Origin of the sequence: Paraconexibacter sp. AEG42_29, assembly GCF_040581415.1 — a bacterium.
In the GTDB taxonomy this organism is placed as follows: domain Bacteria; phylum Actinomycetota; class Thermoleophilia; order Solirubrobacterales; family Solirubrobacteraceae; genus Paraconexibacter.
Map to the genome: position 1 here is coordinate 3805526 of NZ_CP114014.1, position 109901 is coordinate 3915426.

The 109901-nt window shown below is 74.2% G+C and carries 118 protein-coding genes (2 of these 118 running past the window's edge); 55 read left to right on the forward strand and 63 right to left on the reverse strand.

Going from position 1 to position 109901, the window contains the following annotated elements; genetic code table 11:
* Window positions 1-937 carry the 3' portion of a helix-turn-helix domain-containing protein gene (locus DSM112329_RS18490; RefSeq protein ID WP_354702497.1) on the forward strand. Its footprint begins 293 nt before the window's first position, so the window shows 937 of its 1230 coding nt (coding positions 294-1230); the start codon falls outside the window, past its left edge; it ends in the stop codon at window positions 935-937.
* Window positions 938-943: 6 nt separating this feature from the next.
* On the opposite strand, the gene DSM112329_RS18495 is transcribed toward DSM112329_RS18490, so the two are convergent.
* The 6 genes from DSM112329_RS18495 to DSM112329_RS18520 form a co-directional block, all read right to left on the reverse strand.
* The gene (locus tag DSM112329_RS18495) at window positions 944-2092 is read right to left on the reverse strand and encodes an acyl-CoA dehydrogenase family protein (protein WP_354698029.1); all 1149 of its coding nucleotides are present in this window, start codon (window positions 2090-2092) and stop codon (window positions 944-946) included.
* 69 nt (window positions 2093-2161) lie between these two features.
* The gene (locus DSM112329_RS18500; RefSeq protein ID WP_354698030.1) at window positions 2162-3463 is read right to left on the reverse strand and encodes an ABC transporter substrate-binding protein; all 1302 of its coding nucleotides are present in this window, start codon (window positions 3461-3463) and stop codon (window positions 2162-2164) included.
* Window positions 3460-4530, reverse strand: coding sequence for a branched-chain amino acid ABC transporter permease (locus DSM112329_RS18505; protein ID WP_354698031.1), 1071 nt, complete (start codon window positions 4528-4530; stop codon window positions 3460-3462). Before DSM112329_RS18505 ends, DSM112329_RS18500 begins: the two co-directional genes overlap by 4 nt.
* Entirely contained in the window at window positions 4530-5417 is an 888-nt protein-coding gene (locus DSM112329_RS18510; protein WP_354698032.1) for a branched-chain amino acid ABC transporter permease, read from the reverse strand. Before DSM112329_RS18510 ends, DSM112329_RS18505 begins: the two co-directional genes overlap by 1 nt.
* Entirely contained in the window at window positions 5414-6190 is a 777-nt protein-coding gene (locus tag DSM112329_RS18515) for an ABC transporter ATP-binding protein (RefSeq protein WP_354698033.1), read from the reverse strand. The genes DSM112329_RS18510 and DSM112329_RS18515 overlap by 4 nt, the downstream gene beginning before the upstream one ends.
* Window positions 6187-6939, reverse strand: a complete 753-nt coding sequence (locus tag DSM112329_RS18520; RefSeq protein ID WP_354698034.1) for an ABC transporter ATP-binding protein — start codon at window positions 6937-6939, stop codon at window positions 6187-6189. Before DSM112329_RS18520 ends, DSM112329_RS18515 begins: the two co-directional genes overlap by 4 nt.
* A gap of 211 nt (window positions 6940-7150) precedes the next feature.
* Here DSM112329_RS18520 and DSM112329_RS18525 point away from each other — a divergent pair, with 211 nt between their 5' ends.
* Window positions 7151-7831 carry a DUF899 domain-containing protein gene (locus DSM112329_RS18525; RefSeq protein WP_354698035.1) on the forward strand — a complete coding sequence of 227 codons (681 nt, stop codon included), beginning with the start codon at window positions 7151-7153 and terminating at the stop codon, window positions 7829-7831.
* A 9-nt stretch (window positions 7832-7840) separates the two neighbouring features.
* On the opposite strand, the gene DSM112329_RS18530 is transcribed toward DSM112329_RS18525, so the two are convergent.
* The 3 genes from DSM112329_RS18530 to DSM112329_RS18540 form a co-directional block, all read right to left on the reverse strand.
* Window positions 7841-9346: an LCP family protein gene (locus DSM112329_RS18530; protein WP_354698036.1), complete on the reverse strand. Its 1506-nt coding sequence runs from the start codon at window positions 9344-9346 to the stop codon at window positions 7841-7843.
* Between the two features lie 201 nt (window positions 9347-9547).
* Window positions 9548-9907 (reverse strand): hypothetical protein, encoded by a 360-nt coding sequence (locus tag DSM112329_RS18535; RefSeq protein ID WP_354698037.1) that lies wholly within the window; start codon window positions 9905-9907, stop codon window positions 9548-9550.
* A 53-nt stretch (window positions 9908-9960) separates the two neighbouring features.
* Complete coding sequence (locus tag DSM112329_RS18540; RefSeq protein WP_354698038.1) at window positions 9961-10557, reverse strand: helix-turn-helix domain-containing protein; 597 nt, start codon at window positions 10555-10557, stop codon at window positions 9961-9963.
* Window positions 10558-10608: 51 nt separating this feature from the next.
* Between DSM112329_RS18540 and DSM112329_RS18545 the strand changes: the two genes are divergently transcribed.
* Window positions 10609-11760, forward strand: a complete 1152-nt coding sequence (locus tag DSM112329_RS18545; RefSeq protein WP_354698039.1) for an oxygenase MpaB family protein — start codon at window positions 10609-10611, stop codon at window positions 11758-11760.
* A 113-nt stretch (window positions 11761-11873) separates the two neighbouring features.
* On the forward strand, window positions 11874-12032 hold the full coding sequence (locus DSM112329_RS18550) for a hypothetical protein (protein WP_354698040.1): 159 nt from the start codon (window positions 11874-11876) through the stop codon (window positions 12030-12032).
* 312 nt (window positions 12033-12344) lie between these two features.
* Here DSM112329_RS18550 and DSM112329_RS18555 read toward each other — a convergent pair whose 3' ends face one another.
* Window positions 12345-13205, reverse strand: coding sequence for an endonuclease/exonuclease/phosphatase family protein (locus DSM112329_RS18555; RefSeq protein WP_354698041.1), 861 nt, complete (start codon window positions 13203-13205; stop codon window positions 12345-12347).
* A gap of 197 nt (window positions 13206-13402) precedes the next feature.
* Between DSM112329_RS18555 and DSM112329_RS18560 the strand changes: the two genes are divergently transcribed.
* The 6 genes from DSM112329_RS18560 (at window position 13403) to DSM112329_RS18585 (ending at window position 18797) form a co-directional block, all read left to right on the forward strand.
* The gene (locus DSM112329_RS18560; protein WP_354698042.1) at window positions 13403-15880 is read left to right on the forward strand and encodes a hypothetical protein; all 2478 of its coding nucleotides are present in this window, start codon (window positions 13403-13405) and stop codon (window positions 15878-15880) included.
* Between the two features lie 63 nt (window positions 15881-15943).
* Complete coding sequence (locus tag DSM112329_RS18565) at window positions 15944-16153, forward strand: hypothetical protein (RefSeq protein ID WP_354698043.1); 210 nt, start codon at window positions 15944-15946, stop codon at window positions 16151-16153.
* An 11-nt stretch (window positions 16154-16164) separates the two neighbouring features.
* Window positions 16165-17409, forward strand: a complete 1245-nt coding sequence (locus tag DSM112329_RS18570) for an FAD-binding domain-containing protein (protein ID WP_354698044.1) — start codon at window positions 16165-16167, stop codon at window positions 17407-17409.
* Window positions 17410-17705: 296 nt separating this feature from the next.
* Window positions 17706-17987: a hypothetical protein gene (locus tag DSM112329_RS18575; protein WP_354698045.1), complete on the forward strand. Its 282-nt coding sequence runs from the start codon at window positions 17706-17708 to the stop codon at window positions 17985-17987.
* A 48-nt stretch (window positions 17988-18035) separates the two neighbouring features.
* On the forward strand, window positions 18036-18272 hold the full coding sequence (locus tag DSM112329_RS18580) for a hypothetical protein (RefSeq protein WP_354698046.1): 237 nt from the start codon (window positions 18036-18038) through the stop codon (window positions 18270-18272).
* A 60-nt stretch (window positions 18273-18332) separates the two neighbouring features.
* On the forward strand, window positions 18333-18797 hold the full coding sequence (locus DSM112329_RS18585) for a hypothetical protein (RefSeq protein ID WP_354698047.1): 465 nt from the start codon (window positions 18333-18335) through the stop codon (window positions 18795-18797).
* Here DSM112329_RS18585 and DSM112329_RS18590 read toward each other — a convergent pair.
* Together DSM112329_RS18590 and DSM112329_RS18595 are read right to left on the reverse strand one after the other, a co-directional pair.
* A complete protein-coding gene (locus DSM112329_RS18590; protein ID WP_354698048.1) occupies window positions 18790-19884 on the reverse strand; it encodes a HAMP domain-containing sensor histidine kinase in 1095 nt (364 codons plus the stop codon). The two genes, DSM112329_RS18585 and DSM112329_RS18590, sit on opposite strands and share 8 nt — an antisense overlap.
* 20 nt (window positions 19885-19904) lie before the next feature.
* Window positions 19905-20582 carry a response regulator transcription factor gene (locus tag DSM112329_RS18595; protein ID WP_354698049.1) on the reverse strand — a complete coding sequence of 226 codons (678 nt, stop codon included), beginning with the start codon at window positions 20580-20582 and terminating at the stop codon, window positions 19905-19907.
* Window positions 20583-20746: 164 nt separating this feature from the next.
* Between DSM112329_RS18595 and DSM112329_RS18600 the strand changes: the two genes are divergently transcribed.
* The 5 genes from DSM112329_RS18600 to DSM112329_RS18620 are packed head-to-tail and all read left to right on the forward strand — an operon-like array spanning window position 20747 to window position 24945.
* On the forward strand, window positions 20747-21349 hold the full coding sequence (locus DSM112329_RS18600; protein ID WP_354698050.1) for a M15 family metallopeptidase: 603 nt from the start codon (window positions 20747-20749) through the stop codon (window positions 21347-21349).
* A gap of 44 nt (window positions 21350-21393) precedes the next feature.
* Entirely contained in the window at window positions 21394-21888 is a 495-nt protein-coding gene (locus DSM112329_RS18605) for a hypothetical protein (protein WP_354698051.1), read from the forward strand.
* The gene (locus DSM112329_RS18610; protein WP_354698052.1) at window positions 21885-22979 is read left to right on the forward strand and encodes a peptidoglycan-binding domain-containing protein; all 1095 of its coding nucleotides are present in this window, start codon (window positions 21885-21887) and stop codon (window positions 22977-22979) included. Before DSM112329_RS18605 ends, DSM112329_RS18610 begins: the two co-directional genes overlap by 4 nt.
* Window positions 22976-23725, forward strand: a complete 750-nt coding sequence (locus tag DSM112329_RS18615; RefSeq protein WP_354698053.1) for an ABC transporter ATP-binding protein — start codon at window positions 22976-22978, stop codon at window positions 23723-23725. The genes DSM112329_RS18610 and DSM112329_RS18615 overlap by 4 nt, the downstream gene beginning before the upstream one ends.
* A complete protein-coding gene (locus DSM112329_RS18620) occupies window positions 23722-24945 on the forward strand; it encodes an ABC transporter permease (protein ID WP_354698054.1) in 1224 nt (407 codons plus the stop codon). Before DSM112329_RS18615 ends, DSM112329_RS18620 begins: the two co-directional genes overlap by 4 nt.
* A gap of 143 nt (window positions 24946-25088) precedes the next feature.
* Here DSM112329_RS18620 and DSM112329_RS18625 read toward each other — a convergent pair whose 3' ends face one another.
* The 3 genes from DSM112329_RS18625 to DSM112329_RS18635 all read right to left on the reverse strand — a co-directional run bounded on the left by DSM112329_RS18625 (window position 25089) and on the right by DSM112329_RS18635 (window position 27183).
* The gene (locus tag DSM112329_RS18625) at window positions 25089-26072 is read right to left on the reverse strand and encodes a DMT family transporter (protein ID WP_354698055.1); all 984 of its coding nucleotides are present in this window, start codon (window positions 26070-26072) and stop codon (window positions 25089-25091) included.
* A gap of 81 nt (window positions 26073-26153) precedes the next feature.
* Complete coding sequence (locus DSM112329_RS18630) at window positions 26154-26555, reverse strand: Rid family hydrolase (protein ID WP_354698056.1); 402 nt, start codon at window positions 26553-26555, stop codon at window positions 26154-26156.
* 7 nt (window positions 26556-26562) lie between these two features.
* Window positions 26563-27183, reverse strand: coding sequence for a TetR family transcriptional regulator C-terminal domain-containing protein (locus DSM112329_RS18635; RefSeq protein ID WP_354698057.1), 621 nt, complete (start codon window positions 27181-27183; stop codon window positions 26563-26565).
* 95 nt (window positions 27184-27278) lie between these two features.
* On the opposite strand from DSM112329_RS18635, the gene DSM112329_RS18640 reads away from it, so the two are divergent.
* The 8 genes from DSM112329_RS18640 to DSM112329_RS18675 all read left to right on the forward strand — a co-directional run bounded on the left by DSM112329_RS18640 (window position 27279) and on the right by DSM112329_RS18675 (window position 32450).
* On the forward strand, window positions 27279-27953 hold the full coding sequence (locus DSM112329_RS18640) for a hypothetical protein (protein WP_354698058.1): 675 nt from the start codon (window positions 27279-27281) through the stop codon (window positions 27951-27953).
* Between the two features lie 53 nt (window positions 27954-28006).
* A complete protein-coding gene (locus DSM112329_RS18645; RefSeq protein ID WP_354698059.1) occupies window positions 28007-28276 on the forward strand; it encodes a GlsB/YeaQ/YmgE family stress response membrane protein in 270 nt (89 codons plus the stop codon).
* A gap of 112 nt (window positions 28277-28388) precedes the next feature.
* Window positions 28389-29573: a zinc-dependent alcohol dehydrogenase gene (locus DSM112329_RS18650; protein WP_354698060.1), complete on the forward strand. Its 1185-nt coding sequence runs from the start codon at window positions 28389-28391 to the stop codon at window positions 29571-29573.
* Between the two features lie 515 nt (window positions 29574-30088).
* On the forward strand, window positions 30089-30370 hold the full coding sequence (locus tag DSM112329_RS18655; protein WP_354702498.1) for a hypothetical protein: 282 nt from the start codon (window positions 30089-30091) through the stop codon (window positions 30368-30370).
* 93 nt (window positions 30371-30463) lie between these two features.
* Complete coding sequence (locus DSM112329_RS18660) at window positions 30464-30649, forward strand: hypothetical protein (protein ID WP_354698061.1); 186 nt, start codon at window positions 30464-30466, stop codon at window positions 30647-30649.
* A gap of 204 nt (window positions 30650-30853) precedes the next feature.
* Window positions 30854-31489 (forward strand): hypothetical protein, encoded by a 636-nt coding sequence (locus DSM112329_RS18665; RefSeq protein ID WP_354698062.1) that lies wholly within the window; start codon window positions 30854-30856, stop codon window positions 31487-31489.
* Complete coding sequence (locus DSM112329_RS18670; protein ID WP_354698063.1) at window positions 31486-31902, forward strand: phage holin family protein; 417 nt, start codon at window positions 31486-31488, stop codon at window positions 31900-31902. Before DSM112329_RS18665 ends, DSM112329_RS18670 begins: the two co-directional genes overlap by 4 nt.
* Complete coding sequence (locus DSM112329_RS18675; protein ID WP_354698064.1) at window positions 31866-32450, forward strand: DUF3618 domain-containing protein; 585 nt, start codon at window positions 31866-31868, stop codon at window positions 32448-32450. Before DSM112329_RS18670 ends, DSM112329_RS18675 begins: the two co-directional genes overlap by 37 nt.
* 43 nt (window positions 32451-32493) lie before the next feature.
* On the opposite strand, the gene DSM112329_RS18680 is transcribed toward DSM112329_RS18675, so the two are convergent.
* Together DSM112329_RS18680 and DSM112329_RS18685 are read right to left on the reverse strand one after the other, a co-directional pair.
* On the reverse strand, window positions 32494-33282 hold the full coding sequence (locus DSM112329_RS18680) for a 3,4-dioxygenase subunit beta (protein WP_354698065.1): 789 nt from the start codon (window positions 33280-33282) through the stop codon (window positions 32494-32496).
* A 78-nt stretch (window positions 33283-33360) separates the two neighbouring features.
* Window positions 33361-33993 (reverse strand): LysE family translocator, encoded by a 633-nt coding sequence (locus tag DSM112329_RS18685; RefSeq protein WP_354698066.1) that lies wholly within the window; start codon window positions 33991-33993, stop codon window positions 33361-33363.
* 181 nt (window positions 33994-34174) lie between these two features.
* On the opposite strand from DSM112329_RS18685, the gene DSM112329_RS18690 reads away from it, so the two are divergent.
* Entirely contained in the window at window positions 34175-35152 is a 978-nt protein-coding gene (locus DSM112329_RS18690) for an ATP-binding cassette domain-containing protein (RefSeq protein WP_354698067.1), read from the forward strand.
* On the forward strand, window positions 35149-35982 hold the full coding sequence (locus DSM112329_RS18695) for an ABC transporter permease (protein WP_354698068.1): 834 nt from the start codon (window positions 35149-35151) through the stop codon (window positions 35980-35982). Before DSM112329_RS18690 ends, DSM112329_RS18695 begins: the two co-directional genes overlap by 4 nt.
* A gap of 65 nt (window positions 35983-36047) precedes the next feature.
* Here DSM112329_RS18695 and DSM112329_RS18700 read toward each other — a convergent pair whose 3' ends face one another.
* From DSM112329_RS18700 to DSM112329_RS18725, 6 genes are all read right to left on the reverse strand, one after another.
* Window positions 36048-36494: a cupin domain-containing protein gene (locus DSM112329_RS18700; protein WP_354698069.1), complete on the reverse strand. Its 447-nt coding sequence runs from the start codon at window positions 36492-36494 to the stop codon at window positions 36048-36050.
* Window positions 36495-36535: 41 nt separating this feature from the next.
* Window positions 36536-37735 carry a HAMP domain-containing sensor histidine kinase gene (locus tag DSM112329_RS18705; RefSeq protein WP_354698070.1) on the reverse strand — a complete coding sequence of 400 codons (1200 nt, stop codon included), beginning with the start codon at window positions 37733-37735 and terminating at the stop codon, window positions 36536-36538.
* Window positions 37732-38439 carry a response regulator transcription factor gene (locus tag DSM112329_RS18710; protein WP_354698071.1) on the reverse strand — a complete coding sequence of 236 codons (708 nt, stop codon included), beginning with the start codon at window positions 38437-38439 and terminating at the stop codon, window positions 37732-37734. Before DSM112329_RS18710 ends, DSM112329_RS18705 begins: the two co-directional genes overlap by 4 nt.
* A gap of 82 nt (window positions 38440-38521) precedes the next feature.
* Window positions 38522-39586: an NAD-dependent epimerase/dehydratase family protein gene (locus DSM112329_RS18715; protein WP_354698072.1), complete on the reverse strand. Its 1065-nt coding sequence runs from the start codon at window positions 39584-39586 to the stop codon at window positions 38522-38524.
* On the reverse strand, window positions 39583-40545 hold the full coding sequence (locus DSM112329_RS18720) for a hypothetical protein (protein ID WP_354698073.1): 963 nt from the start codon (window positions 40543-40545) through the stop codon (window positions 39583-39585). Before DSM112329_RS18720 ends, DSM112329_RS18715 begins: the two co-directional genes overlap by 4 nt.
* Before the next feature lie 149 nt (window positions 40546-40694).
* Window positions 40695-42050 carry a hypothetical protein gene (locus tag DSM112329_RS18725; protein ID WP_354698074.1) on the reverse strand — a complete coding sequence of 452 codons (1356 nt, stop codon included), beginning with the start codon at window positions 42048-42050 and terminating at the stop codon, window positions 40695-40697.
* Between the two features lie 112 nt (window positions 42051-42162).
* On the opposite strand from DSM112329_RS18725, the gene DSM112329_RS18730 reads away from it, so the two are divergent.
* Genes DSM112329_RS18730 through DSM112329_RS18760 form a run of 7 tightly spaced genes read left to right on the forward strand, consistent with a single transcriptional unit; the run spans window position 42163 to window position 46629 of the window.
* A complete protein-coding gene (locus DSM112329_RS18730; RefSeq protein WP_354698075.1) occupies window positions 42163-42807 on the forward strand; it encodes a glycosyltransferase family 2 protein in 645 nt (214 codons plus the stop codon).
* Entirely contained in the window at window positions 42804-43424 is a 621-nt protein-coding gene (locus DSM112329_RS18735; protein WP_354698076.1) for a DUF2064 domain-containing protein, read from the forward strand. The genes DSM112329_RS18730 and DSM112329_RS18735 overlap by 4 nt, the downstream gene beginning before the upstream one ends.
* Complete coding sequence (locus tag DSM112329_RS18740; RefSeq protein ID WP_354698077.1) at window positions 43421-44158, forward strand: class I SAM-dependent methyltransferase; 738 nt, start codon at window positions 43421-43423, stop codon at window positions 44156-44158. Before DSM112329_RS18735 ends, DSM112329_RS18740 begins: the two co-directional genes overlap by 4 nt.
* Window positions 44128-45360: a molybdopterin-dependent oxidoreductase gene (locus DSM112329_RS18745; protein WP_354698078.1), complete on the forward strand. Its 1233-nt coding sequence runs from the start codon at window positions 44128-44130 to the stop codon at window positions 45358-45360. Before DSM112329_RS18740 ends, DSM112329_RS18745 begins: the two co-directional genes overlap by 31 nt.
* Complete coding sequence (locus DSM112329_RS18750; protein WP_354698079.1) at window positions 45361-45858, forward strand: hypothetical protein; 498 nt, start codon at window positions 45361-45363, stop codon at window positions 45856-45858.
* A 4-nt stretch (window positions 45859-45862) separates the two neighbouring features.
* Entirely contained in the window at window positions 45863-46282 is a 420-nt protein-coding gene (locus tag DSM112329_RS18755; RefSeq protein WP_354698080.1) for a DM13 domain-containing protein, read from the forward strand.
* A complete protein-coding gene (locus DSM112329_RS18760) occupies window positions 46279-46629 on the forward strand; it encodes a hypothetical protein (protein WP_354698081.1) in 351 nt (116 codons plus the stop codon). Before DSM112329_RS18755 ends, DSM112329_RS18760 begins: the two co-directional genes overlap by 4 nt.
* A gap of 149 nt (window positions 46630-46778) precedes the next feature.
* Here the strand turns inward: DSM112329_RS18760 and DSM112329_RS18765 are convergent, their stop codons facing one another.
* Complete coding sequence (locus DSM112329_RS18765) at window positions 46779-47015, reverse strand: hypothetical protein (protein ID WP_354698082.1); 237 nt, start codon at window positions 47013-47015, stop codon at window positions 46779-46781.
* A 993-nt stretch (window positions 47016-48008) separates the two neighbouring features.
* Here DSM112329_RS18765 and DSM112329_RS18770 point away from each other — a divergent pair.
* Window positions 48009-48275 carry a hypothetical protein gene (locus DSM112329_RS18770; protein WP_354698083.1) on the forward strand — a complete coding sequence of 89 codons (267 nt, stop codon included), beginning with the start codon at window positions 48009-48011 and terminating at the stop codon, window positions 48273-48275.
* Between the two features lie 4 nt (window positions 48276-48279).
* On the opposite strand, the gene DSM112329_RS18775 is transcribed toward DSM112329_RS18770, so the two are convergent.
* Genes DSM112329_RS18775 through DSM112329_RS18785 form a run of 3 tightly spaced genes read right to left on the reverse strand, consistent with a single transcriptional unit; the run spans window position 48280 to window position 50647 of the window.
* Window positions 48280-49443: a winged helix DNA-binding domain-containing protein gene (locus DSM112329_RS18775; RefSeq protein WP_354698084.1), complete on the reverse strand. Its 1164-nt coding sequence runs from the start codon at window positions 49441-49443 to the stop codon at window positions 48280-48282.
* A gap of 43 nt (window positions 49444-49486) precedes the next feature.
* Window positions 49487-49861 carry a VOC family protein gene (locus tag DSM112329_RS18780; RefSeq protein WP_354698085.1) on the reverse strand — a complete coding sequence of 125 codons (375 nt, stop codon included), beginning with the start codon at window positions 49859-49861 and terminating at the stop codon, window positions 49487-49489.
* 54 nt (window positions 49862-49915) lie between these two features.
* Window positions 49916-50647, reverse strand: coding sequence for a hypothetical protein (locus DSM112329_RS18785; protein ID WP_354698086.1), 732 nt, complete (start codon window positions 50645-50647; stop codon window positions 49916-49918).
* A gap of 207 nt (window positions 50648-50854) precedes the next feature.
* Here DSM112329_RS18785 and DSM112329_RS18790 point away from each other — a divergent pair, with 207 nt between their 5' ends.
* Window positions 50855-52336, forward strand: a complete 1482-nt coding sequence (locus tag DSM112329_RS18790; protein WP_354698087.1) for an alpha/beta hydrolase-fold protein — start codon at window positions 50855-50857, stop codon at window positions 52334-52336.
* A 3-nt stretch (window positions 52337-52339) separates the two neighbouring features.
* Here the strand turns inward: DSM112329_RS18790 and DSM112329_RS18795 are convergent, their stop codons facing one another.
* The 8 genes from DSM112329_RS18795 to DSM112329_RS18830 all read right to left on the reverse strand — a co-directional run bounded on the left by DSM112329_RS18795 (window position 52340) and on the right by DSM112329_RS18830 (window position 63032).
* Complete coding sequence (locus tag DSM112329_RS18795; RefSeq protein ID WP_354698088.1) at window positions 52340-54478, reverse strand: hypothetical protein; 2139 nt, start codon at window positions 54476-54478, stop codon at window positions 52340-52342.
* A 158-nt stretch (window positions 54479-54636) separates the two neighbouring features.
* Window positions 54637-57426 carry an AAA family ATPase gene (locus tag DSM112329_RS18800; RefSeq protein ID WP_354698089.1) on the reverse strand — a complete coding sequence of 930 codons (2790 nt, stop codon included), beginning with the start codon at window positions 57424-57426 and terminating at the stop codon, window positions 54637-54639.
* Window positions 57427-57474: 48 nt separating this feature from the next.
* A complete protein-coding gene (locus DSM112329_RS18805) occupies window positions 57475-58512 on the reverse strand; it encodes a DUF892 family protein (protein ID WP_354698090.1) in 1038 nt (345 codons plus the stop codon).
* 42 nt (window positions 58513-58554) lie between these two features.
* A complete protein-coding gene (locus DSM112329_RS18810; RefSeq protein WP_354698091.1) occupies window positions 58555-58911 on the reverse strand; it encodes a Na-translocating system protein MpsC family protein in 357 nt (118 codons plus the stop codon).
* Window positions 58912-59059: 148 nt separating this feature from the next.
* The gene (locus DSM112329_RS18815; protein WP_354698092.1) at window positions 59060-59857 is read right to left on the reverse strand and encodes a SigB/SigF/SigG family RNA polymerase sigma factor; all 798 of its coding nucleotides are present in this window, start codon (window positions 59855-59857) and stop codon (window positions 59060-59062) included.
* Window positions 59858-60059: 202 nt separating this feature from the next.
* Complete coding sequence (locus DSM112329_RS18820) at window positions 60060-61604, reverse strand: FAD-dependent oxidoreductase (RefSeq protein ID WP_354698093.1); 1545 nt, start codon at window positions 61602-61604, stop codon at window positions 60060-60062.
* Window positions 61605-61667: 63 nt separating this feature from the next.
* A complete protein-coding gene (locus tag DSM112329_RS18825; RefSeq protein ID WP_354698094.1) occupies window positions 61668-62429 on the reverse strand; it encodes an isocitrate lyase/phosphoenolpyruvate mutase family protein in 762 nt (253 codons plus the stop codon).
* Window positions 62430-62462: 33 nt separating this feature from the next.
* Window positions 62463-63032 (reverse strand): TetR family transcriptional regulator, encoded by a 570-nt coding sequence (locus DSM112329_RS18830; protein ID WP_354698095.1) that lies wholly within the window; start codon window positions 63030-63032, stop codon window positions 62463-62465.
* Between the two features lie 218 nt (window positions 63033-63250).
* Here DSM112329_RS18830 and DSM112329_RS18835 point away from each other — a divergent pair, with 218 nt between their 5' ends.
* Genes DSM112329_RS18835 through DSM112329_RS18855 form a run of 5 tightly spaced genes read left to right on the forward strand, consistent with a single transcriptional unit; the run spans window position 63251 to window position 68794 of the window.
* Complete coding sequence (locus DSM112329_RS18835) at window positions 63251-63457, forward strand: cation transporter (RefSeq protein WP_354698096.1); 207 nt, start codon at window positions 63251-63253, stop codon at window positions 63455-63457.
* The gene (locus DSM112329_RS18840) at window positions 63454-64380 is read left to right on the forward strand and encodes a hypothetical protein (RefSeq protein WP_354698097.1); all 927 of its coding nucleotides are present in this window, start codon (window positions 63454-63456) and stop codon (window positions 64378-64380) included. The genes DSM112329_RS18835 and DSM112329_RS18840 overlap by 4 nt, the downstream gene beginning before the upstream one ends.
* 29 nt (window positions 64381-64409) lie before the next feature.
* A complete protein-coding gene (locus DSM112329_RS18845; protein WP_354702499.1) occupies window positions 64410-66623 on the forward strand; it encodes a heavy metal translocating P-type ATPase in 2214 nt (737 codons plus the stop codon).
* Between the two features lie 13 nt (window positions 66624-66636).
* Entirely contained in the window at window positions 66637-67092 is a 456-nt protein-coding gene (locus DSM112329_RS18850) for a GNAT family N-acetyltransferase (RefSeq protein ID WP_354698098.1), read from the forward strand.
* Between the two features lie 25 nt (window positions 67093-67117).
* Complete coding sequence (locus tag DSM112329_RS18855) at window positions 67118-68794, forward strand: hypothetical protein (protein WP_354698099.1); 1677 nt, start codon at window positions 67118-67120, stop codon at window positions 68792-68794.
* 87 nt (window positions 68795-68881) lie between these two features.
* On the opposite strand, the gene DSM112329_RS18860 is transcribed toward DSM112329_RS18855, so the two are convergent.
* Window positions 68882-69643: an SDR family oxidoreductase gene (locus DSM112329_RS18860; protein WP_354698100.1), complete on the reverse strand. Its 762-nt coding sequence runs from the start codon at window positions 69641-69643 to the stop codon at window positions 68882-68884.
* Between the two features lie 37 nt (window positions 69644-69680).
* On the opposite strand from DSM112329_RS18860, the gene DSM112329_RS18865 reads away from it, so the two are divergent.
* Window positions 69681-70271, forward strand: a complete 591-nt coding sequence (locus DSM112329_RS18865; RefSeq protein ID WP_354698101.1) for a sugar O-acetyltransferase — start codon at window positions 69681-69683, stop codon at window positions 70269-70271.
* Window positions 70272-70302: 31 nt separating this feature from the next.
* On the opposite strand, the gene DSM112329_RS18870 is transcribed toward DSM112329_RS18865, so the two are convergent.
* From DSM112329_RS18870 to DSM112329_RS18920, 11 genes are all read right to left on the reverse strand, one after another.
* Window positions 70303-70701 carry an SgcJ/EcaC family oxidoreductase gene (locus DSM112329_RS18870; protein ID WP_354698102.1) on the reverse strand — a complete coding sequence of 133 codons (399 nt, stop codon included), beginning with the start codon at window positions 70699-70701 and terminating at the stop codon, window positions 70303-70305.
* Between the two features lie 131 nt (window positions 70702-70832).
* Window positions 70833-71750 (reverse strand): CAP domain-containing protein, encoded by a 918-nt coding sequence (locus DSM112329_RS18875; RefSeq protein WP_354698103.1) that lies wholly within the window; start codon window positions 71748-71750, stop codon window positions 70833-70835.
* An 84-nt stretch (window positions 71751-71834) separates the two neighbouring features.
* A complete protein-coding gene (locus DSM112329_RS18880) occupies window positions 71835-72014 on the reverse strand; it encodes a hypothetical protein (protein ID WP_354698104.1) in 180 nt (59 codons plus the stop codon).
* 66 nt (window positions 72015-72080) lie between these two features.
* Window positions 72081-72275 carry a hypothetical protein gene (locus DSM112329_RS18885; RefSeq protein ID WP_354698105.1) on the reverse strand — a complete coding sequence of 65 codons (195 nt, stop codon included), beginning with the start codon at window positions 72273-72275 and terminating at the stop codon, window positions 72081-72083.
* A 238-nt stretch (window positions 72276-72513) separates the two neighbouring features.
* Window positions 72514-72699 carry a hypothetical protein gene (locus DSM112329_RS18890; RefSeq protein WP_354698106.1) on the reverse strand — a complete coding sequence of 62 codons (186 nt, stop codon included), beginning with the start codon at window positions 72697-72699 and terminating at the stop codon, window positions 72514-72516.
* A 69-nt stretch (window positions 72700-72768) separates the two neighbouring features.
* On the reverse strand, window positions 72769-73167 hold the full coding sequence (locus DSM112329_RS18895) for a chemotaxis protein CheW (protein ID WP_354698107.1): 399 nt from the start codon (window positions 73165-73167) through the stop codon (window positions 72769-72771).
* Window positions 73164-74495 carry a CheR family methyltransferase gene (locus DSM112329_RS18900; RefSeq protein ID WP_354698108.1) on the reverse strand — a complete coding sequence of 444 codons (1332 nt, stop codon included), beginning with the start codon at window positions 74493-74495 and terminating at the stop codon, window positions 73164-73166. Before DSM112329_RS18900 ends, DSM112329_RS18895 begins: the two co-directional genes overlap by 4 nt.
* Before the next feature lie 2 nt (window positions 74496-74497).
* Entirely contained in the window at window positions 74498-75541 is a 1044-nt protein-coding gene (locus DSM112329_RS18905) for a chemotaxis protein CheB (RefSeq protein ID WP_354698109.1), read from the reverse strand.
* Window positions 75538-77688, reverse strand: coding sequence for a response regulator (locus DSM112329_RS18910; protein ID WP_354698110.1), 2151 nt, complete (start codon window positions 77686-77688; stop codon window positions 75538-75540). Before DSM112329_RS18910 ends, DSM112329_RS18905 begins: the two co-directional genes overlap by 4 nt.
* Window positions 77685-78143 carry a chemotaxis protein CheW gene (locus DSM112329_RS18915; RefSeq protein ID WP_354698111.1) on the reverse strand — a complete coding sequence of 153 codons (459 nt, stop codon included), beginning with the start codon at window positions 78141-78143 and terminating at the stop codon, window positions 77685-77687. Before DSM112329_RS18915 ends, DSM112329_RS18910 begins: the two co-directional genes overlap by 4 nt.
* A gap of 11 nt (window positions 78144-78154) precedes the next feature.
* Window positions 78155-80074 carry a methyl-accepting chemotaxis protein gene (locus tag DSM112329_RS18920; protein ID WP_354698112.1) on the reverse strand — a complete coding sequence of 640 codons (1920 nt, stop codon included), beginning with the start codon at window positions 80072-80074 and terminating at the stop codon, window positions 78155-78157.
* A 93-nt stretch (window positions 80075-80167) separates the two neighbouring features.
* On the opposite strand from DSM112329_RS18920, the gene DSM112329_RS18925 reads away from it, so the two are divergent.
* The gene (locus tag DSM112329_RS18925) at window positions 80168-81367 is read left to right on the forward strand and encodes a diguanylate cyclase (protein WP_354698113.1); all 1200 of its coding nucleotides are present in this window, start codon (window positions 80168-80170) and stop codon (window positions 81365-81367) included.
* A gap of 23 nt (window positions 81368-81390) precedes the next feature.
* Here DSM112329_RS18925 and DSM112329_RS18930 read toward each other — a convergent pair whose 3' ends face one another.
* Entirely contained in the window at window positions 81391-82368 is a 978-nt protein-coding gene (locus tag DSM112329_RS18930) for an ABC transporter substrate-binding protein (RefSeq protein ID WP_354698114.1), read from the reverse strand.
* A 174-nt stretch (window positions 82369-82542) separates the two neighbouring features.
* On the opposite strand from DSM112329_RS18930, the gene DSM112329_RS18935 reads away from it, so the two are divergent.
* Window positions 82543-83406, forward strand: a complete 864-nt coding sequence (locus DSM112329_RS18935) for a queuosine salvage family protein (RefSeq protein ID WP_354698115.1) — start codon at window positions 82543-82545, stop codon at window positions 83404-83406.
* 226 nt (window positions 83407-83632) lie between these two features.
* On the opposite strand, the gene DSM112329_RS18940 is transcribed toward DSM112329_RS18935, so the two are convergent.
* A complete protein-coding gene (locus tag DSM112329_RS18940; protein WP_354698116.1) occupies window positions 83633-84259 on the reverse strand; it encodes a TetR/AcrR family transcriptional regulator in 627 nt (208 codons plus the stop codon).
* Window positions 84260-84370: 111 nt separating this feature from the next.
* Here DSM112329_RS18940 and DSM112329_RS18945 point away from each other — a divergent pair, with 111 nt between their 5' ends.
* A complete protein-coding gene (locus DSM112329_RS18945; protein WP_354698117.1) occupies window positions 84371-85804 on the forward strand; it encodes a cytochrome P450 in 1434 nt (477 codons plus the stop codon).
* 34 nt (window positions 85805-85838) lie between these two features.
* Complete coding sequence (locus DSM112329_RS18950) at window positions 85839-86471, forward strand: class I SAM-dependent methyltransferase (protein ID WP_354698118.1); 633 nt, start codon at window positions 85839-85841, stop codon at window positions 86469-86471.
* A 78-nt stretch (window positions 86472-86549) separates the two neighbouring features.
* On the opposite strand, the gene DSM112329_RS18955 is transcribed toward DSM112329_RS18950, so the two are convergent.
* From DSM112329_RS18955 to DSM112329_RS18975, 5 genes are all read right to left on the reverse strand, one after another.
* Window positions 86550-87056, reverse strand: coding sequence for a hypothetical protein (locus DSM112329_RS18955; protein ID WP_354698119.1), 507 nt, complete (start codon window positions 87054-87056; stop codon window positions 86550-86552).
* The gene (locus tag DSM112329_RS18960; protein WP_354698120.1) at window positions 87053-88372 is read right to left on the reverse strand and encodes a DUF4173 domain-containing protein; all 1320 of its coding nucleotides are present in this window, start codon (window positions 88370-88372) and stop codon (window positions 87053-87055) included. The genes DSM112329_RS18955 and DSM112329_RS18960 overlap by 4 nt, the downstream gene beginning before the upstream one ends.
* Window positions 88373-88581: 209 nt before the next feature.
* Window positions 88582-89523, reverse strand: a complete 942-nt coding sequence (locus tag DSM112329_RS18965) for an ATP-binding protein (protein WP_354698121.1) — start codon at window positions 89521-89523, stop codon at window positions 88582-88584.
* Window positions 89520-90233 carry a response regulator transcription factor gene (locus DSM112329_RS18970; protein WP_354698122.1) on the reverse strand — a complete coding sequence of 238 codons (714 nt, stop codon included), beginning with the start codon at window positions 90231-90233 and terminating at the stop codon, window positions 89520-89522. Before DSM112329_RS18970 ends, DSM112329_RS18965 begins: the two co-directional genes overlap by 4 nt.
* Before the next feature lie 70 nt (window positions 90234-90303).
* The gene (locus tag DSM112329_RS18975) at window positions 90304-91143 is read right to left on the reverse strand and encodes a hypothetical protein (RefSeq protein WP_354698123.1); all 840 of its coding nucleotides are present in this window, start codon (window positions 91141-91143) and stop codon (window positions 90304-90306) included.
* 275 nt (window positions 91144-91418) lie between these two features.
* On the opposite strand from DSM112329_RS18975, the gene DSM112329_RS18980 reads away from it, so the two are divergent.
* From DSM112329_RS18980 to DSM112329_RS18990, 3 genes are read left to right on the forward strand one after another with little or no spacing between them, the layout of a single operon-like run.
* A complete protein-coding gene (locus tag DSM112329_RS18980) occupies window positions 91419-93014 on the forward strand; it encodes a hypothetical protein (RefSeq protein WP_354698124.1) in 1596 nt (531 codons plus the stop codon).
* On the forward strand, window positions 93011-93880 hold the full coding sequence (locus tag DSM112329_RS18985) for a hypothetical protein (protein ID WP_354698125.1): 870 nt from the start codon (window positions 93011-93013) through the stop codon (window positions 93878-93880). Before DSM112329_RS18980 ends, DSM112329_RS18985 begins: the two co-directional genes overlap by 4 nt.
* A 5-nt stretch (window positions 93881-93885) precedes the next feature.
* Window positions 93886-95100 (forward strand): hypothetical protein, encoded by a 1215-nt coding sequence (locus DSM112329_RS18990; protein ID WP_354698126.1) that lies wholly within the window; start codon window positions 93886-93888, stop codon window positions 95098-95100.
* A gap of 166 nt (window positions 95101-95266) precedes the next feature.
* Here the strand turns inward: DSM112329_RS18990 and DSM112329_RS18995 are convergent, their stop codons facing one another.
* Genes DSM112329_RS18995 through DSM112329_RS19005 form a run of 3 tightly spaced genes read right to left on the reverse strand, consistent with a single transcriptional unit; the run spans window position 95267 to window position 98825 of the window.
* The gene (locus tag DSM112329_RS18995) at window positions 95267-96301 is read right to left on the reverse strand and encodes an alpha/beta fold hydrolase (protein ID WP_354698127.1); all 1035 of its coding nucleotides are present in this window, start codon (window positions 96299-96301) and stop codon (window positions 95267-95269) included.
* Complete coding sequence (locus tag DSM112329_RS19000) at window positions 96288-97112, reverse strand: alpha/beta fold hydrolase (RefSeq protein ID WP_354698128.1); 825 nt, start codon at window positions 97110-97112, stop codon at window positions 96288-96290. Before DSM112329_RS19000 ends, DSM112329_RS18995 begins: the two co-directional genes overlap by 14 nt.
* Window positions 97113-98825: an alpha/beta fold hydrolase gene (locus tag DSM112329_RS19005; protein WP_354698129.1), complete on the reverse strand. Its 1713-nt coding sequence runs from the start codon at window positions 98823-98825 to the stop codon at window positions 97113-97115.
* Between the two features lie 108 nt (window positions 98826-98933).
* Between DSM112329_RS19005 and DSM112329_RS19010 the strand changes: the two genes are divergently transcribed.
* The 5 genes from DSM112329_RS19010 to DSM112329_RS19030 are packed head-to-tail and all read left to right on the forward strand — an operon-like array spanning window position 98934 to window position 101596.
* Window positions 98934-99272: a hypothetical protein gene (locus tag DSM112329_RS19010; RefSeq protein WP_354698130.1), complete on the forward strand. Its 339-nt coding sequence runs from the start codon at window positions 98934-98936 to the stop codon at window positions 99270-99272.
* A gap of 6 nt (window positions 99273-99278) precedes the next feature.
* Window positions 99279-99833, forward strand: a complete 555-nt coding sequence (locus DSM112329_RS19015; protein WP_354698131.1) for a TlpA disulfide reductase family protein — start codon at window positions 99279-99281, stop codon at window positions 99831-99833.
* Window positions 99830-100315: a cytochrome c-type biogenesis protein CcmH gene (locus DSM112329_RS19020; protein WP_354698132.1), complete on the forward strand. Its 486-nt coding sequence runs from the start codon at window positions 99830-99832 to the stop codon at window positions 100313-100315. Before DSM112329_RS19015 ends, DSM112329_RS19020 begins: the two co-directional genes overlap by 4 nt.
* 3 nt (window positions 100316-100318) lie before the next feature.
* Complete coding sequence (locus DSM112329_RS19025) at window positions 100319-101086, forward strand: cytochrome c biogenesis protein CcdA (protein WP_354698133.1); 768 nt, start codon at window positions 100319-100321, stop codon at window positions 101084-101086.
* Between the two features lie 54 nt (window positions 101087-101140).
* Window positions 101141-101596, forward strand: a complete 456-nt coding sequence (locus tag DSM112329_RS19030) for a hypothetical protein (protein WP_354698134.1) — start codon at window positions 101141-101143, stop codon at window positions 101594-101596.
* Here DSM112329_RS19030 and argS read toward each other — a convergent pair.
* The 6 genes from argS to DSM112329_RS19060 form a co-directional block, all read right to left on the reverse strand.
* Window positions 101593-103269 (reverse strand): arginine--tRNA ligase, encoded by a 1677-nt coding sequence (gene argS / locus DSM112329_RS19035; protein ID WP_354698135.1) that lies wholly within the window; start codon window positions 103267-103269, stop codon window positions 101593-101595. The two genes, DSM112329_RS19030 and argS, sit on opposite strands and share 4 nt — an antisense overlap.
* Window positions 103270-103311: 42 nt before the next feature.
* Window positions 103312-103722 carry a 23S rRNA (pseudouridine(1915)-N(3))-methyltransferase RlmH gene (locus DSM112329_RS19040; RefSeq protein ID WP_354698136.1) on the reverse strand — a complete coding sequence of 137 codons (411 nt, stop codon included), beginning with the start codon at window positions 103720-103722 and terminating at the stop codon, window positions 103312-103314.
* A 144-nt stretch (window positions 103723-103866) separates the two neighbouring features.
* Window positions 103867-105174, reverse strand: a complete 1308-nt coding sequence (locus DSM112329_RS19045; protein WP_354698137.1) for a hypothetical protein — start codon at window positions 105172-105174, stop codon at window positions 103867-103869.
* On the reverse strand, window positions 105164-105700 hold the full coding sequence (locus DSM112329_RS19050; protein WP_354698138.1) for a hypothetical protein: 537 nt from the start codon (window positions 105698-105700) through the stop codon (window positions 105164-105166). The genes DSM112329_RS19045 and DSM112329_RS19050 overlap by 11 nt, the downstream gene beginning before the upstream one ends.
* A 4-nt stretch (window positions 105701-105704) precedes the next feature.
* On the reverse strand, window positions 105705-106277 hold the full coding sequence (locus DSM112329_RS19055) for a hypothetical protein (protein ID WP_354698139.1): 573 nt from the start codon (window positions 106275-106277) through the stop codon (window positions 105705-105707).
* An 85-nt stretch (window positions 106278-106362) separates the two neighbouring features.
* Entirely contained in the window at window positions 106363-107517 is a 1155-nt protein-coding gene (locus DSM112329_RS19060) for a M48 family metalloprotease (protein ID WP_354698140.1), read from the reverse strand.
* Between the two features lie 104 nt (window positions 107518-107621).
* Here DSM112329_RS19060 and DSM112329_RS19065 point away from each other — a divergent pair, with 104 nt between their 5' ends.
* The 3 genes in view from DSM112329_RS19065 to DSM112329_RS19075 are tightly spaced (at most 2 nt apart) and all read left to right on the forward strand, a layout consistent with a single transcriptional unit that may run on beyond the window.
* A complete protein-coding gene (locus DSM112329_RS19065) occupies window positions 107622-108353 on the forward strand; it encodes a metallophosphoesterase family protein (RefSeq protein ID WP_354698141.1) in 732 nt (243 codons plus the stop codon).
* 2 nt (window positions 108354-108355) lie between these two features.
* Window positions 108356-108967: a hypothetical protein gene (locus tag DSM112329_RS19070; RefSeq protein ID WP_354698142.1), complete on the forward strand. Its 612-nt coding sequence runs from the start codon at window positions 108356-108358 to the stop codon at window positions 108965-108967.
* Window positions 108964-109901 carry the 5' portion of a protein kinase gene (locus tag DSM112329_RS19075; RefSeq protein ID WP_354698143.1) on the forward strand. Its footprint extends 382 nt past the window's final position, so only the first 938 of its 1320 coding nucleotides appear in the window; its start codon is at window positions 108964-108966; the stop codon falls past the right edge of the window. Before DSM112329_RS19070 ends, DSM112329_RS19075 begins: the two co-directional genes overlap by 4 nt.

The following is a 109901-nucleotide window of genomic DNA, read 5'->3' on the forward strand; positions in this document are numbered from 1 at the left end:
GATGGTGCAGCGGACGCTGTGGGAAGGGGTCGTCGAATTCAGCCGCGAGGACGAGCACGGGCACGCCGCCGCGCTCGAGCTCGCCCGGCCGCTGCTCGACTACCTGGACGCGATGAGCATCGTCTGCGCCGAGGCCTTCAACGACATCGCCAGCGCCCTCGCCTCGAGCGGGAGCATCGTCCGCTCGGAGCTGCTCGACGAGCTGCTCGCGGGGCGGGAGCCCGCGCCCGGCCCGGCGCTCAACGCGATGCGGGCCTGCGGGCTGGACCGGGGCTCGCTCGTCGTCGTGATCGCCCGGTCGCTGGACCCGCTGACGGACGAGGCCGTGCTGCCGCTCGTCGTCACCCGGCTCGCCCGCGCGGCCGGCGACGCGCTCGAGCCGCTCGGGGTCATCCGGGACGATCAGGCGATCGTCGTCCGCGCCACCCCGCCGGAGGACGCCCGCCGCTTCGCGGAGGCGATCGGCGCGGCGTGCGACAAGCTCGCCGGCGACGGGACGCGCCTCGCCGTCGGGATCAGTGCGGTGCACGGCGGGGTCCGCGTCGTGGCCGACGCCTACCAGGAGGCGAGCGTCGCGCTGGAGCACGCACCGGCGGACGGCGGCGTGGTGGCGCTGCCGCTGATGGAGCCGCTCGACTACGTGATCCTCCGCGCCAGCGACGAGACCGCATGGCGCATGGTGCCGCCGCGGATCCGCAGCTTCCTCGAGGACGACGCCGAGGCCGACCTCCTCACCGGCGCGCTGCTCGCCTTCGTCCAGTGCGACATGAACGTGAAGCTCGCGGCGGAACGGCTGTGCGTGCACACCAACACCGCGCATTACCGGCTGGGCAAGCTCCAGGACCGGACGGGGTGCCACGTCCGCCGGCTCGAGGACCTCTCGCAGCTGATCGTCGCGATCCGCATCCACCAGGCGCTCGCCGCGCGCGGGGCCTGAGGCGCGTCACAACCCGTAGGTCCGGCCGATCAGCTCGCGCTGGATCTCGCTCGTGCCGCCGTAGATGGTCGACGCCAGGGACGTCTGCACGTGCCCGACCATGTCGTACTCCGAGGCGTAGCCGTAGCCGCCCATCATCTGCATGCCCTCGAGGGCGACGCGCCGGGCCGTCTCGGTCACCTTGAGCTTGGCCATGGACGCCTCGCGCGGGAGCAGCCTGTCGGGCTCGGCCTCGGCCTGGCGCAGCACGCCGGCGACGAGCATGCGACAGCACTCGATCTCGGTCGCGAGGTCGGCGACGCGGTGCTTGAGCGCCTGGAAGCTGCCGATGGACTTCCCGAACTGCCGGCGCTCGCGGACGTAGGCGAGCGTGTCCTCGAAGGCACGGCGGGCGTGCCCGAGGAACATCGCCGCGATCAGCAGGCGCTCGACGTTCAGCCCGGCCATCAGCTGCGGCCAGGCCTCGCCGACGCGACCGACAACCCGGTCGTCGGCGACGAACACGTCGGTCAGGAAGACGTCGTTGACCTCGCGGCCGCCCATTGTCTCGATCCCCCTGATCTCGAGGCCCGCGGCGGTGACCGGGACGCTCAGCATCGTCAGGCCCTCGTGCTTGGACCCGTCCGTCGACGTCCGTGCGACGACGAGGATCCGGGCGGCGATGTGGGCGTTGGAGATCCACGTCTTCTGCCCGTTCAGGACGAAGCCCCCGGGGACCGCGACGGCGCGGCAGCGCAGCGACCCGACGTCCGAGCCGGCATCGGGCTCGGACATCGCGATCGACTCGACCGAGCCGCCCGCGACGGCGCCGAGGATCTCGGCCTTGAGCGCCTCGGACCCGAACTTGCCGACCGTCGAGGCGACGATCTGCGTGGTCGTCAGGCCGAACACGGGCAGCCGGCCGTACGCCGCCTCCTCCGCGAGCAGGCACATGTCCGTGAGCGTCCCGCCGCTGCCGCCGTAGCGCTCGTCGATGCCGACGCCGACGAACCCCAGCTCGGCGAGCTTCGCGTAGACGGCCGCGTTGTGCGTCTCCAAGCCGCCGTCGGTGAGCGTGTCCCGCTGCTCGCGGGTACCGCACTCGCGGCGGGCGAAGTCCCGCAGGACGTCGGTGAGCGCGCGTCGCTCGTCGGTCAGTTCCAAGGTCTGGTGCATGGTCCTTGCCTTCGGTCGGGTGGGAACGGCCTGCGCCGGGCGCCCAGGGGCGCCCGGCTGTGCCGGCTCTCAGCTCTCGGGGATCTCCAGCCCGTCGGCGGCCTTGCTGCCGTGCGCAGGCTCGAGCGGCTTCAGGAAGCCCTCGACGCCCGGGTCGATCTGCGTGATGAGGCTCTTCGTCGACGGCGGGCCGCCCTCGGGGGTGAACGTCGGGTTGGACGTCAGCCCGTCGAGGTCGACCTCACCGAGGTTCTCCTTGGCGGTCAGCAGGCCCGCGCGGCTCAGGTCGCCGGCCGCGATGGCCTTGCGCAGCAGCTCGGCCTGCACCTTGCCCTGAGCGTAGGCGACGGTGTAGTAGATGCTCGGCGGCTGGTCCGGGGTGTACTTGTCGTGCGCGGCGATCATGTCGGCCATGCCGTCGACGTCCTTCGCGCCCCACGGCGCCGCGAACGAGGTCACGAGGGCGCCCTTCAGCGCGGCGGCCACGGGGGTGGCCTTGGCGCCCGAGCTGCCGTCCTTCGTGATCAGCTGCTCGAGGAACGCGGGCCCCTGCAGGAGCCACTGCGGCGTGAAGCCCAGCGACGCGGCGGTGCCGACGATCGGCCCGGTCGCGGACGGCGTGGTGACGAGCACGACGCCCTCGGCCCCGGCGGACTTGAGCTTCTGCACCTGGCCGGTGAAGTCCGTGTCGCCCGTCTTGTAGGAGAGCTGCCCGACGTCCTCGAAGCCGAGCGACTCCTGCGCCGCGTCGTAGCCGCGCCGGCCGTCGGCGCCGTACTCGTCGTTGGCGTAGATGAGGCCGATCTTCGGCTTCTTCGAGACACTCGCGACGTAGTAGTCCAGGAGGTTCGCGAGGTCGTAGCTGTACGGCGTGCCGATCGGGGCCATCTGCGGGTCGGCGCCCCAGATGGAGTCGAACGACGCGGGGAACGTCACGAGCTTGTCCCGGTCGATCTGCGCCTGGATCGCCTTGGTCGTCGGGCTGCCGAGCGAGTTGAGGATCGCGATCTCCTTGCTCACCGCGGTGTACTGCTGGACGTGCTGCTGCGGCTGGTAGCCGCTGTCCTTCGTGGTGAGCTTGATCTTCCAGCCGTCGATGCCGCCGCTCGCGTTGAGCTGCTTGAAGTACGCGCGGCGGCCGGCGGACAGCGGCTCGCCGAGGACCGCGACGGGGCCCGACAGCGCGGAGATGTCCCCGATCCGGATCGTCTTGGCGGCGACGTCGATACCGGGGCCGCCCTTGATCCCGCCGCTCGCGGGTGCGCTCCCGCCGCCGCTGTCGGCGGTGGTGGCGTCGCCGGTGCCGCACGCGGCCAACGACAGGGTCGCGACGAGAACGGCCGCGGTGGACAACGACTTCGAACTGCTCATGTGAGTGCCTCCTCAGGCAGGTGTGGTGATACCGGTGACGTGCGGGTGCGGTTCTTGACCAGCGTGCGGGCGCGTGCGCCGAGGCCGACGAGTCCACGGGGCTCCGCGACCAGGAAGGCGACGATCAACAGGCCGTAGACGATCGTGCTGAGCGTCCCGACCGAGACACCGCCGGTGCCCTCCTCGGGCAGGAACGGCAGGCTCTTCAGCAGCGACGGGAGCGCGAAGATCACGATCGATCCGAGCAGCGGGCCTGCCGTCGTGCCGAGCCCGCCGATGATGATCGCCGCGATGTACTGGATGCTCAGCAGCAGGCTCCACTGCTCGGGCTGGGCGAAGCTCAGGAAGGACCCGTACAGGGCGCCGCTGACGCCCGCCAGCGCGGCGGAGATGACGAACGCGGCGACCTTCGTGCGTCCCACGTCGACCCCCATCACGAGGGCTGCGGCCTCGCGTTCGCGGACCGCGATCATCGCGCGGCCCCCGCGTGAGCCGCGCAGGCTGTACGCGAAGAGCGTCGCGCCCGCCAGCAGCAGGAGCGCGAGGTAGTAGTACAGGCCGGTCGAGTCGATCGTGACCGAGCCGACGACGAGCTGCTTGCCCGGTGAGAAGTCGAACCCGCCGAGCTGCACCGCCGGGAACGTCCGCCCCTGCGGGCCGCCGGTCAGCCCGTCTGCGTTGGCCCAGACGTGCTGGCCGATGAAGACGACGCCGAGCGTGATGATCGCCAGGTACAGGCCCTTGACGCGCAGCGCCATCGGCCCGACGATCGCGCCGAAGACCGCCGCGATCAGCCCCGCGGCCGGGATCCAGATCAGCGCGCTGAGGTCCTTGTCCTGCCCGAGCTTCGCGCCCGTGTAGGCGCCGACCGCGAGGAAGAACGCGTGGCCGAGCGAGATCTGACCGCAGTAGCCGGTCAGGACGTTCAGCCCGGTGGCGGCGATCGCGCCGATGACCACGAACGTCGCCGTCGTCAGGGTCGAGCCGCTCAGCATGAACGGCAGGACCACCGCGAGCGTGACCAGGCCGGCGAGCAGCGCGAGGCGCCGCGAGTCGAAGGCACGCATCACAGACGCTCCGCCGGCGCGCGGCCCAGCAGGCCGTAGGGCCTCACGAGCAGCACCGCGATCATCACGATGTACGGGGCGACCGCGTAGAAGTTCGCGCCCGTCCAGTCGGGTGCGTAGCCGGAGGTCATCACCTCGACGATCCCGATCACGACCCCGCCGATCACCGCGCCGACCGGGGACGTGAGCCCGCCGAGGACGATCGCGGGGAACGCGCGGAGGGCGGCGTCGCCGAGCGTGGGCTGCGGCGCTCCCGGGAACCCGGCCAGGAACAGGCCGCCGAGCGTCGCCAGCGCGCCCGCCAGCCCCCAGGTGATGGCGTGCATCCGGCGCACCGGGACGCCGACCGACAGCGTGGCCTCCTCGTCACCGGCGATCGCGCGGATCGCGAGCCCCGACCGCGTGTAGCGATCGAAGGCGAAGTAGCCCGCCACCGCCACCGCCGTCACGACGATGCCCCAGAGCTTGACCCAGCCGATGGTCACGCCACCGACCTGGAAGGACGAGGATCCCCACGGGTCGCCGAGCAGACGCTGCTCGGGCCCCCAGATCGCCTCGACACCCGCGACCAGGGCGATGCCGGCGCCGATGGTGATCATCGCGATCACGAAGGGCGGTTGGCCCGTGACGCGCCGCAGCACGACCGCCTGGAACCCGGCTCCGCCGAGGGTCAGGAGCGACGCGGCCACGAGAACCGCGACGAGGAACGGCACGCCGACGTCGACGGCGAGCCAGCTGATGAGGTAGGCGCCGACCAGGAGCATCGCGCCCTGCGCGAAGTTCAGGACGTTGCTGGCGCGGAAGATGACCACGAACCCGAGGCCGATCAGCGCGTACGTGCAGCCCAGGGAGAAGCCCTGGAACGCGAGCTGCAGGAACTCGGTCATGCCGCCTGCAGCTCCTCTCCGAGATACGCGCGGATCACGCGCGGGTCTGCCTGCACCTCGGACGGGGTCCCCGTCACGATCGGCACGCCGAAATCGAGCACCATCACGCGCTCGGCCACACTCATCACCATCCCCATGTCGTGTTCCACGAGCAGCAGCGTCAGCTCCCGCTCGCGGTGGATGCGGCGCACGAGCTCCGTCATGTCCGCGCGTTCGCTGCTGCTCATCCCGGCGACCGGCTCGTCCAGCAACATCACGGCCGGCTCCATCGCCAGGCAGCGCGCGAGCTCGACCCGCTTCTGATGGCCGTACGGCAGGAGCTGCACCTCCGTCCCGGCGAGGTCGGCGATCGAGAGGTACTCCAGCGCCTCGAGGGCAGCATGTCGATGCCCCTGTTCCTCGGCGCGGCCGAGCCCGAGCCCGCACCGCAGCATCCCCGCGCGCATCAGGTGGTGGCGCCCGATCAGGACGTTCTCCAGCACCGTCAGCGTCGGGAACAGGCCCAGGTTCTGGAAGCTGCGTGCGAGCCCCTTGCCGGCCAGCTGCTGCGGGCGGAGCTTCAGGAAGTCCTCCCCGAGGAAGCGCACGGTCCCGCTGTCGGGCTGGTAGACGCGGGACAGCGCGTTGAAGAGCGAGCTCTTGCCGGCGCCGTTGGGCCCGATGACCGCGAACAGCTCGCCGCGGGCGACGTCGCAGGACACGCCCTCGAACGCGGTGACCGCGCCGAAGCGGAGGGTCAGGTCGCGGACCGAGATGGCCGGTTCGCGGGTCATAGCTGCGCCACCGCCTCGTGGCCGCTCTCGGTGCCGAGGTAGGAGGCGCGGACCGCGTCGTCCAGCAGCAGCTCGCGGCTCGGGCCGCTGGCCCGCAGGCGGCCGCTCTCGAGCAGGTAGGCGTCCTCGGTCGCGTGCAGTGCGAGCGTCGTGGACTGGTCGGCCAGGAGGATCGACGTCCCGGCGGCGCGAATGGCCCCGAGCCGCTCGGCGATCTCGGCCACGACGATCGGCGCGAGGCCGAGCGAGGGCTCGTCCAGCAGCAGCAGTCGCGGCTGCGCCATCAGCGCGCGGGCGATCGCGAGCATCTGCTGCTCGCCGCCGCTCATCAGGCCGGCGCGCTGGTCCAGCCGCTCGCGCAGACGCGGGAACAGGTCCAGGCACTCGTCGCGGACGACGGACTCGCGTGAGCGCTGCCCGGCGGCGAAGGCCCCCAGGTGCAGGTTCTCGGCGACCGTCAGGTCCGCGAAGACGCGCCGGCCCTCGAGGGCCTGGGCGATTCCGCCGGCCACGATCTTCGCGGCGTCGGTGCGGACGATCGAGCGCCCTTCGAACAGCACGTCGCCGGCGACGACCGTCCCGCGGTGGTAGCCGAGCAGCCCGCCGATGGCGCGCAGCAGTGTCGTCTTGCCGGCGCCGTTGGCCCCGAGCAGCGCGACGGCACCGCCGCTCGGCACCTCCAGCGATACGTCCTCCAACGCCAGGACGACACCGCCGTAGCGGATCGTCAGGCCTCTCACCTCGAGCATCGAACCCTCCTCCAGACGCCGGGGAATCGGCGTGGGATGACTGTGCCTGGCGGGGTGCCCGTGTCGCGCGTGACCGGCGAACGAACTTCCGCGCGGGAACCTGTTCGCCGTCACCAGGGGTGGGTAGAGCCATGTCGAGAAGCGCCGGCCGGCTCCGCTCTACGAGGAGACGGGCCGCGGGCCGCGCGACCCACGACACGAGGAGCCAACGATGAGCACAGCCAAGCCCGACATCGTCACCCCCGAGCAGTGGCGCACCGCGCGCGAGGCGCTGCTGAAGAAGGAGAAGGCGCACACCCGTGCGCGCGACGCGATGGCCGCCGAGCGCCGCCGGATGCCGATGACGCGCGTCGAGAAGGACTATCGCTTCACCGCTCCCGGTGGCGGGGACGCGACGCTCCTGGACCTCTTCGACGGCAGCCGCCAGCTCGTCGTCTACCGGTTCTTCATGGACCCCGGCATGGACGTGTACCCGGAGCGCGGCTGTCCCGGATGCTCGATGTACTCAGACCAGCTGAGCAACCTGCTCCACCTGCGCGAGCGCGGCACGCGGTACGTCGCCGTCAGCCGCGGCGAGCAGGAGCACCTGCAGCGCTACCGCGAGCACATGGGCTGGGAGTTCCCCTGGTACACGCTGCGCGACGACTTCGACGCCGACCACGACGTCGCCGAGTGGCACGGCACGAACGTCTTCCTGCGCGACGGGGACGACGTGTACCGCACCTACTTCATCGACGCGCGCGGCGACGAGGCGCTCGGGTCGACGTGGAACTTCCTGGACATCACGCCGTTCGGCCGCCAGGAGGAGTGGGAGGACTCGCCGCAGGGCTGGCCGCAGACGCCGCCGTACACGTGGGGCGGCTGGCACGACAAGTACGAGCACACGATCTGACGCAGGCGGTCAGGCGCCGACGCGGGTGAGCGACTCGGCGATCCCCAGCATCTGGCCGTTGGTCAGCCCCTGGCGGAGGGTGTTGGAGACCCAGTAGACCGCCTTGTCCGTCTTCCACGCGACCAGCCGCAGGTGCGACCCCGCGCGGAACAGCTGGTAGGTCCGTCCGTTCAGGCGTCGCGTCTCGTCCGGGTTCTCGAGGATCGGCGGGGACTTCCACGTCGTGCCCTGCACGCCGTAGAACTCGCCGTTGCCGGGCGCCTCGGCCACCACCCGGTACGCCTGGAAGGTGTGTTTCCTGTCCTGGTCGCGGATGCGATAGGCGCGGGCGTCCTGTTCGGCGTACGTCGCGCCCCTCGCGATGAGCCTGGGGTAGTAGACCGGGAACGCGAGCGGGCGCTTCGGGTCGGTCGCGACGCGGACGCCGATGTCCTCGGCGAGCGTCTTCGACTCGATCAGCCCGGCGCGCGGCAGCGGTGCGTTGCGCTTCTTCGCGGGCTTCCTGCCGCTGCCGGACCTCGACGGAGCCGGCGGCGGCTTCGCGTTCATGAACCGGTCGTGGAGGCGGTCCAGGGAGCGCGCGCTGATCGCGAGGTCCGAGCTGCCGGGGATGTCGGTCACCGGGCCGAACGGGATCTCCTGCACCGGCTTGCTCGCCGACCGTGCCGTGAGCGTCAGCAGCCGCAGCAGCGCCGACGGGTCCTGGATGTCCGTCTCGGTGTACGCGCCAACCAGGTCCAGGAGCTCCTTGCGGTCGCTGACCAGCCGGCCGATGCCGACCTGGTCCTTCGCCGACCGCAGGAAGTCCTGCTGGCGAGCCGCGCGCACGAGGTCCGAGTCGGCGTGGCGGAAGCGGACGTACGCCAGCGCGTCCTCGCCGCAGAGCCGCTGGTAGCCCGCGTTCACGTCGATCTCGGAGTACTGGTCCTTCGGGGGGACGCCGAGGTTCGAGTGGTAGTAGTCGCGGTCGACGTCGGCAAAGACGCAGCCCAGGCGATCCACCGCCCGGCTGAAGCCGCCGAAGTTCACGTTCACGATGTGGCTGATCGGGATGTCCAGCAGCCGGCGGACCGTGTCGGCGGCAAGGATCGGCCCGCCGTTCTCGTAAGCCTGGTTGATCTTGCCGCGTGCGAAGCCCGGGATGTCGACGCGCAGGTCGCGGGGGACGTTCATGACCGCCGTCGCATCCTTCGACGGGTCCAGCCGGATCAGCAGCATCGTGTCCGAGCGGGCCGGGACCTGGTTCTGCTTGTCGACGAAGCGCCGGTCGGAGCCGAGGACGAGGATCGTCTGGGGGCCGCCGGGGTCGACGTCCTCCAGGACGTCCTTGGCCTCCGGTCCCCCCGCCTGCTGCGGCAGGGGCCGGAGCTTCTCGACGTCGTCCCTGAGCTCCTCCACGACCACCGCGACGAATATCGCCCCGGCGCTGACCATCACGAGCAGCGCGCCGAGCAGCATCTTCACGATGCCGGCGCGGCCGGGTCGCAGGGGGCCGGCGTCAGCCTGCGTGCTCATCGCAGACCAGAGCGCTTCCGGCGGGGACGGGGCCTGTGAGCAAGCTTCAGCATCAGGACAGGGCGAACCAGGGTGCACCACCCGCCCTGGTGCGCCCGCGTCCTAGCCTAGGACACCGGGCGCGGCGGTCTCAGTGCGAACGCGGGTGGGCCGACCGCGTGTCGGCAACGCGGGCGGGCTGCCGGGGGGCGCCGCGGCGCGTCAGCCGACCTCGCTCGCCGCCACGATCGTGCGCTCCCGGGCCGTCGAGCAGCCCCAGGCCCGCGCACCGCTCATGACCCGCTGCGGGACGCAGCGCCAGCGGTTGCCGCGGTAGGTGACGGTGCGCGTGCGGGCGGCCGCGCCGGGGCTCGCCCGCCAGTAGGCCGTCAGCACGCCGCGGGCGGTCTTGCACGCCGCGGAGCCCTTGGTGACGGTGACCGCGACGCGGGCGTCCGTGTAGGGACGGCGGAGCTCACCGCAGTCGCGGCCGATGCCGATCGCGGCCTGGCCGGTCCCGGTCCCGGCACCAGCGCACAGCAGGACGAGCGTGGTCGCGACGGCGACGAGGGGGGCGCGCATGGCCGGTCCGTACCCTCGCGGCCGCACCCGGTAACCGGGCGCGCACGACGGGTCTAGGCGGCCGGCGCGAGGGCGGCTGCGAGCATCCGTGCCGTGACGTCGATCATCGCGTCGCGGTCGCTGCCGGCGGGCCGCTGCAGCGCGATCCGCAGGCAGCCCGTGGCGACGAAGCCCATCGACACGAAGACGAGGTCGTCGAGCTGCGCGGGCGTGAGGTCGGGCCGGTGACGCGCGGGGATCACGCGGGCGAGGGCGAAGAGCGTCTGCTCGACCCCGCGCGAGAGGTCGCTGTCGAAGCCGCGGTCGGCGAACGCCCGCAGCACGTCGGCATGGCGCTCGAAGGTCGACGTGAGCGCCTCCGCGATGTGCCGCATCGCGGGATCCAGCTCGAGGCCGAGCGCGGTCCCGACCGCCGACGCCAGGTCGTTGTAGACGTCCCGGATGGCGGCGTCGAGCAACTCGCCGAGCAGGTCCTCCCGGTCGTTGAAGTAGCGGTACACCGTCCCGATGGAGACGTGGGCCGCGTCGGCGACGGCGCTGGTGGTCAGCGCGTCCGGACCGCCGCGCAGAAGCTGAAGCCCGGTGTCGAGCAGGCGCCGGCGCATCGCGTGGGCGCGGGTCTGCTGCGGCTGGGAGCGGGGTGCGGCCAAGGTCGGAGAAGTGAGTTGAACGTGAGCGATCCTCATGTTCTCATACATCCCGTGCTCGACTCGCTCACCGACCGGACCGTCCCCACCGCGCTGCCCCAGGTCGATGTCGTGCTCGCCCGCCACGGCGCCCGCGGGCAGCGGTGGCTCGACGCCATGTGGCAGGGCGACCCGCTCGCCGACCGGGTCGTGGACGACGGCGCCCTGGACGTCCGCCGCGCGCTCGCCCACGGCATCGACGCGGTCGGCGCGCCCTCCGCGGCGCTGGTCGACCTGTTCGCGGCGCTCGACACGCCGCCGCGGTGGCTCGACCGCGACCGCTGCGACCGCGCGGCGCGCCACCTCGCGCGGCAGGCGAGCCAGTACGGCATCGTGCTCGGTGCGGCGTCGCTGCTGTCCGGTGCGCAGAGCTCGATCGCCGGCAAGCCGCTGACGTTCACCGGGCGCTACGCGAGCAACGCCGCCGTCCGCTCGATCGAGGTCGGCTCGTGGCTGGGCGGCGTGATGACCCCGGGCGGCATGCAGCGCGACGCGCCGGGGTTCGCGCAGACCGTTCGCGTGCGGCTGATCCACGCCCATGTCCGCGCACACCTGTCGCGCGATCCGGACTGGGACGCGGCGGCCTGGGGGCTGCCGATCTGCCAGCCGTACATGAGCTTCACGCTCGCGGAGTTCTGCTCGATCGCGCTGCGCGCCATGCGCCGGCTGGGGGTGCGGTACACGGACGACGAGCTCGTCGACATCCACCACCTGTGGCGCTACACCGGCCACGTGGTCGGCGTCGCGCCCGACCACCTGCCCGTCACCCCCGAGGACTACGCGCGCATCGAGGACCTCTACGCCCTGACCGCAGACGGGCCGGACGACGGCGACCGCACGTTCGTCGCGGCGCTCACCGACTTCCAGGCCGCCGAAGCCGCCCGCTTCGTCCCCCGGCCGCTGGCGCGACCGCTGATCCATGGGCTGCAGCGCGCGTTCGTCGGGGACGCGATCGCCGACGACCTGGCGGTCCCCGACACGCCGTGGAAGCACGCGCCGCGCCTGCTCGGACCGCTGACCGCGCTCGGCTACGCGGCGCACGACGGCCTGATCCCCGGTGGCCGGGCGCGACGGACGGGGCGGGCGCTGCGCCGGCAGCCGGTCGAGCTCGCGCGCCTGCGCCGGACGTACGCCGTCGACCACGAACTGGTCGACGACGTCGCCTGACCTGTCCTGTGCCGGTGCCGTGTCGGCCGCCGGCGACCCGAGTCCCGCCGCCGAGGGGTTCGCATGCGGCCGGGGTCGGGCGTGACTCCGCAGGCCCGGGGTAGCGTTCGCCCATGAGCACCGACCCTGACCGCGACCCGGCGAACCCCACCCCCGAGGAGCTGCGCGAGACCGCGGCCAGCGAAGGCCTGATGGCCACCGAGGAGGAGACCGACCCGGCGTTCGTCGACGACCGCGACCCGGCCGATGTCCCTGAGCCCGACGTGGCGTGAGACGCACCGCCTGACCACCCGGACCGGACGTGCGGGAATCCGCGTGACGCATCCCAGACAGCTCCTGATCGCGCGGCTCGCCGCCCCGGTCATCAAGCCGCCCGCGCGCGCCCTGACCCTCCCCCGCCGCACGACCGCGACGAAGTACTGCGGGACGCTGCGCCGCGCGGGCCGGCGGCTGACCGTCCGCGTCGTCCGCGGCCCCATCACCTGCCCGCGCGCGCTGCGCCTGGCCACGCCGCCGACGCTGCAGGGAATCCGCGGCTGGCGCTGGGCGGACTGGACGCCGCTGCCCGGCCCCTGGGTCGACGCCTACCGGCGGGCCGACGGCAAGGTCGTCGTGGCGACGGTCCCGGCGGGGCCGCGCACGCGACCGCGCCAGCGCCCGAGCTCCAGGACCGCCAGGAGGGCCGAGTGGTCGCTGAGGCCGTCCTCTCGCAGGGCGTGCACGTAGCGCGCGTCGACCGGCCGCGCACCGCGGACGAAGAGGTGGTCGAGCCGGTACCCGTGGCTGCGCCCGGGGTAGATCCAGCTGCGGTCCCGCGCGTCGTACCCGTGGACGGCGCGGAACGCGTCGACGAACCCATGGTCGGCGAGCCCGGGGACGAGACCGAGCTCCGCGCGGTCGTGGCGCTCGTCGAAGCCCTCCCGGAGGCGGCCGGTCCGGGTCCGCGCGAAGGAGCGGACCTCCCCTTCCCGCGACTCGTACTGCGGCGTGTTCAGGTCGCCGCAGACCACGACGGGCACACCGTCGTCGCCGGCCACGTGGTCGCGGACGGCCTCGAGGGTGCGGACCTTGACCGCGTCCGCCCGGGCGCTGGTCGGCACGTGCAGCCCGTGGACCACCAGCGGCCCGTCCGGGGTCGCGACCTCCGCGGCCAGGTAACGCTCGGCCCACGGCAGGTCCGGCGCCGGCAGCCGGCGCAGGGGGTGCGCGCCGGCGACCAGCACGCCGAGCCGCCGGGCCGGGTCCGCGCCCGGCCGGCCCGCCGGCAGCGACAGCAGGATGTCCACGTGGCCCAAGGCCGTGAGCGCCTCGGTCCACGCGGCGGCCGAGGTCGAGCGGACCTCCTGCAGCACCACGACGTCGGCCGGCCACGCCGACAGCGCCGCCGCCTGCTCCGGGACCGTGCGCACGCGTCCCTGGACGTTCCAGGTCAGGACGCTCAGCACGTGAGGGGTATGTCCGCCGGCCGCCGCCGGCAACCGCCGAGCGCCCCCGGCCGCGGGTCGCCGCTGGCCACGCCGTCCCCGGCGTGCGAGAGTCGGTCCGGCGGGATCGGACGGAGCCGAGAGTGAACCGGGAGAGGGTGGTCGTGGTGGACGTACATGCAGGTCGTCGCGGACGGGGGCCTGCGCGCCCAGGTCGCTTGTTGCTGGTCCTCGTGTTCGGCGCGCTGGCGATGCCGGCGGCCGCCCATGCCGCCTGTCCCGCGACGCCGGCGTCCAACGGCACCGGGTACAAGCCCGCGGCCAACGCGCGCTCGCTCGCGTCCGGGGACACCGGGCCGGACATCCTGCACCGCTCCCTCCCGACCTCACCCCAGCTCGAGAACACCCGCAACTGGACGGCGCCGCCGATCATGGTCTCGGGCGCGCAGGCCTACCGCGCCGGCGAGTTCCTCTATCAGGACTTCCTCTACGACGACCGCGCGCTGGCCTACCCGGCGGACCCCAGGCGACTGGCGGGCAACGCCGCCGACATCGTCGAGGTGCGGGTCGAGCCGCTGAGGTCTTCCACCGCGATCCGCATCACGCTGAACTCGATGCTCGACCCCGACGCGGCCGCGGTGACGATCGGCCTCGGCGGCGGCGGGCAGTCCTTCGACATGCCCCACGGTGCCGGCGCGAAGATGCCCGGCGACGTGTTCGTGACCGCTCACGGCTGCACCGGCGACGCCGTGCGCGCCGCCGACGGGTCGGCCCTCGCCGCGCCGCGCGTCGTCACCGACCTGCATCGCCGCCAGCTGCACATCGAGGTCCCGTACTCGGCCTTCGACCCGCGCGGGCGGATGGTCCGCGTCGGCGCTGCCGTCGGGTTGTGGAACGCCGGCAGCAAGCAGTACCTGCGGCCGAACCCCGCCCGGCCCGCCTTCTACAACGTCGCGTTCCGCGGCTACGGCCCGTGGACGCAGAACACGTGGATGGACGCGAGCCAGAACGCGGCCCTGAACGCCGGCGACCTCGCCCCGCTGCACGCGGACATCGACTTCCGCAAGCTCGCGGCCCGCACCGGCGACGAGCGCGGTGTGCCGACCAGCGGGCCCATGAACCGCATCCTGGTCAGCCGCTACGAGACGGTCCAGGGTCGCGGCAACTCGGCCGGGGGCGACATCCTCGGCAACTACGCCTGCGACCCACCGGGCTGCACCTACCAGTTCTCGGGACGGCTGCAGCCGTATTCGGTCTACGTCCCCGCCCTCCCCCGGCCGAAGGACGGCTACGGCCTGGTCGTCAACCTCCACGGCGCCGACTCGAACCACAACCACTTCGAGGGTGGAAGCACCGAGCCGCCGCTGTCGGTGTGGCAGATGCTCGCCGAGGAGGGCCACCCGTCGATCATGATGATGCCGAACGCCCGCGGGAAGACGTACTGCTACTACGGCCTGGCCGGCGCGGACGTCTTCGAGGCATGGGCGGACGTCGCTTCCCACTACCGGCTGGACCCGCGGCGCTCGCTGCTGTCCGGCTCCTCGATGGGCGGCTTCGGGGTCTACAAGCTCAGCACCCAGTTCCCCGACCTGTTCAAGGCGATCCTCCCGAACATCGCCCCGGAGATCTGCGACCTCACCGACGTCACCGCCGCTGTCGGCGTCCACAACGGCGCGACGGGCATCGGGGACGCGTTCGCCAGCCTGCGCAACGTGCCCGTGCTCTCGACCAGCGGGCTCGACGACCCGCTGGTCAACGTCGCCCTGACGCTCCGCAGCGCCGGCCGCTTCGACGCGCTCGGCTACCGCTACGACGCCTGGCACTTCCAGAGCACGAACCTGGGCGCCGGCCACGCGGAGTACCGCCAGTTCGTGCGCGACGAGTTCCGTGACCTGAACCGCACCGCCGCCGTGGTGGACCCGGCGCCGCGGCGCGTCACGTACGTGCTCGACGGCTACGTCAGCGACGACCGCTACGGCCTGCGATCCGACCACGCCTACTACGTGAGCGGCCTGCAGCTCGCCGACCCGCGCGTCAGCCCGCCGATGGGGACGATCGACGTCACGTCCGGCGCGATCGCCGCGCGGCGGCAGACGGTGCTGCCCACCGAGAACGCCGCCGGCGTCGAGCGCAACGGGGCCCGCCTGTACAAGCGGCAGACGCGCCGCTGGCGCCCGGGGGCCGCCGAGCCGATCGCCGACGGCTTCGCGCTGCGGACCGTCAACCTGAAGACGGCCGAGCTCGACCTGCGGCGGATGCAGCTGCCGGAGTTCGGCACGGTCGACGGCGAGGTGAACGCCGGCGCGGCCCTCACGCTCCGGCTGCGCGGCAGCTTCGGCACCGGGACCACCGTCACCCGCGACGGCAGCGCCCTGCCCGTGCGCACCGACGGCACGACCCTGACCCTCGCCCTGCCCGCCGGCCGGTCGAAGCTCCGCATCACCCAGCCCGCGCCGATCGCGACGACGTGCCGCAGGCGCACCGTGCAGGTCCGGATCAAGGCGCCGCGCGGGGACCGCCTGCGTCTCGTCCGCGTGTTCGTCCGGGGCAAGCTCGCCCGCACCGTGCGAGGGCGCGCGTCGAGCCGCACGATCAAGGTCAGCGTCCCCGCGGCCGGTGCCCGGGTGACCGTGCGCGCCACCACCGACAAGGGCCGTCGCCTGGTGCGCCGCAGCACGTACCGCCGCTGCGGGTGAGCTCCCGCACGTCCGGTTCTGGACACGCAGCGTCGCGGTGCCCCGGGCGACTACGCTCATCCGATGGAGAACACAAGCGTCTGGGATGTCCTGAAGTGCGTCGAGGAGGCGGAGGGCGCGACGCGTGGTCATCTGCTCACGCTCGGATCCGAGGGGCTGGACGCCGCGACCGCCGAGGCCGTCGCGAACAAGTGGCTGTGGCTCGACGAGCTCGAGGTCTACCGGATGACCGACGACGGGCAGAGCGCGCTTGACACGGAGCGGCTGGGGTAACCGCGTGTGAGATGAGCTCGACCGCGCTCCCGGCGCTCCCCGACGCCGGCGACCGTCCCGCGCTGCTGGCCTGGGTGCGGGAGCAGCTCGGCGACCTGACGCTGGAGGGACCGGACGGCGTCCGCGCGTCCGAGCGCTTCGCGGGCGGGCAGGCGGCGGCCGACGCGGCGCTCGGGGCCTACGACGTTGCGGGCTACGCACGGCGCCGCAACGAGGTGTGGCCCGCCGAGCGGCGCGGCGCGAGCGCCCTGTCCCCGTACATCCGGCACGGCCTGCTTCCGCTTCCGCGGGTGTGGGACGCGGTCGACGGCGGTCCCGCCCCAGACGTGCGGAAGTTCCGCGACGAGCTGCAGTGGCAGGAGTACGCGCGGCACCTCTACGCCCGGCTCGGCGCACGGACCGGGCAGGCGCTGCGGCGCACGCCCGCACCCCTGCCCGCGGACTCCCGCTGGCCCGACCCGTGGCCGCGCGAGATGGCCTGCATGGACCTGACCGTCGGCGAGCTCGAGCGCGACGGCTGGCTCGTGAACCAGACGCGCATGTGGCTCGCCTCGCAGTGGACCGTCCGGGCCGGCCACGACTGGGCCGCCGGCGAGGACCGCTTCTTCGCGCACCTGCTCGATGGGTCGCGGGCGGCGAACCGCCTCGGCTGGCAGTGGACCGTCGGGACCGCGAGCAAGCCGTACGGCTTCAGCCGCTGGCAGGTCGAGAAGCGCGCGCCGGGACTCTGCGGGCGCTGCCCGCTGCGCGACGACTGCCCGATCCAGGGCTGGCCGCCGGACCGCAGCGGTGCCGCCGTCGCGGACGTGCCGGACGCGCTGCGGGCCGACCCGTCGCCGGACGTCACGGGCGGTCCTGAGCGCCCGGTGCTGAGCGGGGACCCCGACGCCGTCTGGCTCACTGCGGAGTCGCTCGGGCAGGCCGATCCGGCCCTCGCCGCGCACCCGGACCTGCCGGCGGTCTTCGTCTTCGACCAGGAGCGCCTGGCCCGCTGGCGGCTCTCGGGCAAGCGCCTCGTGTTCCTCGCCGAGACGCTCGCGGGCCTGGCGGCCGGGGGCCGCGCGCTTGAGCTGCACCGCGGCGACCCGGCCGCCGTCCTGCGCGGCCGGCCGGTGGCGGCGACGTTCACCCCCGTCCCGGGGTGGCGCGCCATCGCCGCCGCGGTCGACCCGGCCGCCGTGCACCCGTGGCCGTGGCTTACCCGCCCCCACGGCGGGCGCATGCAGTCCTTCAGCGCCTGGCGCCGCGCGTCGTAGCCGCCCCGCCGTCCGGCAGGCACGGTTGGCCCGGCGGCGATCGGGAGACGGCAGCCCGACGAACGTTGATTCACAGGTCTCGGGGACGTGCGATCCACCATCGACCACCGGCCCGAAGATGAACGTCCGTTTCCCCGTGGCCGGGCACGGGGAAACGGACGTTCACCGCCGCAGACGCCGCTCGCCGGTGCGTTGCTGGTCGCCCGCGGCGGCCCTGCGGACGGCGAGGACACGAGGTCTCACGAGCGCCGACCCGGGGTATGAGCCACCGCATGCGCGCTTTCCTGGCTGGGACCGTGTGTGCGACGGCAGTCCTCGGGCTCGTCGCTCCGGCGGCCGCCGCGGACCGGTGCGGCAAGGGTCCGCAGCACCCGGGCCGCGCCGAGAACCTGATCGTCGACGTGCGGGCGACGAAGACGACGTGCCGGACCGCCCGGCAGGTCGCGGGCCGTTACCGCGACCGCTCGTCGCGGACCCCGCTCGGGTTCACGTGCCGCTCGACCCCCGGCGAGGCGGAGGCGACGGTGCGCTGCAAGCGCGGGGCCCGCGTCGTCACGTTCCGCCTGATCGTCTTCTGATCACGCCGGCGCGGCGTGGGGCCGGCGCCGTTCGGGTAGTTCCGGCCCATGACCGCCGACGAGCCACCCGAGTCCGCCGCTGCTGCTGCCGCCGCTGCCGCCGAGCAGGCGGTTCCCCCGGAGCTGCCCGAGGTCAGCAGCCCGCCGCCCGAGGAGGTCCTCGCCGAGGTCCCGTCCGAGCAGGACCTGATCGAGCGCGCCACCAGCGTCAGCGACATCATCGCCGAGCAGCCGACGGTCGACGAGCTGCTGAACAGGGCCGCGCCGGCTCCCCCACGCGACTGACCGCGGTCCGGGCACGACCGAGGGCCGATGAGTTCCGGCGGCGGCGATCGTCCGCGTCGTATGAGCACCGATCGACTCGTGCCCAAGGACCATCCCGCCGAGCGCGGCTCCCCGGACGAGGCGGCGCCGGCGCTGTCCGGGTGGGAGCCGCTGCTCGGTCGCTGGCGCACCGTGGCCACGTTTCCGGGGCAGGACCCGGTCGCGACGGGCACGGCGGAGTTCGAGCGGCTCGGCGCGAGCCACATCGTCGAGCGCGCCGTGTCCGACGACCCGTTCCCGTCCGCGACCTCCGTCATCGGCGGGGACGGCCGGATGCACTACTTCGACGCGCGCGGCGTCGTGCGGCTCTACGAGACCGACTTCGCCGGCGGCGTGTGGCGGATCGCGCGTGACCACGCCGGCTTCGCGCAGCACTACCGCGGGGAGCTGTCGGCCGACGGGCAGCGGATCACCGGCGCCTGGGAGGTCGACACGGGCGACGGCTGGGCGCTCGACTTCGACCTGGACTACGTCCGGGTCACGTGACGACGGAGTAGCGCTGCCCGGCGGGTGCCGGCGTCGTCGGAAGGCGCACGCTGACGCAGAGGCCCCCGCCGCTGCGGGGCGCGAGCGTCAGCACCCCGTCGTGGGCGCTCGTGATGCTCTTGACGATCGCCAGGCCGAGCCCGACGCCGCCGTGGTCTGAGCGGACGCGCCCGGTGCCCCGTCGGAAGGGCTCGACGAGCGTCGCGACCAGCGCCGGGGTGAGCTCGCGGCCGGTGCTGGCGACCTCGAGCACCACGCTGCCGGGGTGCACGCTCGTCGTGACCCAAACGGTGCCGGCGCCGGCGAGGTTGTGGACGATCGCGTTGTGCACGAGGTTCGTGCCGAGCTGCAGCAGCAGCGCGTGCGAGCCGAGCGCCGGGGCCGGCTCGCCGGCGACGTGGATCGCCACCCCGCTGCGGTCGGCGAGCGGGAGCCACGTCTCGGTCGCCTCCTCGGCGATGAGCGACAGGTCGACAGGCTCCGGCGTGAACGATCGCCGGCCGGCGCGGCTGAGCAGGAGCAGCGCCTCGGTGAGCGCGATCGCGCGGCTGTTGACGCCGTACAGCTGCTCGACGAGCGGGTCCTTGCCCCGGTCGGGATCGCTGCGCGCGACATCGAGCAGGGTCTGCGTGATCGCCAGCGGCGTGCGCAGCTCGTGGGAGGCGTTGGCCGCGAACCGCTGCTGCTCGGCGTCGTGGGCCTCCAGCCGCGCAAGCATCGCGTCGAAGGCGTCGGCGAGCTCGCGGAACTCGTCGCTGCGGCCTTCCAGCGCGACCCGGTGCGACAACGATCCGCCGGCCGCGGTCCGGGTGGCCTGCGTGATCCGCCGCAGCGGGGACAGCATCGTTCCGGCCAGGAGCCAGCCGCCCACCAGCCCGAACGCGAGCAGGAGCGCCAGCAGGAGGGCGGCCGGATAGCCGAAGCCGCGCAGCGGATCGGTGGGCGAGTACAGCCACCTCGTGGTCCGGAAGACCAGGTTCGGGTCGATGTAGCGCAGGACGAAGACCCAGGCCGTCGCGACGAGCAAGGCCCCGGTGATCACGACGAGGCCCGCGTAGCTGAGCGTGAGCTTGAGGCGGACGCTCATCCCGCCCGCCCGGTCCTGCGTCATCGCTGCGCACCCGGCGGCGCGGCGATCCGGTACCCGACCCCGGGGACGGTCGCGATGACCCAGGGCTCGCCGAGGCGCTTGCGCAGCGCCGACACGGTGATGCGCACCGCGTTGGTGAACGGGTCGGCGTTCTGGTCCCACCCCTGGCGCAGGAGCTCCTCGGCGCTGACCACGCCCCCGTCGGCGGCGATGAGCACCTCGAGCACCGCGAACTGCTTCGGCGTCAGCGCGATGTAGCGGCCGTCGCGGTAGACCTCGCGGCGGAACGGGTCCAGCCGCACGTCGGCGATCTCGCGGACGGGCGGCCGGATCTGCGCGCGGCGGCGGTCCAGGGCGCGGAGGCGGACGACGAGCTCCTGGAGCTCGAACGGCTTGGTGAGGTAGTCGTCGGCACCGAGCTCGAAGCCCGAGACCTTGTCGTCGAGGCGGTCGGCCGCGGTGAGCATCAGGATCGGCATGCCGCTGCCCGCAGCCACGATCTGCCGGGCGATCTCGTCGCCGGAGGGGCCGGGGATGTCGCGGTCCAGGACGGCGATGTCGTAGTCGTTGACGCTCAGCAGCTGCAGCGCCGTGTCGCCGTCGCCGGCGATGTCGGCCGCGATCGCCTTCCGGCGCAGGCCGTCGCGGATGGCCTCGGCCATGAGGGGCTCGTCCTCCACGAGCAGCACGCGCATCCGCCAAAGCTACGGCCTCGCGCATATCGCGGGTGTATCGCAAATCGCATACGCGGCGGCAACGTCCCGCACCGTTTGATGCGCCCGTGCCCTTCACGAACCCTGCACGAGCCCGCATCCGCCGGGTCCGCATCCGGCGACGCCGGTGCGCCGCACTGCTCACCATGGCGACCGCGAGCGCGGCCGCCCTCGGTCACCCGTCCCTCTCGCTCTCGCTCCCGTTCCCGCAGGCGACCGGGTCCCCGTTCGCGCTCACCACGCTGACGGACCCACACCGCGCCGGCGCCCCGCGGACCGAGCCGCGGCGTGGGCTCGGCGCCGCCGACGGGGCCGTGCCGGACGGCACGACCGTCGCGGACGACGGCGTCCCCGGGGTCGCGAACCTCGATCCGGACCTGCGCGCCGCCCTGCGCGGCGCGGCGGAGCAGGCCGCGGTCGACGGCGTCCGGCTCCTCGTCAACAGCGGCTGGCGCTCGCGGGACTACCAGGCGGGGCTCCTGCGGGACGCGATCGCGACGTACGGCTCCGGCGCGGAGGCGGCGCGCTGGGTGGCGGACCCGGACACGTCCGCGCACGTGTCGGGGGACGCGGTCGACGTCGGCCCCGCGGCCGCAGCGACCTGGCTGGCGGACCACGGCGGCGCGTACGGCCTCTGCCGAACCTACGCCAACGAGCCCTGGCACTTCGAGCTGCGCACGGACGCGAGCGAAGGCGGATGTCCCTCGAGCTACGCCGACGCCGCCCACGACCCGCGGTCCCGGCGATGAGCCGCCGCACCGTCCCCCACGACCAGACACGCAGAGGAACGACCATGACCCGCACCCTGATCCCGCTGGCGGCCGTGCTCGCCCTGCTCGGCCCGGTGGCCGCCGGCTGCGGGAGCGAGCCGTCGACGACCGCCACCACCGGCGGTGACCAGCAGCTCTCCGCCCGCGACAAGGGCGTGAAGTTCGCGGAGTGCATCCGCGCGCACGGCGTCGGCGACTTCCCGGACCCGAACGCCGACAACGACTTCGAGTACGGGGTGAGTGTCACGCCCGCCGTCTTCACGAAGGCCGTCACCGCCTGCAAGGACCTGCAGCCGGCCGGCGCGCTGAGCACGAAGCGCAGCCGCGCGCAGCAGGCGGCCGGCCTGAAGTTCGCCGAGTGCATCCGCGACAACGGCGTCAAGGACTTCCCGGACCCGGTCGACGGCGAGCCCCTCGTGAACACGTACCGGATCCCCTCCTCGAACCGGCCGGGCGGGATGACGATCCTGAACGCCGCGATGCAGGCGTGCCGCGGCGTCGCGGGGCTGGACGGATGACGCGCGCACGGTCGACGGCGGCCGGTGCGGCCGTCGTGCTCGCGGTAACGGGCGTGGCGATGGCCGCGTCGGGCGGCGCGCAGCCGGACGCCGTCGCCCGCACCCCGGCGATCGACACCGTCGCGGTCGAGCGCGGGCGCCTCTCGGCCATGGTCTCCCAGGCCGGGACCCTGACCTACCGCGCCGGTCCGGACGGTGCGCCGTACGCGGTGACCGGCCAGGCCGCCGGCCTGTACACGCAGCTGCCCGCGAGCGGCGACGAGGTCGGCTGCGGCGAGGTCCTGCTCCGGGTGGACGAGCGGCCTGTCGTGCTCCTGTGCGGCGCGGTCCCCGCCTTCCGCGGGCTGCGCCGGGGCGCCGCCGGCCGCGACGTCCGTCAGCTCAACGGCAACCTGCACCGGCTCGGCTACGACGCGCGCGCCCGTGTCCGCGTCCGGCCCGGCGAGCGGTCGTTCACGTCCGCGACCGAGAGCGCGCTCAGGGCGCTGCAGCGCCGCCGGGGCCTGCCCGTGACCGGCAGGCTCGCGCTCGGCCACGCGGTCTTCCTTCCCGAGGCCGTCCGCATCGCCGGGGTCGACGCCCGGCTCGGCGGCCCGGCCCGTCCGGGGGTCCCGATGCTGGCCGCCACGTCGCTCACGCTGCAGGTCCAGGTGAGCCTCGACCCGTCGCAGCAGGGCGAGGTGGAGAAGGGCGACCGCGCCCAGGTCACGCTGCCCGGCAACACCCCGGTCAAGGGCCGGGTCACCGGCTTCGGCCGCGTCGCCCGGGTCCCGGGCGAGCAGGGCGGCCGGCCCGCCGATGCCACCGTCCCGACGCTCATCGAGCTCGACGACCCGGCCGCGGCCGCGGGGCTCGACAGGGCACCGGTCCAGGTCGACATCACCACCACCGGCGTGGCCGACGCGCTGAGCGTCCCGGCCACCGCGCTGGTCGGCCGGTCCGGTGGCGGCTTCGCGGTCGAGGTCGTCCGCGACGACGGGCGACGCGAGCTCGTGACCGTGACGCTCGGCCTGTTCGACACCGGCCGCGGGCGCGTGCAGGTCGCCGGCCGGGTGGCCGCAGGCGACCGCGTCGTGGTCCCGTCCCGATGAGCGACGTGGTCCTGGAGCTGGAGGCGGTCACCAAGGTGTACGGCGGCGGGCGGGACGACGGGTCCCAGGTCGCCACGCTGCAGGGCGTGTCGTTCGCCGTCGGCCGCGGGGAGCTCGTGGCGATCGTCGGCCCGTCCGGGTCGGGCAAGTCCACCCTGCTCCACGTGATGGGGACGCTCGAGCGGCCCACCAGCGGGGTGGTCCGCGTCGGCGGAGTCGACGCGGCGGGCCTGGACGACCGCGAGCTGTCGCGGCTGCGGGCGCGGGAGATCGGCTTCGTGTTCCAGCAGTTCTTCCTCGCCGAGCACGCGACCGTGCGCGAGAACGTCGCCGACGGGTTGCTCTACGCGGGTGCTCCCGCCGACGAGCGGCGGGCTCGCGCCGACGTGGCGCTCGAGCAGGTCGGGCTGTCGCACCGCGCGCGGTTCCGGCCGGCCACGCTGTCGGGCGGTGAGCGGCAGCGCGTGGCGATCGCCCGGGCGCTCGTCGGCCGGCCGGCGATCGTGCTCGCCGACGAGCCGACCGGCAACCTCGACAGCTCGACCGGGGCGTCGATCATGGCGCTCCTGCGCGAGCTGAACGCCGCCGGAGCGACGATCCTCATGATCACCCACGATGCCGGCCTCGCCGGCCGGATGCCGCGCCGGATCGGGGTCCTCGACGGCCGGGTCGTGTCGGACGCCACCGGCGCGGAGCCGGATCCGGAGCCGCCCCGGCCCAGGACCACCGGGGAGCGGACGTCGTGAGCGCCGACCCCCGGCGGCTCCGCCCGCGCGACGCCCTGCGAGTGACCGGCGTGGGGCTGCGCGCCCGGCCGCTGCGCGCCACGCTGTCGGCGCTCGGGATCGCGATCGGGACCGCGGCGATCGTGGCGGTCCTCGGGCTGTCCGCCTCCTCGCAGGCCGGCCTGCTCGCCGAGATCGACCGGCTCGGGACGAACCTGCTGACGCTCGAGGCCGGACGGAGCGTCACCGGGGAGCCATCACGGCTCCCGGCCGAGGCCCCGGTCCGCATCGGGCACCTGTCCGGTGTCCAGACGCTGGCCCACACCGCGCTGGTGCGCGGCAGGAGCGTCTACCGCAGCCCGCTGATCCCGGTGACCGACACCGGCGGGCTCCAGGTGCGGGCCACGAGCCTGAACCTGCCCGCGGTGCTCAACACCGGCGTGGCTCGCGGCGACTGGCTCAACGCGGCCACAGCGCGGGTACCCGTCGCGGTCCTGGGGGCCGGCGCCGCGCGGCGTCTTGGCATCGACCGGGTCTTCCCCGGCCGGCGGATCTGGCTGGGCGGGCGGTGGTTCGCCGTCGCCGGCGTCCTGCGCAGCGCGCCGCTGGCACCCGAGGTCGACGAGAGCGCGCTCATCGGGTACCCGGCGGCCCGCCGGTACCTGGGCTTCACCGGCCTGGTCCGGGGCCGGCCGACGGCCGGCCTGCCCAGCTCCGTCTACGTGCGCGCCGGCACCGATCACGTCGCCGCGGTGCAGGCGCTGCTGGCACGGACCGCCAGCCCCGAGGCCCCCGACGAGGTCGACGTCAGCCAGCCCTCGGACGCGCTCACGGCGCGGGCGGCCGCGGCGGGGGCCTTCGACAGCCTCTTCCTGGGGCTGGGCGTCGTCGCCCTGATCGTGGGCGCGGTCGGCGTCGCGAACATCATGGTCATCTCGGTGCTCGAGCGGCGTTCGGAGATCGGGCTCCGCCGCGCCCTGGGCGCGACCCGGGGCCAGATCCGCAGCCAGTTCCTCGGGGAGTCGATCCTGCTGGCGACGATCGGCGGGGTCGTCGGCGTCCTCGCCGGTGCAGCCGCGACGGCGATCTACGCCGGGACGAAGGGCTGGGCCGTGGTGATCCCGGCGCAGGCGTGGTCGGGCGGCATCGGCTCGGCCATTCTGATCGGTGCGCTCGCGGGCCTCATGCCCGCGGTCCGCGCGTCACGGCTACCGCCGACCGTGGCACTGCGCACGGCCTGACGCGGGCCCGCCGTCGACGGACCGCGGACCTGCGCGAAGGACGGGCGCGTCCAGCGTGCCGGCGTACGGCACGCTTGCACGCCCGATCCGGGCCGGGTCGGGCTGAAGGCAACCCGGGTGTCGCTCGTCGCAGCCCGGCCTGCTCAGGTGGCGGGCAGGACCTCGCCGTCGTCCGGTGCGCGCTCGGGGACCGGCAGGGGACGCTCCCCGAGCTTGACCGCGACGACGCCGATGACGATCAGGGTCCCGCCGACGAACTGCAGCGTCCCCGGAAGCTGATCCAGGAGCAGCCAGGCGAAGGTCACACCCGCGACGACCTCGAGCAGCGCGACGAACGACGCGAGCCGCGAGCCCAGTCGGCGCGCCGCCTCGATGCCGGTCGCGTAGGCGACGCCCGCGGTGAGCACGCCAAGGCCGAGGATGGGCAGCCACCACGGGACTCCCCCGCCGGCCAGCGTCGGGTCAGTCGTGGACGCACGCAGCGGCAGCACCCCCACCACCCCCAGCGCTGCGAGCAGCACCGCGCCGACCGCCAGTCCACCCCCGGCCAGCGCGAGCGGCGGCAGTCCGCCGGCCGTGCCCGCCGAGAGGACGAAGTACGTCGCCGCCCCCACCATCGCGACCAGCGCCCACAGGACCCCGCCGAGGGCCAGGTCTGCCCCAGAGAGCAGGTCGAGGACCAGGACCAGGCCGAGCGCGGCGAGCCCGGCCCCGGCCAGCGTCAGGCCGGACGGCCGCTCGCCGTGCCGCAACCACAGCCACGCGATGACGAGTGCGGGGGCCGTGTACTCGATCAGCAGCGCGGGACCGACGTCCATCTCCCGGACCGCCGAGAAGTAGGCGAATTGGGTCAGCGCGACCGGAACCGCGCCGTACACGAGCAGCAACGGCGCGTTGGCGCGCAGCGCCCCCCAGCGACCGCGCAGCGCGCGGACCGCGAACGGCGCCACGACCAGCGCGCCGATGGCGATCCGCAGGAGGACGACCGCGCCGGCGCTCCAGCCGGTGTCGAGCAGCCCCCGCGCCAGCGCGCCCGAGAGGCCGAACGACATCGCCGAGACGACCGCGAACGCCAGGCCGACGATCGACGCGGGGACGACGGTCCCCTCGTCGGCCGGCGGTGTCATCCCGGTGATGCTAGCCCCGAGGCACCGTCGACGGCCGACCGCCGGCCGCCGGCCGCCGGCCGGCTTGACGGTGTGGGCGCGCTACGGCCGGGCGGCAACCGCCTCGACCTCGAACAGGATGTCCGGCATGGCCAGTCCGGCGACGCCGATGACGGTCTGAACGGGCAGCGGGTCGCCGCAGCCCTCCTGCACGGCCTGACCGATCGTCCCCAGCTTGCCGAAGTCGACGTCCACGACGTAGGTCCGCAGCTGGACGACATCGCGCAGCCCGAGGTCGTGGGCGGCGAGCGCGACGCCCAGATTGCGGAACGCCTGCTGCACCTGCTCGGCGAAGTCGGTCGAGACGACCATGCCGTCCGGGCCCGATCCGTACTGCCCCGAGACGAACACGAGGTCGGTGCCGGCCGGGATGGCGGCCGTGTGGCTGTACCCGAACGCGGTCGGGTCGTGGAGCCCGTCGGGGTTGACGATGGTGTGCGACATGGTGGGACTACCTCTCTCTCGGGGTGGGGTTGAGGGCGAACTCGAGCTGGGCCAGGACGACCTCGCGGTAGCCCGTGTCCTGCGGGTCCAGCTGACCCAGGACGACGGGGTAGAGCAGGCCGACGATGTTCGCGACGAGGACCTCGACGACCGCGGCGGTGGCGAAGCGCGGGGCGAACGCACCGCTGTCGACCCCGCGCTGCACCGCGTCCGCGAACGGCCCGCGGTACTGCTCGGCGAGCGCGGCGGCCTGTCCCCGCAGCTCGGCGTCGTGAGCAGCGGCGGTCCAGAACTCCATGAGCATGCGCCAGGTCGCGACGTCCGTGGTCAGCCCACGGTCGACCATGGCGACGAGCTGCTCCCACGGGTCGTCGAACTGCGCGGCGAACTCGTCCATGGCCGTGACGGCGACGGACGTCGCGCGATCGAAGGCCTCGATCAGCATGTCCTCGCGGGAGCCGAAGTAGCCCTGGAGGGTGCTGACCGCCACCCCCGACGCGGCGGCGACGTCCGCGAACCGGGTGCCGGCGTGCCCGCGGTCGGCGAGCACGGCCGCCACGTGGTCCAGGACCAGCGAGCGCTTGGCTCCGCCGGCGCGGCGGCTGCGGGTTCGCGATGTGCCGCTCATGTTCCTACCGTATCAAGATACGGTAAGCAGGTACTCGCAGCGCCAAGTGCGTCGAATTGCTACCAAAGGCGCCCAGCTCGGGTTACGGTCTGCGGATGACGCTGTCCCGTCCCCAGCTCCTCCGCGCGACTATCGCGGTGACCGCCTGCAGCCTCGTGCTCAGCGCACCGGCCCACGCCGACAAGGCGTCGAAGCGCGCGTGCCTGAAGGCCGCCAACGTCAAGACGGCGTCCGTCGGGCGACAGAACGCCACCACGGTCGTCTTCACCCGCCGCGCCCAGGACGGCACCCGGCGCTTCTACGGCTGCGTCTTCGCCCAGGGCAAGGTCCGTCGTCTCGTCGCGCTCGACGGCGGGGAGCGCTACCGGCTCGCCGGGACGTTCGTCGCGTACGTCTACACCGGGTCGGCGATCGGCGACGAGAGCGACAAGATCGGCGTGCTCGACGTGCGCACCGGACGGGCGCGACGCATCGCGCACCTGGAGCCCGGCTCCGAGGGCGCGGTCGACGAGATCGACAACGGCGGCACGATCTCGGCGTATGCGGTCGCGGCCAACGGCAACCTCGTCTGGCTCGTCACCCGACGCGAGTCGGCCGGCGACGACACGGACCTCGAACTGCGGGTCGCCGACGGACGGCCACCGCGTGAGCGGATCGCCGACCGCGGGGCCATCGACGCGACGTCCGTCAAGCTCGCGGCCGACGGCCGGAGCGTGCGGTACTCGCGAGGCGGCACGGCGCAGCGGGCGGATCTGTCGAGCGCCCGCTGAGGGAAACACGAGACGGACGGTTACCCCGGCCGCCGGCGGGTAGGGGTCGCAGCATGATTGGCGCCCTCATCCTCGGCCTCGTCGCCGGATACATCGCAAAGGCCCTCGTGCCCGGAAAGGATCCCGGTGGCTTCTTCGTGACCATCGGCATCGGCCTCGTCGGCTCGTTCGTGGGCTTCCTCATCTTCACCGAGCTGCTCGGCATCGGCGACAACAACGCGTTCGACCTCGGCGGCCTCATCGGCGCGATCATCGGCACGATCATCGTGCTCGTCGCGTACCGCAAGTTCGCCGGCGACCGGCGCACCGCAGCCACGCGCTGAGCGGGCCCGACGACGCGGACATCGCCGCGCATCGTTTGCGTCGCGCCGGGTAGCCGGTCGGGAACAGCGTCGCAGGCACCGCCTGCGACTGCCCCCGACGAACGGAGTTCCGATGAAGGCCCTGACCTACCACGGCAAGCGCGACGTCCGCATCGACGAGGTCCCCGACCCGACGATCCAGGAGCCGACCGACGCGATCATCAAGGTCACGTCGTCCGGCCTGTGCGGATCCGACCTGCACCTGTACGAGGTCATGGGTCCGTTCATGGACGCGGGCGACATCCTCGGCCACGAGCCGATGGGCATCGTCGAAGCCGTCGGCTCCGCGGTCCCGAACCTCGCGGTCGGCGACCGCGTCGTCGTCCCGTTCAACATCTCGTGCGGCCACTGCTTCATGTGCGACCAGGACCTGCAGACGCAATGCGAGACGACGCAGAACCGGGACCAGGGCACGGGCGCCTCGCTGTTCGGCTACACCAAGCTCTACGGCCAGGTCGCCGGCGGGCAGGCCGAGTACCTGCGCATCCCCCACGCCGACTACGGCCCGGTCAAGGTCCCCGAAGGCCCGGCCGACGACCGCTTCCTGTTCCTCTCCGACGTCCTGCCGACCGCCTGGCAGGGTGTGCACTACGCGCAGATCCCTGCGGGCGGAAGCCTCGTCGTCATCGGCCTCGGGCCGATCGGCGAGATGGCCTGCCGCATCGCCCAGCACCAGGGCTGTGGCCAGGTCATCGGCCTGGACCTGGTCCCCGCCCGCCTCGCCCGTGCCGCCGCGCACGGCGTCCACACCATTGACGTCACGGCCGTGGACGACGTCGCCGAGGCGGTCCGCGAGCTCACCGGCGGACGCGGCCCGGACTCGGTCATCGAGGCGGTCGGGATGGAGGCGCACGGCTCGCCGGGCGGCAAGATCGCCCACACGCTCGCGGGCCTGCTGCCGGACGCGGTCACCAGGAAGGTCATGGAGAACGCCGGGACCGACCGCCTCGGCGCCCTCAACACGGCGATCGAGATCGTCCGTCGCGGCGGCACCGTCAGCATCTCCGGCGTCTACGGCGGCACCGCCGACCCCCTGAACATGCTGCAGATCTTCGACAAGCAGCTCACGCTGAAGATGGGCCAGGCCAACGTGAAGCGCTGGGTCGACGACATCCTGCCGCTGCTCACCGGCGAGGACGACCCGCTCGGCGTCGACAGCTTCGCCACGCATCACGTGCCGCTCAGCGAGGCACCCGCGGCGTACAAGACGTTCCAGGAGAAGGAGGACGGCGCGTTCAAGGTCGTCTTCAAGCCCTGAGCGCAGACGCGCGACCCCAGCCGTTGCCCGTGCCGCTCGAACCCTCCGCTGCGATCTTCCGCGCGCCGATGCGTGCCCGGGACCGCGACGTGGAGGCGGGCGCCGGGGCGGAGCACGGCGTGCGGTCCGGCCTCGTCGGCATCGGCGACGTGCTCGGCTCGCGCCCGCGGACGCTCGAGGACGCCGTGCGGGCCGCGGCCGCCGCGCACGGCGACAAGGCGGGCCGGATGCTCGAGCGGTTCGCCGCACTGCCGGACGGCACGCTGGTGTGGACCCGGCTCGCGGACCTTCGCTACGCCCTCGGGCGGATCGACGGCGGCTGGACCTACGACGATGACGTCCACGCGCGGGCCGTCGGCATCCACCATGTCCGCCCCGCGACCTGGACGGATCCGCTGGACGAGGCCGACGTCCCGACCGCCGTGGCCGCGACCTTCGCCCGCGGCGGCCGCAACCTGCAGCGCATTCGCAGCGCCCACGCCGAGCAGCAGAGCATCGCGCTCGCGGACCGGCTGCTGGGCACGGCGTCGAGGCAGCCCGCAAAGGGTCCCGAGCGCACGCCGGACGGGCGCTACATCGTCGTCGACGGGCGGCGCTGGCGGACGAGCGACCCCGGCCTGCCGGAGGCCCGCCGCACCGAGCTGGTCGGTGAGCTGATGGACGCACGGCGGGCGGTCGCGGCGGCACGGCGCGCGGACGACGAGGACGCCGAGCGCGAGGCCCGCTCCCGCGTGCACGCGGCGAAGGTCGCGCTCGGGGAACGCGGCGCCCCTTGGTGGGAGCAGCCGCGAAGCTGAACGGCGGCTCGTGCCCGTGGCAGTCCCGCGAGTGAGCGTGAGCCGAACCGGGCACGCGACCCGCACGCAGGATCCACCACGAACGGAGCCGACATGACCGAGGACCAGGACGCCAAGCCCGACACGGACGAGCAGGACGAGGCAGTCGGCGGGGCGCCGACCGACCCGGACCCCGCGGACGAGGCGGCAGACTCCACGAACGACGACGGCCCGGGGTCGGACGGCAGCGTGCCCGGCGCCGGCACCGCGGGGGCCGGCGGAGCGAAGCGCAGCCGCTGACGAGGCGACGCCCAGGGGTCGAGCGGCTGGGACGGGGGCCCAGCTCCGGCCTTACCGGGTATCCCATTGCGAGCCGCCGAAACGCCGGGCTGTGCGATCCGGTGGCAGCTGGCGCACCTGCCGCGTTCCCGGCGATCGGCGCGGTTACGGCGAGTGCCGGGTGGGCAGGCGGGGCGCCTGACGTCCACCAACACGGAGGAGCGCATGACGCCCATCACCGAGCCGGGCACCACCGACGGCCAGCCCGTCACCGAGCAGGCACAGGAGAAGCTGAAGGACGGCGCCGAGGCCGCGAAGGAACAGGCCGCGAACGTCACCCAGCAGGCGCAGGCCAGGGCCCGCGAGCAGGTCGAGACCCGCACCACCGACGCCGGCGAGAAGCTCAAGGGGTCGGCCGGCGACGCGCGTTCCATGGCCGAGCACCTGCGCTCGGAGGGCAAGGACGGCCCGGCGCGCCTTGTCGAGGACGCCGCCGACCGCGCGGAGAAGCTCGGCGGCTACCTCTCCGAGGCCGACGCCGACCAGCTCATCCGCGACCTCGAGGACTTCGGCCGCAAGAACCCGTGGGCGGTCATCGCCGGGGGCATCGCCGTCGGCTTCCTCGCCGCCCGCGCCGTGAGCGCCTCGAGCGCCGGTCGCGACCAGGTCGGAACCACCACGAGCAGCAGCACGGGCAACGGCGCCAGGGGACTCCCCGCCGCGCCGTCAGCGGACACCGCGCCGCGTCCGGCGGCGGACACCCCGCGCGCCGCCGCGGATGCCGCGGTCGGCGAGGGCTACAGCGACACCGACGGCGTGCCGGCGAACGCGGACCTGCCCGGTTACGGGGGATCGCGATGAGCGACCACCCCTCCGCCGATCGCGAGAAGCCGGTCGGGGAACTGCTGCGGCAGCTCTCCGAGGAGACGTCGACCCTGGTCCGCCAGGAGCTCGAGCTGGCCAAGGCCGAGATCAGCCAGAAGGGCAAGGCGGCGGGCGTCGGCGCCGGGCTGCTGGGCGGTGCCGGCGTGACCGCCCTGGTCACGCTCATCGCCCTGATGCTGACCGTGCTGTTCCTGCTCGACACCGCGATGGCCACCTGGCTCGCGGCACTGATCACGACCGTGATCTTCGGCGCCGCCGCCGCCGTTCAGGCCCTGATCGGCAAGAACCGCCTGCAGGACGCCGGACCCCCTGTACCCGAACAGACCACCGACAGCGTGAAGGAGGACGTCGAATGGGCCAAGACCCGAGCACGATCCGCAAGGACATAGAAGAGACCCGCGAGCGCATGGGCGACACCGTCGAGGCACTCGCCTACAAGACCGACGTGGGCGCCCGCACCAAGGACGCCATCGGCGGCCGCGTCGACTCCGTCAAGGAGAAGCTGGGCGTCGCCGGCGACAAGCTGTCGTCCGCCACGGACGTCGCGCCGAGCGGCTCCGACGTCACGCAGCAGGCGCAGAGAGCCAAGGGCCTGGCGCAGGAGAACCCGCTCGGCCTGGCGATCGGCGCCGTCGCCGTCGGTTTCGTCGCAGGCCTGCTGATTCCCAACACCAAGGCGGAGAACAAGCAGCTCGCGCCGGTGGCCGGCGAGCTCCGCGGACACGTCGAGGAGGCCGCGCAGCTCACGGCCGACCACGCCAGGGACACCGTCCAGGACGTGGCCGGGACCGCGAAGGAGGCCGCTCAGACCGCGGTCGCCGACGTGGCCGACGCCGCGAAGGAGACTGGCCAGCAGCACGCCGAGGAGGCCAAGGGCGACCTGGCCGACAAGGCGCAGGAGGCGCGGGGCACCGCGTCCAGCTCCACCCCGACGTGACCCGCAGCGGGCCGGCGGCGAACGCGCCGCCGGCCCGCCGGGCTCAGACGCCGATCGTGAGGTTCGCGACGAAGCCCTTGGCGACGCTGCCGGTGACGGTCGCGAGCTGGTGGACCGCCTGGTCGTCGCGGAACACGTTGTCGTTCGACAGCGACGACTGCGCGAGGTTGCCCTGGCTGCGGGAGTAGCCGCTGGTGGCGTAGACCTTCTTGCAGACCGACTGCGGGAGGGCCAGCTGCGAGGTCTTGACGATCGGTCCGTTCGCGACGGCCCTGGTGACCGACGAGTAGACCTCGAAGTGGATGTGCGGCCAGCGGCCCGGGTAGGCGGCCGGGAAGATCGTGCGGAACCAGGCGGTGCCGTTGCTGTCCGTCCTGGCGATGCCGCGCAGGTAGTTCTCGTCCTCGACGCCGGCGGAGTACATCGAGTACCGGCCGGCGCGGTCGCAGTGCCAGAGGTAGACGGCGGCACCGACCAGCGGCGCGTAGTCCCGGGCGGCCTTCGTCACCGTCAGGTTGACGCGCAGCGGGACGCCCTTGGCGAGCGTGCGGCTGCTGCCGAAGCTGCGCCGGATGTCGTGGCGGACGATGCCCGTGTCGTCCAGGACGTCCGGCCCGTTGGAGCCGTCGCCGGGGTACGGCCCGGCGGTCTCGGTGGGGACGACGGCGGTCGGCGTGGCCGCCGCGGCCCGCTGCGAGCCGCCGAGCGTCGCCAGCACCGCGGCGGCGCCGCCGGCCCCGAAGATCCGCAGCGCGTCGCGGCGCGAGGCGAGCCTGACGAGGTCCTCGTGGAGCCCGTCGCCGTGGTCGTGGCGTGAGGTGTCGTGTCCCATGCCCGGAGCATCGACCACCAGCCTGGGAGCGGGCTGTGTGCTTGCGGGGAGCAGCCTGGACGTTCGCTGCGCGCCGGCCTACAGCGTCAGCGCGAGCCGCAGCCCGAGGGCGACCATCACCGCCGCGGCCACCGCGCCGAACCGCTCGAGCACCGCGCGGCGGCCCTTCAGCCAACCGCGTGCCGTCCCGGCGGCCAGCCCCCACACCGTGTCGCACACCAGCCCGGCGCCGACCACCAGACCGCCCAGCAGCAGCAGCTGCACCGGTGCGGGCGGGCCGCCCGTCGTCACGAACTGCGGCAGCAGCGCCACGAGCAGCAGCAGCCGCTTCGGGTTCAGAACACCGACGGTCACGCCGTCCCGCAGCACCCGGGCGGGACGCGTGCCGGGCGCAGAGGCCGCCGCCTCGGCCGCCAGGTCGTGCCGCCCGCGGTAGGCACGGATGCCGAGCACGATGAGCGCGACCGCCCCGCCGGCGCGGACGAGCGTCAGCGCGAGGTCGGACCTCGTCAGCAGGCTGCCGAGCCCGACGGCCACCGCGATGACCTGCACCAGCAGGCCGAGCCCGACCGCGACCACGGCCAGCAGTGCCGCCGGCCGCCCGCCGGCGACGCCGCGCGCGACAACGAACAGCACGCTGGGGCCAGGGACCGCGAGAACGGCCAGGGCGGTGCCGAGCAACTCGGCGAGGTCGGTGGAGGTGAGCGCCACTCACCCATCTACGGCCGTGCGGTCCGTGGCGCGTGCGGCGGCTGCGCCCAGTCGGTGGACTTGAACCCGCGGGGAGCGGACCGTGTGCCCGGTCGCTTGTTCGCGCCGATCGATGAGTTTCGCGCGGTCGACCCGTCTAGCCTGGGATGAAGCGACTCCACGACCCCCGCGGGAGGGACGTATGACCGAGCTGGCAATCGAGGCCGAGGGCCTCGTCAAGACCTACGGCGACACGCGCGCCGTCGACGGCGTCGACCTGGGCGTCGCGCGCGGATCGATCTACGGCGTCCTGGGCCCCAACGGCGCAGGCAAGACCACGACCATCAAGATGCTCACGACGCTGCTGCGGCCCGACGGGGGCCACGCCCGCGTGCTGGGTCACGACGTCATGACCGACGGCGACGCGGTGCGCTCGCGGATCAGCCTCACCGGGCAGCTCGCCTCGGTCGACGAGGACCTCACGGGCCAGGAGAACCTGGTGCTGCTCGCACGGCTGCTGGGCTACCGCGGGCGCGCCGCCCGGGAGCGGGCGGACCAGCTGCTGCTGGGCTTCGGGCTGGCCGACGCCGCCGGCAAGCTCGCCAAGAACTACTCCGGCGGGATGCGGCGGCGCCTGGACATCGCGTCGAGCATCGTCGTCCGCCCTGACGTGCTGTTCCTGGACGAGCCGACGACGGGCCTGGACCCGCGGTCGCGCAACGAGGTCTGGGAGATCGTCCGGGCGCTGGCCGACCAGGGCACCACCGTCCTGCTCTGCACCCAGTACCTCGACGAGGCCGACCAGCTCGCCGCGCGGATCGCGGTCATCGACCGCGGTCAGGTGATCGCGGAAGGGACCCCCGGCGAGCTCAAGTCGTCCGTCGGGGCGAACACGCTGCATGTCCGCCTGGCCGATCCCGAGCAGCGCGAGGACGCGCTGCAGGCATTGGCCGCCGACCTGGACGCTCCGGTCGAGCGCGCGGGCGATCCCGCCGCGCTGTCCGTCCCCGTCGCCGACGCCGGACGCGCGGCCGAGGCGGTCGCCCGCCTCGCGCAGGCCGACATCGACGTCGCCGGCTTCTCGCTCGGGCAGCCGAGCCTGGACGAGGTCTTCATGGCCCTCACCGGCAAGCCCGCCCCCGACACCGACGACACCGCCGCCGAGGAGATGGCCGCATGAGCACCACCACCCCTGCCCCGACCCCCGTCGCCGCTGCGTCCGTGCACGCGGCGATCGCCGCCGGCGAACGGCCGCCACGGCCGAGCGCCATGTCCGTCTGCGTCACCTTCGGCTGGCGCGGCATGCTGAAGATCAAGCACGTCCCGGAGCAGCTGCTGGACGTGACCATCACCCCGGTCCTGTTCCTGCTGATGTTCACGTACCTGTTCGGTGGCGCGGTCGCGGGGTCGACGGACGACTACCTGCAGTTCATCCTGCCCGGGATCCTGGTGCAGTCGGTGCTGTTCACGGCCGTGTACTCCGGCGTGACGCTCAACACCGACATGACCAAGGGCGTCGTCGACCGCTTTCGGACGCTCCCGGTGTGGCGCCCGGCGCCGCTGGTGGGTGCCGTGCTGGGGGACTCCGTCCGCTTCGTGCTGGCGGGCGGCATCGTGGTCGGGCTCGGGTTCGTGCTCGGGTTCGAGGCCGACGGCGGTTTCTCGGGCGTGGTGGCCGCGATCGCGCTGACCGTCGCGTTCGCGTTCGGCCTGTCGTGGGTGTTCACCACCGTGGGACTGCTGCTGCGCTCACCCAACGCAGTGATGAACAGCGGGTTCATGGTGCTGTTCCCGCTCGTCTTCCTCAGCAACGTGTTCGTCGAGACGAGCACGCTGCCGAGCGCGCTGGAGGCGTTCGTCGACGTCAACCCGATCTCCCACGTCGTCACCGCGGTCCGCGGGCTGATGGAGGGTGACGTGGCCGCCGGCGACCTGGGCCTCGTGCTGGCGGAGGCCGCGGCGCTCACCGCGGTGTTCGCGCCGCTGACCGCGCGGCTCTACCGCCGGTAGTCGGGCAGGCGCGGCGTCTGTCGGTCGGCCGGCACGCGGCCGGCCGACGCGCGCGCAGCCCGCAGCTACACCACGCGCACGTCGTAGCGGGCCGCGATCGCGCCGATCGCGGCGGGGTCCGGCGGCGTGCTGCCTGCCGACGCGGCCGACAGCTCGCGGATGTAGTCCTCGAAGCCACCCGGGGTGTTGAAGTTCAGGAAGCGCACCGGAGCATCCGAGTCGTTGCGGAACGTGTGCACCACGCCGGGCGGCGCGCACACGAACGCCCCCGGCCCGACCACGTGCTCCGCGTCGCCGAGCCGGACGGTCAGCGTGCCCTCCAGGACGTAGAACATGTCGGTCAGCGTCTCGTGCACGTGGGGCGGCGGGCCGGGCATGCCGGCGGCGAACGTCGTCTCCGAGAGGAACAGGGCGCCGCCGGTCGCCGCGGCGGTGGCCTTTATGACGATCGTGTTCGGCCCCATCGGGAGGACCTCGCCGTCGCCGGGGCCGTAGAGCAGTCCGTCGTCCATGCGCCTAACGGTCGCACGGCGCCCCGACGGACCCCGCGGCCTCAGGCCGAGGCGAGCGGGAGGGCGAAGCGGACCGACGTGCCGACGTCGGCGTCCGCGAGCCAGATCCGGCCGCCATGCGCCGCGACGATCGCCGTGCAGATCGCCAGGCCGAGGCCGGCGCCGCTGTCGGTGCGGGCGCGGTTGCCGCGGTAGAACGGCTCGAAGACCAGGGCGCGGTCGTCGGAAGGGATACCGCTGCCGGTGTCCGCCACCTCGACCTCGACCTCGTGCGCGGCCGGGCCGGCGTGGGCGCGCACGGTGATCGTCCCGTCGGGCGGGGTGTGGCGGATCGCGTTCTGGATGAGGTTGAAGAGGACGCGCTGCAGCTTCTCGGGGTTGCCGGCGGCGTGCAGCTCGGCCGCGGTGTCGACGTGGACGCTGATCGTCCCCGCGGCCGGTCGCATCGCCTCGACCGCCTCGCAGACGAGCACGTCCAGACGGACCTGCTGCATCGTCCACTGCAGGTCGCCGCTCTGCAGCCGGGTGAGCTCGAAGAGGTCGTCGATCAGCGCGCTGAGCGCCGTGACGTGGGTGCTCATACGCGCCGCGTACTCGCGGCGGGTGGGCCCGTCGACGAGGTCGTCGTCGATCGCGTCGGCCAGCAGCCGCAGCGACGTGATCGGCGTGCGCAGGTCGTGCGAGACGGCGGCGATGAGCGTGGCACGTGCCTCCTCTTCGCCCGCCAGCCGCTCGACCATGACGTCGACGTCGGCGGCGAGCGCGGCCAGCTCGTCGCGGCCGATCACGCCGGTGCGCGCGTCGCGGCGGCCCTCCCCCACCGCCGTCAACGTCGCCCGGATCGCGTCGACGTCGCTCAGCGCCTCGCGGCCCAGCAGGCGCGCGGTCCACGCGGCGACGGCGGAGGCGTAGAGCACGACGAGCGCCGCGAAGAACGCGTCGTGGGCGCTGACGAACATGAGCCGCGCGAACAGCGCCACGGCGGCGGCGAACTGCAGCACGGCGACCAGGGCGACGACCGCGAACTGCCGCCGTAGGCCGCCCGCCCGCTGCCGGTGGCGCGCCCACCACTCGGCCGCGAGGACGGTCACCACGCCGAGCGGCGCGAGCAGCGCGAACGTGACGACGGCGGCGTGGGTCCCGTAGCCGGCGAGCGCGAGCAGCGTGATGCCGCCGCTGAGCGCGAGTGCGAAGGCGATCCCGGCGAGGAACCGGCGGCGGGTGTCGGCGCGGTCGATCACGCGGCGAACCTGTAGCCCACGCCCCACACGGTCTCGATCCAGCGCGGCTGCTCGGGGTCGGCTTCGATCTTCGCCCGCAGGCGGCGGATGTGGACGGTCACCGTCGACGTGTCGGAGTAGAACGAGTACTGCCAGACGTGGTCCATCAGCTGCTCGCGGGTGAACGCCTGGCCCGGGTGGCGCGCGAGGAACAGCAGGACGTCGAACTCGCGCTGGGTGAGCTGGACCTCAGCTCCGCCCGCGAGGACCCGGCGGGCGGCCGGGTCGATGTGCAGCCCGTCGAGCTCGATCGGCGGCTCGTGCGCCGGCACCGTGTCGATCCGCCGCAGGACCGCGTCCACGCGGGCGACGAGCTCGGCCGGGGAGAACGGCTTCACGACGTAGTCGTCTGCGCCGAGGCGCAGCCCGATCACGCGGTCGGCCTCCTCGCCCTTCGCCGTCAGCAGGATGATCGCGGTCCGGCGCTGGTCGCCCTCGCGGACGCGGCGCATGACCTCGAGGCCGTCGATGCCGGGCAGCATCAGGTCGAGCACCATCAGGTCGGGCCGGACGCGGGCGACGGCCTCCATGGCGCTGTGGCCGTCGAGCGCGACGTGCGTCTCGTAGCCGGCGCGGTCCAGGTAGCGCGCGACGACCTCGCTGATCGTCGGCTCGTCGTCGACGACCAGGACGGAGCCACGCGTGTGGTCGGCGGCGGTGGCCATCAGCCGAGTGTGGCAGGGCGGGGTGCCCGCGGACAGCCTTCCGCGGCGCCGTTCACCGGTTGTTCAGCTGCTGCCGGCGGGCTCACGAGGTGCCCCGCAGCGGGGCGGCGGCGAACTCGGCCATCCCGGCGCCGAAGTCCTCGCGCGCGACGAAGCCGAGGCCGGCGGCCGCGCGGTCCGGCGCGGCGAAGACGTGTCGCACGTCCCCGAGCCGGTAGGCGCCCGTGGTCTGCGGGGGCGGGACCGCGCCGAAGCCGGCGGCGTGCAGCGCGCGGGCCATCTCCCCCACGCTGCGCGGCGTGCCGCTGCAGACGTTGAACGCGCCGGCCGGGGCGGCGTCCGCGGTGAGGGCGAGCACGTTCGCCCGGGCGACGTCGCGGACGTGGACGAAGTCGCGCAGCTGGCCGCCGTCCTCGTAGACCTGCGGCGCGCGACCGGCGTTCAGGGCGCTGACGAAGATCGACGCGACCCCGGCGTACGGCGTGTCCCGCGGCATCCGCGGCCCGTAGACGTTGTGGTACCGCAGGGACACGACGGGGATCCCCGTCTCGCGGCTGAACGCGGTGGCGAGGTGCTCCTGCTGCAGCTTGGTCGCGGCGTAGACGTTCCGGGGGTCCAGCGGCGCGTCCTCGGGGATCGCCTGCGGGACCAGCGGGGCGGCGCAGCGCGGGCACGGCGGGTCGAAGCGTCCGGCGTCCAGGTCGGCGGGTGTGCGGGCGGGCGGGCGGACGTCGCCGTGCTCGGTGCACGCGTAGCGGCCTTCCCCGTACACGACCATCGACGAGGCCTGTACGAGGCGGCCGGCGAACCGCGACCGCGCGAGCTCCCGCAGCAGCACGGCGGTGCCGAGGTCGTTGTGGGCGACGTAGTCGGCGATGTCGAGGATGTCCGTGCCGAGGCCGACCATCGCGGCCTGGTGGCAGACGTGGTCGACGCCGGCCAGCGCCGCGGCGACCGTGGCCCCGTCGCGGACGTCGCCGGCGACGAACTCGACGGCGTCGGGCAGGTCGGCCGGGCGCGTGCGGCCCGCGTGGGCGGCCGGGTGCAGCCAGTCGAGTACGCGGACGTCGTGGCCGCCTTCGAGCAGCGCGTCGGCGACGTGCGAGCCGATGAAGCCGGCGCCGCCGGTGAGCAGGACGTGGCTCACGGCCGGACCACCCGCACGCCGTCGTCCGCGCTGATCGCGAGGCGTCCATCGGCCAGGCGCGTCACACCGTACGCGCACTGCCGGCTGATCACGCCCGCGCGGCGCCAGCGCCCCGCGACCAGCCGGTAGCGGTCCAGCCGCCGGGAGACGACGCCGCACACCGCGACCTCGGCCGGACCGATCACGGCGAGGCCGGACGGGGCCACGCGGCCCGGCAGGTCGGTCACCTGCCGCGGCGCGCCGCCGCCGGCGTCCCCGCGGGCGATCCGCTCGGGACGGCGGCCGGGGGCGTTGTCGGCGACGAGCAGGCCGTCGCCGTCGCCCGCGTCGTCCGGGTAGGGCGCGAAGGCGTACGGGTTGTTCCAGCCGCGGCTGAGGATCCGCGGTTCCTGTCCGCCGCCGCGGTCCGGGTCGAGCGCGAGCAGCTTGCCGTTCGGCGCGTCGTCGTCCGGGATGCGGGCGGGGTCCTGCAGGTCGCCGACGCCGATGACCAGGCGTCCGCCGAGCAGCACCAGGTGGCCGCCGTCCGCGAGGTCGGTCGACGGCGGGCCCGTCCAGACCCGGCGCCGCGGGCCTGGCAGGACCTGCTCGACGACCAGCCGCTCGCGGCCGCCGCGTTCGGTGAACGCCGCGAACGTGCGCCCGCGCCGGTCCACCACGAGGCCCAGGAGCCCGCGCTGGCCGCCGGTGCTGACCGGCAGCGTCACGAGCACACGGCCCCGTGGGCGCCCCTCCCCATCGAGGTCGCGCACCCGGCCGGTGGTCAGCTCGCCGCCGCGCAGCCCGCCGCCGGGCAGCGGCGCGAGCGCGGCGATGACCGCGCCGGCCTCGGGTGGGCGTCGGTCGTCGGTGCGGACGGTCCCCGCGATCGTGGCCGCCGTCGTCGCTCCGCCGGTGCTGTCGCTGCCGCAGCCCGCGAGGGACGCAGCGGCCAGCGCGACCGCCACGATCCTCCTCACGCCGGAGGACGCGCTCGACCGCCCCCAGCCGGGGGTGACAGCGCCAGATGTCGAAAAGCGGCACCTGGCGCTGCCACACCCCTCGTTCAGGTGTGGTGTGGCGGTGCCTCGTGTCGCAATGCGGCAGGTGGTACTGCCACCTCCCGCGCTCACCATGGGGAGCGTACGGTCGCCTGCACCACGAGCGCCAGCAGCAGCTGCAGCGCGAGCCACTTGCGCGACGCGCCGAGGGCCGCCGTCACCACCAGGAGCCAGGGCGTGAACGGCAGCCAGATGCGCTCGGTCTCCCCGCGGGACAGGCCGCTCAGCTGCGCCACCGCGACCGCGGCGAGACCGCCGCCGGCCAGCAGCCAGATCCGCCGGTCGCGCAGGCGCATGATCCCGGCGACGACCGCAGGGCCGATCGCGATGAAGAACGCCCCGAGGTTGATGACGAGGAAGTCCGCGTACGGCCGGCGCGACGCGACACCGGCGTGGTAGAGGTCCCGCGTCGCGCTGAGCCCGTCCGGCCAGAAGAACCCGGCGGCGGAGAACGCGGCGACCACGATCACGAGGCCGGCCGCGGCCAGCGCCCCGACCAGCGCCGCCCGCCGCCAGATCAGCAGCGCGAGCACCAGCAGGCCGAGCGGCGCGATGCCGTAGCTCAGGTGCAGGGCCACCCCGAGGACGAGGCCGCCCGCGAGTGCCGTCGCCGCCCGCCGGCGTACGTCCGCGGCCGTCACCGCCATGGCCATCAGCGCCACCCCGCACGCCGACACGCCCAGGAACAGCGCGTCCGCCGACGTCGCGAGCCAGACGGCGCCCGGGTTGAAGACGAGGAACGGCGCCGCGCGCCGCGCCGCCGCCTCGTCGGCGACCGCTCGCAGCGCGACGAGCGCCGCCGGCGCGGCCAGGGCTCCGGCGGCGACAACGAGGACCGTCGCCACGGTGGCGCCGCCCAGGCCGAGGTCGTCGAGCCAGCCGAGGAGCAGCAGGAAGCCCGGCGGGTGCCCCTTGACGTGGGTCGGGTAGCTGGGCAGCACGTCGACGAACGAGCGCAGGAACCCGCCGTCGCCGTCGGCCGCGGCCCGGGCCCGCGGCAGGCCGGCGAGGTACTCGTAGCGCGACTGCAGCGGCGCGGGCAGCGCCGACCAGCCGTCCCCCGCGGCCAGCAGGACCGCCCACGCGGCGCCCGTCGCCCAGCCGGCGACCAGCAGGACGCCCCAGCGCGCCCGGGCCGCGACGGCCGGCGCGTAGGCCAGCGCGAGCGCGGCGAGGACGACCGCGCCGCTGAGCCGCCAGGACGCGCGGATGTCCTGTGACCCCACCAGGGGCGCGTTCCCGATGTGCACCCGGAAGTCGCGTGAGTAGAGGGCGTAACCCAGCCGGTAACCGGCGACGATGACGGCGGCCCACAGCGCGATGGCGGCGATCGCGCCGTAGCGCGGACGGGGCCGGCCACGCGACGGCGGGCCAGGCGCTGCAGCCGGGCCGGGCGGCCTGGGTGTGATCGTGGCGGAGGTCATCGCGGTGGCCGACGCCACGCTATGTCCTGGCGGTCGCCGGCGGTGCTCGCGGGACGACGTGTTTCGTAGTCGTTCATCGTTTTGCAGGCGGTCCCGGCGTACGTTGACCGGGATGACCGACGTGATCCTCCCGGTGCTGAACGAGGCAGAGGCCCTGCCGTGGGTCCTGTCCCGCATGCCTCCCGACCTCACGCCGATCGTGGTCGACAACGGATCCACCGACGGCTCGGGCGCGGTGGCGCTGCGGCTCGGGGCGCAGGTCGTGCACGAGCCGCGGCCGGGGTTCGGTGCGGCCTGCTTCGCCGGCCTGGTGGCGGCGACCGCCGACCTCGTCTGCTTCATGGACTGCGACGCTTCGCTCGATCCGGGCGACGTGCCGCGGATCGCCGCGGCGGTCCACGCGGGGACGGCGGACCTGGTCCTCGGCGCCCGCCGCGGCGTCCCCGGCGCCTGGCCCGCCCATGCCCGCCTGATGAACGCCGGCCTCGCGTTCGAGCTGCGCCGCCGCACCGGCGTCCCCCTCACCGACCTGGGCCCGATGCGCGTCGCCCGCCGCACCGCCCTGCTGGACCTCGGCCTCGTCGACCGGCGCTTCGGCTGGCCGCTGGAGATGGTCATCAAGGCCGCGGCCGCCGGCTGGCGGATCGCCGAGGAGCCCGTCCTCTACCACCCCCGCATCGGCCGGTCGAAGGTCACCGGCACGATGAAGGGGACGGTCCGCGCCGTGCGCGACATGAGCGGGGTGCTGGCGGCATGAACATCGCTATCGCGGTCATCGCCAAGGCCCCGCGCGCCGGGCACAGCAAGACCCGGCTCACGCCTCCGTGCACGCCGCAGCAGGCCGCCGGCCTGGCCGAGGCCGCGCTGGTGGACACGCTGCGGGTGGTCCTCGCGACGCCGTGCGACCGCCGCGTCCTCGTCCTCGACGGCACTCCCGGGGCGTGGCTCCCGGGCGGCTTCGAGGTCATCGCGCAGCGGGGCGCCGGCCTCGACGAGCGCCTCGCTGCCGCCTTCGCGGACATCGGCGGACCGACCCTGCTCGTCGGGATGGACACGCCGCAGCTGACCCCGGCGCTGCTGGGCACCGGCACCGCCGCCCTGCGCGCCGGCGCCGCCGCGGTGCTGGGCCTGGCGGACGACGGCGGGTACTGGGCCATCGGCCTGCCGGACTGCCACGACGCGCTCTTCCACGGCGTCCCGATGAGCGCCGACGACACCGGCGCGCAGCAGCATCGGCGCCTGCGCGAGCACGGCCGCGACCCGGTCCTGCTCGCCCCACTCCGCGACGTCGATCACTTCGAGGACGCGCTCGCGGCGGCGGCGCTGATGCCGTCCGGATCGTTCGCCCGTGCCGTCGCGGAGCTGGCGGCGTGACCACGAAGACCTTCGACCCGGGCGTCCGCGTCCCGTTTCTGCCGTCCCCCACCCCGGGGCGGGTGGCACCGGCCCCGGCGCCCGCTCCCGCGCGCGCCGTGAGCCCGGCGGACCTGTACCGCAGCGGCCTGCACGGCGCCGCCCCCGACCTGACCCTGCGCGGGGCCGACGGCACCTGCGGCCCCGTCCCCATCGCGACCTGGCTCGGACCGCTGACCGCCGCCGACCATGACGTCCTGGCCCGCGCCGCGGCACCGGTCCTGGACGTGGGCTGCGGACCCGGGCGTCACCTGGTCGCCCTCGCGCGGCGCGGCGTGCCCGCGGCCGGGATCGACGCAGCACCGGCCGCCGTCGAGCTCGCGCGCTCCCGCGGGGTGCGGGTGATCCACGCCTCGGTCTTCGCCGGGTCCGTTCCCGGCGCCGGCACCTGGGGCACCGCGCTGCTGCTGGACGGCAACATCGGCATCGGCGGGCAGCCCGTGCGGCTGCTCGCGCGGCTGCGAACGCTCCTGCGCCCGGACGGCGAGGTCCTGGTGGAGCTCGAGGCCCCCGGATGTGCGTCCGGCACCTGCGCGGTCCGCCTGGAGGGCGCGGGGGCCGTGAGCGAGTGGTTCCCGTGGGCGCGCGTCGGGGTCGACGGCATTTACGGGCACGCGCACCTCGCCGGCCTGACCGTCACCGAGGTCTGGGAGGGACACGGCCGATGGTTCGCCCGACTCGCCGCCGCACGGTAGGGGACGAGCTCCGCGCCGGGCGGACGCTCGGCGACGCGATGGAGGCCGACTTCGGCCACCTCGCTGCGGGCCCGTTCGCCGACGACGCGTTCCCCAGCCGGCTGCACGACGAGCGCGTCAGCGCGGTCCTCGGCCTGGCGCTCGGGATCAGCTTCATCGCCTGCTTCCTGACCGGGTTGGTGTCCCACTTCGCGCAGCAGCCGCTGTCGCTCGGCTTCCTCTCGATGCCCGCGAGCCCGGGCTGGCTCTACCGCGTGACCCAAGGCGTGCACGTCGCGAGCGGCATCGCGGCGATCCCGCTGCTGATGGTGAAGCTGTGGTCGGTCTTCCCGAAGCTGTTCGCCTTCCCGGCCGTCGAGAACAAGGCGCAGATCGTCGAGCGCGTCAGCATCGTCCCGCTCGTCGCGGGGTCGATCTTCCAGCTCTTCAGCGGCCTGGCGAACACGGCCCGCTGGTATCCCTGGGAGTTCAACTTCACCGTCACGCACTACTGGACCGCGTACGTCGTCATCGGGGCGCTCGTCGCGCACATCGGGGCGAAGGTGTCGATCACACGACGCGCGCTCTCGGCGGAGGCGCGGCGCGCGCCCGAGCCGCCCGGCACCGGCCTGAGCCGCCGCGGCCTGTTCGTCGCGACGGGCGGCGCCGTCGCGGCGGTCACCCTCACGACCGTGGGCCAGACCGTGCGGCCGCTGAAGGACCTGGCGGTGCTCGCACCCCGCCGGCCGGACGTCGGCCCGCAGGGCGTCCCCGTCAACAAGGCGGCGGCGGGCGCGCGTGTCACCGAGCTGATCGCCGACCCGGGCTACACCCTGACGATCGACGGCCGCGTCGAACGCGAGCTCAAGCTCGGGCTGGACGAGCTGCGGGCGCTGCCGCAGCACGAGGCCGACCTCGCGATCACGTGCGTGGAAGGCTGGAGCGCCGGCGCCCACTGGCGTGGCCTGCGGGTGCGTGACCTGCTCGCGATGGCCGGGGCACCCGAGGATGCCGAGGTCGTGGTCCACTCGATCCAGCAACGCGGCGCCTACCGCAGCAGCGAGCTGAACGTCCCCCACGCCCGGCACGCGGACACGCTGCTGGCGCTCGAGCTCAACGGCGAGGTCCTGCACGTCGACCACGGCTACCCGATCAGGCTGATCGCCCCCAACCGGCCCGGGGTCCAGCAGACCAAATGGGTCAGCCGCCTGGAGGTGATCTGAGTGTCCACCCCTGCACGCCAGGCCGCCCGGGACGCGCCCGGTGGCCCGCTGTTCTGGATCAGCAACGCGATCGGCATGGGGATCCTGGTGTTCGGGGTCGTCGGCCTGCTGCGCCACCAGGACGCCACGGTCCCGCTGAACGTCCTGAAGTTCCTGGCGGGCTCCCTGATCGCGCACGATGCGCTGTTCGCGCCGCTGGTGGGACTCGGGTCGCTCGTGATCGTGCGTCTCGTCCCGCGGCGGGTCCGCCCCGCGCTGCAGGGGACGCTCATCATCTCGGCCGCCGTCGTCCTGATCTCGATCCCCGTGCTCACCGGGCGTGGGCGCAACCCGAACAACCCGTCGATCCTCCCGGGCGACTACGGCACCGGGCTGCTCCAGGTCCTCGCGGTCGTGTGGGCGGTCGGCGTCATCGCCGCCATCCGCGCGCTCCTCCGTCCTCCGGTCGCGGACGATCCGCCGCGCGCCGGAACCCTCCCTCCACAGAACGGCTGGTAACGCAATGCTCCGTCGAACACTCGTCCTCACCCTGATGCTGTGCGCTGCGGCGCTCGCCGTCCTGAGCTCGCCGGCCGCCGCGCGGAACGTCGAGCTGCTGCGCGGGACCGTCCGGCCCCTGAGCCACAGCGCCTCGGGGACGGCAGCCGTCGTCAGCACCGGGAGCGGCCGCCGCGTGCTCACGCTGCGCAGCTTCCGGCTCGACCCCGGGCCGCGCGTGCGGGTGTGGCTCGTCCCGCGGAGCGCGCAGGGCGACGGGCAGCTGCCGAAGGACCGCGTCGACCTCGGGAAGCTCAAGGGCACGCGCGGCAATCAGCAGTACACGATCCCGAAGTCCGTCGACCTGCGGAAGTACTCGTCGGTCGTGTTCTGGTGCGTGCCGTTCACGTCCGGCCTCGCCCGCGCCGACCTGCGCCGTTCATGAGCCGGCTGCTCGCCGCTGTCGCCGCGATCGCGGCGCTGCTCGCCGTGCTGGCGGGCGGCATCTGGCTGTTCGGCGCGGTCGTGGCGGGGAGCACCGCCGCAGCCGTGGTGCTCGTCGGGGCCTGGTTCGCGGTCGTCGGTCTCGCGACCGAGGCGGCCACCCGCCGCCGGTCGTCGCTGCGGATGGTGCTGCGGATCGCGTTCGTGACGACGACGGTCGTCCTGCTCGGCGCCGGCGCGTACACCTCCACGCACGAGACGACGGTGAACGAGGCGCTGGACACGGGTCCGCCCGCGAGCCGGGCGGCGCCGGCCGCGGTGGACGACCTGCTGGCCCCGCAGCCCTGACGGGACGCCGGCGCCGGGCTGCCCGGTCGTCCCCTCTCTGGCTCCGAGTCGGGGTCGCGGGCGGGGTGCGGGCTCCGCAGGTGGCGGGTTCGCCGCTTGATGTGCCACCACCCGCCACACGCGCACGTGGTGGCACATCGACGGCGCGTTCAGGTCGGCGGCGGGCCCAGCGCGCGGATCAGGCGCACGCCCTTCGGCCCCACGCCGTGCACCGCGAGCAGCTCGGCGTCCGACCGCTCCAGCGCCATGCCGAGCGTCGTGATGCCGGCGTGGATCAGCGCACGGACCGGCGTCCGGGGCAGCCGGAGCGCCGGGTCGTCCAGGGCGGTCGCGGGGTCCGGCCGCCCGGATGGGATTGCGCCCGCGGGGACAGGATGGTCGCTCATCGGCGCGAGCGTACCCGGACGGCTTGGCGCTGGGGCGAGGTGTCAAACGCACGACGTCTGCTGCTGACGGGTGCGGTGTGCCGGGGCGCAGGCGGGCATGCCGATGTCGTGCCCCTTTCCAGCGGAGCCCGAGTCCAGCCACGACGGACGGTCCCCACCTCCCCGGTCGCGCGACCGACGAGCGGCGGCACCCTCGCCTCCCGGCGACGCGCGCGCCTGGGGACCGACGCCGGTCGCCGCCTCGAGGACGCGATCGTGCGCGAGGCGAGTCGCCGGACCCGCGGGACCACCATCGGTCGCCTCCCCGGCTGATCCGGGCGGCGGCCGCGGGGACGGGCCCTCGACCAGCGGCCCCCCGGCACACTGGTCACGTCGAGCACGCGGATCCATCCGTGCGATCGGGCCATTTTGCGGTCGCCCGGGAAAACAAAGGACAGGCCCGCTGCCGCCCTGCGGATGACACCGGTCACGTCGAGCACGCGGATCCATCCGTGCGATCAGGCCCTTCTGCGGTCGCCGGGACGACACAGGACGGGCCGCGCCCGCCGCCGTGCGGATCACGGTGGCCGACAAGTCGGCCTTCGCGGTCCTCAGCGCGATACACGACAGCCCACGTCGGCAGGCAGGTGTCGGTTTGCGCTGAGCCCCGGCGGGCCGCGCAGGGCGGAGACGACGCGTCGTGCTGCGCGTGCGTCGGTCGTCCCGCGCCGTCCCTCCGATGACCGCCCGCCCCGCCGGGGCGGACGAGACCACCCGAGCGGGGCACGGCGCGAAGCTCCTGCGGCCGGTCCGCGCGCCGACGTGAGCGTCGGTTTCCCCACGCGACAGGACGGAAGAACCGACGCTCGACCCCCACACACCCCACACCCCACACCGAACGTCGGTTTGCCCGCGCGACAGGACGGGAGAACCGACGCTCGACGTCCGCGTCACCGGCCGACCGCGGCTTACCCGATCAGGCGCAGCCGGCCGGCCCGCGGCATGCTTGCGCCCATGCCAAAGACCCTCCTCACCCTCGCCACCGTGCTCGCCCTGACCGCCGCCGGGTGCGGGAGCGACACCCCCGAGCGCCAGAACGCCCGTCAGACCCCCGGCGCCCAGGTCGACCGCGTCCCGGCCGAGGTGTACGCCATGCCCGACCACTACAACAACGTCGCGTCCAAGTGCGACCGGCACGGGCACCGGATCTTCATCACGTCCAACAAGGACCAGGCGCCGAGCAACCTCGTCGTCATCGCCGACCCGAGCTGCGGCCGCTGATCCGTCAGCGCGCGAGGCCCCGCACCAGGGGCGACTGGTAGACCGAGCGCACCACCTCGCCGTCCAGCCACGCGGTCAACCGCGCGGCCGCGTCGGCCAGCGGCCGACGTGCCGCGGCCGGCAGGGTGCCGGCGGGGACGACGACGACCGTGCCGTCGTCCTTCTGCGTCCATCCGCCGACGATGCGCCCGTCCCACCAGGCCGTCGGGCCGCCGTTGCCGTTGCGGTCGAAGATCAGCGGCGCGAGGTCGCCGAGGTAGAAGCCGCGGCCCTGCCAGCCCATCGTCGTCGGATCGAGCGCCGGGAGCAGCGCGGCCCACGGCTCCGGCGGGGCGACCGGGTCCGTGTCCCGCGGGTGCACCCAGGCCGGGGTGCCATCGGCCAGCTCGACGGCGACCGCGTCCACGTCGACAAGCGCGCGCCGCACCGCTCCCTTGGTGGCGCCCAGCCACCAGACGATGTCCGCCTCGGTGCCGGGACCGAACCGGGCGAGCCAGCGCCCCACGAGCTCGGCGTAGCCCGCGCGCTCGTCGAGCGTGACGGGCGGCTCGCCGAGCCACTCGTCCGCCAGCGTCCAGAACGGCCTTGCGGCCTTCCAGCCCGAGCTGTTGCGACCTCGCAGCACCCGTCCGTCGGCGGCAAGCGTGGACAGGACCCGCGACGCGATCGGCGCGTCCCCACCCGGCGCCGTGTCGGGCGCTGTGAGCCGTAGCTCGAGCGCCGGGAGCGCCGCGCGCAGCTGCGCCGTCGTCGCGGGGCGTCCACGCAGCTCGGCGACGATCGCGGCGCAGGTGTCGCCGACCCAGCCGACCCCGTCGTCCGTGATCCCGCTCGCCTGCACCTCCTTCGCGAGCCGCGCGGCGAGCTGCGCCGCCACCCGCGCCGACGCGCTGCCGCGAACCGCCGGCAGGACGTCGCGCGGGAAGGCGAAGACCGTCCGCCGCATCGCCAGCTGACGCACGACCGAGCGCTCCTCGTAGAGCGCCCGGTCGACCGCCTCGCGCGTGGCCCCGCTGCGCGCGAACACGGACAAGTAGGCGTTCGCCTGCTCGGTCGCGTGCAGGCAGACGACGGCGCGGGTCGCGTCCGCCACCGACGCCGCGGGCCGGACCAGCGCGTGGCGGTCGGCCAGCCGGGCCCGGCGCTCGTCGTCGGTGATCACGCGCATCGGTCAATCGTGGTCGATCGACCCGACGGACGGACGGACGCCGTCAGTCGCGCGGCACGTGCCGGCCGTGCAGCATCAGCGGGTTGCCGTCGGGGTCGGCGAAGATCGCCATGTGGCAGACACCGGTGTCGAACGTGTCCCCGAAGAACACGACGCCCTTGCCCTCGAGCTCCGCGCGCATCGCGTCGACCTCGTCGGTGTGGAGCGCGATCGGGTTCGTGTTGGCCAGGAACTCGCGGCCCGCGGTGGTCGGGTCCCAGACGCTCAGCGTCGTCCCGCTGAGGTCGAACTCGGTGTGCGGCTTGTCGACGGTCTGCGCAGCCTCTTCGAGGCCCAGCGTGTCGCGGTAGAACGCGGTCGCGCGAGCGACGTCCTGTGTCGGGATCGTGATGAAGTCGATGCGGGTGATGGAAGGCATGGGCCGGACACTAAGCGGCTCTGCGGCCACCTTTTGACCGCAGCGACCTGCCGGTCAGCCGGCGCGCTCCGCAGGGTCGACCGTACCGAGAGTCGTCCTGGTCTTCGGCGGGACGCGGCCCTCCCAGTCCAGTTTCGCCGTACGGCCTGCGGTCAGCGGGGCATCGGTGTGCCCGCGGTCGCCGCCGACGATCCGTCCCCGCGCGTCCTCGTAGACCATGTACATCGTCGACCCTGCCGGCAGCGCCGTGCGCCCGGTGTTCTCCAGGCGACCGGTGTAGACGTCGTAGTTGCCGTCCGCCTCGAAGATGCGATGCACGAGCCGGAAGTTCAGCGGCGGGTGCTTGGCCTTCACGCCGTGCTCGGCGATCGCGAGCATCTCCACCCGCGCGATCCGGCGGTAGAGCTGCGCCGGGAACTCGACCAGGCCGCCGACGCGCCGCCCGTCCGAGTGCGCGCGGATCGTCCCGGCCGTCACGACCTCGCGGTCGAGCAGCGTGCCGTCCTTCGCCAGCAGGTTGAGCTCCAGCGTGCCCTCGGTCGCGTCGAGCGCCGACGCGTTGTCGATGTAGGCGCCGTAGCTGAGCCAGCCGTCGGCGTACGCCGTCCAGCCGCTGCGCGTGACGGTCAGGCGCGGCGCGGGCAGCGTCGTCGCGGCGGCAGTGCTCGTGACGAACGTCGTCGTGCTGCGCCGGACGGTGGTCTCGCTCCCGCACCCGGCGGCGCCTGCCGCGACCAGCACGGTGCACACCATCGCTGCCAGCCGGATCGTTCGTGAGGCGCTCATGCTCCGAACCCTAAGAACGGGCGGACGGGGGCACATCGGGGGTGTCCCCCCTGACTTTGCCCGGCGGTGGACCTCCTGCCGGAGATGTCCGGGGCCGCGACGCCGTCCGCCTTCTGGCCAAGCTGCGGGAGCACACCCTTCCCCCGGCGGGCCGCTGGACCGCTGACGCCTTGCGTCGCGCGCCCCGGCTCTGCGACGCTCGCCGCCATGCGCACCCTGGGCCGGAGCCTCCGCGACGCCCGGCGGACGGCCACCGTCGTCGCGGCCGCCCTTGCCGGGCTCACCGGGCTCGCCGCCCCGGGGACGGCCCGCGCCGCCGCGCTCACGGAAGTGACGTTCCCCGCCCGCAGCGCGGCGCTGGCGGACACCTGGCTGCCCGGCTACGCGGGGCCGCCGCGCGCCCGCGTCCTGCTCCCCGACGGATACGACCCCGCGCGGCAGTACCCGCTGCTCGTCCTGCTTGCGGGCCTGGGCAACAACTACCGCTTCTGGTCGCAGCCCGGCCTCGGCCAGATCGCGAAGACCGCCGCCGGGTTCGACGGCATCGTCGTCATGCCTGAAGGGGCCAGCGGCTGGTACGCCGACTGGTGGAACGGCGGTCGCCGTGGCGACCCATCGTGGGAGAGCTACCTGCTGGACGACGTCATCCCCGAGGTCCTGCAGCGCTACCGGATCCGTCCCGAGCGCCGCTGGCACGCGCTCGCGGGCGTCTCGATGGGTGGGCTCGGGACGGCGTACCTCGGTGGCCGGCTGCCCGGGTTCTTCGGTTCGATCGCGGTGATCTCCGGCCTCGTGGACGGACACCTGATCGCCGGACAGGGCGCGGCCCAGTCGCTCATCGCGCAGGGTGCTGCCGGAGCCCCGATCGACCCCGAGGCCGTCATGGGGCCACCCGACGGCTTCTACTCCCTGGGCCACGACCCGGTGCGGCTCGCCGCCAACCTGGCCCACACACGCGTCTTCATGGCGACCGGGGACGGACGACCGTCCAGCGACGGCGAACCCAACCCGAACAACCTCGTGCCCGACCTGCCGTTTGAGGCGGTGCTCATCCGGCCGGCCTCCGATCACTACGCAGCCGCGCTGACCGCCGCCGGCGTGGACCTGACGTACCAGGTGCAAGAGGGCATCCACGACTGGGCGAACTTCCGGCGTGAGCTGCGCGACGCGATCGCCTGGGACATGTTCGCGCCGGCCGAGGAGGCCCCGAGCGCCTGGGTCAACGACACGGTCGCGACCCATGGGGAGCTGTGGGGCTTCCGGTATCGCTTCGACGCCCCACCCGACCGGATCGTGCGCTTCCGCCGGACCGGCAGCCGGCTGGCCGTCAGCACGGCCGGCGCAGCGGTCACGGTCACGACTCCCAGCGGCTGCGTGCGCCGCGTGCCGACCCCGGGCGGCTTCGACCTGCCGGCGCGGGCCTGCACGCGCCCCGTGGTCGCCGTCCGTCCGCGCGTCCTCGCCGCCGGCCGGACGGTCCGCGTGCGCGTCACGGTCACCCCCGTACGCGCGGGCACCGTCGTCCGCGCCGGTCGCCGATCAGCGCGGACCGATGCGGCCGGCATCGCCTTCCTGGACCTGTGCGTCCCCGGCGCTCGCGGCGCCGCGGTGCGGGCGAGCGTGCCCGGCTTCCCGGCCGCGGGCGTCACGGTCCGCGGGCGTGGCCGCGCGGCGGCGGCCTGCCGCTGACCTTCAGGACACCTTGACGGACAGCGTCCGGCGGATCGTCGTCGGCTTCGCCCCGCTCGTCGGCCGGACCGTGATCGTCGCGGTCAGCGGGAGTCGCCTGACCCCGCGCAGGCGCTGGCGCACGGCCTTCGACAGGCGGCTGGACAGGGTGACCGTCCGCCCCGCGGCGACGACCCGCGTCGTCGAGGTGATCGCGAGCCGGCGCCCCCGCAGACGCGCAGAGACGGCGACGCGGACGCGCGATCGCGCCGGCACGGTCAGCTTCCCGAGGGTGAGCGTCCCGGCGCCGAGCCGGACGCGCGCCGTCGACACGGCGAGCTTCGGCGTGGCGACCTTCGCGGGTGTGATCGGCTCGACCGGGGTGTTGGGCGTCGTCGGCACGGCGGGAACCGGCACCGCCCCCGGACCGACGCGCCACGCGGCGACCGCCGGCGTCGCGTCCGCGTTCCCGGCGGCGTCGACCGCCGTGATCGCGACCTGGTGGGCGCCCTCCGCGAGACCTTCGAGGCTGAGCGGCGACATGCACGGCTGCGACGGACTGCCGTCGGCCTGGCAGCGGAAGCTCGCGGCGCCCTCCGTGCTGGTGAAGGCGAACTGCGCCGTGCTGGACTCGCCGGCCCCGCTGGGGCCGAGGTCGATGCGGGTGTCCGGCGCCGCCGTGTCCGCGGCCGGGACCGTGAAGCTCATCGTCGCGGTGCTCGTGCCCGTCGACGTCCGGACGGCGACCGCCCCGCTCTTGGCGCCCGCCGGGACGGTCACGTCCAGCGCGTCGCCGTCGACCCCCCACGCTGTCGCGGCCACGCCGCCGAACGTGACGGCGACCGCCTTCGCGACGCCGTCGCCCGCGATCCGGACGACCGTGCCCGGCGCACCGGCGGCGGGGCTCGGCGGGCCGGCGCTCGGCGGCCGCGTGCAGGGGTCGGGGTCCGGGCGCGTGACCTGCATCGGGCCGGCGGTGACGTTCGTGGTGGCGCTCGCGTTGTCTCCCGCCTTCGTGACCGTGAACGTCCGCGCGACCGTGCCCCCGCTGTAGCACATCGGCCCGATCTGGAAGCCCTCGTAGGCGACCCTGAAGGTCAGGTCGCCGGCCGGCTCGCCCGTGAAGTCGTCCGCCGGGCAGAAGCACGGCTGCTCGACGACGTAGCCGCTGGGGTACTCGGCCCGGAAGCGCCCCTTGCTCAGGCCGTGCAGCAGCGGGTCGATCGTCGTCGTCGCCCGCCACTTCCCGCTCGCGCTGGACGGCTCGCCGATCGTGAGCAGCTCGGCGTCGGGGACGCGATCCTCGGTGGTGAACGCCGCGCCGCCGGTCCGCTGCAGCGGTCCGCACACCTCCGCCGTCGAGTGGGTGCCGATCGCGCGGTACTGCCCGCCCGGGAGGAACGGGTCCCTGGGGACCAGGAGCCGCCCGCGCAGGAGCCGGGCGTCGACCGGCCGCCCGCCCGGCCCGAGCAGCACGGCCCGGCAGGCCGCGTAGAGCGCGCCCTCGGGCAGGTCGTCGTGGTACAGCAGGATGTGCTCGCCGGCGACGTACCGGCCGGCGCGCTCGGCGATGTACCCCACGTCGAACGCCGGCACGGTCGGCCCCTCGAAGGCGACCTCGAAGTTCCACGTGTTCGTCCCGCCGCGCGTCGTGATCGCCCAGGCCTTCGGATCGGGCACGACGCGGCGCGCCGGCTTGAGGTCGGCGTCCTCGTACACCGACGTCCACAGGCACGAGCTCGCGCTCGCGCCGACGTGGTTCTCGGCGATCCCGACCTTCGTCGGGATCGGGTCCAGGTAACCCGCCCGGTGGGCGGGCGCGGTGGAGGTGGGGCGCAGCGGCGGGGAGCCGGCGAAGGTCGAGCCGCCCTCGGAGCGCTGGGCGGCGCGCTGGCCCAGCACCGTGTAGCCCTCGCGACCGGGCGTCTCGTCGTGGAACTCCGCGGTGGCGCCGTGGATCGCCTGGTACTTCAGGTGGTTCGCGCAGCCCTCGGTCATCCGCGGGTCGGCGGTCACCGGCGGCAGACCGGCGGTCGCCCGCGCCTGGTTGTACTGCGCGAGGATCGTGGCGGTGTCCTGCAGCCCGTCCGCTGCCAGGGCCGGCGCGGCGCCCGCCCCGACCATCGCAGCCACCAGCAGTGCCACGCCCCCGATGTTCCGCATGACCGGATTCTGGCACGACGCCACTCCTTGGTCGCGTGAACGAGGTCGAATGCGTCACATGACGCATGCGGCCACCACTGCGCTGTGTCCTGCGCGTTCTCCCCTGTACGCAGCGGGAACCGGAACGTGGACGTCGTGCGGCCGCGGCCGCCGCACCGCTATGTGGTCGACCCCGCGAGCGCGCCCGCCAGATCACGGCGGGAGTTGATGTCGAGCTTGCGGTAGGCACTCCCGAGGTGCGCCTCCACGGTCTTCGCGGTCACGAAGAGCTCCTCGGCCACCTGCCGATTGGTCCGACCCTGGACGACGAGGTCGACGGTGCGCCGCTCGGATGCGGTCAGCGACTCGATGCCGCTGAACTGCAGCTTGCGCGGACGGGCGCCCAGGGTCGCGAGCTCCTCGCGGGCCCGTGCCGCCAGCGGCAGCGCCTGGCAGCCGGTCGCGGCCTCGGCGCCGCGCTCCAGCGCCGCGCGGGCATCGGTCCGCTGCCCGGCCCGGCGGAGCGCGAGCCCGAGGTCCACCAGCGCGGCCGCCCGCTCCAGGCGCATGTACGGGTCCTCCTCGTGGAGGGCCACCGCCTCCTGCAGCAGCCCGACCGACTGCGGCACATCGACCCGGGCCAGGACGCGGAGCGCGCCCGCCACCCGTGCCGGGACGCCGTGACGCTGCTCCCGCGCGACGCCCTCCTCAGCGAGCGCCAGCGCCTCGGGGGTCTCCCCCGCCGCCGCCAGCGCGAGCGGCAGCGCCCCCTCCCACCAGACCGGCAGCACGTGCCCTCCGCGGTCGGCGACGAACGCCCGGTGCGTCCGCGCCGCCGCGACGGCCTCGGGCACGCGGTGCTGCGCGAGGTGGAGCAGCGCCGCCGGCGGCAGCGCCCAATAGGCCGCGACGTCCCCGGCGGCCACCCGTGCGGACGGGTCGCCCTCCGCCGTCATCAGCGCGTCGGCGGCGGCCGGTCCGTGGTGCGCAAGCGTCGCCTCCAGCCGGTAGGCGAACAGCAGCCGCGCGGTGTGGTTCGGCTCGCCGTCCGGCGTGGCGGCCATGAAGCGCTCGATGGTCGCCGCCATCGCGAGGGCGGCCGGCAGGTCGCCGCATTGCAGGCTGCGGACGATGTGCACCCAGATCGCGGCGGTGCGCGTGGTTGCGGATGCCGTCGCCTGCGCAACGGCGTCCATCGCGGCCAGCTCGCGGTCGACGTCGGCGATCTGCCCCGCCATCACGAGGACGTCGAGCGGGTTCACCGCGAGCCAGGCGAAGCCCGGCCCCTGCTGCGTGAGGGCGCCGTCGCCGAGGGCGCGGCGCGCGACCTGGACCGACTCGGCCATGCTGGGTGCCGCCGCGTGGAAGGTCGAGTGGGCCGCGAGCGCCAGGCGCTCCCCGATCGTCGTCCCGGCCAGCGTGTCCGCTGGCGGAAGGTCGAACGGGCGCCGGTCGGCCGCGGCGACGTACCAGCTGTGGCAGTGGGCGAGGGACCGCAGCTCCAGGCGGCGCTCCGGGTCGTCCTGCTGGTCGGCGGCGTCGTGCAGGATGTCCGAGACGCTGCCGATCGTGCCGGTGTTGGCCGCGGACGTGGTGTAGCTCACGACCGTGGTGAGCGGCGCCGCGGCGTCGCCCGTGACGTCGGCGAGGCTGGCGGCGGCGTCCGCGAACCGACCGGCACGCGCCTGGGCGATCCCCAGCTGCCGGCGGATCGGCTGGTCGTCCTGCGGGGCCGGCGGCTCCTGGCGGGCGCGGAGCAGGAAGTCGATGGCGGCCGCGGGCGCGCCGCGTCGGGCAGCGTCCCGGGCGGCGTCGGCCAGGGAGCGCGCGACGGCCGGGTCGCCGGCCGGCAGCGTGCGCAGCAGGTGGGCGGCGAATCGCTCGGGCTCCTCGCCGGCGGCGCGCAGGACGTCGGCCGCGCGCGCGTGGGCGAGCGCGAGGGCACGCGGCCCGCCGTCGCTGCGCAGGGCCTCGCCCATGAGCGGATGAGCGACCGCGAGTCCGCCGCCGCCAGCCTCCAGCAGCCCGGCCGCCGCCAGCTCGCCGGCTGCGCGCTCGACCTCCGCGAGATCCAGTCCGGTGAACGCGGCGACCGGCGCCACGCCGATGCCGTCGCCGAAGATCGCCACGGCGCCTGCGACCGCTGCCGCTGCGGCACCGAGCGCCGCGACCCGGGTCAGGACGACCACCGCGACCGCGCGGGCCGACCAGGGCTCGGCCGCGTCGTGCGCGCCGCGGTCCCGCGCGAGCTGCGCCGCCTGCATGACGAACATCGGGTTGCCGCGCGTCGCGAGGTAGATGGCGTCGGCGGCGCCGGGGGCGAGGTCCTCCCCGGCGACGTCCGCGACGATCCGGGCCACCGTCGCGGCCCCGAGCGGTGCCAGGGGCAGGTCCGGCGCGGCGGCCTGGATCGCCGCCAGCGCGGGGGCGTCGTCGCAGTCCTCGCCGTCCCGGATCCCGACGAGCAGGACGAGCGGATGCTCGTGGACGCGACTCGCGAGGAACGCGAGCGCGCGCAGCGACGGGGCGTCGACCCATTGCGCGTCGTCCACCACGAGCACCAGCGGCTCGCGTTCGCAGAGGCCGGCCACGACCCAGTAGAGGGCCTCGAAGAGCCCGGGGGACGGATCGACCGTGCCCTCGGTGCTGAGCCCCAGCGCCACTGCCGCGGGGGCCGCCGCCCCGTCCAGCAGCGTCTCCTGCTCCACCGGCGCCAGCCCGCGGACGACGCGTTCGAACAGCGTCCGGATGACGCCGAAGGTGAAGGACCGCTCGAAGTCCGATCCGCGCGCATGCAGGACGCGGAGACCGCGGCCTTCGGCGTCGGCCCGGGCCTGCGCGAGGAGCGTGGTCTTCCCGATGCCCGCCGGGCCGTGGACGACGACGAGCGTCCCCGCGCCCGCGGCACCCGCCGCGACGGCGTCGCTCAGGGCCGCCTGCGGTCCGTCTCGTTCCAGCAGTTCGGGCACGGCCGCGATGGTACGCGGCCGTGCGCCTCGATCGCCGGCGGGTCCGGGTCAGCTCCCGGCGCGCTGGCCGGCGACCGCCTCGAGGACCTGGTCCCGGCTCGCGTTGGCGCGCTCGTACCGCTCGAGCTCCTCGAGCTTCGCGTCGGGCAGGTGGTCCAGCATCTCGGTGATCTCGTACGGCGTCATGTCGTCGTAGTCGGCCAGCGGCGGCGTGTCGCGGGGCGCGGCGACCGCGCGCTTGGGCAGTTCGGCCACGGGCTCCGCCTCGGCCGGGACCTCCGGGTCCTTCACGCCCGCGGGCGCAGCGGCCGGGCGGCGCGTGGACGGCGGGGTCGCGGCTGCGGGCCCGGGGTTCGCGGGTGCGGGCTTGGCCGCGCGGCGCTGCGGGCGCTTCGCCGCCGCCTCCTGCTTGGCCTCGGCGGCCGCGCGGTCGCCCGGGTCCTCGGCAGCCTCGTCGCCGACGGTCTGCGGGCCGTCGTCGGTGCGGTCCGGGGAGATCACCGTCTGCACGCCGAGGACCAGCGCCCGGGCGCCGTCGACGAGGCCGATCGTGGCCAGCGGGAACCGGCGCTTGCCGGCGCCGGTGCGGACGACGTTGCGCGCCAGGTCGGGCACGGCGTCCCGCAGGGCCTCCAGGAACTCCTGCTCCTCCTCGCGGTGCCTGCGGGCGAGCTCCGCGGTCGCCTCGTCGTCGTTCGCCTCGGCGATCGCCTCGAGTGCGTCGTAGACGGCGATCTCGAGCTGCTCGGAGGCGCACTCGTCCTGGGCGTTGCGCAGTGCGACGTCGTCGCCCGACGGGCCGCGCAGCGCGTCGGCCGGGCCCTTGACCAGCGTGACCGCCAGTGCCGCGACCTGCTTGGCCTTGCCCGCGACCGCCAGCACCGGGTTGCCGTCCGCCCCCAGCTCGGCCAGGCGTGTCGCGAGGTCGCGCTCCTGACGGCTCGTCACCGTGAGGTGGTCCTGCAGCAGGCGGCGGTGCTCGCCGCGGGCCGACACGGCGATGTGGGCGACCAGGGTCCGCCGCAACACGCCCTCCAGCGTGTGGGCGTCCTGGAGGTACTGGATGGTCTTTGCGTCTGAGCTCATGTCTCCGCCGCTTGCCCTGACGGACGCGGCGACAACCATGCCTCAGCCCTCGACCGCCTTCAGGATGAACGTCTCAACGGCGATGTCGGGCCGCAGGTGGTTCGCGGTGAGGTAGGCGCGGACCTCCCGGCCCATGATCTCCTGGACACCGGCGATGAGCTCGTCCTTGATCGTCCGCTTGAAGGAGAGGCGCAGGGCCTCGATCTGCTCGTCCAGACCGGCCTGGACCAGGTGCTGCTCGGCTTTGGTGAGGTTGTCCTCGAGGACGACGGTGATCACGTCGTCGAGGATGAACGTCCGTGCCCGCGTCGGCCCGCGGCCGGTGTAGCCGCTCACCGTCCGCACGACGAGGTTGGAGATCGCCGAGCTGGGGGACTGCGCAATGTCTAGGTCGGCCATGGAATGCCTGAACTGGCCCTGGAAGCAGAACGGGACGGCGCGAGCCTCGTAGGGCCATCAGCTCGGACGTCGTCCACGTTCCGACGGGATCCCGCGGGCGATCCCCCGTCCGGCTCGCGAGCCACCGAGTGTATCCGTGCGCCGATCGTCAGCCTGCGGCGGCCGTCTGCGCGCGCCCGTTGACGGGCTCAGAGTCGAGGAACTCGCGGACGGTCGCCAGCGCCTGCGCGAGCAGGCGCGACACGTGCATCTGGGAGATGCCGAGGCGGTCGGCGATCTCACTCTGGGTCAGGTCCGCCTCGAAGCGGAGCCTGATGATCTGGCGCTCGCGCTCCTGCAGGCAGGTCAGTCCGCGCGCGGCGGTCATGCGGGCGTCCGCGTGGAGGTAGCCGCGGTCCTCGTCGCCGACCAGGTCCAGGCGCGAGAACGCGTCCCCACCCGCGTCGAGCGGCGCGTCGAGCGAGTCGATCGCATAGTGCCGCGCCCCCGTGAGGGCCTCGAGCACCTGGTCGAGGGTGAGCTCGGTGGCCGCCGCGATCTCCTGGTGCGAGGGGTAGCGCTGCAGCTTGGTGGTCAGACGCTCGGTGGCCTTGGCGACCGCCGCAGAGTTCTCCTGCACCGATCGCGTGACGCGCAGGGCCCAGCCGTGGTCGCGGAAGTGGCGCCGGATCTCCCCCGCGATGTTCGGGACGGCGAAGGTCGAGAACTTGACCTCGCGCGCCGGGTCGAATCGGTCGACGGCCTTGATGAGCCCGATGCTCCCGACCTGGACGAGCTCGTCGTGCGTGATGCCCTTCCCGTCGAAGCGACGGGCGATGTGGTGCACGAGCCGCATGGCGCGCTCGATCATCTCGCGACGTGCGTCGAGGTCCTGATCGCGGTGGATGCGCGTCAGCAGTTCGTCTTCGGTGCAGCCGGCAGCCGCGGTCGCGGTACGTGTGGTCATGCGTCACTCCTTGGTCGACGTGGTGTCGACCAGGCTCCGCAGACGCACTCAGCATCACAGTTCCCGGACGGTGCAGCGGGTGAGCAGCCTCCTGTCAGAGACGCTGTTCTTCTCCTAACATACGACGCCGTGTCGCTAAACACCAATTTTTAGCGCACTACTCCCCGGCCAATGTGCGTACGCGCACCGGGTGGACCAGGATTCAGCCGCCACCCTCCTCGACGTCGGCCAGCGGCCTCACGGCGGGCCCCTCCAGGACGGTGCCGTCGACGGCGAACCGGGAGCCATGGCACGGGCAGTCCCAGCTCTGCTCGTCGGGGTTGAAGCGGACCTCGCAGCCGATGTGGGTGCAGGTCGCCGAGCGGCGGTGCAGGACCCCGTCGGTGTCCCGGGCGACGGCGACCGCGCGCCCGCCGATCCGCTCCACGCGGCCCTCGCCGCGGCCCAGCGGCGCGTCGGGGGTTCCCCCGCGGACCAGCGTGTGCAGCCGGTCCCCGATGAGGTGCCGCTGCACGATGGCGTTGTTCTTGACGAGGTCGACGGCGCTCGCGCGGACGGTCGGGCGCCACGGCCGCAGGATCTGCGTCGCAGGGGCGTCCTCGCCGGCGATCGCCGCGTCGAGCGCAGCTGCGGCGCCCGTGCCGGCCGCCAGGCCCCACTTCGCGAACCCCGTCGCCGTCCACAGCCGCCTGGTCACCGGGGTGTAGGCGCCGATGAGCGGCAGCCCGTCCACGGGGACCAGGTCCTGCGAGGACCAGCGGTAGGCCGCCGGCCCCCGGGCGCCGAGGTGCTCGCGGCCCCAATCGGCGAGCCGCTCGAAGCGACCGGCCGCGGTCGAGCGGCCCGCCGGGTGTCCCTCGCCGCCGACCACCGCGTAGGAGTCGTCGCCATCGGTGAACCCGATCACCGAACGCTGCGGGTCGTCGTCGCAATAGGTCATCTGCGTCGGCTCCGCGTCGACCGGGACGGCGACCGCGTACGAGCGGACGGCCTCCTGCAGGGCGAAGTGGGCGCCGCGGTCGAAGATCGGGGCGTGCGTGGCCACGACCACGTGCTCCGCCTCGACGTGGCTGCCGTCCTCGAGCGCGAGCCGGTGCGCGCCGTCCCCGCGCCGCAGGGCTACGACCGGCGTCCCGGTGACGATCACCGCGCCGTGGCGGCGCGCCTCCGCGGCGAGACCGGCGAGGTAGCGGACGGGGTGCAGCTTGCCCTGGTCGACCAGGACGAGGCCGGCGGCGAACCCGTCGCCGACGTCGACCCCGGGCGCCGGCCTGACGGGAACGCCGAGGCCCCGCAGCGTCTCGCCCTCGTCCTCGATCCTGCCGGTGCTCGCGGAGTCGCGCACGTAGATCACGGCGTCGCGGGTCTCCCAGGAGCCGGGGATCTCGGCCGCCCAGTCGCGGGCGAGCTCGAAGCCGGCCTGCTGGAGCGCGACGTAGGCCTCCATGCGCTGCCGGTCGTGGGATCCGGCCAGCGAGGCGTAGCGGATCGAGTGCAGCAGGCTGACCTTGCCGGTGGTCGCGCCGGTCACGCCGCCGCCGATCCGGTCGCGCTCGAGCAGGAGGACGCTCCGTCCCCGCTGGGCCTGGAGCAGCGCGACCGTCGTGCCGACGATCCCGCCGCCGATGACGCACGTGTCGAAGCGGGCGCCGTCGGCCGGCCGTGGATCGGACGCGACGGTGGGCCCCGTCTGCCGCCAGAGCGACTCCGCGTCCGTCGTCGTGCCAGTGCTCGAGGTGTGCTCCATCAGGACCACGTACCCCGTAGCCGGCGACGGAACCGCCGCCGGCTACGGGGCGACCGCCCCGCGTCAGCGCCAGCCCGCGAGCAGCTCCTTGATGTGCTCCGTCACCGCCGCCTGCAGCAGCGGGCCGTAGGTGACGCGGCCGACACCGAGCCCGGCCAATCGCTCGAGCGTGTGCTTCGCCGGGTGGGCGGTGATGTTCACCGGGACCGCGATCGCGCCGACCACGGCGGCGATGAGGTCGTCGTCCTCGTGGATCTTCACGGGATAGACGGTGTCCGCGCCCGCGTCCACGAGGGCCTGCAGCCGCGCGATGGCCTCGTCCAGCACGCCCGCCTTGTCGTCCCCCGCGCGACCGAACAGGTCGGTCCGGCCGTTGATGACGATCGGCACCCCCGCGTCGTCGGCCGCGGCGCGCAGGCCGCCGATGTACGCGGCGTGCTCCTCGGTCGTCCGCAGGCGCCCGCCCTCGGAGTGGACCGTGTCCTCGAGGTTCAGGCCGGCGCCACCGACGTCGATGAGGCCGGCGATCAGGTCGGCCGGCTCCTGGCCGTACCCGGCCTCGAGATCGACCGAGATCGGCACGTCGACAGCGGCGATGATCGGGCGGACGGCTTCGAGGACCTCCGCGAACGTCTGGCCCTCCCCGTCCTCCGCCCCGCGGGACTCCGCCAGCGGGTGGCTGCCGATCGTCAGCGCGGTGAATCCGGCGCCCGCGGCGGTCCGGGCCGACCACGCGTCCCACACCGTGGGGAGGACGAGCGGACCGGACCCGCCGTGGAGGTCCTTGAGGGTCTGTGCTGCCTGCTGTACGCGTTCGTTGCTCATGCGAGCGACTGTAGTCGCCGTCGCCCTGCCGGACTACGGGACGAGTGCGCGGCCCACGACGTCCCGCAGCACCGCGCGGCGCCGCTCGTGGTCGGCGGCGGAGTCCTGCGGCGACGCCGTGAACGTGGCGCTGACCGGCGACCACGTGCCGGCCAGCGCGATGATCAGCGCGTAGACCTCGTCGGGCCGGATGCCGCCGACGATCCGGCCCGCGGCCTGGGCCCGCGCGATCGCCGCGAGCTTCGGGTCGGCGAGGCCGGCGTGGGCGCTCAGCAGGTCGCCCACGGGGACGCGCTCGAGCCGGCTCCAGCTCGCGAGCCGGACGAGCTCGGGGTCGGTCAGGTAGGAGTCGTAGAGCGCGACGGCGTACCCGGGCAGATCGAGCGGCGTGAACGGGACGACGTCGACGATGCGGTGCAGGTGCTGGGCGAAGACCGCGTCGAAGAGCCCGTCCTTGGAGCCGAACCAGCCGTACATCTGCGCCTTGTTGACGCCGGCGGAGGCGGCGATCCGGTCCACCCGCGCGCCCGCGATGCCGTACGCGGCGAACTCGGCCGTCGCGGCGTCAAGGAGCTGCTGCTTGCTGCGCTGACCGTCTCGCACGTCGTCCAGCCTAAAGGTGGCGGGTCGTGGACCCGCGTTCCGGGGGGCCTGGTGGACGGCCCCCGGGGTTGCTCGATGTGCCACCACGCGCCACATGCGCACGTGGTGGCACATCCAGCGCGGCGCGTAGGGCGGCAGGCCCCGCGCCCGGAACCGTTGTGAGCGCCACCTGAACCCCCGCGTCGGATACCCCCCAGGGGTTTGCTAGCCTCGTCACCATGACTGCCCAGCGCACCTACACCGTCGTCGGCATGACCTGCGCGCACTGCGTGGCGAGCGTGCAGGAGGAGGTCGGGGCGGTTGCCGGAGTCGACGACGTGCAGGTCGACCTCGGCACCGGCCGTGTCGCCGTCAGCGGGGACGCCGACCCCGCCGCCGTCGTGGCGGCGGTCCAGGAGGCCGGCTACCGGGTCGCGGACGGATGAGCGCCCCGGCGCGCCTGGCGCTTTTCGGCGTGCTGCTGCTGGCCGTGTTCGGCGGCGCGGCCGTCGCCGGCGGGGCGATCGACCCGGACGGCTCCCGCGACGGCACGGCCCCTCACGCGGCCGCGCACGACGGGGCCGCAGAGCGGGAAGCGACGACGGACACCGGCCACGGTGGCGCGCACGGCGCGACCAGCGGGGCCGACGACGACGGCGGCGCGCACACATCGTCCGACGACGACGGCAACGGCGTTCTGCCCGGGCTCGCGACGAGCCAGGACGGCTACACCCTGCGGCTCGGCCGTACCGCCGTCGCCCGCCCCGGGCGCAGCCGCCTGAGCTTCCGGATCCTCGCGGCGGACGGCCGTGCGGTCACGCGGTTCGACCTCGCCCACGCGCGCCGCCTGCACCTGATCATCGCGCGCCGCGACCTCAGCAGCTTCGTCCACCTGCATCCGGCGATGGCCGCCGACGGCACCTGGACCGCGACCGCCGACCTTCCCCGCGGCGGCACCTACCGGCTGTTCGCCGACTTCACGATCGCCGGGACGCAGCGCACCCTGGGCGCCGACGTGCAGGTCCCCGGCCGCTTCGCTCCGCAGCCGCTCGCGCGCCCGTCGACCGTCAGCGTCAGCGACCACGGGCTGACCGTCCGGCGGCGCACCGGGGCCGACGGCGTCGTCGCGTTCGACGTCCTGCGGCGAGGCGCTCTCGCCAACGCCGAACTGCAGGAGTACCTCGGCGCGAAGGGCCACCTGGTGACGCTTCGCGCCGGCGACCTGGCCTACCTCCACACGCATCCGGAGAGCGACCGCCTGGCGTTCGGCGTCGACCTCCCGGCCGGGGCCACGTACCGCTCCTGGGTGCAGTTCCGGGTGGACGGCGTCGTCCACACCGCCGCCTTCACCGAGGTGGTCGCGCCGTGACCGCCCAGCTGGACCTGCCGATCGTCGGCATGACCTGCGCCTCGTGCGCGAACCGGATCGAGCGCCGCCTGAACAAGCTCGACGGCGTCACCGCGTCCGTCAACTACGCCACCGAGAAGGCGGCCGTCACCTACGAGGACGGAGCCGTCACCGCGGAGGACCTGCTGGACGCCGTGCGTGCGGCCGGGTACGACGCGGCGCTGCCGGCGGCCGTCGGGCCGGATGGCGACACGGTCCCGGCCGCAGCCACCGATCCGACCGCCGCGCTCCGCGTCCGGCTGATCCTGAGCGCCGCCCTCTCGCTGCCGGTGCTGCTGCTGTCGATGGTGCCGGCGCTGCAGTTCGACAACTGGCAGTGGCTCGCGTGGAACCTCGCCACCCCCGTCGTCCTCTACTGCGCGTGGCCGCTGCACCGGGCGGCGTGGGCGAACCTGCGGCACGCGACGGCCACCATGGACACGCTGATCAGCATCGGGACGCTCAGCGCCTGGGCCTGGTCGGTCGTCGCCCTCTTCCTCGGCGACGCGGGCATCACCGGCATGAAGATGGGCTTCGACCTGGTGCCCGACCGCACGGCGGACCTCGACCACGTCTACTTCGAGGTCGCGTCGGTCGTCATCACGTCGATCCTCGCCGGCCGCTTCTTCGAGGCGCGGGCCAAGCAGCGTGCCGGTTCCGCCCTGACCGCCCTGCTCGAGCTCGGCGCCAAGGACGTCGCGATGCTGGCGGCCGACGGCAGCGAGCGCCGCGTCCCGCTGGACCGCCTGCGGGTGGGCGACCGCTTCGTCGTGCGTCCGGGTGAGAAGGTCGCGACCGACGGAACCGTCGTCGAGGGCGTCTCCGCCGTCGACCAGTCCCTGCTCACCGGCGAGTCGGTCCCGGTCGAGAAGCAGCCCGGCGACGAGGTCGTCGGCGCGACGGTGAACGTGGGCGGCCGGCTCGTCGTCGAGGCCACGCGGCTCGGGGCGGACACCGCCCTGGCGCAGATCGCGCGGCTGGTCACCGACGCACAGACCGGCAAGGCACCCGTGCAGCGGCTGGCCGACCGCGTGTCCGGCGTGTTCGTGCCTGCGGTGCTGATCGTGGCGGTCGCGACGCTCGGCTTCTGGACCGGCGCCGGCGAGGGCGCCGCGTTCGCGTTCACCGCCGCGGTCGCGGTGCTGATCATCGCCTGCCCCTGCGCCCTCGGCCTCGCGACGCCGACCGCCCTGCTGGTCGGGACGGGCCGCGGAGCGCAGCTGGGGCTGCTAATCAAGGGGCCCGCGGTCCTCGAGTCCACCCGCCGGGTCGACACGGTCGTGCTCGACAAGACGGGCACGGTGACCTCGGGCGTGATGGCGCTGGTGGACATCCAGACGGCCGACGGAACGACGCGGCCGGACGTCCTGCGGCTGGTCGGCGCGCTCGAGAACGCGTCCGAGCACCCGGTCGCCCGCGCGATCGCGGGCGCGGCCGGGGCCGAGCTCGGCGGGCTGCTGCCGGCGGTCGCGGGGTTCCGCAGCCACGACGGCCTGGGGGTCGAGGGCGACGTCGACGGGCGTGCGGTCATCGCCGGCCGGGCCGCTCTGCTCGCGGACCGGGGCATCGTGCTCGACGGACCGCTCGCGGCCGCCCACGACGCCGCGCAGGCCGCGGGCCGGACCGCGATCGTCGCGGCCTGGGACGGGCGCCTGCAGGCCGTCGTCGTCGTCGCCGACACCCCGAAGGACAGCTCCGCGGAGGCCATCCGCCGGCTGAAGGCGCTCGGCCTCACCCCCGTCCTGCTGACCGGCGACAACCGCGCCACCGCGGAGGCCGTCGCCCGCCAGGTGGGGATCGACGAGGTCATCGCCGGGGTCCTGCCCGCCGGCAAGGCGCAGGTCGTCGCGGACCTGCAGGCCCGCGGCCGGGTGGTGGCCATGGTCGGCGACGGCGTCAACGATGCGCCGGCGCTGGCCCAGGCCGACCTCGGGCTGGCGATCGGCACGGGCACCGACGTCGCGATCCAGGCGTCCGACATCACCCTGGTCAGCGGCGACCTGCGCGGCGCTGCTGACGCGATCCGCCTCGCCCGCCGGACGCTCGCGACGATCAGGACGAACCTGTTCTGGGCCTTCGCGTACAACGTGGTGCTGATCCCGATCGCGGCGGCCGGCTACCTCAATCCGGTGCTCGCGGGGGCCGCAATGGCGGCGAGCAGCGTCCTCGTGGTGACGAACTCGCTGCGCCTGCGGCGGTTCGCCGTCCGCCGCGACGGCGTGTGAGAAGCTGCCGCCGATGCCGCCACGCCCCGCCCGCGCGGATGACCTGCTCGCAGTCCAGACCGTCGTGATGCGGGCGTTCGCCGGCTACGTCCCCCGGCTGCTCCAGCGCCCGGCGCCGATGAGCTTCGACTACGACGCGTACCGGCGCGCCGAGCAGATCCACGTCGTGGAGGGCGAGCCGGACGTGCACCCGTTGCGCGGCATCATCGTGCTCGTGCCGCACCCCGGTCACCTGGCGGTCGACGTGCTCGCGGTCGATCCCTCCGTCCAGGGCCAGGGGGTCGGACGCGCGCTGATGGCGTTCGCGGAGGACCACGCCCGCGCGCTGGAGCTCGGCGAGCTGCAGCTGTACACGAACGCGAAGATGACCGAGAACCTCGACTTCTACCCGCGGCTCGGGTACCTGGAGTCCGGCCGGGAGACCGTCAAGCGCTTCGAGCGCGTGCGCTTCCGCAAGCTTCTCGCGTGAAGGGCGCCTGCGTTAGGTTCAGCAGGTGTCCAGCGAGACGACTGCCCTGAAGTGCTTCATGCACATCCCCAGGTCCGGGGGATCGACCTTCTACGCCGCGCTCGCGGCGGCCTCGCCACCGGACACCGTCGCACCGGCGACGCACGACCGCACGGTCTTCGGGTCCTTCGACCGCTTCGCCGACCTCGGCGCGCCGCTGGCGGACCACGTCATCACGACCAGCGCCGGCTTCGAGGATCTGGAAGGCCGGTACGCGGTCGTGGGCGGCCACCTGTCCCTGGCCACGCTGCGGACGCTGGTCGGCCCGGAGTCCGTGGCGACCGTCCTGCGGGAGCCGGGCAGCCGGCTGCTGTCGCTCTACGCAGGGCTCCGCAGCGAGCCCGGGCTGCACGAGCTGGTCGACCCCTACCCGGTGGTCGCCACGGCCGAGCAGCCGCTGCACGAGTTCCTCGCCAGCACCCGTGCCGCCGCGCTGACCGACAACCAGGTCGCGCGCTTCGTGCTTGCCGGTGACGCCCGGTTGCCGGTGGACGGCTTCATGTCGCGCGACGACGCCGAGGCCGTCGCCGCCGACGCGATCGCCCGGCTGGAGGAGTTCGGCTGCGTCACGATCCTGGAGCTCGGCAGCGAGGCGTGGAACGGCCTGGAGCACTTCTTCGGCGTGACCCTGACGCCGCAGGACGCGGCCGCCCCGGACGGGCCACGCGACGGCAGCGTGCCGTTTCCGCCGCTCACCGCCGAGGCGCTCGCGCTGCTCGACGACCGCTGCGCCGCGGACGCACTGATCTACGACCACTTCCTGCTGCAGCGCTGCGACGACGAGGACGAGGCCCGGCGCATCTCCGAGATGGCGCTCGTCACCCAGCTGATCACGTTCGGCGACCGCGGCGGGCGGTCCGCCTCGCGCGCACAGGGGCAGGACGCGACCATCAGCGAGCTCGAGGCCTCGCGCGCCGCGGCCGAGGCGCGTACCGCGGAGCTGAGCGGCGCCGCCGATGCGGTCCGCGCCGAGCTCGGCGACGCCGGGGACGCACTGCGGGACGAGCGCGACGAAGCGCGGCAGCAGCTGACGCAGGCGCAGGAGCGCACGGCCGCGGCCGAGGAGCGCGTCGCGGCCGCCGAGGAGCGCGCGGCCACGGCCGAGGGGCAGGCCGCGGGCGCCGGGAAGCCCGATCCGCGCGTCGCGGAGCTCGAGGCGCAGCTCGCAGCGGCTCAGGCCGAGGCAGCGGACGCCGGCGACGTCCGTCAGCAGCTGGCCGACACCGAGGCGCGCCTGGCCGCGGCGGACGCGCAGGCCGCGTCGGCCGCCGACGCGGAGCAGCGCCTGGCCGACGTCCAGGCGCAGCTGGCAGCGGCGAGCAGCAGCCAGGAGCGGGTCGCCGAGCTCGAGAAGCAACTCGCCGCAGCCGGCAGCAGCCAGGAACGGGTCGCCGAGCTCGAGAAGCAACTCGCCGCAGCCGGCAGCAGCCAGGAGCGCGTGGCGAAGCTCGAAGAGCAGCTGGCGGCAGCAGGGCAGCGGGAGGACCTGGTCGCCGACCTCGAGCGCCGCAACGCCGAGCTCAAGCGGCAGCTGGAGGAGCAGGCCGGCCGCGAGGCGGACGTCCGGGCCGAGCTCTCCGAGGTCCGCGGGTCGGCGAGCTGGCAGCTGACCGCACCGGTCCGTGCGGCCGGCGACCGACTCGGCTCGTTCCTGCGCCGCTGAAGCGGCTCCCCGCACCGTCTGACGTCCAATTTTGGTCGCGGGAACGACCAGAACTGGTCGTCAGACCGCGCGTCGACCGGACGGCGATCAGGTGATCAGCATTCCGCCGTCGACGGGGAGCAGGACGCCGGTGATGTAGGACGAGGCGTCGCTCGCGAGGAAGACGACCGTCGCCGCGAGCTCCGGTGCCTCCCCCACCCGGCCCATCGGGATGCGCGCCTTCATCATGTCGAGGTACCCGTCCGCGTAGGCGTCGGTCATCTCGGACTGGAAGAAGCCCGGGGCGATGGCGTTCACGCGGATCCCCTTGCGGCCGCTCCACTGCTGGGCCAGGTCCCGTGTCAGGCCGATGATCGCGGCCTTGCTCGACGCGTAGGCGGCCTGCGGCAGGCCCGCGGTCGTCGAGCCCAGGACGCTGCCGATGTTGATGATGCTGCTGCCCGGTCCCATGACGCGCCCACACGCCTGCGCCATCCAGTAGGACCCGTTGAGGTTGATGTCGATGACGCGGCGGAACTCGTCGGGGGTCTCGCGCGTCGCGGGGACGGCGGTGCCGATGCCCGCGTTGTTGACGAGGATCGTGACGCCGCCGAGGGTCGCGACGGTCTCCTCGACGACACGCGTGCAGTCCTCCGGCACGGCGACGTCGGCGGCGACGACGAGGCAACGCCGGCCGAGCGCCTCGACCTTGGCCTGCGTGTCGCGGAGCTTCTCGACGCGGCGCGCGCAGATCGCGACGTCGGCGCCGGCGCGGGCCAGCGCGACGGCGAACTCGACGCCGAGGCCGGAGGAGGCGCCGGTGACGACGGCGACCTTCCCGTCGAGGCGGAACGGCTGGTCTGCGGTCATCGGCGGATCATGCCGCACGCCGGGCTACGGTGACGGCATGGGCGAGATGAAGGACCGGATGCTGCGCGGCGAGCTCTACATCGCCGAGGACGCCGACCTCGAGGCCGACTTCGCCCGGGCGCAGGACCTCGTGGCGCGCTACAACGCGACCGCACACGTCGAGCAGGACGTACGCGACGCCCTGCTCGTCGAGCTGCTCGGGGACGTCGGCGCAGGCGTGGTCGTCCGGCCGCCGCTGCGCTGCGAGTACGGCAGCCGCGTGACCATCGGCGCGGGGACATTCGTGAACTACGACCTGGTGATGCTCGACGTCGCGCCGATAACGATCGGCGCTGCCTGCCAGCTGGCGACGCGCGTGCAGCTGCTGACGGCGACCCACCCGGTCGACCCGGGCCCGCGCCGCACCGGCTGGGAGTCCGCGGCGCCGATCGTGCTCGGTGACAACGTCTGGCTCGGCGGCGGCGTCATTGTCTGCCCGGGCGTCACCATCGGGGACGACACGGTGGTCGGCGCGGGCGCGGTGGTGACGCGCGACCTGCCGGCGGGCGTGGTCGCGGCCGGCGTCCCGGCGCGGGTCATCCGCGCGATCGGGGACGGCGACCGCATCACGGTTCCGGACCGGCCCTGAGGTCGAGCCCGCGGCACGCCGATCGCGCCCGTCAGAGCTCGATCGGGAACGAGTGGTGCTCGTGGGCGACCACCCAGCGTCCGTCGTCCCGGCGCAGGCCGAGCGTCAGGCGCAGGCGGTTCACCGGCCGCGCGGCGAGGTCCTCGCGCGTCCCGCAGCGGAGCAGGGCGTGGGCGTACGCGACGTCGCCGCCCGCGACCACGTCGAGCGACTCGATGTCGAACGACGCGCCCTGGGCCTGCCATGCGAAGAACGGGGGCCAGGTGGCCTCGTAGGCCTCGAGGCCGCGCACGCCCGCGTACGGCGGCGGGACGTCGAACATGACGATGTCCGGGGCATGGTCGGCCAGCACCGCGTCGAGGTCGCCGGCATGGACCGCGGCGGCCCAGCGCTCGATCAGGGTCCGGATCTGCTGCTCGTCGTCGGGCACGGTGGGTCTCCTCGCGTCGGTGGTCGTCGACTACGACCGACCGGCCGACCCGGACTCATCGGACGACGCTCGCCCCGGCGGTGGCTCGTGAGGGGGACCGTGTGCGGCTCCCCGCCCGCTCGACGGGCCGGCTACCGGGCAGCGCTGAGCTGCACCGTCCGCGCGCGCGTCGCCTGGCCCGACGCGTGAAGCTCGAGGCGCACGCTGCGCCGGCTCGCGCGACGCAGCCGGGCCTCGGCAGCGGAGCTGACACGCACGATCACCGGGCGGGTCCCGCCCGAGGGCACGTCGAAGGACTTGGTCGCGAGTACCGCGCCACGCGTGCTCATCCGCAGCCGGAGCTTGCCGGTGCATGCGGCGCGCCCGGCCGGGCAGGCGACCGACACGCGGACCGCCCGGCGGCTGCCGGCGACGGCCAGGACCTTGCGAATGGCCGGCCCGGCGACTGCCCCCGCCGTCGGCGCCGGCTCACCCGGTGACGGCGCGGCGACCGCGCCTTCGACGGCGCTGCGCCCGAGGCTCGTCGTGCAGCTGCCGCCCTTCGTCCCGGCGCGCTGTCCCTGCTGCACGCCGAAGTCCTGGACCCAGTAGCGGCCCGAGTTCACGCCGATGCCGATGTCGGAGAAGGCGCCGAGGATGTTCTTGCAGTGCCCGCTGCTGCCGAGCCACGCCTCGACGACCTCGAAAGGCGTGCGCTGGCCCTGGGCGATGTTCTCCCCGACGGTGCTCCAGTCGTAGCCACGGGCCGTCACGCGATCGCCGAGCCCGGGGCCCAGGACGCCCTGGTGCGCGAAGTAGCTCTTCGCGCGCATGTCGTCGGCGTGGGCCTGCGCGGCCGTCTGGAGGCGCGACTCGGACGCGAGCGGGGTCAGGCCGCGGGCGGTGCGCGCCTCGTTGACCAGGCAGACGACGGCTGCGCGCAGCTCGGTCGCGGAGCCGGTCGCGGCCGGTGTCGCCTCACCCGCGCAGGCGGCCGACGCGGTGGTGGGCGCGGCGCATGCGAACGCAGCGGCGGTTCCGAGGGCGATCGTGCAGCGGCGGAGCGTCATCCGGCCTGTATCGGCCCGTCCGCCCCGCGGGCTTGAGCGCGCGCCCAGCGCCGCGGCGCCACACGACCGGGCGTCAGGCGGGTGCTACCCGGATCCGCCGAGCAGCGTTGCCGACGCAAAGAGCCCGGCACCGAGCAGGACCATGGTCGCCCGGCGCAGGCGGACCGGGGTCAGCCACGACCAGCGCCGGGTGGCCAGCCACGAGCGGGCGCCGGTGGCTCCGGCGCCGGCGGTCACGGCGCCCATCATGCACTGCATGCACATCCCTGCATGCTGACACGCGGGGACTGCAAAGGGACCCGGTGCGCTACCCCGGTTCCGGTCGCGGGGTCAGCCCTGGCCGACCTTCGCCCCGGCGTCCTCGCCTGATCCGTCGACCTTCGTCGACTCGGGGCCGACGCCGACGAGCTCCTGCTCGGACTCGATCTCGGGCTTGTTCGTGAAGCGCGGGTAGGCGCGCGAGGCGACGACGCAGAAGCCGATGAAGATGGCGAGGGCGATGAAGAAGATGAGCAGCGGGGGCATGTGGATCCTCCAAGGTGGGTCCCGAACGGCGACGCCGGTCGGTCCCTTCAGCTGTGCCCGGGGCACGTGCCCCGCAACCGCCGCCGGTGCGAACGCAGGTCAGGTGGCGCCGTGCCGCTCGGCGCCCGGGCGCTCGCCGTCACGCGACGCAGGCCCGACCCGAGTCGTGAACGTCAGCGGGCCCGTCGTCGGTCGTCAGCACGACACCGGACAGGCCCGATCTGCCGCGCGTGTGCGGTCAGCCGAGCATGCTGGGACCGCGCGCGCCGTCAGGGTCCTCTTTCTGATCGGCCCCGACGCCCTGGGCCTCCTGCTCGACGGCGACCTCGGTCCGCTCGTCGATCTTCGGTGTGAGTCGGGTCAGGAGGATGAGCACCGGTATGCCGACGACGACGACGATCCCGAGGATGGTGACGAGGGTCATGCAGAGGGCCTACCGCGTTCCCCCAGGGGCAAACGCGATCGTGCCTTTGCGACGCGCCGAGTTTGCGCCTCAGCTCGCGCGATCCAACCGGGCGGCCAGGGCGTGCTCGTCGACCACCAGCACCGTCCCGTCGGCCGTCCGCAGCGTCCCCGCGATGAGCGCGCCCGCCGGCCCGGCGGGCGAAGGCCCCAGGGCCCCGGCGGCGGGCTTCTGGACGTGCGTCACCTCGCCGGCGATCAGGCCGAAGCGCCGGCCGCCGACGCTCAGGAGCAGCAGGTGGCGGCCGTCCGTGCCGAGGACGTCCAGCACGGGCAGCGCCTCGCGGCCGGGACGGAGCAGCCCGGCGACCCCGACCGGGGCCGGCGCGGGCAGCGGCACCACGTCCAGGTGGTCCACCACGCCGCGCACGACCGCGACGGGCAGTGCCAGCAGCCCATGCGGCGACGTGAAGCAGACCAGGGCGCTCATGTGCCCGGGTTCCCGAGCCGGTCGGCGAGCAGCCGCGCAAGGTCGGCGACCGCATGCCCGCCGAGCTCCTGCTCGATCACCTCCGGGTCTGCCGCGCCGAGGGCGCGGTGGGCGGCGCGGAACGCACGCTCGGCCCCTGGGTCCCCGGCCGCCTCCAGCGCAAGCCCGAGCTGCAGGTGCGCCGTCGGGCTCGACGGGTCCAGGTAGGCCGCCTGCCGGAAGAGCGTCGCGGCCTCAGCGAACGCCCCGGCGGCGTGCTCGCGGGCTCCGGCTGCCAGCAGCTCGGCCGGGGCGACACGGCCGACGACCGGCGCCGGGTCGGCGGCCGCGGACAGCGCAGCCGCCCGGGACGACCGGCGGCCGGCCTGCCCCGGGTCGACTGGCGCCGCCGGCCACCGAGCCACGGCGGGATCCGCCGCCCGCCCCGACACGGTCCTCGTCGCTCCACGTCCATGCGCACGCTCACGCCCACCGGCATCCGCATTCCGGCGACCGCGCCCGCCGCCGCCGCGCTTGTCCGTCCCCCCTCCCGCCGCCGGCTCTCCCGCCGGCGCATCGCCGGCCCGCCGGTACGCGAACCCGTCCGCCAGCGGCTCCAGGGTGAAGCGGTCCGACAGGTGCCAGAGCGACTCGGCCGCCCCGACCACCAGCAGCGTCCCGGCCGGAAGCCGGTCGTGCAGGCGCTGCAGGAGCGCGGTCACCGCCGGCCGCTGCGCGTAGATGAGCACGTACCGGCAGAGCACCAGGTGGCAGGCGGAGGCGAGGCCCGGCAGCGGCCCGCGCACGAGGTTGTGGACCCCGGTGCTCACGTGCTCGCGCAGGTGCTCGCCGATCGTGAAGCGACCGTCATCCGTCGCCTGCAGGTGGCGCACGCGCCGGCCCGCGTCGAGGCCGCGCAGCTCGCGCTCGCCGTAGACGCCTGCGGCGGTGTGCGCCACCGCGGCCGGTGAGAGGTCCGTCGCCAGGACGCGGAAGCCCGGCCGGCCCGCCTCGTCGAGCAACATCGCCAGGCTGTAGGCCTCCTGCCCGAGCGCGCAGCCGGCGCTCCACACGGTGACCGGGTCCGGGAGTGACGGCAGGACGTCACGGGCGAGCGCCTCGAACACGGCCGGGTCGCGGAAGAACCGCGTCTCCTGCAGCGTGACGGCCTCCACGAGCTCGCGCTCCGCGGCGGCGTCCCCCGCCTCCAGCGCCGCGACGAGCGTCGCCGGCGACCGCCCCGCCGCGTCGAGCCGCTCCAGGCCGGCGTCCAGGCGTGCGAGCGCGGCGGCGTCGAACGCCAGCCCGGTGCGCTCCTCGAGCGCGCGTTGGGCCCGGTGCCGCAGCACGGTCAGCCGCTCAGCAACCCGGCCGCGAGCTGCGCGATCGCCGGGCCGGCGGCCTCTGGCGTCAGCACCTGCTCGGCGGCGTCGAGCTCGCGCGCGGCCCGCGGCATCCCGTCGACGATCGCCGACTCGCCGTCCTGCGCGAACGTCCGCCCGCCGGCCTGCCGGATCGCGAGCAGCCCGCGTGCACCGTCGTCCCCCATCCCCGTGAAGACTGCGGCAATCGCCGCGCCCCCGGCGTGGGCGGCAACGGACAGCAGCAGCTCGTCGGCCGACGGCCGGGTCATGAGCTCAGGCTCGGGATCCAGCGCGAGCCGGCGTCCGGGCTGGAGCCGCAGGTGCACGTCGGCCGGCGCGACGTACACGACGCCGGGCCGCGCGACCGACCCGTGGGCCGCGACCTCGACCGGCATCAGCGTCGTCTCCTCGAGCCAGCCGGCGAAGCTCGCCACGAACTCGGGGTGGATGTGCTGCACGACCAGCACCGGCGCCGGGACGCCGCGCAGCGCGGAGATGACCGTCCGCAGGACACCGGGGCCGCCCGTCGACGCGGCGAGCGCGATCACCGGTAGCCGGTCGCGGCGGTGGGTCGGGACGATCGCCGCCGGTGGCTGGTGGCGACGGGCGACGACGGGGACCCGGCTCAGCACCCGCAGCCGCCGCAGCAGCACCTGCGCGCCGTCGGCGCTGAACGCGTCCTGCTTCGGGAAGACGTCGGACGCCCCCGCGGCGAGCGCCTCGATGGCCGGCGTCGACGAGCGCTCCGGCGCGTGGACGGAGAGCACGAGGATCGGGACCGGCGTGCTGCTCATGATCTGCCGGATCGCGGCGACGCCGCCGTAGTCGGCGTCCCCCGCCCCGGGCAGCTCGAGGTCCATGGTGACGACGTCCGGCCGCAGCTCGCCGACGACGCGGACCGCGTCCTCGACCGTGCCCGCCTCGGCGACGACCTGCACGCCGGGGTCGCCGGAGAGGACGCTGACGATCTGCGCGCGCTGGGTCGGCGAGTCCTCGACGACGACGACGCGGATGGCTGGTTGGGCGCTCATGCGGGTGGCTCCTGTCCGAGCACGCGCGCGACGGCGGCCAGCAACGTGGCCGCGTCGAACGCCTGCTTGACGATGTATCCGTCCGCGCCGGCCTGCAGGCCGCGGGCACGGTCCTCGGCATCGTTGCGGCTGGACATGATGAGGACGGGCAAGGACGACAGCTCGGGCCGCGAGCGGATCGCCTCGATCAGGCCGAAGCCGTCGAGGTTCGGCATCTCGATGTCGGTGAGAACGACGTCGGGGCGCTCGTCCGCGAGGCTCGCGAGCGCCTCCATGCCGTCGGTGGCCGCGCGGACGCGGTAGCCGGCGCGCTCGAGGATCGACCGCTGCAGCTCCCGGACGGTCAGCGCGTCCTCCACGATCAGCACCGTCGCGGCCACTGCCCGTACATCGGCCGCCGCAGCCGGATCTGCTGCGCCGCCGGCCGACCGCCGGCGGACGTTCGCCGCCCGTGCGGCGACCGCGATCGGATCCAGGACGAGCAGCACGGTGCCGTCCGACTCGATGCTCGCGCCCGCGACCAGCTCCAGCGGCGGGACGACGTCGCCGAGCTCCTGCAGCGTCACGTCCCGCTGCCCGAGCAGCGCGTGCACGCGCAGCGCGACGCGCCGGCCGCCCGGCGCGCTGACGACCACGGCGGCGGGACCCCGAGCGTGCCCGGCCTCGTCGGCGCCGACCACGGCCGCGAGCGACGTGACCGGCACGATCTCGCCGCCGACCCAGATCGCCGCGCCGCCCTCCAGCGGGACGAGCGCCTCCTCGAGCGCCTCGGCCACGCTGACGACCGCGTGCGCCGGGATCGCGTAGCGCTCGGTCGCGGACCGGACGACGAGGCAGCGGACGACCGCCAGCGTGACGGGGACCGAGAGCGTGAAGACGGTGCCGCCGCCGGGTCGCGACGTGACCTCGACGCTCCCGCGCACGCTCTCGACCTGGGTGCGGACGACGTCCAGGCCGACGCCGCGGCCGGACACGGGGGTGACGGTCGCGGCGGTCGAGACGCCCGGCTCGAAGATCCGGTCCAGGAGGTCGCTGTCGGTGAGGTCCGGCTCACCGACGCCGGACCGCAGCGCTGCGAGGTCGATCCCTGCGCCGTCGTCCTCCACGTGGACGACGAGGCGGCGGCCCGCCGTCTGGGCTCGGACGGTGACGGTGCCGGTCGCGGGCTTGCCTGCCGCGATCCGCGCGGAGGGTGTCTCCAGGCCGTGGTCGACGGCGTTGCGGACCAGGTGCAGCAGTGGGTCCCGCAGGGCGTCCAGGACACCGCGGTCGAGCTCGAGGCGCTCGCCCTCGAGGGAGTAGGCGACCTCCTTGCCGGCGCCGCGGGCGACGTCGCGGACGGCGCGGCGGAGGGGTTCGGCGATGGCGGCGAGCGTCACCATGCGCGCGCGGAGCAGCTGATCCTGCAGGCTCTCGAGTGTCCGGTCGAGGTCGGCCATCGCGGCCTCGACGTCGGGGTCCGCCGCGTGCTCCGGCCCGATCGCGCCGAGGACCCGCAGACGGGCCGTGCGCGACTCGCCCGCCAGCCGGACGAGGCGATCCAGGCGGTCGCGGGGGATGGTCATCGTGTCGAGGCTGCGGGTGCCGCCGGCGACCCCGGTGGCGGGGAGGGCGGGGACGGACGGGACAGCGGGGCCGGCCGCAGAGGCAGGGGCAGGGGCCGCGGCGGGAACGGGAGCGGATCCGCGCGGATGAACGTCCGTTTCCCCGTACTCGGCTGCGGGAGAAGGGACGTTCACCATCCCGGGGGGCGCGGGGGGCGCGGCATCGCGGGTCGCCAGCGACTGGAGCCGGGGCACGAGCCCAGGGTCCGGGACCACCACGTCCTCCTCCCCCGCCAGCAGCGGCGGGATCATCGTGCGCAGCGCGTCGACGGTGTCCAGCGTCACGTCGGCGAGCTCGTCGTCCGCGGGAAGCTCGCCCGAGCGCACCCGCGAGAGCAGATCCTCGAGCGCGTGCGTGAGCGCGACGACCGTCGGCAGCCCGACGAGCGTCGCCGACCCCTTCAGCGTGTGGGCCGCCCGGAACATCGACGCGACGACGCCCGCCCCGCCCGACTCGAGCGCGAGCGCCCCCGCCGAGAGGCGATCGAGCAGGTCGGCCGCCTCCTCCGCAAAGATCGCCCGCAGGTCCGGGGGCCCGCTCACCCGGCCGCCCCGGTGATCACGGCGGCGAGCGCGTCGAGGTCGAGCAGCGTCGCGACGCCGTCCCCGGTCCGGTGCCGGACCAGGCCCAGCGGCAGGTCGGACTCGCCGACCGCCTCGTCCAACACGACGCTCGACGGGTCGTCCCCGCCGGCCAGCGCAAGCGGCCCGCGCGCTGTGTCGACGACGGCCGCCGTCGCCGCGACGCGCAGCGGGCCGACGCCGAGCACCGCCCCGGTGTCGACCACCGGCACCACCTCGCCGCGGACGTTGGTGACGCCCAAGAGCGCACCGGCCGCGTCGGGCAGCCGCGTGATGACGGGCTGGGACAGCACCACACGGACCCGCTCCAGCCGGACGGCGTACCGGTCCCCGCGCACGACGAGCAGCAGCGCGCGCAGACCGCTCGGGGCCGGTGCGCGCTCGGCGTACGCGTCGAAGGCGAAGGGCAGGTCCATGCCGGCGGCCGTCAGCCGGCCGCGCCCGGACCCGGACCCGGACCCGGTGGCATGACCCAGGACGGCTCGGGCGTCCCGTCGGTCACGCGGAACTGCGCCGCCACCTGATCGAGCTCGACCGCCAGCCGCGCGATCTGCTGCGCGGAGCCCGCGATCTGCTGGCCCGACGCGGCGGCCTGGCGGCTGGTCGCGCTGACCGCGCCCATCGCGTCCACGACCTGGTCGGTCGCGACACGCTGCTCGTCGGTCGTGTACCGGACCTGGCTCACGGCGTCGGTCACCTCGTCCATCAGCGCGAGCCCGTGCCGCATCTGCTTGGAGCCCGCCTCCATCGCCATCACCGTCGCGTTCGTCTCCGCCTGCGTCGCGGTGATGATCTCCTTGATCTTGCCCGCCTCGCCCTTGGACCGCTCCGCGAGGCGGCGGACCTCGTCGGCGACGACGCTGAACCCGGCGCCGGCCTCCCCGGCGCGGGCCGCCTCGATCGCGGCGTTCAGCGCCAGCAGGTTGGTCCGGTCGGCGATCTCGTCGATGAGCACGAGCAGTGCGCCGATCTCGCCGACGCGCCCGGCGAGCGCCAGGGTCCGCTCGCTCGAGGCCTGGATGTCGGCGTCGGCGCTCTCGAGCGCGTGACCGGTGTCCTTCGCCCGCTGCTCGACGCCGCCGACGCTCTCGGCGATCGACTGCACCGTCGTCGCCAGCTCCTGCATCGTGCCGGACGTCTCCTGCGCGGCGGAGCTCTGCTCGTTGGTCGTCGTCGCCATCTCCTGCGCGGCGGACGAGAGCTCCTGAGCGGCCGACGAGAGGTCCTGGCCGGCGCCGCGGAGCCGCCGGGCGAGGTCCGAGAGGTTGGCGACCATCTGGTTGAAGGACCGCGCGAGGTCGGCCGTCTCGGCGGCGCCCTTGGGCACCACCGACACGGTCAGGTCGCCCTCGGCGACCCGGCGGGCCTGTGCCGCGAGCTCGCGGACCGGGCGGGTCGCCGACCGCGCGAAGAGGACGGCGAACAGCGCCACGAGCAACGAACCCAGCACGCCGACCAGGATCGCCAAGTTGCGCTGCTCGCGGATCGGCTCGAAGGCCTCGTGGGTGTCCTGCCGCACGTCGGCGGTCCAGCGCGGAACCGTCGCCGGCGCGTACCCGCCCAGTGCCTCGTTGCCCGTGGACGCGACGAAGCGCGTCGTCCCTGTCCGGCCCGCGGCCGCGAGCGCGGGGGCACCGGCGGTCGTGCGGTCAGCGAGTGGGCGCCGCTCCAGCATCGCGCGCGCATCCCGCGGGCGGCCGAGGCCGGTCCGCCAGATCAGCCGCCCCGTCGAGTCGCGGATCACGGCCTCGCCGGAGTCGCCGTAGCGGATGTCGGCGACGAAGCCGGCGAAGTTCGTCTCGTCCAGGTCGCCCAGCACAATCGCGACCGGCGCGCCGGTCCGCCCGAGGACCGGCTGCGCCAGCACGGTGCGCAGCGTCCCGCCGGCCGCGAACGGCTGACCGATGGCTGCGGCGCCGCGCGTGGCGGCGGCGAACCAGTCGGACGCGGGCCGTGCGAACGACCGCGAGCTGTCCGTCCCTGCCAGTAGGCGTCCCTGGGCGTCGACGACCTGGACCGCCTCGAACGCAGCGCCGCCGTCCCGCAGGATCGCGACCGTTGCGTCGCGGTCCTCCACGTCGGCGGCCTGCAGGCTGCGCGCGATCTGCTGCAGGTCCTGTCCGCGCTCGCGGAACCGGACGTCGACCCGGGCTGCCAGCACCGACGCCGAGTTCTGCAGGCCGCTGCGCGCCGCCTGCTCGAGGCTGTCGCTGGCGTTGCGGACGAGCAGCACGGCAAGCACCGCCGTGAGCGGGACGAAGGCGAGCACCATGCCGGCCACGAGCCGGGTGGCGAATCGGTCGCGCAGGCGCGACGCCGGCCTGGTCTCGGCTGCTCCGGTGTCCATTCGGTGCCGAGTGTAGTCCGCATGGCCCGGTAGGTTTCGGCGCGCTCGAGAGTTCAGAACCGCCTCCCGGCGGCCGATGACTCCACCAGTCCCATGCCCTTGCCGACCACGCCTGCGGCCTTCGCCGCCCTCAGCGGCGCCGACCTCGTCGCCGCGCTGCCCGACGGGGCGGTCCTGTTCGGGCCGGACCGCGTCGTGGTCGACGTCAACCCCGCGTTCCTCGGGATGATCGGCCTGCCGCGGGAGGCCGTCGTCGGCCTGTCGCCGCCGCACCGCTGGTGGCCCGCCCCGCCGGCGCCCGTCGCAGCCACCGGGCAGCGGGCCGAGCGCCCGGTCACGCTGACGCGGGCCGACGGCTCGACGTTCCCCGCGCTGATGACCGAGGCGCCGCTCCCGGGCGGCGTCGGGGTGCTCTGCCTCGTCCGCGACAACTCCGACCGCGTCGCGATGGAACACACGCTGCGCGGCACGCCGACCGGGCTCGCCAACGCGTTCGAGAGCGCGCCCACCGCGATGATCATCCTCACCGGCGAGGAGCGGCCGGGTGTCCTCGCGCGTAGCAACCACGCGTTCCGGGCGCTGACCGACCACGCGGAGGACGAGCTCGCCGGCCAGCCTCTGGGCTCGTTCGCACATCCGGAGGACCGCGCGATCGTCGAGGCGACCATCGCCGGGGCGATCGCGATGGAGGAGCCGGTCCGCGAGACGCTGCGCCTGCGCCGCCGCGACGGCGCCACGCGCTGGGTCCAGCTGTCCGTCCGCGGTGTCCGCGTCGACGGCCTCGGCCTCGTCGAGTACCTGCTCGCGCATCTGGAGGACGTCACCGACCAGCGTGCCCTGGAGGCGGACCTGGCCCGCCAGGCCGCCACCGACGCGATGACCGGGCTGCTCAACGGCCGCAGCTTCGAAGCACGGCTCGACGACGCCGTCGAGCACGGGCTCCCGGCCGTGGTGCTCGCCATCGACCTCGACAGCTTCAAGGCGGTCAACGACGAGCACGGGCACCAGGCCGGCGATCAGGTCCTGCGGACCGTCGCGGCGCGGCTGCAGGCCGCCGCGCGGGCGAGCGACGCGGTTGCGCGGGTCGGCGGGGACGAGTTCGCGATGCTGTGCCTCGGCGTCACCGACGAGGAGAGCTGCGACCGGGTGGTCCAGCGCGTCCAGATGGCGCTCGCCGAAGCCCCCGCCATCGCGGCGAGTGTCGGCGCCGCGCTCGTACGGCCCGGCCGCACAGCGGCCGACGTGCTGCAACGAGCCGACAAGGCGATGTACGCGCGCAAGCGCGGCCGCTGACCCGGGCGTTCGGGCGCCACGCGTCAGCGCAGGCCGAACGCGAACGCGGCGTCTACGTCCGGCGCGGTGTCCAGCAGGCCGACACGCTGCGTGAACACCGCCCACTGCTCGATGACGGCGCGGCGGAGCGTCAGCTCGGGATCGACGATCGGGCGCAGCGCGGCGAACTGGGCCCGGACGAGTCCCAGGTCCGCGTCGCCGGACTCGCGGGCGATCTCGCGGATCGCCGGATCCGGATCCTGCCGGACGCTGCGCGCGCCGTCGCGGATCGCGCGCAGGGTGTCCAGGACGCGGCCTCGCTGCTCGCGCAGAAGCCGGGTCGTGGTGACCAGCACGACCTCCGGGAACCGCGGCGCGCCGTACTCGTCGATGCGGAACTCGTTGAAGCGCCGGCCCTTCTGCTTCAGGACGATGCCCTCGACGTTCCAGAAGACCGGGACCGCGTCGACCTTGCGGCCCAGCAGCGCGCTGACCGCGGCGAAGCCGATGGTCACCTGGCGGATCGATCCGTAGTCGCCGCCGTCGTCCTCGACGATCGCCTTCAGGAACGGGCCGTCGGACGGGAGGCCCGAGACACCGGCCGTCCGGCCATCGAGGTCCTTCGGCCGGGAGATCTGCGGCTGGGTGACGAGAGCACCGAGCGGGCGCTGCACGAGGGCGCCGATGGCGACGACGTCTGCGCCCTTCGCGCGGGCAATCGCGAGGTCCTGGATGTCCAGCACGCCGACGTCCGCGGCACCGCTGGTCAGCGCCTTCAGGGAGTCGGGCTGGCTGCCCGGCCGCTCGACGTCCAGCCGGATCCCGTGCCGGCGGTCGGCGCCGGTCCGCGCGGCCGCGAAGATCGGCGCGTGGACGGCGTTGGGGGTGAAGTCCAGCGCGATGCGCACGGTCGCGGGTGCCCTGCCGGCGTCCTCGTCATCGCCCCCGCATCCGGATGCGGCGAGGGTGAGGACGATCGCGGCCGCGGCTGCGAGGCGACGTGCTGTCGGGCGCGGGACCATGGTGGTGGACGCTACGCGAGGGGCGCTGCGGGCGGTGTCGCGGCCGGGCGTCCGGTGCAGGCTGGTGCGTCCGGTGGCCCCGACCCGGCGGGCGGCACCGGCGACATCCGGAGCGGGCGGGACCGACGTGCTGATCCTGCCCGCTCGCTCGCGGGGATGTGGCAGGCTGGGCGGGTGGGCGTCACGGACGACACTCGCAGCGCCTGCCGCGCGACCGCAGCGTCCGCGCAGCAGGTCCGCATCGTGCCCGGGGCGCTCGACCGCGTCACTGCGGGCGCGGTGCCGCCCCTGGACCCGGGGGTGCACTTCGTCGACGGCGACCCGGCCGCGGTCGCCGCGTATGTCCTCGTCCTCGACGCGATCAACTTCGGGTCCGGCTGGTTCGCGGAGCTGCCGGGCCTGGGCTACGAGCCGGTGGCGCAGGCGCTGACCGACTACTGGCGGGCCGAGGGCCCGCTGGACGCGGCCGCGCTGCGGGCCGCGGACGCGGCGTTCGTCGCCGACCTCCTCGGGCAGCCGGCCGAGCACGCGCTGATCGGCCTCTACGCCCGCGGGCTGCAGGAGCTCGGCGGCGCTCTGGGCGATCGCACGGCGCTCGAGGTCGTCCGCGACTGCGAGCCGTCGGCCGAGCGCGTCGTGACGTGGCTGTCGGCGCTGCCCATGTGGCGGGACACGGGTTTCCTCAAGCGGGCGCAGATCGCCGCCAGCGACCTGGCGCTGGCCGGGGTCGCCCGGTTCACCGACCTGCACCGGCTCACCGCGTTCGCGGACAACGTCCTGCCGCAGGTCCTGCGCCACGACGGCGTACTCGAGGTCGTCGACCCGGCCCTCGCTGCCCGGATCGATCGGAGCGAGGTCCTCGCGCCGGGGCCGGCCGAGCGCGAGCTGCGGGCCTGCGCCGTCCGTGCCTGTGAGCTGCTGGCGGCGCACCTCGGGCTGACCGAGCGCGAGCTCGACAACGTCCTCTGGACGCGCGGGCAGGCGCCGGCCTACGCGAAGCCCCCGCTCCCCCATCGCACGCTGTCGACCTTCTACTGACGCGGCCGGCAGGCCGCTGCGACCGGAGAGCTGCGAGCGCACGGCGCGACACGTGGCGGGAATGAGCAGCGGACGCCCGAGTGCCGAACGTCGGTTCCCCCGTCCCCTGGCGCGGGAAAACCGACGGTCGACGCCACCCCACCCCGCGGCCCATCACCGAACGTCGATTTCCCCGTCCACAGACGCGGGGAAACCGACGGTCGCTCGACCGGGCCGGCCGGCCGGGTCAGCCGTCCGGCGCCTGCGCGGCGCGGCGCAGCAGGCCGATCGCGGTGCCGCGGACCTCGTCCAGCGGCCGCCCCTCGTCCTGCGCGAGCAGCGCCATCTGCACGATGCCCGCCGCGATCATGCGTGCCATCGGGACGGGGATCGAGGTCAGGCCGAACTCCGGCTCGTGTGTCCGGAGCTCCTCGACCTGCTGGTGGATCATCTCCCCGGCGCGGGCGTTGAGCGTGCTGACGAGGCGCCGGCCGCGGTCGCCGGCGAGGTGCAGCTCGCGCAGGAACGCCCGCATGAGCAGCGGGTCGGACTCGAGCGTGTCGAGGTAGGCGCCGACCGCCCGGTCGAGCCGCTCGTCGGCGGTGCCCCCGGCGGCGACCGAGGTGGCGATCTGGGCGATGTTGCGCGCGGCGTGGGACTCGAGGAGCGCGACGAAGCAGTCGGCGAGGTCCGCGAAGTGCTCGTAGAACGTGCGGCGCGACACCTTCGCCTCGCGGACGACGTCGGCCAGCGTGGTCTGCCGGAACCCCTTCGCGCGGACCGACACGGCCATCCCGGCCAGCAGGCGCGCACGGTGGTCGACCGGCGCCGCCGACGTGTCGGCCGCCTGGCCTGTGTCGGTCGGGGTGGGCATCGCCGGATTCTACGTCGGCGCCCCGACCGGTCGCTTGCGTCACCGCGCGGGCTCGCGGATCGCGGTTCCCACTGGACGCCGCTGGTACTGATGCGTACCATCAGTGGCGAGATGCCCTCCCCCACCCTTGCTTCAGTCCAGCCGTCCTCCCCGGCCCCGGACTCCCCGCCGACCGGCGAGGCGCCGCCGTCACCCGCCGGCCCGCTGGCGTCCGGGGCGACTGTGCGCCACCGGCTCCCGCCGTGCTCACCGCTCCCCGGCAGTGTCCAGACCGTGCGCTTCGTCCGCCGTCCGCTGCCGTTCCTGTTCCGCGCGCGCCGGGAGTTCGGCGAGACGTTCGGCATGCGGATCCTCGCCCGCGAGGAGCCCATCTACATGACGAGCCATCCCGATCACGTGCGCGCGCTCTTCACGGCGCCGATGGAGCTCGTCCCCTCGATGACGGCCGAGTCGCCGCTGCGGCCGATCCTCGGGACGTCGGTCCTGACCGCGAACGGCGACGCCCACATGCGACGCCGGCGCCTGCTGCTGCCGCCGTTCCACGGGGACGCGATCGCGCGCTACGCGGCCGCGATCGAGGAGGTGGTGGCCCGCGAGCTCGACACCTGGACGGTCGGCGAGCCGTTCGCGAGCGCGCCGCGCATGCAGGCGGTCACGCTGAACGTGATCATGGCCGGCATCTTCGGCGTCGAGGGCGAGCCGGCGCCCGGGACGCCCGAGCTCGGCCTGCGCGACGCCACCCGGCGCGTGCTCGCGCTGACCGAGCGGCCTGCGTGGCAGGCGGTGGAGCTGATGAACGTGCGCAGCCCCGAGCCGATCGGCCTGCTCAAGGTCACGATGGACTGGCTCGACCGCCATTACCTGCGCACGATCGCCGCGCGCCGCGCGGTCCCCGAGGCGGACCGCGGAGTCGACGTGCTGTCGCTGCTGCTCGCCGCGACGGACGAGGACGGCCGCCACCTGACCGACCGCGAGGTCCGCGACGAGCTGCTCACCCTCGTCCTCGCCGGCCACGAGACGACGGCCAACCAGCTGGCGTGGACGTTCGAGCGGCTCGTCCGCGCCCCCGAGGCCTACGCCGCGCTGCGGGACGCCGTCCGCGGCGGCGGCCCCGGCGCCACGGCCTTCGTGGAGGCGACCATTCACGAGGCGATGCGCGTGCGGCCCGTCATCCCGCTCATCGGCCGGCGCGTGCAGGCCGACTGGCAGCTCGGCGAGTACGTCGTGCCGGCGCGGTCGATCGTCTCGGTCGCGATCCCGGTCCTCCACCACCGTGCCGACGTCTATCCGGACCCGTTCGCGTTCCGGCCTGAGCGGTTCCTGGGCCGCAAGCCGGGCACGTACACCTGGGTCCCGTTCGGCGGCGGGACGCGGCGGTGCCTGGGCGCGGCGCTCGCGATGGCCGAGCAGCGCATCGTCCTGCGCGCGGTCGCCGAGCGCGTCGACCTCGCGGCCGACGACATCCGGCCCGAGCGCGAGCGGCATCGCAACGTCACGCTCATCCCCGCCCTGGGCGGCCGGGTGCGGGTGACGGCCGTCCACTGAGCAGGCAGGGCGCCGGACGTGGGAGCATCGACCCATGTCCGCCTACGGCGCCCTCTTCACCCGGATCTACGACCCGTTCCTCGCGTGGGGAGAACGCGCCGGGATGGGGGCGCTGCGGCGCTCCGTGCTGGCGCAGGCGCGGGGCGACGTGCTCGAGATCGGGGCGGGGACGGGCCTCAACCTGCCCGCCTACCCGGCCGGGGTGACCGCGCTGACGCTGGCCGAGCCCGAGCCGTCGATGGTCGACCGCCTGCGGTCCGTCGGCGCCGCGAGCCCGCTGGCGCCGACCGTCGTGGCCGCCGGCGCCGAGTCGCTGCCGTTCCCGGACGCGAGCTTCGACACCGTCGTGAGCACGCTGGTGCTGTGCACGGTCGGGGACGTCGACGCATCGCTGGCCGAGATCCGCCGCGTCCTGCGCCCCGACGGACAGCTGCTGCTGATCGAGCACGTGCGGTCGGACGCCCCGTCGCTCGCCCGCTGGCAGGACCGGCTGCACCGGCCATGGCTCGCGTTCGGCTACGGCTGCAACTGCAACCGCGACACGCGCGACTCGCTGGCGCGGACGGGCTTCACCGTGGACGCGCTGACGCCGGCGCGCTGGCGGCGGATGCCGGTGATCGTGGCCCCGCTGATCGCGGGCCCGTCGACCCTCGCCGCGGAAAGCTGAACCAGCGTTCCGCGGCCCCACGAGCCGCAGATCTCCGGACGACGCCCCACCCGGAACCTGAACCAGCGTTCCGCCGCGTCACGAGCCGCAGATCTCCGGACGACGCCCGCGGCGCGCGTAGAGGGCGGCGCGGACGCAGGCCCCGAACCCGCCGGCCGGAACGCCAGCCAGCACGCTCAGGACGAACCAGCGCTCCGGCGGGCCCGCCACTGCACCTAGGTCGACCGACGTCTCGGTCAGGGCGATCCACCCGTACCAGGACGCGTTCGCGCTCACGAGCAGCAGCGTCCCGCCGACCGCCCCGCGCCCGGCCACGCGCGCCCACGCCGACAGCGTCGCGAATGCCTCCGCCCATGCCGGCTGCCCCCACCCGCCGAGGCCGCCGGTCCCGCCCGCCGCGACCGCGCCGGCCAGCAGCGCCGCCAGCACCCAGGTGCGCTCGCTGCTGATGCCGGCCGAGAAGCCGCGCGTGACCTCCTCGAGGCGGCTCGCGACGCCGAGGACGACGCCGCCGAGCACCACCCCGGCGAGCCGCATCGCGCTCAGCGGGCCTTCCGCCGCGCGGCCGAGCTGCGCCGCACTCACCGAGCCGCCCGTCGCGCCAGGTTGAAGCCGGCCAGCCCGTCCGCCTCGCGGAGGCGGTCCTGCAGGCGCGGCAGCACACGCACCCGCGCCGCGGACGGCAGCCGCCGCAGCGCCGGCAGGGCGTCCGCCGACAGGTTCGCCAGGTAGGTGACGTCCACCGACCCGCCCGCAGCGGCGCGGGCCACCGCCCGGTCGGCGATGCGGCCGTCCGGGTTGGACAGGCAGAACGCGAGGACACCCACCGCGCTCAGCCCGACCGCGGCGCGCGGCGCCCACCGTGCCAGCCGCGGCAGCGCCCCCGCCGCCAGCGTCAGCAGGAAGATCGCCGCCAGCCAGAAGACGATCGCGTGCCCGGCGTAGCGCACCCGGCTGAAGCCGTAGGCGCCCTCGACCAGGCCGAGCCGGTGGTGCGCGCTGACCAGCATGACCAGCGTCAGCGCGCACAACACCCCAAGCAGCCCGCGCACGACCGCGTCGCGCCGCCGGGCCGCGACCGCCACCACCGCCAGCGTCAGCGCCGCCACGAGGAGCAGCTGGACGAACCCCTGCCGCGCGTAGTCGCCGTACCCGAGCCCGGTCGTGGCCACGACGTACCGCGCCCCGCCGAACAGCACGCGCAGCTGCACGAGCACGAAGACCGCGAACAGCCCCACGAGCGCACCGATCGCGATCCGCAGCTCGGTCTGCCCCGGGCTGTACGGCTCGCGCAGCGGGCCGATGGCAACCCGCCCCGCCGACCGCACCAGGGCCCCCGCCGTCAGGACGAACGCCAGCCCGAGCGCGGCACGCCAGAGACCGTCCTCCGCGTCGACGTCGAGCGCCAGCGCGGTGTCGGCCAGGTCCGCGAACGCGCGATCGGCGCTCGCCAGGAGCAGTCCGAAGCCACCGGTGAGCACGACCGCGAGGGCGACCCCGCGCACGATCGGCAGCAGCGGCCTGTCCCCCGGCCGCGGGACGAGGGCGCCTGCTGCCTGGCTGACGACGGCCAGTCCGCCCGCCCACTGCAGCGGCGCGACGAGCGCCCGCCGGACGTCCGGCCAGCGGCCCGGCGGCGCGACGGCGGCGGCGCCGACGAGCAGGCTTGCAGCCACCGCGACCGCCACGACCCAGCCCGCGTCCCGGAGGACGGGCTGGACGGCGAGCGCCGCCGCCAGGACGCTGAGCCACGGGCATCGGCGGCCGGGCGCGCTGCTGGCCGCCGCGGCCAGCACCAGCAGCAGCGCGCCGCTCAGCGCGAGGCCGACCCGCTGGCCGGCGACCGCCGTGGCGGCGATGAGCCCGGCACCGAGGGTGCAGGCGAGGGTGATCCTGGACATGGGGCGACCTCCCGGTCGATGAGTGGGTTTCAGGTGAAGCTGATGCGCGACCGCCGACCACCGACCACCAACCACCGAAACCCGATGAGCATCGGACTGCGTGACGAAGATGCGGGTCTCGGCGCCTTGGTCAGGCGGTCGGTGTCGCGGCGGTGGGCGGCGGGAGCGTGCGGCAGGCGGCCCGACGCCCAGCCGGCTCGGGCGGGCGGCTACGGCAGGTCGACGACCATCCGGCAGCCGTGGGGCGCGACCGCCTCCGCGTGGATCACGCCGCCGTGCAGCTCGACGATCGACCGGGCGATCGCCAGGCCGAGGCCCGAGCCGGGCACCGATCGCGACCGGTCCGCGCGGGCGAAGCGATCGAAGACGCGCTCGGCCTCGCCGTCGGGCAGCCCCGGGCCGTGGTCCTCCACCTCGATCCGGACGCCGCCCGCGACCCGGGCCGTCGCGCGGACCACCAGCGGCGCACCCGGGGCGTGCCGCCGTCCGTTCTCGACGAGGTTCGCGACGACCTGCCGCAGGCGGTCGGGGTCACCGCGGACGTGGAGTCCGTCCGGTAGCTCGGCGCGCGTCACGTCGCAGCCGGCCACCAGGTCCGCGACCGGGAAGGCCCGGCGCGTCAGGGTGGTCCCGCCCGCCTCCAGGGCCGAGAGGTCCAGCAGCTGGTCGGCCAGCCGGCCGAGGCGCTCGGTCTGCTCGAGCAGCGCGGGCAGGTCGGCCGGCTGCACTCCGTCGACGGCGTTCTCCAGCTGCGCGCGCAGCACGCTGATCGGGGTACGCAGCTCGTGCGCGGCGTCGGCGACGAGGTCGCGGCGGGCACGGTCGAGCGAGTCGAGCTCCGCCGCCATCGTGTTGAAGGCGACCGCGAGCTGGCCCACCTCGTCCCGTCCCGGCTCGACCACCCGCTGGCCGTGCTCGCCGCGGGCCATCGCCTCGGCCGCGCGGGCCATCGCGCGCAGCGGGGCGATCATCCCGTGGGCGACGAGCTGCACCGAGCCCAGCGACAGGGTCAGGGCGACCAGTGCGCCCCAACGCAGCCGCAGCCCCAGCCGCGCCGCGACGAGCATCGTCACGAGCGTGACGAGGATCGCCAGCACGATCACCAGGCCGAGCTTCAGCTTCAGCGTCCCGATCCGCGCGAGCGGGTTCACGCGCCGTCTCCCAGCGCGTACCCGTGCCGCTGGACCGTCCGCACGGCCCCCGGCCCGAGCTTGCGCCGCAGCGCCGCGACGTGCGAGTCCACGGTCCGCGTCGACCCCCCGCCGCCGCGCCAGTCCCACACGGCCGCGAGCAGCTCGTCGCGGGTGAACGCGCGGTCAGGACGGGCGACGAGGGCGGCCAGCAGGTCGAACTCGGTCGGCGTCAGATGGACCTCGGCCCCGGACCGCGTGACGCGGCGGCCGTCCACGTCGACCGCCAGCGCACCGACGAGCACCGCGGGAACCGCCGCCGCGCCACCCACACCGCCCCCGCCGGCAGCGCCTGCGGCCCGGGTCGACCGGCGCAGGATCGCCGCCACCCGCGCCACCAGCTCCCGGGGGCTGAAGGGCTTGGTGAGGTAGTCGTCGGCGCCGATCCCCAGCCCGACCAGGATGTCCGACTCGGACCCCCGGGCAGTCAGGAAGAGGACCGGCACGGGACGGTCGGCCTGGATCTGGCGGCACGCCTCGATGCCGTCGAACCCCGGCAGCATCCAGTCCAGGACGACCAGGTCGGGGTCGACGGCGCGGCACAGCGCCACGCCGTCGGGACCGCTGCCCGCGACCTCGACCCGGTGGCCCTCTGCCCGCAGCCGGGCGGCGACGGCCGCCGCGATCTGCGCCTCGTCCTCCACCACCACGATCGTCGTCTCGCTCGTCATGCAGTGGCGATGCTACGGCCGCGCACGTCCGGATCGGGTGCGCGACCTGTGTGGATCCTGTGCAGATCCGTTACGCCTGCGCCTTCTTGCGCAGCGATGCCACGACCCCACCCGTCAGGATCAGCGCCACCACCGGGAGGCTGATCTCGGGACCGATCTTGCCGACCAGCTCGCCGAGCACCAGCTTGACGGCGATGAAGGCCAGGACCAGCGCGAGGGCCGTCTTCAGCTCGGGCAGGCGGCTGACGAGGTCCTCGACCACGAAGAACAGCGGCCGCAAACCGAGGAGGGCGAACGCGTTCGCGGCGAAGACGACGTAGGTGTCGTCGGTGATCGCGAGGATCGCCGGGACCGAGTCCACCGCGAAGATCAGGTCGACGATCGCGATCAGGACGAGCGCGGCCGCTGCGCCCTTCAGCGGGATGCGCCGCATCAGGCCCTCGACCATCTTGGCCTCGGCCTGGTGATCGTGCCGGTGACGGAGCATCCCGAACGCGGTCCAGGCGAGCAGCGCGGCGAAGATGAACGACACCCAGCTGAAGCTCTCCAGCAGCGCGGCGCCGGCGACGATCGCGCCGCCGCGCAGGACCAGCGCCATGGCGACGCCGTAGGTCAGCAGGCGATGACGGTCGGCCGTCGGCACGCCGAGGGCGCCGAAGACGAGCAGGAAGACGAAGACGTTGTCCAGCGACAGGGTCTTCTCGATGAGGTAGCCGGCCAGGTACGACTCGCCCTGACCGGAGGAGCCGAACACGAACAGCGCGCCACCGAAGATCAGCGCGATCGTGATCCAGACGACGCTGGCGATGGCCGCCTCGCGCCCGTCCATCACGCCGCCGCGACCGCGCATGACGACGAGATCGACGATCAGCAGGACGGCGATGAGCGCGATGAGGATGAGCCAGGCCATGAGGGGAACCTCCGTAATGAACGATTACGAGGTTTGGCCAGCCGCTCCGAGGAGCGGCCCCGGGTCCGGGTGCCGATGGCGGCACCGTGCTGACGGACGACGGCGGGGGGTACTTCCCTCCCGAAGAAGGCTACAGCCCGCCCTTAGCCGAACCTCAAGACGGTCTGGGCGTCCAGCCGCACCACCCCAGAACTAGGTACGCCATGCGCGCTATCGGCCGATTTGCGTCGCCGACCGCCCAGGCCGGCGCCGACCGTGCCGATTCCCGGAGGGCGATGGATCGCACGCGGCACACGGACGAGCTCGGGTTCACCCTCATCGAGGTGATGGTGGCGGCGTGCATCCTCGTCAGCGGCATCCTCGTCGTCCTCACCTTCATCATCGAGGCACAGGCGACGACCTTCACGAACCAGGCCCGTGCCAACGCGAACGCCCTGGTGCGCGAGGCCGTCGAAGGCGCGAAGTCGGTCCCCAACGATCAGCTCGTGAACGCGACCCTGGTGGACACGATGCGCCAGCGCGTCGGCATGTCCGACGACGAGCTCGGCGTGCCCGGCTGGCAGCTCCAGCGCGGCGGCATCGTCTACACGGTCTCCGTCGGCGTCTGCGCCGTCGACGATCCGCGGGACGGCATCGGGACGCACGAGGCCGGGATCTTCTGCGCCTCGGGGACGACCGGTACCGCGGTGGAGGCCTGCAGCCAGCTGCTGAGCATCGTCGGCGATGTCGGGCTGCCGGGCGCCGGAGTGAGCGGGGCGGCAGCCGCCGGCCTGGGCGACTGCGGCCTGGACGTGGACTTCGACGGGCAGGTGGACGGGCTCGTCGACGTGGCGGGCTCGGTGTGCGTCGGCGCCTGCGCCCTCGGCGGCGTCGACACGAGCCCGGCGGACGCTAAGCGCGTCGTGGTGCTCGTGCGCTGGGACCGCGGCGGCGGGTCCCGGTACGTGCTGCAGGGAACGACCGTCGCCAATCCGGGACTCGCGGGCGCACCGGCGATCGCGACGCTCACGAGCAGCGTCGCCTCTCCCGTCACCGGACCCGGCGTCACCGAGATCCAGGTCGGCGCGACCACCTCCGTCGGCGCGGCCACGGTCGGCGCGTACGTCGACGGCACGCAGCGCGGCACCGCGACCGGGAGCGGGACGTCGTGGTCGTTCAGATGGCCGCTCGGCACGGTGTCCGGGGGCAGCGCCCCGGGGGCGGACGAGGTCCTCGACGGCAGCTACCTGGTCGGCATGAAGGCGTTCGACGTGAACGGCCAGTTCGGCCAGTCACGCTCGCTGACGGTCCTGTTGAACCGGCGGGCGCCGTATCCCCCCGGCGGCCTGCAGGCCGGCCGGAACGGCGCCGCCGCCGACCTCGAGTGGCAGCCGTCCGCCGAGCGCGACGTCGAGCTCTACCGGGGCTTCCGCTCAACGGGCAGCGGCTGGACGCAGATCTGCGAGAGCACGACCCCGTCCTGCACCGACCCGTCGCCGCCGGGCATCGGCATCCTCACGTACACCGTCGCCGCCGTCGATCGCGACGCGGCCGGCAACCTGCGCGAGGGCGCGAAGGCGACCAGCGCGAGCGCGCCCCTGCTGAACGCGGCGCCGTACGCCCCCTCCGGCCTGACGCTCTCCAAGGCGTCGGGAGCACCCGTGCTGAGCTGGAGCGCCTCGGCCGGCGACCCGGACATCGGCGACGGGGTCGACCACTACCGCGTCTACCGCGACGGCACGGCGCTGAGCAGCCGCTACGACCGGACGGGCAACTCGACCGCGGTCACGTGGACGGACACGCAGACCGGCGGCCAGGCGCACAGCTACTGGATCGTCGCGGTCGACTCCCACCTGGCCGAGTCCACCCTCGTCGGACCGGTGTCGGGATGATCGGCGCGCGCGACGACCGCGGCGAGATCACCCTGCCGGGACTGCTCGTCGCCTCGGCGCTGTCCCTCATCCTGATGACCGCGGTCCTCTCGTCGTTCGAGAACGCCCAGAGCCAGAGCACCCAGCTGACGGCCCGCAACGGCAACCAGCAGACCGCGCGGCAGGCGTCCGACAACCTCGCGGCCGCGCTGCGCAACCTCGCGAGCCCGACGCCCGATCAGCCGCAGGCCATCGACCGCGCCGGGGCCTACGACCTCGTCTTCCAGGACGTGGATCCCGCGGGGCCGAACAACGGCCAGAACCTGACGAACGTCCGCCGCGGCCGCTGGTGCCTCGCCGGCGACGGGACGCTGTACTCCCAGCGCCAGACCTGGACCACGGCCGCCGTGCCGCCGGTGCCGAGCGCGACGGCGTGTCCCGGGACCGGCTGGTCGCAGACCTCCGTCGCCGTCGCGCGCCTGACGAACCTGGCCGGCACACCCCGTCCGCTCTTCTCCTACGACGCAGGTGTGCTGACCGACATCGCGGGCGTGCACGTCGACATGTACGTCGACGAGGATCCGTCCCGCGCGCCCCCGGAGGCGCGGCTCGTCACCGGCGTCTTCCTGCGCAACCAGAACCGGCGACCGACCGCGCTGTTCACGGCGGCCGCCACGGCCCAGGGGATCGTGCTGAACGCGAGCGCGTCCACCGACCCCGAAGGGCAGCCGCTGCGCTACACGTGGCTCGACGGGACGACGGTCGTCGACGACGGCATCACCACCACCTACAAGGTCACTGCCGGGACGTGGCACACGATGAGCGTGCGCGTCCAGGATCCCGCCGGCCTGATCTCCACATCGGCAGCGCAGGCGGTGCGGGGATGACGCCGGTGCGCACCAGCCGCGGCGAGGACGGCTGGGTCCTGCTGACGAGCATCGCGATCATGAGCCTGCTGATGCTCATGTCGACGGCGTTGCTGTCGATCGTCGACACGCAGTCGAGCATGTCCCGGCAGCAGCGGGTGCGCGAGACGGCGTTCAACCTCGCCGAGGCGGGTCTGAACGCGCAGATCTTCAGCCTCTCCCGCGATTGGCCCGGCGCCGGCGCGGTCAGCAACCCCTACCCGACCTGCTCGGCCCAGGTCAGCTCAGCGCGCTGCCCCGCGAACGATCAGATCACGCGCCTCATCCCGACGGCCGAGGCCGCCGGAGCGACCTGGCAGACGCTGGTCCGCGACAACGGCGCAGCCGGCAGCGCGAGCTTCTACTCCGATGCCCTCGTGCTCGCACAGCCGGCGTACGACGCCAACCGCGACGGGCAGCTGTGGGTCCGCGCGACGGCGACGGCCGGTGAGAAGACGCGGACGGTGATCGCCCTGGTCCGGGCCGAGCAGCAGGAGGAGGACATCCCCCACGGCGCCCTCATCAGCGGGCGGCTCGACATCTCCAACAACGGCAACAAGATCATCATCGACGCTGCGGCCGGCGGCGGGATGCCCACCGCGGTGGTCCGCTGCACGCCGGCGCTGCTGGAGCTCAGCCCGTGCCTCGGGCACCGCGTCGGCGTCGGCGGGATCCCGGGCACGCTCACCGGGCTGCTGAGCTGGCTCGGCCGGCAGCTCAGCCCGAACCTCGCGACCACCGGCTACACCGGCGGGCCGGCGATGAGCGCCGAGGCCCGCGCACGGATGAAGGCGACCGCGATCGCCGACGGGACGTACTTCACCGGCTGCCCGTCGACGCTCGCGGGCAGCGTCGTCTACATCGAGGCGGGGAACTGCAGCTACACCGGCAACGCGACGTACAACACCGCAGCTGACCCGGGCATGGTCCTGATGGCCTCGGGGACGCTCTACCTCGGCGGCACCACGGTGTACAACGGCATCCTCTACCACGCGAACGGCGCCGGGACGACGGGGCCGGTGCTCCAGCTGCAGGGCAACACGAACGTCGTCGGCGGGATCCTCGTGGACGGCAACGCCACCACGGTCGCAGGCTCCTCCAAGCTGAACGTGCAGCTGTCCCTCGGCGCGTTCCGGGCCGTCCGCAGCTACGGCTCGGCCGGAGTCGTCCAGAACACGTGGCGCGAGATCCGCGGGCAGTGAACGGAGCGGGACCCGGCCGGCGGAGGTGCGTGACGACCGGCGGGGGCACCACCGGGGGCGTCGTGGCCCCACGGTCGGCGGCCTCGCAGTCCTGCGCAGCGTCGACGTAGCCCGCGGTCGCGCCGGACACGGCGACGGGCGTCGCACCGCTTCCGGGATAGATGCTCTACGGCCAGCCGAACCGCTGCCAGACCGCGGGCGTCAGCTGCCGCGTGTTGCGCAGCATGCCGGCCTGTAGCGCGAACGGCCGCGTCGCGCGCTCGGCGGCACGGTCCCAGGACGTCGCCGACGGCGGCACGACGGCCGCGTGGCGGTCGAACCAGCCGAGCAGCAGGTCGGCGGTCTCGGCGTCCCGCTCGAGAGGGACGGCGTGGCCGCAGCCGCGCATGAGGCGCAGCTCGGCGCCGGGTATGCCGCGAGCCAGCAGCTGGGCGTTGGCGACGGGCGACATCGCGTCCTCGTCGCCGTGCAGGACCAGCGTCGGCGCGCGCACCCGCGCCAGCGACCCGTGCCGCGCGAAGCAGGACGCGGCGACCGTCTGGAAACCGGTCGTCCACGGCGGCGGGCGGTGCCGCGCGAACGGCCGGCACAGCTCGCAGACCCGATCGGGCTGCTCGGCCCGGAAGCGCCGCGAGAACAGCACGGCCGCCGGCCAGCGTGCCGCGCCGAGGTCCCCGGCCAGCTCGCCGACGGTCCGGGCGACCGCGAGCGGCGCCGGCGTGCGCGTGAGCGGCCCCCCCGGCCCGCCGCCGATGAGGACGAGCGACTTGACCCGCGAGGGCATGCGGACGGCGAGCTCGAGGCCGACGGCGGCGCCCATCGACAGCCCGACGACATGGGCGGCCGCGATGCCGCGGTCGTCCAGGACGCGGGCGGCGTCGGCCGCGAGCATCGCCATCGAGACCGGCGCCGGCCACGCCGCCGACCGGCCAGACCCGCGGTGGTCGTACGTGATCAGCCGGACCGCGCCCGTGTAGCGCGCGGCGATCGGGTCGAAGACGGCGCTGGAGATGGTCCAGCCGGTGATGAACAGCACCGCCTCGGGGCGACCGTCGGAGCCACCCGGCCCGTTCGCGGGCCCGTCGTGGGTCGTCCCAGGGACAGCAGAGGGGCCAGCGATGCCCGGCCCGGACTGCGTGACGTCCGGGGACGACGGGCCGCGGTCCTCGACCCACAGCCCCGGGCGGCTACGCGTGCGCACGGTCCGCCGTCGCAGGAGCCACCGCCACGCGCTCCGGTTCCGCCAGCGCCGCCGCGATCGCCCGGTACGCCTTGCGGTTGGCCATCATGCCGATGTGGCTCCCGGTGACCTCGACGCAGTCGGCCTCCGGGACGATCGCGCGCTCCCAGCGCACCACGCCGTCGCCCTTGGAGTAGATCGACGTCAGCCGCACGCGGTCGACCGGGAAGTCCGCGGTGTAGTCGCGGATGAACCCGCAGGTGCAGCGCGCGCGGAAGCAGTCCGGCTCGCGGCCCCGGCCGGTGAACGTGAGGATCTGCCGCGCCGCGCCGACCGCGCTGCGCGTCGGCGAGCTGATCCCGAACAGGCCCTGCAGGTCGGCCCCCATCGAGATCGCGTGGGAGACCAGGTCCGGCCGCCGGGCGGCGAGCGCGCGCGTGAAGTGCCCGCCGCGCGAGTGGCCGATCACGGCGATCCGCCGGCCGTGGGTCGCCGCCAGGGCGTCCGCCACGCCCTCGATGCGGTCGACCGCCCGGTCCGAGCAGTCGACGTTGAAGTGGAAACCGGCGGTCTGCGGCCGGTAGCCGATGATCCGCAGCCAGCGGCGCAGCAGCAGCAGGCTGTCGTCCCCCGCCAGGAACCCCGGCAGGACCAGCACGGGCCGCCCGTCGCCGTGCGGCACCGTGAGCCCGTAGGCGACCGGGTCGGCCATCAGCCGCCAGGCCTCGAGCATCCAACGCGTCTCGGCCAGCGGGCGGCCCATCCAGCCGCCGGGGACCGGGGTCAGCTGGCGGCGCGCGGGGGCGCGCGCCTCCTCTTCCTCGAGCGCCATCTAGGCCGCGTGCACGTACGAGCCGGGGGCCTTGGCCAGCGGCTTGTGCTTGGTCGACCCCAGGGTCTTGCGCGGCGGGCGCAGGTCCCCCGAGCGGGCCGCGAGCCACTTCGCGTGGTCGCCCCACCAGGAGCCCGACGTCCGCGGCACGTCGCGGACGAACTCCGCCTCGGAGTCCGGCAGTTCCTCGGACACACGGAAGTTCGACCGTGACTCGCCGCCACCCGCCCAGCCCGTCGGCGGGTTGATGAGCGCCTGGATGTGGCCGCTGGTCGACAGCACGAACCGCGGCGCGCCGCCGAACAGCTTCGCCCCGCGGTAGGCGTTCTCCCACGGGACGATGTGGTCGTTCAGCCCCGCGACGACGTACGCGTCCAGCTTGACCTTCCGCAGGTCGACCGGCGACCCGAGGACCGTCATCCCGCCCGCCTTGGTCATCGTGTTGTCCAGGGCCATGTGCACGAAATCGCGGTGCAGCCCCGCCGACAGCCGCACGCCGTCCTGGTTCCAGTAGAGGATGTCGAACGCCGGCGGCGGCTTGCCCATCAGGTAGTTGTTGATGACGTAGCCCCACACCAGGTCGTTGGGCCGCAGCCACGCGAAGACGTTCGCCAGCGCCTTGCCGTCCAGGTAGCCCTTGCGCGCAGACTCCGCCACGGCGGCCGCCGCCAGCTCGCGGCCGGCCAGCGCGGACGCCGTGCCCGCCCGGGCGTTGTCGAGCGCGCAGACCAGCAGCGTCAGCGACGCCACGCTGTCGTCCAGCTTCCCCGTGGCGGCGAGGTGGCCCGCCAGGCCCGACGTGATGATCCCGCCCGAGCACGCCGCAGCGAGGTGGACCTGCTCCTGCCGGCAGATCTGGGCGACCGCCTCGCGCGCCTGCACGACGGCGTCGGCGTAGGTGTCGAAGTCGTAGTGGCCCTGCTCGGCACCGGGGTTGCGCCAGGAGATCATGAAGACCTGCTGGCCCTGCGCGATCAGGTACTCGACCATCGAGCGGCCGGGCGCCAGGTCCAGCACGTAGTACTTGTTGATCGTCGGCGGGACCATCAGCAGCGGGACGGGACGGACCCGCGCAGTCGTCGGCGCGTACTGGATGAGCTCGAAGACGTCGGTCCGCAGGACGACGGCGCCCGGGGTGACGGCGACGTTGCCGCCGACCTCGAACCGCGACGTGTCGACCATCGCCGGCAGCCGCCGGGCACCGATGTCGCGGCCCGCACGCCGCACGCCTTTCACCAGGTTCGCGCCCCCCTGGTCGAGCGTCTCCTTCAGCACCGCGGGGTTCGACCACGGGAAGTTCGTCGGCGAGAGCAGGTCGTGGACGTTGCCGGTGACGAAGCGCGCCATGGTGTCGGCGCGCCAGTCCAGGTCGGCGTCGTCGATCAGCCCGTCCGCGTGCGTGCCGGCCGCGATGTAGGTCTGCGCGACCCGCCGGAAGAGCCAGTTCTTCTGCCAGGCCGGGTCGGCGAACCGCTTGTCCCCGCGGGGCGGCGCGATCTCCGAGCTGCCGCGCGTGATCTCGGCGACGTCCTTCGTGAAGCTCGCCGCCCGGCGCGCCACCCGGTCCGGCCGCAGCCCCACCCGTGCCGCCGTCTTCACGAGCGCCCCCGGCTGGCGCGCGATCCGCTGCGCCGGGTTGCCCATGGCGGCGTCGGTCAGCAGCACGTCCAGCGCCGCACCGCCCACGCCTCGTCGTCGGTTGTCAGCAGCCACGACACCATTGAATCCGCACGTGCCAGGGCGGCGCGTGTCGCGTTGCGCCAATCCGCACGACCGCTTTTGGGGGTCCCTCCCGACGGGCCGGGAGCTACCGTGGGCAGTGTGGACACGAGTGAACTCCCGACCTGGCCCGTCGCGGCCGGGTCCCTCGTCCTCGGCTTCGCGGTCGCCCAGGCCACGGGGGTGCGCCCGCTCGGCGGCATCGTCCTGGTCCTCGGCGCCGGTTGGTGCGCGCGGCGCTGGCTGCCGCAGACCGGCCCGGTGCGGACCGCCACGCTGCTCGCGATCTACTTCGTGGCCTTCGTCCTGTCGCACGTGATCGCCGATCTGGTCGGCACCTGGCCGGCGGTGGCGATCGTCAGCGCGCTGGCCGGCGGCGCCGCCTGGCTCCTCGCCGACACCTCACGGCACGCGAGAGCGCCTGCGCCCCGTACCCTCTGAGGGGCAATGAAGCGCTCCGCCGTCCCCTCCGTCGCCCTGATCGCCGCTGCCGCGCTGGTCGCCCTGCTGGTCTACGGGGTGGCCATCAAGGGCTCGGACACGACGCTCGACGACGCGGTGAGGAAGGGGCGGCTGCCCCAGGCCCCCGGCGCGACCATGAAGCTGCCGCGACTGGACGGCGGCGGCAAGGCGTCGATCAGCGACTTCCGCGGCAAGGTCGTGGTCGTGAACGTGTGGGCGTCCTGGTGCGGCCCGTGTGCCGACGAGGCGCCGGTTCTGCAGAAGGCGCAGAAGGCGCTGGAAGCCGACGGGGCGGGCACCGTCCTCGGCGTGACGAACAACGACTTCCCGAACAAGTCGATCGCGTTCGAGCGCAAGCACGGCCTGACGTTCCCGAGCGTGCGCGACCTCGGCATCAAGCTCTACCGCAAGCTCGGCGGGACGGGGGTCCCCGAGACGTTCGTCCTGGACGCCAAGGGCCGCATCGTCGCGCTCAGCCGCGGGCAGGTCAGCGAGGAGTTCCTGACCCAGGCCATCGCAAAGGCGAAGGCGTCGACGTGATCCGCCGTGCCTGGATTGGTCTAGCGGTGCTGCTCGCCGCCTTCGTGCTGGCGCCGTCAGCCGTGCAGGCCGCCGCCCCGCGGGCGTCGTTCAACGACATCGAGGACGAGGTGATGTGCATCACCTGCAACGTCCCGCTGAACATCGCGGTCTCGGTCCAGGCCGACGAGGAGCGCGACCAGATCCGGGCGCTGATCGCGCAGGGCCTGACGAAGCAGCAGGTCCTGGACCGGCTCGTGGAGGACCTCGGCCCGCAGATCCTGGCCGACCCGCCGCGCGACGGCTTCAACATCACCACCTGGCTCGTGCCCATCGGCGCCGTCGGGGGCGTCGGCCTGCTGCTCCTGCTCACCATCCCGCGCTGGCGCGCCCGCCGCGACGACGAGGACCCGGCCGCCGTGACCAGCACGGCGACCGGTCCGGCGCCGAGCGCCGACGATCTGCGGCGGCTGGACGACGACCTCGCCGCCACGGAGGTCTGACGGGTGAGCGCGTCGCTCGCGGTCCTCGCGGCGACCACAGGGGACACCACGGTTCTGGCGGCCTTCGCCGTCGGCCTCATCTCGTTCATCTCCCCGTGCGTGCTGCCCCTCGTCCCGGGCTACCTGAGCGCCGTCTCGGGGGTCTCGCTGGTCGACATCCGCAGCGACGAGCGGACGGTCGGCGCCGTCCTGTGGCCGGCCGTCATCTTCTGCCTGTCGTTCACCGTGATGTTCGTGGCGCTCGGGATGACCGCCACCGGGCTCGGATCGGCGCTGCGCGACAACATCGAGACGCTCGACCGGGTCGCGGGGATCTTCATCATCGTGATGGGCGTCTTCTTCCTGCTGACGCCGTTCGTCGACCGCTTCAACCAGGAGTGGCGCCCGGAGACGCTGATGGCCAAGGCCGGCAGCGGAGGCCCCGTCGTGGCGGGCCTGGCCTTCGCGGTCGCGTGGACGCCGTGCGTCGGGCCGACCCTGACGTCGATCCTCGCGACGGCGGCCACCAGCGACACGGTCGGCCAGGGCGGGGTCCTGCTCGCGTTCTACTCGGCCGGTCTCGCGGTCCCGTTCCTGCTGACGGCGGTGGCCTTCGACCGGATGGCGTCCGCGTTCAAGTGGATCCGCGAGCACTACTCGATCATCACCGTGTTCAGCGGGCTGATCCTCATCGGCATGGGCGTCCTGATGCTCACCGGCGAGCTCACGGTCCTGAACCGCAATGCCCAGGACGCCCTTGACAGCATCGGGCTGGACATCTTCAACCGCTAGTCGCACTTAGGTCGATTTCCGCCATATACCGTCGGAGTCGACTACGGTGCGGGCATGCGGATCCGCCACGTCCTGCCGATCGCCGTGCTGCTGGGGACGCTCGCCGTCCCGGCCGCCGCCGGACCCATCCGGACCTACACCGGGAAGGCGACCGCGACCGACGGCAGGTTCCGGTACGGCAAGGTGATCGTGAAGACCAACGGGACGAAGGTCACGAAGATCGAGATCCAGGCGGTGACGACAATCGGCTGCGGCGGCTTCATGACGGTCGTCTTCGCACCGGGCGACCCCGAGATCCAGATCACCAAGGGCTCGGCGACGATCAAGGGCGGCAAGTTCTCCGTCCGCTACCGCCCGGTTCGCTCGGTCGAGGAGCAGGAGACCGAGATCAAGGCGACCATCACCGCCAAGTCGGTGACCGGCGGCACGTTCAAGTCGGGCGACCTGTCGACGCCGGCGCCCCTCGACGGCCTCTGCGCGAACGGCGGACGCTTCAGCGCCAAGCGCTAGGCGGCCGGCTCGGCTCCATCCGCGGCGCTTGCGTCGCGGTACATCTCCTGCGGGGCGCTGATGCCGAGCAGGTCGAGGCTGGTCGCCAGGACGTGCTGCGTCGCGCCGGCCAGCGCGGCGCGGAAGGACTCGGCGGGGTCGCCGACGATCAGGCAGTCGCGGTAGAACGCGGTGAACGTCTGCGCCAGCTCGAGCGCGAAGGCGACGACGCGGTGCGGCGCGCGGCGGTCGGCGGCGTCCGCGACGACCGGGCCGAACGTCAGCAGCGACTGGATGAGCGCGCGCTCGGACGGGTGCAGCGTCGCCCCGTCGGCGATGTCCGGGTCGGGCGTGGCCTCGCTGCGGGCCAGGATCGAGGCGATCCGGGCGTGGGCGTACTGCACGTAGAAGACCGGGTTGTCCGCCGACTGCGACTTCGCGAGGTCGAGGTCGAGGTCCATCGTCGTGTCGTGCGAGCGCGCGAGCAGGAACCAGCGCGCGGCGTCGACCCCGATCTCGGCCACCAGCTCGTCGAGCGTGACGAACTCCCCGGCGCGCTTGGACATCGACGCGCGCTCGGTGCCCGAGACCAGGTGGACGAACTGCATGATCAGCAGCTCGAGCTCGTCCTTGCCGCCGCCCAGCGCCTCGTACGCGCTGTGCATGCGGGTCATGTAGCCGTGGTGGTCGGCGCCCCAGACGTCGAGCAGCAGGGTGAAGCCCCGCTCGCGCTTGTCCTGGTGGTAGGCGATGTCGGACGCGAAGTACGTGTGGTCGCCGGTGGACCGCTCCAGGACGCGGTCCTTGTCGTCCCCGAACTCCGTCGTCCGCAGCCACAGCGCACCGTCGTGGCGGTAGCTGCGGCCCTGCTCGGCGAGGACATCGAAGGCGTGCTGCACCTTGGACGGGCCGTCGTCGGCCGGGACGTCGTGCAGCGACTTCTCCGAGAACCACGTGTCGAACTCGACGCCGAACGCCGCCAGCGAGGTGCGGACGCGATCGACCATCAGGTCCACCGCCTGCTGGGACACCGCGACGAGGTCGCCGTCAGCGGCGCCCGGGAGCGCGTCGGCGATCTCCTGCACGTAGGCGCCCTGGTAGCCGCCTTCGGGGACCTCCTCCCCGCGTGCCCGCGCCTGCACGGACTCGCCGAGCTTCACGATCTGCGAGCCGAAGTCGTTGACGTAGTACTCGCGGTGCACGTCGTGCCCGAGGAAGCTCAGCATCCGGGCGAGTGCGTCGCCGTAGGCCGCGTTGCGGCTGCCGCCGACGTGCACGGGGCCCGTCGGGTTCGCAGAGACGAACTCGACGTTGACCTTCTGGCGGCCGGGCGCAGCGGCCGGCACGCGGCCGAAGTCGTCGCCCGCGGCCAGGACGTCGGTCAGCGCCCGGGCGTGCCAGGCGTCGCTCATGAACAGGTTCAGGAACCCGGGGCCGGCGATCTCGGCCTTGGTCAGGTCGTCGCCGAGCTCGGTCGCGATCGCCTCCGCCAGTCGCGTGGCGACGTCCCGGGGGGACGACTTCAGCGCGCCCGCCAGCAGCATCGCCGCGTTCGTCGCGTAGTCGCCGTGCGAGGCCTGCTTGGGCCGCTCGAGCGTCGGCTCGCTCTTCGGCGTCGCGCCGAGTGCGGCCGCCGCACGGAGCACGGCGGCCCGGAGGTCGTCGACCGGAGTGCTCGCGGGGGCGTCTGACATGGCCGGGACGATAGAGGCAGCCCGCCTCGGCGCAGCGGCTCGTCAGTGGTGGTAGGGCTCGCCCGCCAGGATCTTGTGGCCGCGGTACAGCTGTTCGAGCAGCACGACCCGGGCCAGTTGGTGTGGCAGCGTCATCGGGCCGAGCGACAGGCGGTGGTCGATGCCGTCCACCTCGTCCATCCCGAAGGCGCCCGCGATGACGAAGCACAGGTCGCGCCCGGACATGCGGCGTTCCTCGAGGAACGCGCTGAACTGCAGCGAGTCGTAGGTGCGGCCCTCGCTGTGCAGCTGCGAGACGAACGCGCGCTCCGGGATGCGGCGCTGGACCTGGTCCTCCTCCCGCACCTCGATCAGCTCCAGGCGCACGTAGCGGCTCATGAGCTTCTCGTAGTGCGCGATGTCGTCGGCGTAGGGGGGCCGGAGCCGGCCGACGGAGAGAACGGTGAGGCGCATCGGGCGGGGCCGAGTCTATTGCGCGCCAGCGCGGGTCTTGCCGGGCCCGGAGTCCGCGGCGACGCCGAACGTCGATTCCCCACGCCCAGACGCGGGGAAACGGACGCTCGACGCAACGGCCCCGCCCACCCGGCCCTGCTGCGATCAGGTGGTCGCCGCCAGCCGTCGCCGCAGGCGCAGCGTGTAGCCCGCCGCCGAGACGCAGACCGCCAGCAGCAGCGCCGCGCAGCCGCCCAGCACGAGCGGGACGTGGGCCGCTGCCCAGTCCTCCAGCCGCGTCCACCGGCCGGGGCCGTCCCCGGCGCGGAAGACGACCTCACGGCGGTCGAGCTCCCGGCCGCCGCCCTCGAGCGTGACGACCAGGCGCCGGCGTCCCTCGGACACGCCCGGCAGGCGCAGCTCCACGGTCCGCCGCCCACCCGCGGGCACGGCGGAAGCGCCGGATATCGCGCCGCTCGCAAGCAGCTGCTGCCCGCCCGCGGACCGCAGCTGCCAGGCGCCGCGGACCGGCGCGGCCGCCGTCCCCCGGTTGACGAGCTCCAGCTGCGCCGTGAACGCGCGGTCACTACCGGGCTGCGGCACCGGCAGCGCGGCGATCCGCAGGTCGGGTGTGGGGAGCGTCCCGTTCGCGACCAGGCGCAGCGGCAGGGTGACCGTCGTGACCGAACGACCGGAGCGGACGACCGCACGCGCCGTGTAGCGGCCGGCGGGCAGCGGGCGGGCGACGACGGCGGGCAGCTCGCGGTCGGCGCCGGGCAGCACGTTGCCGGTGGCGAACGTCGCGCGGCCGACGACGCGACCGCGGGCGTCGCGGATCCGCAGCCGGGCGGCCGGCCGACCGTGGATCGTCCCGGCGCCGCGCACGCGGACCAGCAGCCGCAGCGCACGTGCGGGGGCCTGCTCGGCGCGCAGCCCGGTGGCGGTCGTGAGGGCCGTCGCCGGCCGCGAACGGCTCGGGTAGGTCAGCAGCAGGTTCGCGGTCAGCCGCAGGCGGGCGGTCACGGCGTTCCGGGCGGCGCTCGCCCGTCGCGGCACCGCTTCGAAGAGGATGACCCCGTAGGCCCCGCGGCCAGTCTGCGGACGGCGGGCGACAACGGTCGCGACCACGGCCCGCGACCGGCCCGCCCGCAGCGTGAACCGTGCCGGGCGCACGCGGACGAACGCACGCCCGTCCCGGCGCGCGCGTGGGCCCAGACCGTACACGGGCAGCCCCGACAGCTCCTGCCGCGCCACCAGCCCGGTGGCGACGACGTCCAGGTCGCGCCCGGTGGTGTTGGTGACGCGGACGGGCCGCAGGCGGTCACCGGCCTGCACGCGCGCGGCGACCGACGACGGGGTGATCAGCACGCCCCCGTCCGCACGCGCCGACGGGGCGGCGGCGCCGCCGATGAGCGCCACGAGGGCCAGGGCGAGCGTGGCGACGGCACGCGAGAGGAGATGTCTAGAACGCATGATCGGCGGTGTAGGTGACCTGGATGCGGTAGCTGTTGGGACTGGCTCGGCGATCGGAGAACGAGCTGCGCAGCCGGTACCGGACGCCGAGGTCGTGGGTGCCGCAGAGCAGCCCGATGAGGCATCCGGTCGGGCCGAGCCCGGTGCCGAGCAGGTACGGCGTGGAGTTCAGGGCACGCCAGACCGGCGTGGTCGGCGTCCCGTCGTACGACGTCCGCGCGACCTCCAGGGCGTTCGCCAGGATCTTCGGCGCCGCGACGACGTAGGCGGCGCCCGTCCACTCCTTCGGGCGGCCGTCGACGAGGTCGGTGCTGACCTTGACCCCGTAGGCGACGTTCGAGGACACGGTGAGCGCCTGCTGGGCCGTCACGGTCGTCGTCCCGGCGCTCACGGTCCCGAGGGCGAGCGGGGACGCCGGCATCGACAGCTGCAGGCAGGGCGACAGCAGCGAGACGGAGCACAGGGCGTGGGCGGGTGCGGGCGCGGCGGCCAGGGCCGTGCAGGCCACGGCCACCGTGCCCGCCACGGCTCTAGTAGCCCTGCGCCACGTCGAAGCTGACGAGGATCCGGTAGTCGTTCGAGCCGGCACTGGCATCGGCGTAGGAGACGGTCTGCCTGTACTCGAGCGCGACGTCGACACCGGAGTCGCCCGTGACGCCCTGTGCGCCCGTGGCAAGCGCCGGGGTCGAGGTGAAGGCGGCGAACGACGCGCCGGGGTTGACCCCGCCGACCGTGTGCGGGCGCCACGTCAGGGGGTGGGCGAGGACCTTCGGCGTCGAGGCGACGTAGGCGGCGCCCGTCCACTCGCGCATGATCCCGTCGACGGCGTCGGTAGAGGCCTTCAGGCCCCACGACGCGTTCGACTTCACGTTGACGGTCTGGTCGGCCGACGTCGGCGTGCCCGGGCTCAGGTTCCCCCAGGCGTACGCGCTCGGGAACGTCGCCTCGAGCGTGCTGGCGACGTCGGCGGTGACCGACTGCGAGCCGGTCGCCGAGGTGGCGGCAAGCGTCGCCGACGGCAGGACGGCGGCCGCCGCGAGGACCGCGGCGACGGCGGCGGTGCCGGTGAGCAGGAAGGTCGTGTGGGTGCTGCGGCGGGCCATCGGTCTCGCTCCATCCGTGGTGCGGTTTCAGTAGGCCGGATGGTCGGCGCAGCGCCGTGGTTCTTGAGCGGCGGACGCCCGCGGGTCAGCGTCCGCCGGCGCGCTTCTGCGCCTCACCGGCCCCGATCCGCTCACGGATGGTCGGATGGGTCCCGAAGAGCCACTGCGACAGCCGGGGCGGGTCGGGATTGCTGATGTTCTGCAGCGTGATGCGGCGCTCGAAGGCGATGAACGCGTCCGGATCCCGGGTCAGCTCCAGCGCGAACGTGTCCGCGCGCGCCTCGACCCGGCGCGAGAGCTGGTTCGAGATCCACGTCATCGGCAGGGCGACGAGCGCCAGCGCGAGGACCAGGGCGGGCAGCGTCCCCGGCCCGGCGGCGTCACCGCGCGCACCGCGGGGCGCCAGCGCCTCCCCCAGGCGCGCGACCGCCAGCGTCCCGAACGGCGCGACCAGGAGCAGGTACAGCAGCCCGCGCGGGACGTCGTGCCGTCGCACGTGCCCCAGCTCGTGGGCGATCACCAGCCGGCGCTCGGCCCGGGTGAACCGGCGCAGGAGCGTGTCGTAGATGACGACGCGCTTGGTGTGGCCCAAGCCGGTGACGTACGCGTTCGCCGCGGTCGTGCGGCGGCTGGCGTCCACCACCTGGACGTCGTCGACCTCCACTCCGGCCGCCCGGGCCAGCTGCAGGACGTCGGCCCGGGCCTGGCCCCGCAGCGGGGTGAAGTCGTTGAAGAGCGGGTCCAGGACGACCGGGCCCGCGGTGACGAACAGCGCGCCGAGGACGACGATCAGCCCGCTGCCGGGGATCCACCAGCGGCGCGGGGCCCGCCGCACGACGGCGATCGCGATCGCCGCCACGGGGGCGGCCATGAGCGCACCGACCGCCGTGCGCCGCAGGAGGTCGGCCGCCCACGCCCCCCAGTCCTGCGTCGACAGGCCGACGTCCACGGCGCGTGCGTGGGCCACGGCGTCGAGCGGCACGGTGACGAGCGCGAGCGCGAGGCTCAGCGCCGCCCCGGCTGCCGCGCCCGCGACGATCGGCCGCTTCCTGACGCGCGTCAACCACTCCGGGGGCCGCGCCACGAGGGCGATCAGCAACAGGGCCTTGAGCGCGAGGGCGGCCAACGCGATCCACAACACACCGTCGCGGTAGTCGCGCGCACGGTCGATCGCCGCGGCGCTGAAGTACCCTGTGATGTCGATCGGCCGCGGTTCCAGCACCCCGGAACGCGGGGACATCAGGAGCACCGCCCCCTCTGCTGCCAGCAGCGCCGCGACAACGACGGCAGCGAGGCGCACCTTTCGCCGATCCACCCCCGTAGGTCTACCACCCCGCCCGCGTCATGCTCGCCGCCGTCCTCTCCGACATCCACGCCAACCGCCAGGCCTTCGAGGCCGTGCTGGCGGACGCCCGCTCCGCGGCGGTCGACGAGATCTGGTGCCTGGGCGACATCGTCGGCTACGGCGGCGATCCCGAGGCCTGCGTCCAGCTCGCGCTCACCGAGTGCGACCTGCTGCTGGGCGGAAACCACGACCTTGCGGTCGTCGGCCGGCTCTCGATCGACGACTTCTCCCCGCGGGCCCGCGAATCGACGCAGTGGACGGCGCGCACGCTCAGCCCCGCTGCGATCGCAGCCCTGACCCCGCTTGAGAGCCTGGCCGAGCGCGAGGCCATCGGCCTGTACCACGGCAGCCCGCGGCATCCCGTGTGGGAGTACGTCATCACCGCTGCGCTGGCCGACCTGTGCCTGGACAGCGCCGCGCAGCGCGTCTGCGTGGTCGGCCACTCGCACGTCGCCGGTGCGTTCAGCCGCAGCAACGGCCGCCCGGCGACGGGCGCCGTCCGCCGTGCGGGTGACGTGAACGACCTCTCGACGGGCGAGTGGCTGCTGAACCCAGGCAGCGTCGGACAGCCGCGCGACGGCGATCCCCGGGCTGCGTGGATGACGATCGACACGAGCACCGGTGCCGCGACCTGGCGCCGCAGCGACTACGACATCGCCACCGCCCAGGCGGCGATCCGGGCGGCCGACCTGCCTGATTCCCTGGCCGAGCGGCTTCAGTACGGTCAATGACGATGCGGCTGGCTCCTTCCCTCTGCGCGCTCCTGCTCGGCGCCGGCACCGCGTTCGCGGCCGGCTGCGGCGACCGCTCCGGCCTGCTGCCCCCAAGCGCCGCCAACGAGGTCAAGTCCGAGCTCGGGACGGTGCGCGACGAGGTCGACGCGGGCAACTGCCCGGGCGCCGGGACCGCCATCGACCGGGCCCGCAGCGCGGTCAACAACGTCGAGGGCCTCGACGCGAAGCTCAGGAGCCACCTGCTGGGCGGCATCGGCACCCTCGCGGGGCGGGCGAAGCAGGAGTGCGTGCAGGACAAGCCCGACCGGGAGACCGAGCCCGACACCACCACGACCGACACGACCGACACGACGCCGACCACTCCGGAGACCACGCCGACCGACACGGACCCGGTCGAGCCCCCGCCCACCGACCCCGGCGTCCCGAGCACCCCGGTCGAGCCGACCGTCCCCGACCCCGACGGCGGCGTGAGCCCCGACGACCCGTCGTTCGACCCCGGCGGCGCCACGCCCGACACCGGCGGGGCCGATCCGGGCGACGCCGGTGCCGGCGATGACGGCTTCGGCGCGCGCGACCGTGACAACGGGGGCGTCGAGGGGTATTACCCATGATGGCCGGCCAGCTCATCGTCGATCGGTACGAACTCGGTGAGCGGCTGGGCGTCGGCGGCATGTCCACGGTGCAGCTCGCGCTGGACCGCCGCCTCGAGCGCCACGTGGCCGTGAAGCTGCTCGCCGAGCACCTGGCGGACGACCCCCAGTTCGTCTCCCGCTTCCGCCGTGAAGCGCTGGCCGCCGCGCGCCTGGTGCACCCGAACATCGTCCAGGTCTTCGACTTCGGCCTCGACGACGCCAGCGGCCGCCACTACATCGTGATGGAGGTCGTGCGCGGCCAGTCGGGTGCGGAGATCCTGCGCGAGGAGGGCCGCCTCACGGTTCGCGAGGCCGTCAGCCTCATCGAGCAGGCCTGCACCGGGCTCGCCTACGCCCATCGCGGCGGGGTCGTCCACCGCGACGTGAAGCCCGGCAACCTGCTGCGCTCCGACGAGGGCGTCGTGAAGCTTGCGGACTTCGGCATCGCCAAGGCGCTGAGCGCCGAGGAGTCGTCGATTACGCAGGTCGGGTCGGTGCTGGGCACGGCCTCCTACCTGGCGCCCGAGCAGGCCCGGGGCGAGGACGCAGGCCCGCGGGCCGATCTCTACGCCCTCGGCGTGGTCGCCTACCAGCTGCTGTCCGGCCGCCTTCCCTACGAGGCGGCGTCCCTGACCGAGCTGGCGCTCAAGCAGCAGCGCGAGGCACCGGCCTACCTGCACGAGCTCGACCCGGACATCCCCGAGGAGCTGTCGCTGGCCGTCGACCGCGCGCTCGCGCTGGACGCCGAGGATCGCTTCCCGAACGCCGAGGCCATGAGCCGCGCGATCACCGACGGCGCGGCCGGCGTCCCCGACCCGACGGCCTCCACCCGCACCGCGATGCCCGGCACCGAGGCGACGCGCGTGGTCTCCCGCCACGACGAGCCGTCGACGTCCCGCACCGCGATCAGCAG

Coding starts and splice junctions, on each gene's coding strand:
- DSM112329_RS18495 (WP_354698029.1), bottom strand. CDS start 2,092: ATGCACCAGACCTTGGAACTGACCGACGAGCGACGCGCGCTCACCGAC.
- DSM112329_RS18500 (WP_354698030.1), bottom strand. CDS start 3,463: ATGAGCAGTTCGAAGTCGTTGTCCACCGCGGCCGTTCTCGTCGCGACC.
- DSM112329_RS18505 (WP_354698031.1), bottom strand. CDS start 4,530: ATGCGTGCCTTCGACTCGCGGCGCCTCGCGCTGCTCGCCGGCCTGGTC.
- DSM112329_RS18510 (WP_354698032.1), bottom strand. CDS start 5,417: ATGACCGAGTTCCTGCAGCTCGCGTTCCAGGGCTTCTCCCTGGGCTGC.
- DSM112329_RS18515 (WP_354698033.1), bottom strand. CDS start 6,190: ATGACCCGCGAACCGGCCATCTCGGTCCGCGACCTGACCCTCCGCTTC.
- DSM112329_RS18520 (WP_354698034.1), bottom strand. CDS start 6,939: ATGCTCGAGGTGAGAGGCCTGACGATCCGCTACGGCGGTGTCGTCCTG.
- DSM112329_RS18525 (WP_354698035.1), top strand. CDS start 7,151: ATGAGCACAGCCAAGCCCGACATCGTCACCCCCGAGCAGTGGCGCACC.
- DSM112329_RS18530 (WP_354698036.1), bottom strand. CDS start 9,346: ATGAGCACGCAGGCTGACGCCGGCCCCCTGCGACCCGGCCGCGCCGGC.
- DSM112329_RS18535 (WP_354698037.1), bottom strand. CDS start 9,907: ATGCGCGCCCCCCTCGTCGCCGTCGCGACCACGCTCGTCCTGCTGTGC.
- DSM112329_RS18550 (WP_354698040.1), top strand. CDS start 11,874: ATGAGCACCGACCCTGACCGCGACCCGGCGAACCCCACCCCCGAGGAG.
- DSM112329_RS18565 (WP_354698043.1), top strand. CDS start 15,944: ATGGAGAACACAAGCGTCTGGGATGTCCTGAAGTGCGTCGAGGAGGCG.
- DSM112329_RS18570 (WP_354698044.1), top strand. CDS start 16,165: ATGAGCTCGACCGCGCTCCCGGCGCTCCCCGACGCCGGCGACCGTCCC.
- DSM112329_RS18580 (WP_354698046.1), top strand. CDS start 18,036: ATGACCGCCGACGAGCCACCCGAGTCCGCCGCTGCTGCTGCCGCCGCT.
- DSM112329_RS18585 (WP_354698047.1), top strand. CDS start 18,333: ATGAGCACCGATCGACTCGTGCCCAAGGACCATCCCGCCGAGCGCGGC.
- DSM112329_RS18590 (WP_354698048.1), bottom strand. CDS start 19,884: ATGAGCGTCCGCCTCAAGCTCACGCTCAGCTACGCGGGCCTCGTCGTG.
- DSM112329_RS18595 (WP_354698049.1), bottom strand. CDS start 20,582: ATGCGCGTGCTGCTCGTGGAGGACGAGCCCCTCATGGCCGAGGCCATC.
- DSM112329_RS18600 (WP_354698050.1), top strand. CDS start 20,747: ATGGCGACCGCGAGCGCGGCCGCCCTCGGTCACCCGTCCCTCTCGCTC.
- DSM112329_RS18605 (WP_354698051.1), top strand. CDS start 21,394: ATGACCCGCACCCTGATCCCGCTGGCGGCCGTGCTCGCCCTGCTCGGC.
- DSM112329_RS18610 (WP_354698052.1), top strand. CDS start 21,885: ATGACGCGCGCACGGTCGACGGCGGCCGGTGCGGCCGTCGTGCTCGCG.
- DSM112329_RS18615 (WP_354698053.1), top strand. CDS start 22,976: ATGAGCGACGTGGTCCTGGAGCTGGAGGCGGTCACCAAGGTGTACGGC.
- DSM112329_RS18625 (WP_354698055.1), bottom strand. CDS start 26,072: ATGACACCGCCGGCCGACGAGGGGACCGTCGTCCCCGCGTCGATCGTC.
- DSM112329_RS18630 (WP_354698056.1), bottom strand. CDS start 26,555: ATGTCGCACACCATCGTCAACCCCGACGGGCTCCACGACCCGACCGCG.
- DSM112329_RS18635 (WP_354698057.1), bottom strand. CDS start 27,183: ATGAGCGGCACATCGCGAACCCGCAGCCGCCGCGCCGGCGGAGCCAAG.
- DSM112329_RS18640 (WP_354698058.1), top strand. CDS start 27,279: ATGACGCTGTCCCGTCCCCAGCTCCTCCGCGCGACTATCGCGGTGACC.
- DSM112329_RS18645 (WP_354698059.1), top strand. CDS start 28,007: ATGATTGGCGCCCTCATCCTCGGCCTCGTCGCCGGATACATCGCAAAG.
- DSM112329_RS18650 (WP_354698060.1), top strand. CDS start 28,389: ATGAAGGCCCTGACCTACCACGGCAAGCGCGACGTCCGCATCGACGAG.
- DSM112329_RS18660 (WP_354698061.1), top strand. CDS start 30,464: ATGACCGAGGACCAGGACGCCAAGCCCGACACGGACGAGCAGGACGAG.
- DSM112329_RS18665 (WP_354698062.1), top strand. CDS start 30,854: ATGACGCCCATCACCGAGCCGGGCACCACCGACGGCCAGCCCGTCACC.
- DSM112329_RS18670 (WP_354698063.1), top strand. CDS start 31,486: ATGAGCGACCACCCCTCCGCCGATCGCGAGAAGCCGGTCGGGGAACTG.
- DSM112329_RS18675 (WP_354698064.1), top strand. CDS start 31,866: ATGGGCCAAGACCCGAGCACGATCCGCAAGGACATAGAAGAGACCCGC.
- DSM112329_RS18680 (WP_354698065.1), bottom strand. CDS start 33,282: ATGGGACACGACACCTCACGCCACGACCACGGCGACGGGCTCCACGAG.
- DSM112329_RS18690 (WP_354698067.1), top strand. CDS start 34,175: ATGACCGAGCTGGCAATCGAGGCCGAGGGCCTCGTCAAGACCTACGGC.
- DSM112329_RS18695 (WP_354698068.1), top strand. CDS start 35,149: ATGAGCACCACCACCCCTGCCCCGACCCCCGTCGCCGCTGCGTCCGTG.
- DSM112329_RS18700 (WP_354698069.1), bottom strand. CDS start 36,494: ATGGACGACGGACTGCTCTACGGCCCCGGCGACGGCGAGGTCCTCCCG.
- DSM112329_RS18710 (WP_354698071.1), bottom strand. CDS start 38,439: ATGGCCACCGCCGCCGACCACACGCGTGGCTCCGTCCTGGTCGTCGAC.
- DSM112329_RS18725 (WP_354698074.1), bottom strand. CDS start 42,050: ATGACCTCCGCCACGATCACACCCAGGCCGCCCGGCCCGGCTGCAGCG.
- DSM112329_RS18730 (WP_354698075.1), top strand. CDS start 42,163: ATGACCGACGTGATCCTCCCGGTGCTGAACGAGGCAGAGGCCCTGCCG.
- DSM112329_RS18735 (WP_354698076.1), top strand. CDS start 42,804: ATGAACATCGCTATCGCGGTCATCGCCAAGGCCCCGCGCGCCGGGCAC.
- DSM112329_RS18745 (WP_354698078.1), top strand. CDS start 44,128: ATGGTTCGCCCGACTCGCCGCCGCACGGTAGGGGACGAGCTCCGCGCC.
- DSM112329_RS18755 (WP_354698080.1), top strand. CDS start 45,863: ATGCTCCGTCGAACACTCGTCCTCACCCTGATGCTGTGCGCTGCGGCG.
- DSM112329_RS18760 (WP_354698081.1), top strand. CDS start 46,279: ATGAGCCGGCTGCTCGCCGCTGTCGCCGCGATCGCGGCGCTGCTCGCC.
- DSM112329_RS18765 (WP_354698082.1), bottom strand. CDS start 47,015: ATGAGCGACCATCCTGTCCCCGCGGGCGCAATCCCATCCGGGCGGCCG.
- DSM112329_RS18770 (WP_354698083.1), top strand. CDS start 48,009: ATGCCAAAGACCCTCCTCACCCTCGCCACCGTGCTCGCCCTGACCGCC.
- DSM112329_RS18775 (WP_354698084.1), bottom strand. CDS start 49,443: ATGCGCGTGATCACCGACGACGAGCGCCGGGCCCGGCTGGCCGACCGC.
- DSM112329_RS18780 (WP_354698085.1), bottom strand. CDS start 49,861: ATGCCTTCCATCACCCGCATCGACTTCATCACGATCCCGACACAGGAC.
- DSM112329_RS18785 (WP_354698086.1), bottom strand. CDS start 50,647: ATGAGCGCCTCACGAACGATCCGGCTGGCAGCGATGGTGTGCACCGTG.
- DSM112329_RS18790 (WP_354698087.1), top strand. CDS start 50,855: ATGCGCACCCTGGGCCGGAGCCTCCGCGACGCCCGGCGGACGGCCACC.
- DSM112329_RS18795 (WP_354698088.1), bottom strand. CDS start 54,478: ATGCGGAACATCGGGGGCGTGGCACTGCTGGTGGCTGCGATGGTCGGG.
- DSM112329_RS18805 (WP_354698090.1), bottom strand. CDS start 58,512: ATGAGCTCAGACGCAAAGACCATCCAGTACCTCCAGGACGCCCACACG.
- DSM112329_RS18810 (WP_354698091.1), bottom strand. CDS start 58,911: ATGGCCGACCTAGACATTGCGCAGTCCCCCAGCTCGGCGATCTCCAAC.
- DSM112329_RS18815 (WP_354698092.1), bottom strand. CDS start 59,857: ATGACCACACGTACCGCGACCGCGGCTGCCGGCTGCACCGAAGACGAA.
- DSM112329_RS18820 (WP_354698093.1), bottom strand. CDS start 61,604: ATGGAGCACACCTCGAGCACTGGCACGACGACGGACGCGGAGTCGCTC.
- DSM112329_RS18825 (WP_354698094.1), bottom strand. CDS start 62,429: ATGAGCAACGAACGCGTACAGCAGGCAGCACAGACCCTCAAGGACCTC.
- DSM112329_RS18835 (WP_354698096.1), top strand. CDS start 63,251: ATGACTGCCCAGCGCACCTACACCGTCGTCGGCATGACCTGCGCGCAC.
- DSM112329_RS18840 (WP_354698097.1), top strand. CDS start 63,454: ATGAGCGCCCCGGCGCGCCTGGCGCTTTTCGGCGTGCTGCTGCTGGCC.
- DSM112329_RS18845 (WP_354702499.1), top strand. CDS start 64,410: ATGACCTGCGCCTCGTGCGCGAACCGGATCGAGCGCCGCCTGAACAAG.
- DSM112329_RS18850 (WP_354698098.1), top strand. CDS start 66,637: ATGCCGCCACGCCCCGCCCGCGCGGATGACCTGCTCGCAGTCCAGACC.
- DSM112329_RS18860 (WP_354698100.1), bottom strand. CDS start 69,643: ATGACCGCAGACCAGCCGTTCCGCCTCGACGGGAAGGTCGCCGTCGTC.
- DSM112329_RS18865 (WP_354698101.1), top strand. CDS start 69,681: ATGGGCGAGATGAAGGACCGGATGCTGCGCGGCGAGCTCTACATCGCC.
- DSM112329_RS18875 (WP_354698103.1), bottom strand. CDS start 71,750: ATGACGCTCCGCCGCTGCACGATCGCCCTCGGAACCGCCGCTGCGTTC.
- DSM112329_RS18880 (WP_354698104.1), bottom strand. CDS start 72,014: ATGTGCATGCAGTGCATGATGGGCGCCGTGACCGCCGGCGCCGGAGCC.
- DSM112329_RS18885 (WP_354698105.1), bottom strand. CDS start 72,275: ATGCCCCCGCTGCTCATCTTCTTCATCGCCCTCGCCATCTTCATCGGC.
- DSM112329_RS18890 (WP_354698106.1), bottom strand. CDS start 72,699: ATGACCCTCGTCACCATCCTCGGGATCGTCGTCGTCGTCGGCATACCG.
- DSM112329_RS18895 (WP_354698107.1), bottom strand. CDS start 73,167: ATGAGCGCCCTGGTCTGCTTCACGTCGCCGCATGGGCTGCTGGCACTG.
- DSM112329_RS18905 (WP_354698109.1), bottom strand. CDS start 75,541: ATGAGCGCCCAACCAGCCATCCGCGTCGTCGTCGTCGAGGACTCGCCG.
- DSM112329_RS18915 (WP_354698111.1), bottom strand. CDS start 78,143: ATGGACCTGCCCTTCGCCTTCGACGCGTACGCCGAGCGCGCACCGGCC.
- DSM112329_RS18920 (WP_354698112.1), bottom strand. CDS start 80,074: ATGGACACCGGAGCAGCCGAGACCAGGCCGGCGTCGCGCCTGCGCGAC.
- DSM112329_RS18925 (WP_354698113.1), top strand. CDS start 80,168: ATGCCCTTGCCGACCACGCCTGCGGCCTTCGCCGCCCTCAGCGGCGCC.
- DSM112329_RS18930 (WP_354698114.1), bottom strand. CDS start 82,368: ATGGTCCCGCGCCCGACAGCACGTCGCCTCGCAGCCGCGGCCGCGATC.
- DSM112329_RS18940 (WP_354698116.1), bottom strand. CDS start 84,259: ATGCCCACCCCGACCGACACAGGCCAGGCGGCCGACACGTCGGCGGCG.
- DSM112329_RS18945 (WP_354698117.1), top strand. CDS start 84,371: ATGCCCTCCCCCACCCTTGCTTCAGTCCAGCCGTCCTCCCCGGCCCCG.
- DSM112329_RS18950 (WP_354698118.1), top strand. CDS start 85,839: ATGTCCGCCTACGGCGCCCTCTTCACCCGGATCTACGACCCGTTCCTC.
- DSM112329_RS18960 (WP_354698120.1), bottom strand. CDS start 88,372: ATGTCCAGGATCACCCTCGCCTGCACCCTCGGTGCCGGGCTCATCGCC.
- DSM112329_RS18970 (WP_354698122.1), bottom strand. CDS start 90,233: ATGACGAGCGAGACGACGATCGTGGTGGTGGAGGACGAGGCGCAGATC.
- DSM112329_RS18975 (WP_354698123.1), bottom strand. CDS start 91,143: ATGGCCTGGCTCATCCTCATCGCGCTCATCGCCGTCCTGCTGATCGTC.
- DSM112329_RS18980 (WP_354698124.1), top strand. CDS start 91,419: ATGGATCGCACGCGGCACACGGACGAGCTCGGGTTCACCCTCATCGAG.
- DSM112329_RS18985 (WP_354698125.1), top strand. CDS start 93,011: ATGATCGGCGCGCGCGACGACCGCGGCGAGATCACCCTGCCGGGACTG.
- DSM112329_RS19000 (WP_354698128.1), bottom strand. CDS start 97,112: ATGGCGCTCGAGGAAGAGGAGGCGCGCGCCCCCGCGCGCCGCCAGCTG.
- DSM112329_RS19015 (WP_354698131.1), top strand. CDS start 99,279: ATGAAGCGCTCCGCCGTCCCCTCCGTCGCCCTGATCGCCGCTGCCGCG.
- DSM112329_RS19030 (WP_354698134.1), top strand. CDS start 101,141: ATGCGGATCCGCCACGTCCTGCCGATCGCCGTGCTGCTGGGGACGCTC.
- argS (WP_354698135.1), bottom strand. CDS start 103,269: ATGTCAGACGCCCCCGCGAGCACTCCGGTCGACGACCTCCGGGCCGCC.
- DSM112329_RS19040 (WP_354698136.1), bottom strand. CDS start 103,722: ATGCGCCTCACCGTTCTCTCCGTCGGCCGGCTCCGGCCCCCCTACGCC.
- DSM112329_RS19045 (WP_354698137.1), bottom strand. CDS start 105,174: ATGCGTTCTAGACATCTCCTCTCGCGTGCCGTCGCCACGCTCGCCCTG.
- DSM112329_RS19055 (WP_354698139.1), bottom strand. CDS start 106,277: ATGGCCCGCCGCAGCACCCACACGACCTTCCTGCTCACCGGCACCGCC.
- DSM112329_RS19060 (WP_354698140.1), bottom strand. CDS start 107,517: ATGTCCCCGCGTTCCGGGGTGCTGGAACCGCGGCCGATCGACATCACA.
- DSM112329_RS19065 (WP_354698141.1), top strand. CDS start 107,622: ATGCTCGCCGCCGTCCTCTCCGACATCCACGCCAACCGCCAGGCCTTC.
- DSM112329_RS19070 (WP_354698142.1), top strand. CDS start 108,356: ATGCGGCTGGCTCCTTCCCTCTGCGCGCTCCTGCTCGGCGCCGGCACC.